Origin of the sequence: Streptomyces sp. NPDC049837, assembly GCF_040674455.1 — a bacterium.
GTDB lineage: Bacteria > Actinomycetota > Actinomycetes > Streptomycetales > Streptomycetaceae > Streptomyces.
In genome coordinates, this window is record NZ_JBFAMP010000009.1 from 1 (window position 1) to 112,555 (window position 112,555).

General features: G+C 71.6%; 109 protein-coding genes. 66 read left to right on the forward strand and 43 right to left on the reverse strand.

The annotated features are described in order from the left end of the window. Positions 1-122 precede the first annotated feature (122 nt). From AB0J57_RS23540 to AB0J57_RS23550, 3 genes are all read right to left on the reverse strand, one after another. The gene (locus AB0J57_RS23540) at positions 123-1,322 is read right to left on the reverse strand and encodes a DUF5667 domain-containing protein (protein ID WP_366130270.1); all 1,200 of its coding nucleotides are present in this window, start codon (positions 1,320-1,322) and stop codon (positions 123-125) included. A 227-nt stretch (positions 1,323-1,549) separates the two neighbouring features. Further along, complete coding sequence (locus AB0J57_RS23545) at positions 1,550-2,329, reverse strand: ECF subfamily RNA polymerase sigma factor, BldN family (RefSeq protein WP_126888986.1); 780 nt, start codon at positions 2,327-2,329, stop codon at positions 1,550-1,552. A gap of 322 nt (positions 2,330-2,651) precedes the next feature. After that, positions 2,652-3,557, reverse strand: coding sequence for an HAD-IB family hydrolase (locus AB0J57_RS23550; RefSeq protein WP_366130271.1), 906 nt, complete (start codon positions 3,555-3,557; stop codon positions 2,652-2,654). Positions 3,558-3,658: 101 nt separating this feature from the next. Here AB0J57_RS23550 and AB0J57_RS23555 point away from each other — a divergent pair, with 101 nt between their 5' ends. The 6 genes from AB0J57_RS23555 (at position 3,659) to hemB (ending at position 10,123) form a co-directional block, all read left to right on the forward strand. After that, positions 3,659-3,925: a glutaredoxin family protein gene (locus AB0J57_RS23555; protein WP_366130272.1), complete on the forward strand. Its 267-nt coding sequence runs from the start codon at positions 3,659-3,661 to the stop codon at positions 3,923-3,925. 302 nt (positions 3,926-4,227) lie between these two features. Further along, positions 4,228-5,001: a redox-sensing transcriptional repressor Rex gene (locus tag AB0J57_RS23560; protein ID WP_366130274.1), complete on the forward strand. Its 774-nt coding sequence runs from the start codon at positions 4,228-4,230 to the stop codon at positions 4,999-5,001. Beyond that, positions 4,998-6,344: a glutamyl-tRNA reductase gene (locus AB0J57_RS23565; protein WP_366130275.1), complete on the forward strand. Its 1,347-nt coding sequence runs from the start codon at positions 4,998-5,000 to the stop codon at positions 6,342-6,344. The genes AB0J57_RS23560 and AB0J57_RS23565 overlap by 4 nt, the downstream gene beginning before the upstream one ends. Then, positions 6,341-7,300 (forward strand): hydroxymethylbilane synthase, encoded by a 960-nt coding sequence (hemC, locus tag AB0J57_RS23570; RefSeq protein ID WP_366130276.1) that lies wholly within the window; start codon positions 6,341-6,343, stop codon positions 7,298-7,300. The genes AB0J57_RS23565 and hemC overlap by 4 nt, the downstream gene beginning before the upstream one ends. After that, a complete protein-coding gene (locus AB0J57_RS23575; RefSeq protein WP_366130277.1) occupies positions 7,297-8,961 on the forward strand; it encodes a bifunctional uroporphyrinogen-III C-methyltransferase/uroporphyrinogen-III synthase in 1,665 nt (554 codons plus the stop codon). Before hemC ends, AB0J57_RS23575 begins: the two co-directional genes overlap by 4 nt. Positions 8,962-9,124: 163 nt before the next feature. Further along, positions 9,125-10,123, forward strand: a complete 999-nt coding sequence (gene hemB / locus AB0J57_RS23580) for a porphobilinogen synthase (protein WP_366130278.1) — start codon at positions 9,125-9,127, stop codon at positions 10,121-10,123. Here hemB and AB0J57_RS23585 read toward each other — a convergent pair. From AB0J57_RS23585 to argS, 3 genes are all read right to left on the reverse strand, one after another. Beyond that, positions 10,120-10,872: a DUF4253 domain-containing protein gene (locus tag AB0J57_RS23585; protein WP_366130279.1), complete on the reverse strand. Its 753-nt coding sequence runs from the start codon at positions 10,870-10,872 to the stop codon at positions 10,120-10,122. The genes hemB and AB0J57_RS23585 overlap by 4 nt on opposite strands. A gap of 33 nt (positions 10,873-10,905) precedes the next feature. Next, positions 10,906-11,685: a hypothetical protein gene (locus tag AB0J57_RS23590; RefSeq protein ID WP_366130280.1), complete on the reverse strand. Its 780-nt coding sequence runs from the start codon at positions 11,683-11,685 to the stop codon at positions 10,906-10,908. 197 nt (positions 11,686-11,882) lie between these two features. Further along, entirely contained in the window at positions 11,883-13,658 is a 1,776-nt protein-coding gene (argS, locus tag AB0J57_RS23595) for an arginine--tRNA ligase (RefSeq protein ID WP_366130281.1), read from the reverse strand. 172 nt (positions 13,659-13,830) lie between these two features. On the opposite strand from argS, the gene lysS reads away from it, so the two are divergent. Beyond that, positions 13,831-15,573, forward strand: coding sequence for a lysine--tRNA ligase (gene lysS / locus AB0J57_RS23600; RefSeq protein WP_366130282.1), 1,743 nt, complete (start codon positions 13,831-13,833; stop codon positions 15,571-15,573). 153 nt (positions 15,574-15,726) lie between these two features. After that, the gene (locus AB0J57_RS23605) at positions 15,727-15,930 is read left to right on the forward strand and encodes a hypothetical protein (RefSeq protein ID WP_366130283.1); all 204 of its coding nucleotides are present in this window, start codon (positions 15,727-15,729) and stop codon (positions 15,928-15,930) included. 13 nt (positions 15,931-15,943) lie between these two features. Here the strand turns inward: AB0J57_RS23605 and AB0J57_RS23610 are convergent, their stop codons facing one another. The 3 genes from AB0J57_RS23610 to AB0J57_RS23620 all read right to left on the reverse strand — a co-directional run bounded on the left by AB0J57_RS23610 (position 15,944) and on the right by AB0J57_RS23620 (position 19,023). Continuing rightward, positions 15,944-17,194, reverse strand: coding sequence for a DUF2637 domain-containing protein (locus tag AB0J57_RS23610; RefSeq protein ID WP_366130284.1), 1,251 nt, complete (start codon positions 17,192-17,194; stop codon positions 15,944-15,946). 116 nt (positions 17,195-17,310) lie between these two features. Further along, the gene (locus AB0J57_RS23615) at positions 17,311-18,045 is read right to left on the reverse strand and encodes a DUF3558 family protein (protein WP_366130285.1); all 735 of its coding nucleotides are present in this window, start codon (positions 18,043-18,045) and stop codon (positions 17,311-17,313) included. A 141-nt stretch (positions 18,046-18,186) separates the two neighbouring features. Continuing rightward, a complete protein-coding gene (locus tag AB0J57_RS23620) occupies positions 18,187-19,023 on the reverse strand; it encodes a DUF3558 domain-containing protein (RefSeq protein WP_366130286.1) in 837 nt (278 codons plus the stop codon). Positions 19,024-19,245: 222 nt separating this feature from the next. Here AB0J57_RS23620 and AB0J57_RS23625 point away from each other — a divergent pair, with 222 nt between their 5' ends. Beyond that, positions 19,246-20,439 carry an RtcB family protein gene (locus tag AB0J57_RS23625; RefSeq protein ID WP_366130287.1) on the forward strand — a complete coding sequence of 398 codons (1,194 nt, stop codon included), beginning with the start codon at positions 19,246-19,248 and terminating at the stop codon, positions 20,437-20,439. Positions 20,440-20,655: 216 nt separating this feature from the next. Here AB0J57_RS23625 and AB0J57_RS23630 read toward each other — a convergent pair whose 3' ends face one another. After that, positions 20,656-21,420: an SDR family NAD(P)-dependent oxidoreductase gene (locus AB0J57_RS23630; protein WP_366130288.1), complete on the reverse strand. Its 765-nt coding sequence runs from the start codon at positions 21,418-21,420 to the stop codon at positions 20,656-20,658. Positions 21,421-21,543: 123 nt separating this feature from the next. On the opposite strand from AB0J57_RS23630, the gene AB0J57_RS23635 reads away from it, so the two are divergent. Then, the gene (locus AB0J57_RS23635; RefSeq protein WP_366130289.1) at positions 21,544-22,047 is read left to right on the forward strand and encodes a hypothetical protein; all 504 of its coding nucleotides are present in this window, start codon (positions 21,544-21,546) and stop codon (positions 22,045-22,047) included. Between the two features lie 59 nt (positions 22,048-22,106). Then, positions 22,107-22,817 (forward strand): AAA family ATPase, encoded by a 711-nt coding sequence (locus AB0J57_RS23640; protein ID WP_366130290.1) that lies wholly within the window; start codon positions 22,107-22,109, stop codon positions 22,815-22,817. A gap of 104 nt (positions 22,818-22,921) precedes the next feature. Here AB0J57_RS23640 and AB0J57_RS23645 read toward each other — a convergent pair whose 3' ends face one another. Beyond that, on the reverse strand, positions 22,922-24,358 hold the full coding sequence (locus tag AB0J57_RS23645) for an FAD-dependent monooxygenase (protein ID WP_366130291.1): 1,437 nt from the start codon (positions 24,356-24,358) through the stop codon (positions 22,922-22,924). Positions 24,359-24,473: 115 nt separating this feature from the next. Here AB0J57_RS23645 and AB0J57_RS23650 point away from each other — a divergent pair, with 115 nt between their 5' ends. Together AB0J57_RS23650 and AB0J57_RS23655 are read left to right on the forward strand one after the other, a co-directional pair. Continuing rightward, complete coding sequence (locus tag AB0J57_RS23650) at positions 24,474-25,034, forward strand: TetR family transcriptional regulator (protein ID WP_366130292.1); 561 nt, start codon at positions 24,474-24,476, stop codon at positions 25,032-25,034. Positions 25,035-25,142: 108 nt separating this feature from the next. After that, positions 25,143-25,610 carry a MarR family transcriptional regulator gene (locus AB0J57_RS23655; protein ID WP_366130293.1) on the forward strand — a complete coding sequence of 156 codons (468 nt, stop codon included), beginning with the start codon at positions 25,143-25,145 and terminating at the stop codon, positions 25,608-25,610. 1 nt (position 25,611) lies between these two features. Here AB0J57_RS23655 and AB0J57_RS23660 read toward each other — a convergent pair whose 3' ends face one another. From AB0J57_RS23660 to AB0J57_RS23675, 4 genes are all read right to left on the reverse strand, one after another. Then, entirely contained in the window at positions 25,612-26,346 is a 735-nt protein-coding gene (locus AB0J57_RS23660; protein WP_366130294.1) for a Mut7-C RNAse domain-containing protein, read from the reverse strand. A gap of 38 nt (positions 26,347-26,384) precedes the next feature. Next, a complete protein-coding gene (locus AB0J57_RS23665) occupies positions 26,385-27,251 on the reverse strand; it encodes an NAD(P)H-binding protein (RefSeq protein ID WP_366130295.1) in 867 nt (288 codons plus the stop codon). Positions 27,252-27,414: 163 nt separating this feature from the next. Continuing rightward, complete coding sequence (locus AB0J57_RS23670) at positions 27,415-28,167, reverse strand: phosphodiesterase (protein WP_366130296.1); 753 nt, start codon at positions 28,165-28,167, stop codon at positions 27,415-27,417. A 62-nt stretch (positions 28,168-28,229) separates the two neighbouring features. Beyond that, on the reverse strand, positions 28,230-28,754 hold the full coding sequence (locus AB0J57_RS23675) for a GNAT family protein (protein ID WP_366130297.1): 525 nt from the start codon (positions 28,752-28,754) through the stop codon (positions 28,230-28,232). A gap of 112 nt (positions 28,755-28,866) precedes the next feature. On the opposite strand from AB0J57_RS23675, the gene AB0J57_RS23680 reads away from it, so the two are divergent. Beyond that, positions 28,867-29,763 (forward strand): ABC transporter substrate-binding protein, encoded by an 897-nt coding sequence (locus tag AB0J57_RS23680; protein WP_366130298.1) that lies wholly within the window; start codon positions 28,867-28,869, stop codon positions 29,761-29,763. On the opposite strand, the gene AB0J57_RS23685 is transcribed toward AB0J57_RS23680, so the two are convergent. After that, a complete protein-coding gene (locus AB0J57_RS23685; protein ID WP_366130299.1) occupies positions 29,736-30,341 on the reverse strand; it encodes a hypothetical protein in 606 nt (201 codons plus the stop codon). The genes AB0J57_RS23680 and AB0J57_RS23685 overlap by 28 nt on opposite strands. A gap of 303 nt (positions 30,342-30,644) precedes the next feature. On the opposite strand from AB0J57_RS23685, the gene hemL reads away from it, so the two are divergent. From hemL to AB0J57_RS23725, 8 genes are all read left to right on the forward strand, one after another. After that, positions 30,645-31,952 carry a glutamate-1-semialdehyde 2,1-aminomutase gene (hemL, locus tag AB0J57_RS23690; RefSeq protein WP_366130300.1) on the forward strand — a complete coding sequence of 436 codons (1,308 nt, stop codon included), beginning with the start codon at positions 30,645-30,647 and terminating at the stop codon, positions 31,950-31,952. Further along, entirely contained in the window at positions 31,949-32,638 is a 690-nt protein-coding gene (locus tag AB0J57_RS23695) for a histidine phosphatase family protein (protein WP_366130301.1), read from the forward strand. The genes hemL and AB0J57_RS23695 overlap by 4 nt, the downstream gene beginning before the upstream one ends. Before the next feature lie 196 nt (positions 32,639-32,834). Then, positions 32,835-34,070, forward strand: a complete 1,236-nt coding sequence (locus AB0J57_RS23700) for a hypothetical protein (RefSeq protein WP_366130302.1) — start codon at positions 32,835-32,837, stop codon at positions 34,068-34,070. Between the two features lie 78 nt (positions 34,071-34,148). After that, the gene (locus tag AB0J57_RS23705) at positions 34,149-34,754 is read left to right on the forward strand and encodes a TlpA disulfide reductase family protein (RefSeq protein ID WP_366130303.1); all 606 of its coding nucleotides are present in this window, start codon (positions 34,149-34,151) and stop codon (positions 34,752-34,754) included. A gap of 18 nt (positions 34,755-34,772) precedes the next feature. Next, positions 34,773-35,534 (forward strand): cytochrome c biogenesis protein CcdA, encoded by a 762-nt coding sequence (locus AB0J57_RS23710; RefSeq protein ID WP_366130575.1) that lies wholly within the window; start codon positions 34,773-34,775, stop codon positions 35,532-35,534. A gap of 4 nt (positions 35,535-35,538) precedes the next feature. Beyond that, on the forward strand, positions 35,539-37,224 hold the full coding sequence (locus AB0J57_RS23715; RefSeq protein WP_366130304.1) for a cytochrome c biogenesis protein ResB: 1,686 nt from the start codon (positions 35,539-35,541) through the stop codon (positions 37,222-37,224). After that, on the forward strand, positions 37,221-38,297 hold the full coding sequence (gene ccsB, locus AB0J57_RS23720; protein WP_366130305.1) for a c-type cytochrome biogenesis protein CcsB: 1,077 nt from the start codon (positions 37,221-37,223) through the stop codon (positions 38,295-38,297). Before AB0J57_RS23715 ends, ccsB begins: the two co-directional genes overlap by 4 nt. Before the next feature lie 37 nt (positions 38,298-38,334). Next, positions 38,335-38,853, forward strand: coding sequence for an SRPBCC domain-containing protein (locus AB0J57_RS23725; RefSeq protein WP_366130306.1), 519 nt, complete (start codon positions 38,335-38,337; stop codon positions 38,851-38,853). Positions 38,854-38,871: 18 nt separating this feature from the next. Here the strand turns inward: AB0J57_RS23725 and AB0J57_RS23730 are convergent, their stop codons facing one another. The 5 genes from AB0J57_RS23730 to AB0J57_RS23750 all read right to left on the reverse strand — a co-directional run bounded on the left by AB0J57_RS23730 (position 38,872) and on the right by AB0J57_RS23750 (position 44,387). After that, entirely contained in the window at positions 38,872-40,416 is a 1,545-nt protein-coding gene (locus AB0J57_RS23730; RefSeq protein ID WP_366130307.1) for a hypothetical protein, read from the reverse strand. Position 40,417: 1 nt separating this feature from the next. Continuing rightward, positions 40,418-42,490 carry a hypothetical protein gene (locus AB0J57_RS23735; RefSeq protein WP_366130308.1) on the reverse strand — a complete coding sequence of 691 codons (2,073 nt, stop codon included), beginning with the start codon at positions 42,488-42,490 and terminating at the stop codon, positions 40,418-40,420. 73 nt (positions 42,491-42,563) lie between these two features. Beyond that, positions 42,564-43,502, reverse strand: a complete 939-nt coding sequence (locus AB0J57_RS23740; RefSeq protein ID WP_366130309.1) for a 2-oxoglutarate and iron-dependent oxygenase domain-containing protein — start codon at positions 43,500-43,502, stop codon at positions 42,564-42,566. Continuing rightward, on the reverse strand, positions 43,495-43,950 hold the full coding sequence (locus AB0J57_RS23745) for a nucleoside deaminase (RefSeq protein ID WP_366130310.1): 456 nt from the start codon (positions 43,948-43,950) through the stop codon (positions 43,495-43,497). Before AB0J57_RS23745 ends, AB0J57_RS23740 begins: the two co-directional genes overlap by 8 nt. A 29-nt stretch (positions 43,951-43,979) precedes the next feature. Beyond that, a complete protein-coding gene (locus AB0J57_RS23750; protein WP_366130311.1) occupies positions 43,980-44,387 on the reverse strand; it encodes a PLD nuclease N-terminal domain-containing protein in 408 nt (135 codons plus the stop codon). Between the two features lie 89 nt (positions 44,388-44,476). Here AB0J57_RS23750 and AB0J57_RS23755 point away from each other — a divergent pair, with 89 nt between their 5' ends. Together AB0J57_RS23755 and mqnP are read left to right on the forward strand one after the other, a co-directional pair. Beyond that, on the forward strand, positions 44,477-45,928 hold the full coding sequence (locus tag AB0J57_RS23755) for a menaquinone biosynthesis decarboxylase (RefSeq protein ID WP_366130312.1): 1,452 nt from the start codon (positions 44,477-44,479) through the stop codon (positions 45,926-45,928). Further along, entirely contained in the window at positions 45,925-46,827 is a 903-nt protein-coding gene (mqnP, locus tag AB0J57_RS23760) for a menaquinone biosynthesis prenyltransferase MqnP (RefSeq protein WP_366130313.1), read from the forward strand. Before AB0J57_RS23755 ends, mqnP begins: the two co-directional genes overlap by 4 nt. On the opposite strand, the gene AB0J57_RS23765 is transcribed toward mqnP, so the two are convergent. Continuing rightward, a complete protein-coding gene (locus AB0J57_RS23765) occupies positions 46,817-47,440 on the reverse strand; it encodes a rhomboid family intramembrane serine protease (protein WP_366130314.1) in 624 nt (207 codons plus the stop codon). The two genes, mqnP and AB0J57_RS23765, sit on opposite strands and share 11 nt — an antisense overlap. Before the next feature lie 108 nt (positions 47,441-47,548). On the opposite strand from AB0J57_RS23765, the gene AB0J57_RS23770 reads away from it, so the two are divergent. The 7 genes from AB0J57_RS23770 (at position 47,549) to AB0J57_RS23800 (ending at position 53,268) form a co-directional block, all read left to right on the forward strand. Continuing rightward, positions 47,549-48,223: a UbiX family flavin prenyltransferase gene (locus tag AB0J57_RS23770; protein WP_366130315.1), complete on the forward strand. Its 675-nt coding sequence runs from the start codon at positions 47,549-47,551 to the stop codon at positions 48,221-48,223. A gap of 128 nt (positions 48,224-48,351) precedes the next feature. Then, positions 48,352-48,804, forward strand: a complete 453-nt coding sequence (locus AB0J57_RS23775) for an Lrp/AsnC family transcriptional regulator (protein ID WP_084897975.1) — start codon at positions 48,352-48,354, stop codon at positions 48,802-48,804. A 50-nt stretch (positions 48,805-48,854) separates the two neighbouring features. Continuing rightward, positions 48,855-50,018, forward strand: coding sequence for an aminofutalosine synthase MqnE (gene mqnE, locus AB0J57_RS23780; RefSeq protein ID WP_366130576.1), 1,164 nt, complete (start codon positions 48,855-48,857; stop codon positions 50,016-50,018). A gap of 28 nt (positions 50,019-50,046) precedes the next feature. Next, positions 50,047-50,703 (forward strand): UdgX family uracil-DNA binding protein, encoded by a 657-nt coding sequence (locus AB0J57_RS23785; protein WP_366130316.1) that lies wholly within the window; start codon positions 50,047-50,049, stop codon positions 50,701-50,703. Between the two features lie 19 nt (positions 50,704-50,722). After that, positions 50,723-51,250, forward strand: a complete 528-nt coding sequence (locus AB0J57_RS23790) for a GNAT family N-acetyltransferase (RefSeq protein WP_366130317.1) — start codon at positions 50,723-50,725, stop codon at positions 51,248-51,250. Positions 51,251-51,314: 64 nt separating this feature from the next. Beyond that, a complete protein-coding gene (locus tag AB0J57_RS23795) occupies positions 51,315-51,596 on the forward strand; it encodes a DUF4229 domain-containing protein (protein WP_366130318.1) in 282 nt (93 codons plus the stop codon). A 331-nt stretch (positions 51,597-51,927) separates the two neighbouring features. Beyond that, a complete protein-coding gene (locus AB0J57_RS23800; RefSeq protein WP_366130319.1) occupies positions 51,928-53,268 on the forward strand; it encodes a dicarboxylate/amino acid:cation symporter in 1,341 nt (446 codons plus the stop codon). 76 nt (positions 53,269-53,344) lie between these two features. Here the strand turns inward: AB0J57_RS23800 and AB0J57_RS23805 are convergent, their stop codons facing one another. After that, entirely contained in the window at positions 53,345-54,538 is a 1,194-nt protein-coding gene (locus AB0J57_RS23805; RefSeq protein WP_366130320.1) for a S8 family peptidase, read from the reverse strand. A 232-nt stretch (positions 54,539-54,770) separates the two neighbouring features. Here AB0J57_RS23805 and AB0J57_RS23810 point away from each other — a divergent pair, with 232 nt between their 5' ends. After that, positions 54,771-55,403 carry a TetR/AcrR family transcriptional regulator gene (locus tag AB0J57_RS23810; protein ID WP_366130577.1) on the forward strand — a complete coding sequence of 211 codons (633 nt, stop codon included), beginning with the start codon at positions 54,771-54,773 and terminating at the stop codon, positions 55,401-55,403. Here the strand turns inward: AB0J57_RS23810 and AB0J57_RS23815 are convergent. Beyond that, the gene (locus AB0J57_RS23815; protein WP_366130321.1) at positions 55,369-56,331 is read right to left on the reverse strand and encodes a MaoC/PaaZ C-terminal domain-containing protein; all 963 of its coding nucleotides are present in this window, start codon (positions 56,329-56,331) and stop codon (positions 55,369-55,371) included. The genes AB0J57_RS23810 and AB0J57_RS23815 overlap by 35 nt on opposite strands. A gap of 183 nt (positions 56,332-56,514) precedes the next feature. Between AB0J57_RS23815 and AB0J57_RS23820 the strand changes: the two genes are divergently transcribed. Both AB0J57_RS23820 and AB0J57_RS23825 read left to right on the forward strand, forming a co-directional pair. Further along, positions 56,515-58,404, forward strand: a complete 1,890-nt coding sequence (locus AB0J57_RS23820; protein WP_366130322.1) for an AMP-dependent synthetase/ligase — start codon at positions 56,515-56,517, stop codon at positions 58,402-58,404. Positions 58,405-58,602: 198 nt separating this feature from the next. Next, on the forward strand, positions 58,603-59,217 hold the full coding sequence (locus AB0J57_RS23825; RefSeq protein ID WP_366130323.1) for an antibiotic biosynthesis monooxygenase: 615 nt from the start codon (positions 58,603-58,605) through the stop codon (positions 59,215-59,217). A gap of 24 nt (positions 59,218-59,241) precedes the next feature. Here the strand turns inward: AB0J57_RS23825 and AB0J57_RS23830 are convergent, their stop codons facing one another. Then, on the reverse strand, positions 59,242-59,580 hold the full coding sequence (locus AB0J57_RS23830; RefSeq protein WP_366130324.1) for a hypothetical protein: 339 nt from the start codon (positions 59,578-59,580) through the stop codon (positions 59,242-59,244). Between the two features lie 59 nt (positions 59,581-59,639). Beyond that, positions 59,640-60,446: a maleylpyruvate isomerase family mycothiol-dependent enzyme gene (locus AB0J57_RS23835; protein ID WP_366130325.1), complete on the reverse strand. Its 807-nt coding sequence runs from the start codon at positions 60,444-60,446 to the stop codon at positions 59,640-59,642. A gap of 194 nt (positions 60,447-60,640) precedes the next feature. Between AB0J57_RS23835 and AB0J57_RS23840 the strand changes: the two genes are divergently transcribed. Continuing rightward, complete coding sequence (locus AB0J57_RS23840; protein WP_366130578.1) at positions 60,641-61,792, forward strand: MFS transporter; 1,152 nt, start codon at positions 60,641-60,643, stop codon at positions 61,790-61,792. Positions 61,793-61,795: 3 nt separating this feature from the next. Further along, positions 61,796-62,233 carry an NUDIX domain-containing protein gene (locus AB0J57_RS23845; protein WP_366130326.1) on the forward strand — a complete coding sequence of 146 codons (438 nt, stop codon included), beginning with the start codon at positions 61,796-61,798 and terminating at the stop codon, positions 62,231-62,233. Here AB0J57_RS23845 and AB0J57_RS23850 read toward each other — a convergent pair. From AB0J57_RS23850 to AB0J57_RS23860, 3 genes are all read right to left on the reverse strand, one after another. Next, the gene (locus tag AB0J57_RS23850) at positions 62,230-62,628 is read right to left on the reverse strand and encodes a DUF1992 domain-containing protein (RefSeq protein ID WP_366130327.1); all 399 of its coding nucleotides are present in this window, start codon (positions 62,626-62,628) and stop codon (positions 62,230-62,232) included. The genes AB0J57_RS23845 and AB0J57_RS23850 overlap by 4 nt on opposite strands. Positions 62,629-62,653: 25 nt before the next feature. Next, the gene (locus tag AB0J57_RS23855) at positions 62,654-63,808 is read right to left on the reverse strand and encodes a lipase family protein (RefSeq protein ID WP_366130328.1); all 1,155 of its coding nucleotides are present in this window, start codon (positions 63,806-63,808) and stop codon (positions 62,654-62,656) included. 85 nt (positions 63,809-63,893) lie between these two features. Next, positions 63,894-64,886 carry an AraC family transcriptional regulator gene (locus AB0J57_RS23860; RefSeq protein WP_366130329.1) on the reverse strand — a complete coding sequence of 331 codons (993 nt, stop codon included), beginning with the start codon at positions 64,884-64,886 and terminating at the stop codon, positions 63,894-63,896. A gap of 92 nt (positions 64,887-64,978) precedes the next feature. Here AB0J57_RS23860 and AB0J57_RS23865 point away from each other — a divergent pair, with 92 nt between their 5' ends. After that, the gene (locus AB0J57_RS23865; RefSeq protein WP_366130330.1) at positions 64,979-66,514 is read left to right on the forward strand and encodes an AMP-dependent synthetase/ligase; all 1,536 of its coding nucleotides are present in this window, start codon (positions 64,979-64,981) and stop codon (positions 66,512-66,514) included. 115 nt (positions 66,515-66,629) lie between these two features. Here the strand turns inward: AB0J57_RS23865 and AB0J57_RS23870 are convergent, their stop codons facing one another. After that, positions 66,630-66,833 (reverse strand): cold-shock protein, encoded by a 204-nt coding sequence (locus tag AB0J57_RS23870; RefSeq protein ID WP_126885573.1) that lies wholly within the window; start codon positions 66,831-66,833, stop codon positions 66,630-66,632. 261 nt (positions 66,834-67,094) lie between these two features. Here AB0J57_RS23870 and AB0J57_RS23875 point away from each other — a divergent pair, with 261 nt between their 5' ends. Beyond that, complete coding sequence (locus AB0J57_RS23875; protein WP_366130331.1) at positions 67,095-67,961, forward strand: menaquinone biosynthesis protein; 867 nt, start codon at positions 67,095-67,097, stop codon at positions 67,959-67,961. Here AB0J57_RS23875 and AB0J57_RS23880 read toward each other — a convergent pair. After that, the gene (locus AB0J57_RS23880) at positions 67,958-68,980 is read right to left on the reverse strand and encodes an alpha/beta hydrolase-fold protein (RefSeq protein WP_366130332.1); all 1,023 of its coding nucleotides are present in this window, start codon (positions 68,978-68,980) and stop codon (positions 67,958-67,960) included. The genes AB0J57_RS23875 and AB0J57_RS23880 overlap by 4 nt on opposite strands. Before the next feature lie 116 nt (positions 68,981-69,096). On the opposite strand from AB0J57_RS23880, the gene AB0J57_RS23885 reads away from it, so the two are divergent. Then, positions 69,097-70,761: a serine/threonine-protein kinase gene (locus AB0J57_RS23885; protein ID WP_366130333.1), complete on the forward strand. Its 1,665-nt coding sequence runs from the start codon at positions 69,097-69,099 to the stop codon at positions 70,759-70,761. Here AB0J57_RS23885 and AB0J57_RS23890 read toward each other — a convergent pair. Next, the gene (locus AB0J57_RS23890) at positions 70,744-71,691 is read right to left on the reverse strand and encodes an oxidoreductase (RefSeq protein WP_366130334.1); all 948 of its coding nucleotides are present in this window, start codon (positions 71,689-71,691) and stop codon (positions 70,744-70,746) included. The two genes, AB0J57_RS23885 and AB0J57_RS23890, sit on opposite strands and share 18 nt — an antisense overlap. Before the next feature lie 81 nt (positions 71,692-71,772). Here AB0J57_RS23890 and AB0J57_RS23895 point away from each other — a divergent pair, with 81 nt between their 5' ends. The 4 genes from AB0J57_RS23895 (at position 71,773) to AB0J57_RS23910 (ending at position 75,021) form a co-directional block, all read left to right on the forward strand. Beyond that, the gene (locus AB0J57_RS23895; protein ID WP_366130335.1) at positions 71,773-72,423 is read left to right on the forward strand and encodes a TetR family transcriptional regulator; all 651 of its coding nucleotides are present in this window, start codon (positions 71,773-71,775) and stop codon (positions 72,421-72,423) included. Positions 72,424-72,487: 64 nt separating this feature from the next. Continuing rightward, entirely contained in the window at positions 72,488-73,687 is a 1,200-nt protein-coding gene (mqnC, locus tag AB0J57_RS23900; RefSeq protein WP_366130336.1) for a cyclic dehypoxanthinyl futalosine synthase, read from the forward strand. A gap of 7 nt (positions 73,688-73,694) precedes the next feature. Continuing rightward, positions 73,695-74,294, forward strand: coding sequence for a hypothetical protein (locus AB0J57_RS23905; RefSeq protein WP_366130337.1), 600 nt, complete (start codon positions 73,695-73,697; stop codon positions 74,292-74,294). Positions 74,295-74,325: 31 nt separating this feature from the next. Further along, positions 74,326-75,021: a demethylmenaquinone methyltransferase gene (locus AB0J57_RS23910; RefSeq protein WP_366130338.1), complete on the forward strand. Its 696-nt coding sequence runs from the start codon at positions 74,326-74,328 to the stop codon at positions 75,019-75,021. Here AB0J57_RS23910 and AB0J57_RS23915 read toward each other — a convergent pair. Continuing rightward, on the reverse strand, positions 75,018-75,548 hold the full coding sequence (locus AB0J57_RS23915) for a GNAT family N-acetyltransferase (RefSeq protein ID WP_366130339.1): 531 nt from the start codon (positions 75,546-75,548) through the stop codon (positions 75,018-75,020). The genes AB0J57_RS23910 and AB0J57_RS23915 overlap by 4 nt on opposite strands. Positions 75,549-75,646: 98 nt before the next feature. Here AB0J57_RS23915 and AB0J57_RS23920 point away from each other — a divergent pair, with 98 nt between their 5' ends. Beyond that, on the forward strand, positions 75,647-76,939 hold the full coding sequence (locus AB0J57_RS23920; protein ID WP_366130340.1) for a geranylgeranyl reductase family protein: 1,293 nt from the start codon (positions 75,647-75,649) through the stop codon (positions 76,937-76,939). Between the two features lie 342 nt (positions 76,940-77,281). Beyond that, positions 77,282-78,586 carry a benzoate/H(+) symporter BenE family transporter gene (locus AB0J57_RS23925; RefSeq protein WP_366130341.1) on the forward strand — a complete coding sequence of 435 codons (1,305 nt, stop codon included), beginning with the start codon at positions 77,282-77,284 and terminating at the stop codon, positions 78,584-78,586. Here AB0J57_RS23925 and AB0J57_RS23930 read toward each other — a convergent pair. Continuing rightward, positions 78,550-79,383, reverse strand: coding sequence for a C40 family peptidase (locus AB0J57_RS23930; protein WP_366130342.1), 834 nt, complete (start codon positions 79,381-79,383; stop codon positions 78,550-78,552). The two genes, AB0J57_RS23925 and AB0J57_RS23930, sit on opposite strands and share 37 nt — an antisense overlap. 692 nt (positions 79,384-80,075) lie before the next feature. On the opposite strand from AB0J57_RS23930, the gene AB0J57_RS23935 reads away from it, so the two are divergent. From AB0J57_RS23935 to nuoN, 14 genes are read left to right on the forward strand one after another with little or no spacing between them, the layout of a single operon-like run. Next, complete coding sequence (locus AB0J57_RS23935; protein ID WP_126885585.1) at positions 80,076-80,435, forward strand: NADH-quinone oxidoreductase subunit A; 360 nt, start codon at positions 80,076-80,078, stop codon at positions 80,433-80,435. Positions 80,436-80,452: 17 nt separating this feature from the next. Next, positions 80,453-81,007, forward strand: coding sequence for an NADH-quinone oxidoreductase subunit B family protein (locus AB0J57_RS23940; RefSeq protein WP_129307482.1), 555 nt, complete (start codon positions 80,453-80,455; stop codon positions 81,005-81,007). Continuing rightward, positions 81,004-81,732, forward strand: coding sequence for an NADH-quinone oxidoreductase subunit C (locus AB0J57_RS23945; RefSeq protein ID WP_366130343.1), 729 nt, complete (start codon positions 81,004-81,006; stop codon positions 81,730-81,732). Before AB0J57_RS23940 ends, AB0J57_RS23945 begins: the two co-directional genes overlap by 4 nt. Next, entirely contained in the window at positions 81,729-83,123 is a 1,395-nt protein-coding gene (locus AB0J57_RS23950) for an NADH-quinone oxidoreductase subunit D (RefSeq protein ID WP_366130344.1), read from the forward strand. The genes AB0J57_RS23945 and AB0J57_RS23950 overlap by 4 nt, the downstream gene beginning before the upstream one ends. Next, positions 83,123-83,968, forward strand: coding sequence for an NADH-quinone oxidoreductase subunit NuoE (nuoE, locus tag AB0J57_RS23955; RefSeq protein ID WP_366130345.1), 846 nt, complete (start codon positions 83,123-83,125; stop codon positions 83,966-83,968). The genes AB0J57_RS23950 and nuoE overlap by 1 nt, the downstream gene beginning before the upstream one ends. Further along, on the forward strand, positions 83,968-85,311 hold the full coding sequence (gene nuoF, locus AB0J57_RS23960; protein WP_366130346.1) for an NADH-quinone oxidoreductase subunit NuoF: 1,344 nt from the start codon (positions 83,968-83,970) through the stop codon (positions 85,309-85,311). The genes nuoE and nuoF overlap by 1 nt, the downstream gene beginning before the upstream one ends. Then, positions 85,308-87,806, forward strand: a complete 2,499-nt coding sequence (locus AB0J57_RS23965; protein WP_366130347.1) for an NADH-quinone oxidoreductase subunit G — start codon at positions 85,308-85,310, stop codon at positions 87,804-87,806. The genes nuoF and AB0J57_RS23965 overlap by 4 nt, the downstream gene beginning before the upstream one ends. Further along, the gene (nuoH, locus tag AB0J57_RS23970; RefSeq protein WP_366130348.1) at positions 87,803-89,161 is read left to right on the forward strand and encodes an NADH-quinone oxidoreductase subunit NuoH; all 1,359 of its coding nucleotides are present in this window, start codon (positions 87,803-87,805) and stop codon (positions 89,159-89,161) included. Before AB0J57_RS23965 ends, nuoH begins: the two co-directional genes overlap by 4 nt. Beyond that, positions 89,154-89,780: an NADH-quinone oxidoreductase subunit NuoI gene (gene nuoI / locus AB0J57_RS23975; RefSeq protein WP_366130349.1), complete on the forward strand. Its 627-nt coding sequence runs from the start codon at positions 89,154-89,156 to the stop codon at positions 89,778-89,780. The genes nuoH and nuoI overlap by 8 nt, the downstream gene beginning before the upstream one ends. Next, the gene (locus AB0J57_RS23980) at positions 89,777-90,622 is read left to right on the forward strand and encodes an NADH-quinone oxidoreductase subunit J (protein ID WP_366130350.1); all 846 of its coding nucleotides are present in this window, start codon (positions 89,777-89,779) and stop codon (positions 90,620-90,622) included. The genes nuoI and AB0J57_RS23980 overlap by 4 nt, the downstream gene beginning before the upstream one ends. After that, complete coding sequence (gene nuoK, locus AB0J57_RS23985; protein WP_069927518.1) at positions 90,619-90,918, forward strand: NADH-quinone oxidoreductase subunit NuoK; 300 nt, start codon at positions 90,619-90,621, stop codon at positions 90,916-90,918. Before AB0J57_RS23980 ends, nuoK begins: the two co-directional genes overlap by 4 nt. 11 nt (positions 90,919-90,929) lie before the next feature. Continuing rightward, positions 90,930-92,870 (forward strand): NADH-quinone oxidoreductase subunit L, encoded by a 1,941-nt coding sequence (gene nuoL, locus AB0J57_RS23990; protein WP_366130351.1) that lies wholly within the window; start codon positions 90,930-90,932, stop codon positions 92,868-92,870. Positions 92,871-92,875: 5 nt separating this feature from the next. Further along, positions 92,876-94,465 (forward strand): NADH-quinone oxidoreductase subunit M, encoded by a 1,590-nt coding sequence (locus AB0J57_RS23995; RefSeq protein ID WP_366130579.1) that lies wholly within the window; start codon positions 92,876-92,878, stop codon positions 94,463-94,465. Then, positions 94,462-96,117 carry an NADH-quinone oxidoreductase subunit NuoN gene (nuoN, locus tag AB0J57_RS24000; RefSeq protein WP_366130352.1) on the forward strand — a complete coding sequence of 552 codons (1,656 nt, stop codon included), beginning with the start codon at positions 94,462-94,464 and terminating at the stop codon, positions 96,115-96,117. Before AB0J57_RS23995 ends, nuoN begins: the two co-directional genes overlap by 4 nt. A 119-nt stretch (positions 96,118-96,236) precedes the next feature. Here the strand turns inward: nuoN and fahA are convergent, their stop codons facing one another. Continuing rightward, positions 96,237-97,463, reverse strand: coding sequence for a fumarylacetoacetase (gene fahA / locus AB0J57_RS24005; protein WP_366130353.1), 1,227 nt, complete (start codon positions 97,461-97,463; stop codon positions 96,237-96,239). A 43-nt stretch (positions 97,464-97,506) separates the two neighbouring features. Further along, the gene (locus AB0J57_RS24010; RefSeq protein ID WP_366130354.1) at positions 97,507-99,630 is read right to left on the reverse strand and encodes a CocE/NonD family hydrolase; all 2,124 of its coding nucleotides are present in this window, start codon (positions 99,628-99,630) and stop codon (positions 97,507-97,509) included. 211 nt (positions 99,631-99,841) lie between these two features. Here AB0J57_RS24010 and AB0J57_RS24015 point away from each other — a divergent pair, with 211 nt between their 5' ends. Then, on the forward strand, positions 99,842-100,852 hold the full coding sequence (locus tag AB0J57_RS24015; protein WP_366130355.1) for a polyprenyl synthetase family protein: 1,011 nt from the start codon (positions 99,842-99,844) through the stop codon (positions 100,850-100,852). Positions 100,853-101,024: 172 nt separating this feature from the next. Beyond that, a complete protein-coding gene (locus AB0J57_RS24020) occupies positions 101,025-102,182 on the forward strand; it encodes a DUF2092 domain-containing protein (RefSeq protein ID WP_366130356.1) in 1,158 nt (385 codons plus the stop codon). Positions 102,183-102,244: 62 nt separating this feature from the next. On the opposite strand, the gene AB0J57_RS24025 is transcribed toward AB0J57_RS24020, so the two are convergent. Then, entirely contained in the window at positions 102,245-103,594 is a 1,350-nt protein-coding gene (locus AB0J57_RS24025; protein WP_366130357.1) for a M28 family peptidase, read from the reverse strand. A 266-nt stretch (positions 103,595-103,860) separates the two neighbouring features. Between AB0J57_RS24025 and AB0J57_RS24030 the strand changes: the two genes are divergently transcribed. Then, a complete protein-coding gene (locus AB0J57_RS24030; RefSeq protein WP_366130358.1) occupies positions 103,861-104,046 on the forward strand; it encodes a hypothetical protein in 186 nt (61 codons plus the stop codon). Next, positions 104,043-104,255 (forward strand): hypothetical protein, encoded by a 213-nt coding sequence (locus AB0J57_RS24035; RefSeq protein ID WP_366130359.1) that lies wholly within the window; start codon positions 104,043-104,045, stop codon positions 104,253-104,255. Before AB0J57_RS24030 ends, AB0J57_RS24035 begins: the two co-directional genes overlap by 4 nt. Positions 104,256-104,270: 15 nt before the next feature. Here the strand turns inward: AB0J57_RS24035 and AB0J57_RS24040 are convergent, their stop codons facing one another. Next, positions 104,271-104,723 carry a VOC family protein gene (locus AB0J57_RS24040; protein WP_366130360.1) on the reverse strand — a complete coding sequence of 151 codons (453 nt, stop codon included), beginning with the start codon at positions 104,721-104,723 and terminating at the stop codon, positions 104,271-104,273. Between the two features lie 21 nt (positions 104,724-104,744). Between AB0J57_RS24040 and AB0J57_RS24045 the strand changes: the two genes are divergently transcribed. Together AB0J57_RS24045 and AB0J57_RS24050 are read left to right on the forward strand one after the other, a co-directional pair. Further along, positions 104,745-105,377, forward strand: a complete 633-nt coding sequence (locus tag AB0J57_RS24045) for a CGNR zinc finger domain-containing protein (protein ID WP_366130361.1) — start codon at positions 104,745-104,747, stop codon at positions 105,375-105,377. Further along, the gene (locus tag AB0J57_RS24050) at positions 105,362-105,754 is read left to right on the forward strand and encodes an SRPBCC domain-containing protein (RefSeq protein ID WP_366130362.1); all 393 of its coding nucleotides are present in this window, start codon (positions 105,362-105,364) and stop codon (positions 105,752-105,754) included. The genes AB0J57_RS24045 and AB0J57_RS24050 overlap by 16 nt, the downstream gene beginning before the upstream one ends. Positions 105,755-105,990: 236 nt before the next feature. Here the strand turns inward: AB0J57_RS24050 and rarD are convergent, their stop codons facing one another. Continuing rightward, positions 105,991-106,932 (reverse strand): EamA family transporter RarD, encoded by a 942-nt coding sequence (gene rarD, locus AB0J57_RS24055; protein WP_366130580.1) that lies wholly within the window; start codon positions 106,930-106,932, stop codon positions 105,991-105,993. A gap of 241 nt (positions 106,933-107,173) precedes the next feature. After that, positions 107,174-108,037, reverse strand: a complete 864-nt coding sequence (locus tag AB0J57_RS24060; RefSeq protein ID WP_366130363.1) for an SDR family oxidoreductase — start codon at positions 108,035-108,037, stop codon at positions 107,174-107,176. Positions 108,038-108,179: 142 nt separating this feature from the next. Between AB0J57_RS24060 and AB0J57_RS24065 the strand changes: the two genes are divergently transcribed. Continuing rightward, the gene (locus tag AB0J57_RS24065; RefSeq protein ID WP_366130581.1) at positions 108,180-108,518 is read left to right on the forward strand and encodes a helix-turn-helix domain-containing protein; all 339 of its coding nucleotides are present in this window, start codon (positions 108,180-108,182) and stop codon (positions 108,516-108,518) included. Positions 108,519-108,584: 66 nt separating this feature from the next. Here AB0J57_RS24065 and AB0J57_RS24070 read toward each other — a convergent pair whose 3' ends face one another. The 3 genes from AB0J57_RS24070 to AB0J57_RS24080 all read right to left on the reverse strand — a co-directional run bounded on the left by AB0J57_RS24070 (position 108,585) and on the right by AB0J57_RS24080 (position 112,541). Continuing rightward, on the reverse strand, positions 108,585-109,634 hold the full coding sequence (locus tag AB0J57_RS24070; RefSeq protein ID WP_366130364.1) for a 2-oxoacid:ferredoxin oxidoreductase subunit beta: 1,050 nt from the start codon (positions 109,632-109,634) through the stop codon (positions 108,585-108,587). Then, positions 109,627-111,594: a 2-oxoacid:acceptor oxidoreductase subunit alpha gene (locus tag AB0J57_RS24075; RefSeq protein ID WP_366130365.1), complete on the reverse strand. Its 1,968-nt coding sequence runs from the start codon at positions 111,592-111,594 to the stop codon at positions 109,627-109,629. The genes AB0J57_RS24070 and AB0J57_RS24075 overlap by 8 nt, the downstream gene beginning before the upstream one ends. 287 nt (positions 111,595-111,881) lie before the next feature. Next, positions 111,882-112,541, reverse strand: a complete 660-nt coding sequence (locus AB0J57_RS24080) for a response regulator transcription factor (protein ID WP_366130582.1) — start codon at positions 112,539-112,541, stop codon at positions 111,882-111,884. Between the last annotated feature and the right edge of the window lie 14 nt (positions 112,542-112,555).

A 112,555-nucleotide genomic window follows, 5' to 3' on the forward strand; every position in this document is an offset into this window, starting at 1 on the left:
TCCATTTTATTTAAAATACAAACCAACCACTTAAAAAAATTTTTGTGGGGGGGGGGGTTTTTTTTTTTTTTTTTTGGGGGGGGGGGGGGGGCCCCCCCCGGGGGCGCCCCCCCCCACCACAGCTACCTCGCGTCCTCCTCGTCGATGCCCAGACCTCCGATGATGCCCGGGATCAGCGGCGGGATCGTGACGTCCGGGGCGGGCGGGGGAGTGGGCTGGGCGCCGCCGCCGGAGGGCGGTGTGGGCGTCGCCGGGTCCGGTTCGAGCAGCCCGCCCGTGTTGCCGCCGAGCAGACCGTCGTCCTTCGCCGGGCCGGAGCCGGAGGGGCCGGGCTTGCTGCTGCTACCCGAGGGCCGGGACTCCGGGGCGGACGGGGAACGGTGGGACGGTCCGGAACCCGAGGAGTCCTCGGTGGCGCCCGGCCGGCCGGATCCCCGGCCGTCGCTCCGCTCCGGGGGCTGCGGCAGCTTGGACTGGAGCGGTCCGACCTCTTCGTCTATGGCGGCGAAGACGTCGCTCACCTGGTCCCGTACGTCCGTGAGCTGGACGGGCAGCCGGTCGCGCAGGCCGATCCAGGCGTCCCGGTGGCTGCGGGCGAACGAGTTCAGCGTGGCCATCGGGGCGATGGTGCCGTCCCGCTCGTACGCCAGGCGGAGCAGCCGGTGGCCTTCCGCCGCGTCGTGCTGCATGCCGTTGAGCGCGCGCCGGATCTCGCCCAGGGACTCGTGGTCCAGCACGCCGGTACGGTCGCGCTCCATCAGGCGGCGGGCCTCGCCGAGCCGGGTGGAGGCCTGGTCGAGGTAGATCTCGCCCCGGTCGGCGTCGTCGTCCGCCATACCGAGCTTGAGGTCTTCCATCCCGCGCTTCAGCCCGTAGAGCGAGTCACCCGGGAGGGCGTCGGAACTGGCAGCGGCCACCCCGCTGAACGCGCCCGCCGCCACCCCGACCGTGAGCCCGCCGGCGGCGAGCCCCTTCGACCAGCGGGAGCGGGGACGCAACTTCCGGAGCGCGGAGGCCCGGTGGGCTCCCCGCCCGGACGCCGCCCGCTGCTCCGGCACCGTAGGGCCCGCCGATGCGCTGCCTTCGGCGGCTGTGCCCTCCAAAAACAGCGCCTCCATGGCGGCGACGAGCTGTGCTCGCTGCACCACCTTCACGTCGGGGTCCAACTCCGGCTTCGGCAACTCGCCGAGACCGCTCGCCAGGGCCAACAGCCGACCCTGTTCGGTCGGTTCGACCGATGCCTCGGGCTGCTCGGCCGCCTGCTCTTCCAGGGCCTGGGCGAAGGCGTTCGCCCGCCGGTGCGCCGATACGTTCGCGATCACTGGCGGCACCTCCTCTCGTCATGACGGTCGACTCCCCGGGGGGTCCGGAAGGTTGCACACCTTGAGCCAATCCACACGAACGAGTGAGTGACTGGGGTCGCGGTGTGACCACAGGGAGCCTGCATCCCGCACAACGAGCGTCTCGGCACTTGGGTTACGCACGAAAGATGATCGGACCAGCGCGTCATCGAGGCATAAACGGAGGGTGAGTTGGGGGGTACGGACGGTCAGCGCGCGTCTTCGGGCAGCAGGCGGGCCAGGGTGCGGACCGCCCGGTACTGGAGGGTCTTGATCGCTCCTTCGTTCTTGCCCATGACGCGAGCGGTCTCCGCGACGGACAGGCCCTGGAGGAAGCGCAGGGTCACGCACTCCTGCTGCTGCGGGTTGAGCTTGCGGACGGCCTCCAGGAGGGCCGCGTTGGAGAGGGACTCCAGGACCGAGTCCTCCGGGCTGCGCTCGACCTCGTTGGCGTCGAGCATTTCGCCCGTGGTCACTTCCAGGCGGAAACGGCTCGATTTGAAATGGTCGGCGACCAGGTTGCGAGCGATGGTGACCAGCCAGGCACCGAAATCGCGCCCCTGCCACGTGAACGTGGAGATGCGGCGCAGGGCGCGCAGGAACGTCTCGCTGGTCAGGTCCTCGGCCGTCGCCTTCCCGCCGACGCGGTAGTAGATGTAGCGGTAGACGGTGTCGCTGTACTGGTCGTACAGGCGGCCGAAGGCCTCGGCCTCGCCGGCCTGGGCGCGCTCGACCAGCTCCATCATGCGCGCGCTGTCGCTGTCGGCGGTGGGCCGTCGGGCGGTGGTCGAGGTGCCCGAACCGCCCCGGCCGCCGCGTCTCCCGACGGCGGCACCGCCGTCGGCGAGGGCATAGCAAGGACCGGCGAGTGCCGGTGAGGCGAAGGCCGGGACGGCGTACGCGGTGGGGACGAAGCCGCGCAGATGGTCGAGGACCGTCGCGCGGAGCGTAGCCAGGCCCGAGGCGTCAACCCCGACGTGTGGGTACACGGGACTCCCAGAGGCAGAGCTTCCATCACGTGCAGTACGGAACCTTTCACCCGTCGTAGCGACGCGAGGGGGTCCCGTATGCGTCTGAGGAGAATAACGCTTAGTGCAGGGAGCGCTACACCGAGTTGCTCAAATCATCGATTCAGTCGCTTCTGTTACGTCTACGCGGCTGATCAAGTCGCACTTCGTGACCAGTAATTGATCGGATTACTTCCACATCTGCTTGAGTGCGGGATCTCTTGTGGCCGAGTGCGCGCGGGGCGACTGGCGGGGGTCACAGGGGGGTAAGAAGCCCGGATTGGCCGCGGGCAGGCGGGCGGGCTCAGCGGCGGCGGCGGTGGAGGGCGACGGCGGCGGCCGTGCCGCCGGCCAGGGCGCCGACGCCCGCGGCTGCCGGGATGCCTACCTTGGCGGCCTTGCGGCCCGTGCGGTAGTCGCGCAGCCGCCAGTCGCGCTCGCGCGCGTACTTGCGCAGCTTGGTGTCCGGGTTGATGGCGTACGGGTGCCCCACCAGGGACAGCATGGGGATGTCGTTGTGGCTGTCGCTGTACGCCGCGCAGCGCGACAGGTCCAGGCCCTCGGCGGCGGCCAGCGCGCGGACCGCCTCCGCCTTGGCCGGGCCGTGCAGGGGCTCGCCGACGAGCTTGCCGGTGTAGACGCCGTCCACCGACTCGGCGACCGTGCCGAGGGCGCCGGTCAGGCCCAGGCGGCGGGCGATGATGGTCGCCGTCTCGACGGGCGCGGCGGTGACCAGCCAGACCCGCTGGCCGGCGTCGAGGTGGGCCTGGGCCAGGGCGCGGGTGCCGGGCCAGATGCGGTCGGCCATGTACTCGTCGTAGATCTCCTCGCCGATGGTCATCAGCTCGGAGACGCGGTGCCCCTTGACGATGGACAGGGCGCTGTCGCGGGCGTCCTGCATGTGCTCGGGGTCCTCGACACCGGCGAGCCGGAACCACGCCTGCTGCCAGGCGAACCGGGCCAGCTCGCGGCGCTGGAAGAACTTCCGCTTGTACAGCCCGCGGCCGAAGTGGAAGATCGCCGCGCCCTGCATCACCGTGTTGTCGAGGTCGAAGAAGGCGGCGGCCTGCTCGTCGCCGGGAACGGGGAACTGGGGTTCGGGCGCCGGCTGCGAGGTCTTGCGGGCGGCCTCGGCCGACGCTTCGCCCGCCAGCACGCTGCGCGCGGTGGCGAAACGCCTATGAGGAGTGAGCCATCCCAGTGCGGCCATGTCGTGAGCATAGCCACTGTGTTCGGTACTTCCCGACTTGTGGGGATGCCATGGCGTGAACTCTGTGCGGCGCCGGCATTACGCGGGCGGAGAATAGGGGCATGTTCGGACGTACGAAGAAGAAGGCCGGCCCGCGCACGGTGACCCTCATCGGGAAGCCGGGGTGCCACCTGTGCGACGACGCGCGGGAGGTCATCCGGCAGGTGTGCGCCGAGACGGGCGCGTTGTGGGAGGAGAAGGACATCCTCCAGGATGAGGAACTGCACCGGGCCTACTGGGAGCAGATTCCGGTTGTCCTGGTGGACGGGGAGCAGCACACGTTCTGGAAGGTCGACGCCGGGCGGCTGCGGCGCGCCCTGGAGGCGTGAGCGGCCGGGCGTGAGCCGGGAGGGGTGACCGGGAAAGACGGTTACCATCGTGTGCGTTTTGTTGCGGTTCGGGGGCGAGGTCATGAGGAGTGTGTACCGCTTTGCCCCCTTCGGCTCGTGAACGGACTGAGGTTCACCTTGGTTCCGGGATGGCGCGAACAAATCGCGTGACCCCGGTCACTTTGCCCGGACAAAATGGACACCATCTTTGTGCACGCGTTCACAAAGACATAGCCTGCTGTCAACGGGGCGGTCCTGGGACGTACGGCCGCCTACAGCCCCGCTCATCCCGCAGGAGCACCGTGGCAACTGGCCGAACACACCGACCGGCGACCCGCAGCCGAGGAATCCCCGAGGCCACCGTCGCCAGGCTTCCGCTGTATCTGCGGGCGCTCACCGCACTGTCGGAGCGCTCCGTACCCACGGTCTCCTCCGAGGAGCTCGCGGCGGCGGCGGGGGTCAATTCCGCGAAGCTGCGCAAGGACTTCTCGTACCTCGGCTCGTACGGCACCCGTGGCGTCGGGTACGACGTCGAGTACCTCGTCTACCAGATCTCGCGCGAGCTGGGGCTGACCCAGGACTGGCCGATCGTCATGGTCGGTATCGGTAACCTCGGCGCCGCCCTCGCCAACTACGGCGGGTTCGCCTCCCGTGGCTTCCGCGTGGCCGCCCTGATCGACGCGGACCCCGCGATGGTCGGCAAGCCGGTCGCCGGCATCCCGGTCCAGTACATCGACGACCTGGAGAAGATCGTCGACGAGAACGGCGTCTCCATCGGCGTCATCGCCACGCCCGCCGGCGCCGCGCAGCAGGTCTGCGACCGGCTCGTCGCGGCCGGCGTGACCTCCATCCTGAACTTCGCGCCGACCGTGCTGTCCGTCCCCGACGGGGTGGACGTGCGCAAGGTCGACCTCTCCATCGAGCTCCAGATCCTCGCCTTCCACGAGCAGCGCAAGGCCGGCGAGGAGGCGGGCGGCGAGGCCGTTCTGCCGCCCGTCGTGCGGGGCGCCGCCGGCACGCCGGCCGAGGAGCGTAAGGGACCTGACGGGGACATGCCCGCCGTGATGCCGGCATGAGCCTCCTCGTCGTCGGCCTCAGCCACCGCAGCGCCCCCGTGAGCGTGCTGGAGCGGGCCTCCCTCGACCCCGACACGCAGAACAAGCTGCTCCAGGACACCCTCGCCGCCGAACCGGCCGCCGAGGCCGCCGTCCTGGCCACCTGCAACCGCATCGAGCTGTACGCCGACGTGGACAAGTTCCACGCGGGCGTCGCCGAGCTGTCCACGCTGCTCGCCCAGCACAGCGGGGTCGGGCTGGAGGAGCTCACCCCGTACCTCTACGTGCACTACGAGGACCGGGCCGTCCACCACCTGTTCTCGGTGGCGTGCGGGCTGGACTCCATGGTCGTCGGCGAGGGGCAGATCCTCGGCCAGATCAAGGACGCCCTCGCGCGCGGCCAGGAGCTGCACACCGCGGGACGGCTGCTGAACGACCTGTTCCAGCAGGCGCTGCGGGTCGGCAAGCGGGCCCACAGCGAGACCGGCATCGACCGGGCCGGTCAGTCGCTCGTCACCTTCGGGCTGGAGCAACTGGCGGCGGGCACGGACGTCGCCGGCTGGGCCGAGGGCAAGCGGGCCCTCGTCATCGGCGCGGGTTCCATGTCCTCGCTGGCCGCCGCCACGCTCGCGCGGGCCGGGGTCGGCGAGATCGTCGTCGCCAACCGCACGGTGGAGCGCGCCGAGCGGCTCGTACAGATCCTCACCGAGCCCGGGGGCACGGGCGTGGTCGCGCGAGCCGTGGCCATGGGCTCCGTGGGCGACGAACTGACACGTGCCGACGTGGTCGTCTCCTGCACGGGCGCCACGGGCCTGGTACTGACGGGCGTCGCCGTCGAGAAGGCGATGGCCGGCCGTACCGCCCCGCTCGCGCTGCTCGACCTCGCCATGCCCCGCGACATCGACGCCGCCGTGCACCGGCTGGCCGACGTGCGGCTCGTCGACATCGAGTCGCTCGCCGAGGCCTCCGCCGACGCGCCGATGGCCGCCGACGTGGACCAGGTGCGCGGCATCGTCGCCGACGAGGTGGCCGCCTTCGGCGCCGCCCAGCGCGCCGCGCACATCACCCCGACCGTCGTCGCGCTGCGCACCATGGCCGCCGACGTCGTCGCGGGCGAGATGGCCCGGCTGGAGGGCCGGCTGCCCGGACTCGACGACAAGCAGCGCGCCGAGATCACCCAGACCGTGCGCCGCGTGGTGGACAAGCTCCTCCACGCGCCGACGGTGCGGGTCAAGCAGCTCGCCAGCGAGCCCGGCGGCGCGGGGTACGCGGACGCGCTGCGCACACTCTTCGACCTCGACCCGGAGACGGTCGCCTCCGTCAGCCGGGCCGACATGAACGACCCGAATAGAGGGCGAGTATGACCGAGAGGGCATTGAGGCTCGGGACCAGGCGCAGCAAGCTCGCCATGGCCCAGTCCGGGCATGTCGCGGAGGCGGTGCGGCAGCTCACCGGGCGCCCCGTGGAGCTCGTGGAGATCACCACGTACGGCGACACCTCCCGCGAGAACCTCGCGCAGATCGGCGGCACCGGCGTCTTCGTCACGGCGCTGCGTGACGCGCTGCTCGCGGGCGAGGTGGACTTCGCGGTGCACTCGCTGAAGGACCTGCCGACGGCGCAGCCCGACGACCTGGTGCTCGCGGCGATCCCGCTGCGCGAGGACCCGCGCGACGTGCTGGTCGCCCGGGACGGGCTGCGGTTCGAGGAGCTTCCGGCCGGGTCCCGCGTGGGCACCGGTTCGCCGCGGCGCATGGCGCAGCTCAACGCGTACGCGCGCAGCCACGGCATGGAGATCGAGTGCGTGGCCATTCGGGGGAATGTCGACACGCGCATCGGCTACGTGCGGAACGGTGAGCTGGACGCGGTGGTACTCGCCGCGGCCGGTCTCAACCGGATCGGGCGTAGTGACGAGGTCACCGACTTCCTGTCGGTCGACACGGTTCTGCCCGCGCCCGGTCAGGGCGCGCTGGCGATCGAGTGCACGGCGGCCAACACCGACCTCGCCGCCGCGCTCGCGGAGCTCGACGACCCGTACACCCGGGCCGCCGTGACCGCCGAGCGGTCCCTGCTCGCCGCCCTGGAGGCCGGTTGCAGCGCACCCGTGGGTGCCCTGGCCGACCTGCTGGCCGATGGGCAGGTTGTTCATGAGATGCGCCTGCGGGGCGTCGTCGGCACGACCGACGGCTCCACGCTGGTGCAGTTGTCCACCACCGGTCCCGTACCCATGTCGCACGGCGACGCTGTCGCGCTCGGTCGCGAGCTCGCGTCCGAGATGCTCGCCAAGGGTGCGGCCGGTCTTATGGGGGAGCGAGCACTTTGAGCCCCACCACTGCATCCAAGGCTTCCTCCGCGTACTCCGCGTGCGGGCACGTCACCTTCCTGGGCGCCGGACCCGGTGATCCGGGACTGCTGACACTGCGCGCCGTCGAGGCGCTGGCGGGCGCTGACGTACTGATCGCCGAGCCGGATGTGCTCGAGGTCGTACGCGGCCATGCGCGGGCGGGCGTGAGCACGCCTGAGCTGACGGTTGTTGACGATGCGTCAATGACCGCCGGGGTCCCTGTGTTGAGGGATGCGACCAATCTTGTCATGGAGGCCGCGAGGGGCGGCAAGCGGGTCGTCCGTGCGGTGAGCGGCGACCCGGGGCTCGACGGCAACGCGGGCGCCGAGATGCTCGCGTGCGCCGCCGAGGGCATCCCCTTCGAGGTCGTGCCCGGTGTCGCCGCGGCCGTGGGCGTGCCCGCGTACGCGGGTGTGCCGCTGCGGGACGCGGAGGGCGCCGATGTGCGCTTCGTGGACGCGCGGACCGCGAGCGAGCGGTGCTGGACGGAGGTGGGCGCGTCGGACGGGACGGTCGTCGTGTCCACGACCCTGGACTCCGTGGCCGCGGCGGCGGGTGAGCTGGTGTCGGCGGGCCGTAAGCCCGACACCCCGCTGACCGTGACGGTGGCCGGGACGACGACCCGGCAGCGGACCTGGACCGCGACGCTGGGCTCGATCGCCCAGGTGCTGAAGCAGGCGAAGGTGCTGCCGTCGCCCGACGGCCACCAGGCCGTCATAGCCGTGGTCGGTGAGCGCAGCGCCGCCGCCCAGCGCGACCAGCTCGCGTGGTTCGAGTCCAAGCCGCTGTTCGGCTGGAAGGTCCTCGTACCGCGCACCAAGGAGCAGGCAGCGTCGCTCTCCGACCAGCTCCGGTCGTACGGTGCCGTGCCCAGCGAGGTGCCGACCATCGCGGTCGAGCCGCCGCGTACCCCGCAGCAGATGGAGCGCGCGGTCAAGGGGCTCGTCACGGGACGCTACGAGTGGATCGCCTTCACCTCGGTGAACGCCGTGAAGGCGGTGCGGGAGAAGTTCGAGGAGTACGGGCTCGACGCCCGCGCCTTCGCCGGGATCAAGGTCGCGGCGGTGGGCGAGCAGACGGCGAAGGCGCTGGTGGAGTTCGGTGTGAAGCCTGACCTCGTGCCGAGCGGCGAGCAGTCGGCGGCGGGGCTGCTGGAGGACTGGCCGCCCTACGACCCGGTCTTCGACCCGATCGACCGCGTCTTCCTGCCGCGCGCCGACATCGCGACGGAGACGCTGGTGGCGGGCCTCATCGAGCTCGGGTGGGAGGTCGACGACGTGACCGCCTACCGGACCGTGCGCGCCTCGCCGCCGCCGGCCGAGACGCGGGAGGCCATCAAGGGCGGCGGTTTCGACGCGGTGCTCTTCACGTCCTCGTCCACCGTGCGGAACCTGGTCGGCATCGCCGGCAAGCCGCACAACGTGACCGTGATCGCCTGCATCGGGCCGGCGACCGCGAAGACGGCGGAGGAGCACGGGCTGCGGGTGGACGTGCTGTCGCCGGAGCCGTCCGTGCACAAGCTGGCCGAGGCCCTGGCCGAGTTCGGGCTGCGGCGCCGGGCCGCCGCGCTGGAGGCCGGTGACCCGGTCACGCGGCCGAGCGAGCGGCGCCCGGGGGCGCGGCGGCGGCGGACGACGTAACGGCTCGGAGGGCCCGCCTGCGGGGTGGCTCTCCGGTGCTTCCGGTACGGCCGGGCGCGCTCCCCACGGGGGGCGTGCCCGGCCGTTCGCGTTGCACCGGCCGGGCCCCGTATCCGGCGGGCTGTCGGCAAGAGCAGGGGCGGCGCGGGCGTAGCGTGGGCGTATGACTTCGTACGGATCCTTCCCCGGTTCGCGGCCGCGGCGGCTGCGGACGACTCCCGTGATGCGGCGGATGGTCGCGGAGACGCGGCTCCACCCGGCCGACCTGATCCTGCCCGCGTTCGTACGCGAGGGGGTGAGCGAGCCGGTGCCGATCGGGGCGATGCCCGGGGTCGTGCAGCACACGCGGGACACGCTGCGGAAGGCCGCCGTGGAGGCGGTCGAGGCCGGGGTCTCCGGGATCATGCTCTTCGGTGTGCCGGAGGACGCGAAGAAGGACGCGGCCGGGACGGCGGGCACCGACCCGGACGGCATCCTCCAGGTGGCCATCCGGGACGTGCGGGCCGAGGTCGGCGACGATCTCGTGGTCATGTCCGACCTGTGCCTGGACGAGTACACCGACCACGGGCACTGCGGCGTGCTGGACGCCGAGGGGCGGGTGGACAACGACGCGACCCTGGAGCGGTACGCCGAGATGGCGCAGGTCCAGGCCGACGCGGGCGTCCATGTGGTGGGGCCAAGCGGGATGATGGACGGGCAGATCGGGGTGGTCCGGGATGCCCTGGACACCATCGGCAAGGAGGACGTGGGGATCCTCGCCTACACGGTGAAGTACGCGTCGGCGTTCTACGGGCCTTTCCGCGAGGCGGTCGGGTCGTCGCTGCAGGGTGACCGCAAGACGTACCAGCAGGACGCGGCCAACGTCCGTGAGTCGATGCGCGAGCTGGCGCTCGACCTGGAGGAGGGCGCCGACATGGTGATGGTCAAGCCGGCCGGACCGTACCTGGACGTGCTGGCGAAGGTCGCGGACGCTGTGGACGTGCCGGTCGCGGCGTACCAGATCAGCGGCGAGTACGCGATGATCGAGGCCGCCGCCGAGAAGGGCTGGATCGAGCGGGACAAGGCGATCCTGGAGTCCCTCACGGGCATCAAGCGGGCGGGCGCGCAGATGATCCTCACCTACTGGGCGACCGAGGCCGCCCAGCGGCTGCGCCGGATTTAATCCCACCAGAACGTCCACTCGTGGCGGTCGAGCACCTCCTCGGCGGCGTAGGCGCGGATGGTGTCGTAGCCGTCCCAGACGTTGTCGGGGCAGAACGCGTAGTGCTCGGCGGCCACGGCGAGGGCGTCGGCGGTGGTGCGGGGCGGCGCAGCCACGGAGACGGTGAGGAGGTCGGGGCCCAGGCCCACGACCCGTATGCCGAAGCGGTCCTCCCAGGAGCGGAGGATCGTGGAGAGCTGAACGGCGTCGGTGTGGTTCGTGGCGCCGCCCCAGCCTAGGACGGCCGGGATGTCGGCGCTCCGGCGGGCCGGGACCAGGGCGCCGCGGGCTCCCTTCAACCACTCGTCGTCGCCCGCCAGTTCGGCCGTCAGGCGGGCCGCGGTGTCGTCGGGGGCGGTGTCGTCCGGGGCGGTCCTGCCGTCGGCGGGGGCGGCGGTGGCGGGGGCGAGGCCGGGCCAGGTGCGGGAGAAGGGCGCGAGGGTGCCCTCGTCCTCCTCCTGGGCCAGCTCGTCCCACAGGGCGGCCAGGGTCGCCGCGGGGTCGTGGTCGTCGGGGTCGGCCACCTGGCTCGGGTGGAGGTACTGGGTCTCGGTGAGCAGCACGGGCTGCATCCCGGCGGCTTCCCGGGCGGGCAGGAGACGGGCCCACGTGTCGGGCGTGGCGGGCTCGTCCGCGTACCAGAGCGACGGCTGGACGCGCATGGTGCCGGGCGGGAGGTCCAGGCCCAGCGCGTTCGGGTTGATGACCATGGAACGACCATAGGCGCCGCCACTGACAATGGCTCAGGGCCGCGATTCGTACAGGGTGGTGTGGTAGCGGCCGTCCGCCTCCCGGCCCGTGGGGTCCAGGCCCGCGAGCCGTACGGCGTGGATGGCGGCGCGCCGTTCCTCGGGGCCCGTGAACAGGCGTTGCGGGTAGGTGCGGTCGGGGTCCGCGCGGGTGGTGAGGCCGAAGCCCGCCAGGCACGAGGCGATCGGCGCGTACGGCACCGTGCGGATCACGAAGGCGCTCACCCACACCGGGCGCCGTGCGCATTCGAGCAGCGCGGCGAAGGTGCGGCGGCTGAGGAAACTGGCCCCGCCGGTGAGGGTGATGAGGCCGACGTCGCCCATGGCGGCGGCCAGGGCGGGCCCGGGCACGTGCTCTTCGAGGTTGTCGGAGTGGACGCCGTCGAGCAGGCCGACCGCGCGGGCGTAGTCGAGGGCGTGGTGGGCGATGTCGAGGCCCAGGACGCGGACGGCGTCGGGCCGGCGCCTGGCGGCGTAGAAGTCCTTGTCCCGCTCGATGAGTTCGGCGGTCGTCAGCCGCGCGGCCCCGGGGCTCGTGTAGTGGGCGTACAGGTCGGCGAGGGTCAGGTCGTGGTTGAGCAGGGCGGCGTTGATGCCGTACGAGCAGCACAGGTCGAGCACGGTGAGGCCGGGGTCGGCGCGTTCGGTGACGGTCCGCCGGAAGACGGCCCGGGCGTGGTGGGGGATCTCGTACGACAGCGGCGCCAGCCGGGTGAAGTAGGCGCGCGGGTCGGGGCGGTCGTAGATGTCGTCGAAGCTGGCCATGCCGTGCATGTGTTCCTCCTGCGGCCGGGGGTGGCGCAGGCATCGTGTCCCGGCCCGCACCCCCGGCGGCGGGCGCAACGGGGGGCGCATGGGCGCAGGCGGGTCATAGGTGGCTCAGTTCCGTCGGAGCGGGTCTCCGAGAGGCGTAACGCCGGAGGGGGCGTGCCGTGGCCGGCACGCCCCCTCTCGCGGGTGGGTGAGGTGTGTCAGAGGCGCTCGGGGGTGCGGATGCCGAGGAGCGCCATGCCCTGGTGGAGGGTGCGGGCCGTCAGGTCGCACAGGAACAGGCGGTTCTCGACCTGCTCGGGGGTGTCGGCCTTGAGGACCGGGCACTTGTCGTAGAACGCCGTCAGCAGCGACGCCAGCTGGTACAGGTACGCGGCCAGCTTGTGCGGCTCGTAGGAGGCCGCGACCTCCGCGAGCGTCTCGCCGAACTGGTCCAGGTGCAGTCCCAGGGCGCGCTCGGCCGGGGCCAGCTCCAGCTCCGGGTGCGCGGCCGGACGGGCGTCGCCGGCCTTCCGCATGATCGACCGGATTCGCGCGTACGCGTACTGGAGGTAGACGGACGTGTCACCGTTGAGCGACACCATCTGGTCCAGGTCGAACTTGTAGTCCCGCGACGCGGACGTCGACAGGTCGGCGTACTTGATCGCGCCGATGCCGACCTGGGCGCCCCGCTCGGCGATCTCGTCCTCGGACAGGCGCTCGTCCTCCGGCAGGGTCTCGGCCTTCTCGCGTACCACCGCGGTCGCCCGGTCGATCGCCTCGTCCAGCAGGTCGACCAGCCGGACCGTCTCGCCCTCACGGGTCTTGAACGGCTTGCCGTCCTTGCCCAGGACCGTGCCGAAGGCGAGCTGGACGGCGTGGACCCGCTCGTTCAGCCAGCCCGCGCGGCGGGCGGTCTCGAACACCATCTTGAAGTGCAGCGACTGGCGGGCGTCCACCACGTACACCAGGGTGTCCGCACCCAGGTTCTGCACGCGGTCGCGGATGGCGGACAGGTCGGTGGCCGCGTAGCCGTAGCCGCCGTTGGACTTCTTGACGATCAGCGGGACCGGGTTGCCGTCCGGGCCCTTGACGTCGTCGAAGAACACGCACAGGGCGCCCTCGGAGCGGACCGCGACGCCGGACTCCTCCAGCAGGCGGCACGTCTCGTCGAGCATGTCGTTGTAGCCGGACTCGCCGACGACGTCCGGGTCGTTGATCTCCATGTCCAGCTTGTTGAAGACCGAGTAGAAGTAGATCTTCGACTCGTCGACGAACCGCTGCCACAGGGCGAGGGTCTCCTCGTCACCGGACTGGAGGGCCACCACGCGGTCGCGCGAGCGGGCCTTGAACTCCTCGTCGGAGTCGAAGTGGGCGCGGGCGGCCTTGTAGAGGCGGTTGAGGTTGGACATCGCCTCTTCGCCGGAGGTGGCCGAGTCCTTGTGGTCCAGCTCGTGCGGGTGCTCGATCAGGTACTGGATGAGCATGCCGAACTGGGTGCCCCAGTCGCCGATGTGGTGGCGGCGGATCACCTTCTCGCCCGCGAACTCCATGATCTTGACCATGGCGTCGCCGATGACGGCGGAGCGGAGGTGCCCGACGTGCATCTCCTTCGCCACGTTCGGCTGGGCGTAGTCGATCACCGTGGTGCCGGCCTTGTCCGCGTACGGGACGCCGAGGCGGTCGTCGGCGGCGCGGGCGGCGAGGGTCTCGGTGATCGCCTTGTCGGTGATGGTGATGTTGAGGAAGCCGGGGCCGGAGACCTCGATGTCCTTGAGGACGTCATTGGCGGGAATGGCCTCGACGACCTTGGTCGCCAGCTCGCGCGGGTTGCCCTTGAGCTTCTTGGCGAGGGCCAGGATGCCGTTGGCCTGGAAGTCGGCCCGGTCGCTTCGTCGCAGCAGCGGGTCGGCGGAACCGGCCTCCGGCAGGGCTGCCGTCAGGGCGTCCGCGAGGCGCTGCTGCACGGTCGAAGCGAGAGAAGGGACCGAGGCCATGAGCTTCCGTTCCTGTCGTGGTGGTGAATGCCTATTCCGGTTGTCAAGTGTCCCATGGGTCCGCAAGCTCTTTGTCGTGGCTTTGCCCGGCCTGTGGACAACCTCGGGGGACGTTGTTCCGTCTGGGAGAATGTCTTACGCCAGCCTTCGAGAAGACCGAGGAATCAAGGACGTGCCGATCGTGGCTCAGAGCAGCACCGAGACCGACTGGGTCTCCCGTTTCGCGGACGAGGTCATCGCCGAATCGGAGCGACGTGCGCCTGGGAAACCGGTCGTGGTCGCCTCCGGTCTGTCGCCGTCGGGCCCCATCCACCTGGGCAACCTCCGCGAGGTCATGACCCCGCACCTGGTGGCCGACGAGATCCGGCGGCGGGGGTACGAGGTCCGTCACCTGATCTCCTGGGACGACTACGACCGGTACCGCAAGGTGCCGGTGGGCATCCCGGGCGTCGACGACTCCTGGCAGGAGCACATCGGCAAGCCGCTGACCTCCGTCCCGGCCCCCGCCGGCTCCGCGTACCCGAACTGGGCGGAGCACTTCAAGGCCGGGATGATCGAGTCGCTCGCCGAGCTGGGCGTCGAGTACGACGGCATCAGCCAGACCGAGCAGTACACGTCGGGCGCGTACCGCGAGCAGATCCTGCACGCGATGCGGCACCGGGCGACGATCGACGCGATCCTCGACCGGTACCGCACGAAGGACAAGGCGACCGGCAAGCCGAAGAAGCAGCAGCAGAAGCCGGTCGACGAGGCCGAGCTCGTCGCCGAGGAGGGCTCCGGCGCGGCCAGCGAGGACGACGGCTCCGGCGGCACCGGCGGCTACTTCCCGTACAAGCCGTACTGCGGGCAGTGCGGCAAGGACCTGACCACCGTCACCTCGTACGACGACGAGTCGACGGAGCTGGCCTACACCTGCGCCTGCGGCTTCGCCGAGACGGTGAAGCTGAGCGAGTTCAACCGCGGCAAGCTGGTCTGGAAGGTCGACTGGCCGATGCGCTGGGCGTACGAGGGCGTGATCTTCGAGCCCAGCGGTGTCGACCACTCCTCGCCGGGGTCGTCGTTCGTGGTGGGCGGACAGATCGTGCGCGAGGTGTTCGACGGCGTCCAGCCGATCGGCCCCATGTACGCGTTCGTCGGCATCTCGGGCATGGCGAAGATGTCGTCCTCGAAGGGCGGCGTGCCGACCCCGGCCGACGCGCTGCAGATCATGGAGGCGCCGCTGCTGCGCTGGCTGTACGCGCGCCGCAAGCCCAACCAGGCCTTCAAGATCGCCTTCGACCAGGAGATCCAGCGGCTGTACGACGAGTGGGACAAGCTGGAGGCCAAGGTCGCCGACGGCAGCGTGCTGCCGGCCGACGCCGCCGCCCACTCCCGCGCGGTGCGCACGGCGGCCGGTGAGCTGCCGCGCACGCCGCGCCCGCTGCCGTACCGCACGCTCGCCTCGGTCGTCGACATCACCGCCGGGCACGACGAGCAGACGCTGCGCATCCTGAGCGAGCTGGACCCGGCGCGGCCGCTCACCTCGCTGGACGAGGTACGCCCGCGGCTGGACCGCGCGGAGAGCTGGATCTCCACCCAGGTCCCGGCCGAGCAGCGCACCATCGTCCGCTCCGAGCCCGACACCGAGCTGCTCGGCTCGCTGGACGAGGAGGGGCGCGAGTCGCTGCGCCTGTTGCTGGAGGGCCTGGACAGCCACTGGTCGCTGGACGGGCTCACCACGCTCGTCTACGGCGTGCCGAAGGTGATGGCCGGCCTCGACCCGGAGGCCAAGCCGACGCCGGAGCTGAAGGTCGCCCAGCGCACCTTCTTCGCCCTGCTGTACCAGCTCCTGGTCGGCCGGGACACCGGGCCGCGACTGCCCACGCTGCTCCTGGCCGTGGGCGCGGACCGGGTGCGCAAGCTGCTCGGCGCGTAGCCGCCGGGCCGCTCGGCCGCTTGGCCGCTCGGCGCTTCCGGAGGGCTCTCACCTGCGGGTGAGGGCCCTTCGGCGTTTCTGCATCCTTCGGATGACCCGGGTCTCGGTCCGGGGCAGGACGATTCCGGGCGCGGGGCACGGGACCGTGGAGCCATGAAAGAGATCGTGGCAATCATCGGTTGGGTCACCGGCATCCAGGGCGCGCTGGGCGTCGCCGGACGGACCTTCGGGGACGGGCCCTGGGGCCTGCTGCACAAGTGGTGGGAGATCCCGACGGCCGGGTACGCCGTGATCGCGGTGCTGGGCGCGGGCCTGGCCGTGTACGGCGAGACGGCGAAGATCCGGGCGAAGCGGTGAGCGGCCGGGCGGGTCAGGCGATGTGCTCGGCGGCGAGTTCCGCCTGGTAGTGGTTTTTGAACTCGGGCAGCAGGCGGCGCAGCAGGACCGCGCTGAGGGGGTGGCGGATGCCGTGGCCGTCGGCGAGGTGGATATCGAGGACGTCCACGCTGGGCCAGTCGTTGTTCTCGTCGACGTACTGCTTGAAGACGGGGTAGGCGAGGCGGCTGAACTCCTCGGCGTCCGGGTCGGAGAGCTCGGCGGGCAGCGGCTCCTGGGCGGCGTCGGGGCCCGGGGGGACGCGGACCGGGGTGGGCTCCAGTCCCTCGACGTAGGTGGGGGCGTAGGCGCGCTCGTAGGCGTCCTGCGGTAGTTGGGGGGCGTCGAACCAGGGGCTCTCGTGGTTGCCGGGGAGCCGGGGGGCGGGCTCGGGGGCGGGCTCCGGTGCCGGTTCGGGCTCGGGGTGGGGGGCGGGTTCCGGTGCCGGTTCGGGGGCCGGGGCAGGCTCCGGATCCGGGTCCGGGTGGGGGTGGTCGAGGGCCTGCGCCTGCGGGAGCTCCGGCGTCGCCTTTTCGAGCTGGACCGGGTTCGGGGGCAGCAGCACCGGCTCGATGCCCGCCGCCGCGAGGCCCGCCGGGGCCGTCTCGGCGAGCGGGACGCCGTACTTGGCCAGCCGCAGCGGCATCAGCGCCTCCACGGGGGCCTTGCGGCGCCAGGCGCGGCCGAAGCGGGCCTGGAGGCGGGCCTGGTAGATCAGCCGGTCCTGTTCGAGCTTGATGACCTGCTCGTAGGAGCGCAGCTCCCACAGCTTCATCCGGCGCCAGAGCCGGAAGGTCGGCACGGGTGACAGCAGCCACCGGGTGAGGCGGACGCCCTCCATGTGCTTGTCGGCCGTGATGTCGGCGATCCGGCCGATCGCGTGCCGCGCCGCCTCCACCGCGACGACGAACAGGACCGGGATCACGGCGTGCATGCCGACGCCGAGCGGGTCGGGCCAGGAGGCCGCGCCGTTGAAGGCGATCGTCGCGGCGGTCAGCAGCCACGCGGTCTGGCGCAGCAGGGGGAAGGGGATGCGCAGCCAGGTCAGCAGCAGGTCGAGGGCAAGCAGGACACAGATACCGGCGTCGATGCCGATGGGGAAGACGAGCGAGAAGTCGCCGAAGCCCTTCTTCTCGGCGAGTTCGCGCACCGCCGCGTACGAGCCGGCGAAACCGATGCCGGCGATGATCACGGCACCCATGATGACGATGCCGATGAGTATTCGGTGCGTCCGTGTCAGTTGCATCGCGGCCACCCGCGATCCCCTCCCGTCGATGAATCCGAGCGGGCAAAGCCTGGCACACGCGTGCGGAGCCCGGACCTCGGGGGAGGTCCGGGCTCCGCACGGGGCTTGCCGGTGGGTTACTTGTTGGCCGCGGCGACCGCGGCCACCGCCTCCTTGGAGGCCTTGACCGCGTCCTCCATCAGGTCCGACGGGGTCGGGGTCTTGGCGCCCGCGTAACCGGCGCCGTTGTAGGAGACGGTGATGAGCACGTTCTCCGTACGGGTCACGATCGCCGCGTACTTGAAGTCCTCGTCGGTCTTCTTCAGGCCGTAGCTGATGGCCGTCGCCTCATTGCCGACGCCCGCCGCGGGCGAGGTCTTCACGCCGGTGGCGCCCTCGGTCGCCTTCACCTTGGCGACCTCCTTGGTGTAGTTCGCCTGGGCGCGCTGCTCACCGCTGCCGAGCGACGGGTCGGAGTCGTAGCGCAGCAGCGAGATGTCGAGCCAGCGGTACTGGGAGCCCTTGACGCCGTTGTCGTCCAGGCCGTTCCAGGCGCAGCTTCCACGGCTGGCCGTGTCGGAGGACTTGCCGGGCGTGCCCTTCTCGTTCTTCACCTCCGGCACGAGGTCCTCGATCGTCTTGCCGGTGATCGCCTTGCAGGCGTCGGGCAGCTCCGCGTACTTCGCGGGCGCGACGCTCGGCTTGGGCTTCACGGCGGTCTGCGGCGAGGAGGCGGCGGACGGCGACTGCGCGTTCGCGTCGCTCGTGCCGCCCTTGCTGTCGGAGTCCGACGAGCAGCCGGCGACGACGAGCATCACCGGTACGGCTGCGCAGGCGAGTATGCGGGTGAGTCGCGGGGCTGATCGGTGCATGGTTCCTTCAGTCGCTTGTCGTACGGTCCGGCGGTCCTACGGTCCTACGGTCTACGGTTCCGACACGGTAGCCCGACTCGGGACGTCCGCGGTGGCGTGGCCCGTCCTCGCCGGGGACGCATCCGTCGTCGCCCGGGGTGGCTACTCCTCGAACTTCTCGGCGAGGTTCCGGGCCAGACCCTGGGCCTTTTCCTGGAGTTCCTTGCTGTCGGGCACGTCGGTGACGCGGGCGGGCTGCTCGCCGTACCGGATGGTCACGATGACGTTCGATGTGCGGAACACCACGCTCACGGTGCGGCTCTGGGCGGTGGAACCGGCGCGGGTCAGCACATCGTCCAGGAACGCCGCGTCGCCGAGGTCGGCCAGTACGCGCGGTTCCAGGCCCTCGGGGGTGGCGGGGCTCCCGGAGGGGGTGGGCGTGGGGGTGGTCTTCGCCTTGGGCGTGGGGGCGCCGGTGGTGGGACCCGTGGCGGGCGGGGCCTGCTGCGCCTTGTCCTCGCCGGGGGCGGCGGCCTGCGCGGCGGGGAGGCCGGCGGCGGCCTCCTTCTCGGCGTAGACCTGCTGGGCGCGGTCGTCGTCGCTGACGGCCGGGTCGTAGGAGACGACGCGCTCGAAGTCGAGGGTGAGCTGGTGCGAGGCGTCCGGGCCGTCGGTCTTCCAGCTACACCCGGCACGGCGGTCGGTGTCGTAGGTGACGGCGGCGGTGCCGCGGTAGACCCGCTCGCGCTGCTCCTCGGGCAGTTGGGCGGCGCCGGGGAGGAGGTCCTTGAGGGTGGAGCGCTGGACGGAGCCGCACGGTTCGAGGAGCGTGCGGTACTTGCCGGGCCGGCCGGCGGTGTCGGCGGGGCCGCCCGCCTTGGAGTCGGTGGTGGTGCCGTCCGGGCCGGAGCCGGCGCTGCACCCGGTGAGGCCGGTGACGCCGACGGTGAGCGCCGCGAGGAGTGCGGCCACACCGGGTACGTACGCCCTTCGCTGCACGGTCCCGGGCTCCTTTCGCTCTGGTGCCGGTCGGTACGGCCGACGGTACGGCCGGTGGGCCGGCGGTACGGACGGTGCGGGGAAAACGGGTTGCCGCTCGTCGCCGGTCGATGGACACAATGTGTATCGCACGCGCTGCCGTCGATGCCGGTCCGTTGTCGCTTATACGGATCTTGGAGCCGGTTTTTGCGCTTTCAGACTTTTCGGGGGGATTGAGGAACTATGTCGTATGTAGAGGTGCCCGGGGCGAAGGTCCCGATCCGGATGTGGACCGATCCCTCGACGGTGGAGGGCGGCGCGATGCGGCAGCTCCAGAACGTCGCCACCCTGCCCTGGATCAAGGGCCTGGCCGTGATGCCGGACGTGCACTACGGCAAGGGCGCGACGGTCGGCTCGGTGATCGCGATGCGCGGGGCGGTCTGCCCGGCGGCGGTCGGGGTGGACATCGGCTGCGGCATGTCGGCGGTGAAGACGTCGCTGACGGCGAACGACCTGCCCGGTGACCTGTCTCGGCTGCGCTCGAAGATCGAGCAGGCCATCCCGGTCGGGCGCGGTATGCACGACGACATGGTCGACCCCGGCCGGCTGCACGGCTTCCCGACGGCGGGCTGGGACGACTTCTGGGCGCGGTTCGACGGGGTGGCGGACTCGGTCAAGTTCCGTCGCGAGCGGGCCGTGAAGCAGATGGGGACGCTCGGGGGCGGTAACCACTTCATCGAGTTCTGTCTCGACGAGTCGGGATCGGTCTGGCTGATGCTGCACTCCGGTTCCCGGAACATCGGCAAGGAGCTCGCCGAGTACCACATCGGCGAGGCGCAGAAGCTTCCGCACAACCAGGGGCTGGTCGACCGGGACCTCGCTGTCTTCGTCGCGGACACCCCGCAGATGGCGGCGTACCGGAACGACCTCTTCTGGGCGCAGGAGTACGCCAAGCACAACCGCGCGATCATGATGGGGCTGTTCCAGGACGTCGTCCGCAAGGAGTTCAAGAAGGCGAAGGTCACCTTCGACCGGGTCATCTCCTGCCACCACAACTACGTGGCGGAGGAGCGGTACGACGGCATGGACCTGCTGGTCACCCGGAAGGGCGCGATCCGGGCGGGCTCCGGCGAATTCGGGATCATCCCGGGCTCGATGGGCACCGGCTCGTACATCGTGAAGGGCCTCGGCAACGAGGCGTCCTTCAACTCGGCGTCGCACGGCGCGGGCCGGAAGATGAGCCGCAGCGCCGCCAAGCGGCGGTTCTCGACGCGGGACCTGGAGGACCAGACGCGGGGCGTGGAGTGCCGCAAGGACTCCGGTGTCGTGGACGAGATCCCGGGCGCGTACAAGCCGATCGAGAAGGTCATCGACCAGCAGCGCGACTTGGTGGAGGTCGTGGCGAAGCTGAAGCAGGTGGTGTGCGTGAAGGGCTGAGTCCGGCACGCGTCCACCTGACCGACGAAAGAGCCCCGGGCCTGCCCGGGGCTCTTTCGTCTGAAGCCGCTCATTGGCCGCACCTGACGGGCGTGCAACGACGCCGGTCAGGCCACGAGCCTTCGTCAGATCGACGTCCGGCCGCGAAGGTCTACCCGCAGGGGCCTGGCATGGAGTCGCCAGCACGACGCCCTTCTCGGCCGTCCCCGCCTCGCGTCACTGCTCGCGATGGACCTTGGTGTTGGAGGCCTGGGCGCGGGGGCGGACGACCAGGAGGTCGATGTTGACGTGGGCGGGGCGGGTGACCGCCCAGGTGATGGTGTCGGCGACGTCGTCGGCGCTGAGGGGGTCGGGGACGCCCGCGTAGACCTTGGCCGCCTTCTCGGTGTCGCCGCGGAAGCGGGTGGTGGCGAACTCGTCGGTCTTGACCATGCCGGGGGCGATCTCGATCACGCGGACCGGGGTGCCGACGATTTCCAGGCGGAGGGTCTCGGCGAGGACGCGGGCGCCGTTCTTGGCGGCGACGTAGCCCGCACCGCCCTCGTAGGTGGCGTGGCCGGCGGTGGAGCTGACCACGACGACCGTGCCGGCGCCGCCGGCGGTGAGCGCGGGGAGCAGGGCCTGGGTCATGTGGAGTGTGCCGATCACATTGACCTCGTACATCTGCCGCCAGTCGTCGGGGTCGCCGGTGGCGACGGGGTCGGCGCCGAGGGCGCCGCCCGCGTTGTTGACGAGTACGTCGCAGCGCTCCAGGCTCGCGGCGAAGGCGTCGACGGCCGGGCGGTCGGTCACGTCGAGGGCGTACGCCGTGGCCCGGTGGCCGGCGGCGGTGAGCTCGGCGGCCAGCGCCTCGACGCGGTCCTTGCGGCGGGCGGTGAGGACGACATGGTGGCCGGCCGCGGCGAGCTGCCGTGCCGTGGCGGCGCCGATGCCGCTGCTCGCTCCGGTGACGACGGCGACGGGGGTGGCGGCGGCGGTCATGACGGGTACTCCTCGCGCGGGTGATCGAACGGTCGATACGCGGTCAGCATAGGTCGCCACGAAGATCGCGTCCGAGCGGCGGGGGAGGCGTATGGGAACCGGTCATATAGGTATGTTCGGGACATGGTTGCGATGCGCAGGGCTCTGCTGGTGATGTCCGTCGCCCTGGCGGCGGTGGTGGGAGCGGGCGGCGGTGCCGCCGGTGACGTGGGCCCGGGTGTCGTCGGCCCGGGTGTCGTGGGTCCGGAGGCGGATGTGGCGCACCACGGTCACGTCTCCTTCTGGGAGGGGCGGCTGGATGTCGTGCTGCTCAGTGAGAACCGTGGGCCGTCGGCGCTCGACGACACCACCGTGCGGCTGGCCTTCTCGGTCCCGCTCGCCGCCGGGCACGACCTGCCGGACGGCTGCGTGTGGGGCGGCGACCGGGAGGTGCTGTGCTCCACCGGGCCGCTGCGGGCGGACGGCACGCGGCGCGAGACGGGGCTGAGCGTGCGGACGGCCGGGGCGCCGCAGGAGCTGACGGTACGGGTGGCCACCGCCTGGAACGGCGGCGCGACCGACCGGAACCCGGCCGACAACGACCACCGCGTGCTGGTCCTCGCGACGGGTGACCCGTACGTCTTCTGAGGCGGGTGCGCGGCCTGCGCGGCTTGCCCCGGGACAGGGGTGGCGGTGAGACTCGGGGCGTGATCGTCGAACGTGCGTACGCCCATGCGGCCTCCTACGACGGGGGCGAGTGGCCCTGGTCGGTGCCGTGTGTCCGGCAACTGATGGAGCAGGGGCTGCGGTTCAACGCGCCCGTGACCTTTCTGGTCGGGGAGAACGGCTCGGGCAAGTCGACGCTGGTCGAGGCCCTGGCGGAGGGCTTCGGGCTCGACTCCTGGGGCGGTTCGCACGACTGGCGGTACGCCACTCAGCGCGGCAAGTCGGTGCTGGGGGAGCGGGTGCGGTTCGAGGCGGCCACGTCGCGTGGGCGGCGCATGCTCGCGAGCCGGGCCGCCCGCAAGGGGTTCTTCCTGCGGGCCGAGACGGCACTGGACGCGCTGGACCGGGAAGGATTCGCGCCGGACTCGGTCAGTCATGGTGAGGGCTTTCTCGCGGCGTTCCGGGGCAAGTTCCTCCAGCCCGGGCTGTACGTGATGGACGAGCCCGAGGCGGCGCTGTCGTTCAGCTCGTGCCTCGAATTGCTCGGCCATCTGGACCAGTTGGTGAAGGGGGGCGGCCAGGTCATCTGTGCCACCCATTCCCCGCTGCTGACCGCGCTGCCGGGCGCCGACATCGTCGAGGTCGGCGAACACGGCCTGCGGCGGGTGGCGTGGCGCGACCTGGCCCTCGTCGACCACTGGCGCCGCTACCTCGCCGACCCGGGCGCGTATCTGCGGCACGTCCTGGAGTGATGGGGGCACCCGGGCGCGGGGCGGGGCCGGGGTCATGGCCGCGGACAGGACCCGGGCGCGGGGCGGGCCCCGAGGCGGGACCCGGACCCGGGCCCGCGCGCGGCTCAGTCCGTGGCCCAGGCGATGTAGCCGTCCGGGCGGACCAGGAGGGTGTCGCGGCGGGCGCTGTTCGCCCAGCTCGCCCGTATGACGCGCCCGGGCACCGGGACGCCGGGCGTCCGGGAGGCGGCGCCCTGCGGGGCGATGAGGACGAACTCGCCCTTGCGGAGCAGTTCGTACAGCCGCCCTTCGGTGAGGGCGACGTCCGGGGCGCGCCGGCCCGTCAGGGGGTGGGCGCCGCGCCCGGCGCGGTACGCGATGCCGATGCCGGTGATCATGCCCATCGCCCTGGTGGCCGCCGGGCGGACCGCGTTCAGGAAGCCGGCGCCGAGCGCGCGGACGGTGCGCTGGAGGGGGTTGTGCGCCATGGCGAGGCGTACCAGGGCGCCGCTGCTGCGCAGCACCATCGTGCCGACCGGGTGCCGCTCGGCGTGGTAGCTGTCGAGCAGGGCCTCGGGGTCGGGGGCGTCCCCGCGCAGGACGCAGGCGAGCTTCCAGGAGAGGTTCGCGGCGTCCTGGAGGCCGGTGTTCAGCCCCTGGCCGCCCGCCGGGGAGTGGACGTGCGCCGCGTCGCCGGCGAGGAAGACGCGGCCGGTCCGGTAGGCGGGGACCTGGCGCTCGTCGCTGTGGAAGCGGGAGATCCAGCGGGCGTCGTGCATGCCGAAGTCCGTGCCGAGTGCGGAGCGGGTGATCTCGCGCACCTCGTCGAGGTCGACCGGCTCGCTGTCCGGCACCTGGCGGTGGCGGTTCCAGCCCATGACCCGGTACCAGCCGTCGCCGAAGGGCGCGATGAAGGCGAACGTCTCCCCGGTGCCGTTGACCGTGACCAGACCGCCGGGCTCCTCGGCGAGACGGACGTCGGCGAGCACGATGGAGCGGATGACCGAGCGGCCGGGGAAGGGCAGGCCCAGCTCGCGGCGCACGGCGCTGCGGTGGCCGTCGGCGCCCACCAGATAGCGGGCGCGCAGCGTGGCGCGCGTCCCGTCCGCTCCCGTGACCTCGGCCGTCACCGCGCCGGCGTCCTGGCGCAGGGCGCGCAGCTCCGTGCCGTACCGGAAGTCGGCCCCCGCCGCGACGGCGCGGCACTCCAGCAGGCGCTCGACCTCGTACTGCGGGGTGATGAGCACGAAGGGGAAGCGGGAACGGAGGCGCGACAGGTCGAGCGACAGCCTGCCGAAGGCCCGCATCTGGTCGATCGTGGTGCCCGTCTTCACCAGCTCGTCCGCCAGGTCCCGGGCGTCGAGCATCTCCAGGGTGCGGGCGTGCACGCCGAACGCGCGCGTCATGTTGCTGATCTCGTGCGGTCGGCGCTCGACGACCGTGACCGAGAGGCCGGCGGAGGCGAGGTCGCCGGCGAGCAGCAGTCCCGTGGGGCCCGCGCCCACGACGATGACGTCGATCTCCGTGCCGGCCGTGCCGTCCATGCCCTCCGTGGCTTCCATGGCAGCCTCCTCGGTACCAACGATCGGTGGTCAACAACTGTTGGTCAACGCTTGTTGGCAACGCTAGCCGCCGTCGCGCTGGCACGTCAACACTTGTTGGCCTACATTTGTTGGCATGACGACCGCCCGCCGCTCCGACACCACCCGCGCCGCCATCCTGGAGGCGGCCCGGGAGCGGTTCGCCGCCGACGGCTACGAGCGCGCCACCATCCGCGCCATCGCCCGTGACGCGGGGATCGACCCGTCGATGGTGATGCGGTACTACGGCAATAAGGAGGGGCTGTTCGCCGCCGCCTCCGAGATCGACCTGCGCCTGCCCGAGATCGGGGCCGTGCCCGCCAAGCACATGGGCGCCGTCCTCGTCTCGCACTTCCTCGACCGCTGGGAGCAGGACGACGTACTGACGGGCGTGCTGCGGGTCGGCGTCACCAACGACGCGGGCGCCGAACGCATGCGGGCGGTGTTCAAGGAGCAGCTCGGCCCGATCGCGGCCGCCGTCTGCCCCGACCCGGCCGACGCCCCGCGCCGCGCCGCGCTCGCGGCCTCGCAGTTCCTCGGCATGGCGCTGGCCCGGTACGTGGTGCGCCTTCCGCCGGCCGCCGAGATGTCGCGCGAGGAGCTGATCGCGTGGCTCGCGCCCACCATCCAGCGGTACCTGACCGCCGAGAAGCCGTAGGCCCGGGTTCGGGGCCGGGGTCCGCGGTCCGGGAGGTGCGGTCCGCCGGGCCCGCGGCCCGGGTTCGGCCCGCGCGGTCCGCGGGCCTCCGCTTCGTACACTCTCCGCATGGTGCAGAGGAAGCGGCTGATGGCCGAGCTGTTCGGTGAGGCCCGCCGCTACATGGCCGCGTACGCCCTGTTCAACCAGGCCCTCGCCGACCACCTGCGGCTGCACCCCACCGATGTGCAGTGCCTGAACCTGCTCGACCTGGAGCCCGGCCCCGTCACCACCGGACGCGTCGCCGAGCTGACCGGGCTCACCACCGGCTCCGCCACGCGGCTCGTGGACCGGCTTGAGCGGGCCGGGTACGTCACGCGCGAGCGCGACCCGCACGACCGGCGGCGCGTGCTGGTGGCCACCGTGCCCGAGCGGATGGCGGAGTTCGGCGCGGTCTGGGAGCGGGTGGGAGGCCCCTGGGCGGCGATGTTCGACACGTACACCGAGGACGAGCTGGCGTTCCTCACCGCCCACATGCGGCGCACGGTCGAGGTCAGCGCCGCGCAGGTCGAGGGCCTCCGCGCGCAGCCCGAGTGACCTACGCGGCCGCGTCGCCGAATTCGCGCAGCGCGTCCTCGACGATCGCCTCCAGGCGGGAGTGGTGCGCGCCGCGCCAGTAGACCCGGCCGCACTCGGTGCACTGCGCGAAGACGTCGTACGTGCGCTGCGTACCCTGCTCCAACTGGCCGCGCACCGCGTCCTTGTCGGCGTCCGCCAGCGGACCGTTGCAGGCCGTGCACCGGGTCCACGGGGCGAGCGGCGGGGCGAACCGTTCCAGCACGTCCCGCAGTTGGTCCTCCGGCCGGTCGCTGTAGACGTACGCCCCGGCCCACAGCTCGCGGCGGCGCAGCAGGCCCCGGTCGCGCGAGAGCATCACGCGCCGCTCCTTCGCCGACCAGGTGGCCAGCGCCGCGTCGCCGATGTCCTCGCTCTCGTACGCCGCGTCGACGCCGAGCAGCCGCAACCGGCGCGCCAGCGTGCCCAGATGGACGTCGAGCAGGAACCGGAGCGGCGCGCCCGGCACCGGCTGCGGGCGCTCGATGCCGAGGACCTGGACGTGCTCGCCGGCCGCCGGGATGTGCGCGGGCGTGACCGGGCGGCCGTCGACCAGCAGCGCGCCCGCCTCCGTGAGCGGCACGCCGAGCGACTCGACGACATGGCCGAGCGTCGACACCCCGTCGGTGACCACGACGGAGCGCCCGGTCCGGCGCGGCGCGGCGACGAAGAGGCCCAGGGCGGGCGCGAAGCTGATGTGGATCTCCGGTCCGTTCACGTCGTCAGCATGCCACCGGGCGTGCCGGGCCAGCCAGGTCATTTCACCGGGGCGGTCCCGTCGAACGCCTCGGCGTGGTCGGCCGCCCACTGGGCGAAGGTGCGGGCCGGGCGCCCGGTCACCTCCTCGACGGTGCGGGTCAACGGCACCGGCGCGGCGGCGCACGCGCTCCAGTGGGCGAGCAGGGCGTCGGCGAATTCCGCCGGGACGTACGGCGCCACCGACGCCTTCCACTCCTCCGGCGTCACGGCGTTGACCGTGACCTCTCGCCCTGCCACCCGCCCGAGAATGGCGAGCTGCTCGGCGAACGTGAGCGCCTCGGGGCCGGTCAGCACGTGGGACGAGCCGCGCACCCGGTCGTCGGTCAGGGCGGCGTACGCCACGTCGGCGATGTCCGCCTCGTGGATCGGGTCGCCGACCGCGTCCGGATACGGAAGGTCCACGGCCCCCGCCGACCTCACCGCCGGGGCCCAGTACAGGGCGTTGGTCGCGAACGCGCCCGGTTGCAGGTACGTGACGTCGAACGATCCGTCGGCGGACGCGGCGGCCAGGGCGCGTTCGACCGCGAGGTGGGGCGCGGCGATCGCGTTCGCCCCGGCGTCGGGGGACAGGACCGCGCTGGAGGAGAGCAGCACGATGTGCCGGACGCCCGCGGTGCGGGCCTCGGCGATGAACGCGTCGATGTGCCGGGGGTCGGCGTACAGGAACACGGCCTCGACGCCGTCGAGCGCGGCGGGGAACGTCTCCGGGGCGCCGAGGTCGCAGCGGACCGTGTCGACGCCGGCGGGCGCGGCGAGACCGGCCGGGCTCGCGGAGGCGGCCCGGACCGGGACGCCCTTGCCGTGCAGCAGGGTGAGGAGGGTGGAGCCGACGCGGCCCCGGCTTCCGGTGACGAGAACGGTCATGGCGGGAAAGCCCCCAAGTAGCTTGTGCGAAACAGAATCTGCGTGACGCAGATAAATATCCGCAGGGCGGCACCCACCCGTCAAATCATTTCCGGCCGGGCCCGGCCGCCGTAACCGTGGCCCGGACCGGATGCACGGCGGCCGCCGCCGTGCCCGCCCTGCCCTACGGCACGACCCTGAAGTGCGTCGTCACCCTTCCGTCTGCCTCCACCACGTGGAACGCCACCCCGGGCGGGGCCACCCGGTCCGTCAGGCCCTCGCCGCTCTCCCACGGCAGGCGCAGCGTCGAGACGACGCCCGGCGCCACGAGCAGCGGCCTGCCCGCGAAGGTCGTGGCCGCGGGGGTGTGGGCGTGGCCGGTCAGGATGGCCGGGACGGTGGGCCGCCCCTCCAGCACCTCGGCGAGCCGGTCGGCGTTCGTCAGGTTCATCGGGTCGACGTAGGGGTGGTGGAGCAGGGCCGGCGGGTGGTGGAACGCCGGGATCGCCGGGGTGTCGCCCAGTTCGTCCAGTGTGCGGGCCAGCCAGTCGAGCGTCTCGTCGTCGAGGAGTCCCGCGTCCTCGCCGGGGATCGTCGAGTCGATGAGCAGCAGCGCGTGCCCGGCCACCCGGTGCAGCCGGTTGACCGGCCCGGTGTCCCCCTCCCCGCCGCCGTCCTCGCCCAGCAGCACCTTGCGGTACGCGGCGCGGTCGTCGTGGTTGCCCGGGCAGGTGAGGGCGGGCGCCTGCAGGGTGGCCAGCAGTCGCGCCGCCTCCGCGTACTCGTCGGGGGCGCCGTGGTCCGCGATGTCGCCGGTGACCAGCACCGCGTCCGGCCGCCGGGACAGCCCGTTCAAGTACGCGACGACGCGTGCCGCCCGCTCCGTCGCACGCTCGGTGCCGTCGAGATGCAGATCGCTGATGTGGGCAAGCAGCAAGGGAGCCCCCTCCGTCGGGCGGCGCGGCGCGGCGCGCCTAATGGTCAGGCGAGCCTAAAGCATTAGATCGCTTCCAGGTCCAGCCGCCAGTCGTTGCTCCGCAGCGGGTGCCCCGGCGGGTACTCGAAGTCGCGCTCGCCGAGCAGTTCGAAGCCCGCCTTCCGGCACACCGCGTTCGACGCGCCGTTGTCCACGGACGGGAACGCGTGCAGGTACCGGTGCTTGCGCGCCGCCCGGGCCCGCTCCGCCACGGCCACGGTCGCCGCCGTCGCGACCCCGCGCCCCTGGAAGCCGCCCAGCACGGTCCACCCCGTCTCGTACACCCGTATCCCGTCCAGGGTGTGCTCCCAGAAGCCGATCACCCCCGCCGGCACCCCCTCCGGCTCCAGCACGATCCGGAACATCCGTCCCGCCCCCGTCCGGTCCGCGCTCAGGTCGACGTACCGCTGGTGCCGCTTGACGAGCTGCTCCTCCGTCTCGGGCCCGCCCAGGTGGGCCATCAGCTCCGGCGCGTTGACCGCCCGGAGCAGGTCGAAGTCCCGCTCCGACCACGCCTCGATCCGTACCGGCGATGTGTCGCTGTCCATGTCCAGAACTGTAGGGCGGGGGTCTGACAACGAGGCGGTCTTGTGCGGGACCGCCGTCCGCACCAAGGTGGAGCGGAGTCCGGCCACGTGAGCAGGCGAGGGGAGCGCGGCTGTGTGGGAGTTCACCGACGACACGGAGCAGGCGTTACGAGTGGCTCACCGGCCGCGGCGCGTGGTGGCGTACGTACGAGCCGGCGCGGCCCTGCACGACCTGGGCGTGGCGCCGGTGGCCGTGTACGGATCCGGCCACGACGGTGACCGTCTCGATCCGGCCAAGGCGGGCGCCCTGGCCACGGCGGGCGTGCCCTACCTCGGTCCCGGCAAGGACCTGACGGACGACGCGCTGCGCGCCCTGCGCCCGGACCTCGTGGTCGACGTGACGTACGACGGCAAGAACCCCTACGCGGTGGACCGGCCGCTCGCCGCCCCGCTGCTCGTCCTCTCCGTCGGCGGCACGTCGCTCCCCGCGATCCTGTCCCGCTTCGGGGCGCTCGCGTCGGCCCTGCGCCCACCGGCGCCCACACCGGGCGACCGGACCGCCGCCCTGGGGGCCGCCGAGCGGGCCGTCCGCGAGGCCCTGGCCCCGGCCGCCGCCGGCGCCCGCGTCCTCGCCCTGTCCGGTGCCGACGCCCGGCAGGTCCACCTCGCCCGGCCCGGCACCTGGCCGGAGCTGTGCCACCTCGCCCGCCTGGGCGTCCGGCTGGTCGACCCCGCCGAGCTGGGCCCGGGCGGTGGCGTCAACTGGTTCACCACGGACTGGGAGCACGTCGCCCGGCTGCGCCCGGACCTGCTGCTGGTGGACACCCGGGCCCACGCCGCCCCACCGCCGGCCGGCACCGGTTGGGCCACCACCCCCTGGAGCCCCGAGACCCCGCCCAGCCCCGCCGCGTACGCCGGCTTCCTCCACGCCGTCGCCGAAGGCCTGACGGCTCACACCCGGAACGACACCGGGCACGGCACCCGGAACGACACCCGCAGCGATCAGGGCCACACCAGGCAGTACGGCTGATGCCCCGCCTCGTGCAGCCGCACGGAGAAGTCCTGCCATTCGTGCAGCAACTGGTACACGTTGAACGCGTCCCGCGGCCCGCCCCGGTCCGGGACGGTCGACCATATGAAGGCCGCCGCGCCCACCGATTCCTCACCGATGCCGCGCAGCGGATCGACCACGGTCGTGGGCAGCTTCACCACCGCGTAGTCGGGGTGCAGCACCACCAGCTCCAGCGGCGGCACCTTGTGCAGCGGCATCCCCTGGATGCCGGTCAGCACCATCGCGGCTATGGTCTCCGGTTTGATCTTGGTGAACATGCCGCCCATGCCGAGTTCGTCGCCGCCCAATTCCTCGGGCCGCATCGAGATCGGTACGCGGGCGGCGGTCGCGCCATTGGGTGCGCCGAAGTACTTGTAGGTCACCCCCATGCCCCGGCCACCCCCGCTTCCGCTGCCCATCGGCCCCAAGGAGGTCCTGTCCGGCGAGGCTTTGTCCACCTGCGAGGCTTTGTCCTGCTCGCGCCGGTGCTTCCCCCGCCGGGCAGGCTCAGGACCCAGGTCGTCGGTCCCCTCGCCCAGTCCGCCACCGCGATGCATATCTCCACCCGACTGCTTTTTAGGTAACACAGCCCCCGCCGCGCAACCCGATCATCGTGACAGTGACCTCCCCCGCGGACGTGCGGTGAAACACCTGTCCGCAAGAACGTCCGGGCCTCTGACACCATGGATTCCGTGAGCATTCCCTATGACGCCCCAGTTTCGCAGACCCGGAGGTCCGGCGCCTCGTCGTAAACAACGTCGCGGGCAGGCGAACCGTTCAAGGAAGGCCCACTGGCGTCGCCCCGGCCGCCATGCCCGAGCATTGCTGCCGTCAACTCGTTCTCGCAGGTCAGGACCAACGTGCCGTATTCATACGAAGCCCCAGTCTCACAGACGCTTTTCGACCGCGCGTCCCTCGTGACGCCCGGCGGCGTGAACTCTCCCGTACGGGCCTTCCGGGCCGTGGGCGGTACGCCCCGGTTCATGGTGTCCGGTACGGGTCCGTACCTCACGGACGCGGACGGGCGCGAGTACGTCGATCTCGTCTGCTCGTGGGGACCGATGATTCTCGGCCACGCGCACCCCGAGGTGATCGCCGCCGTACAGGAGGCGGTCTCCCGTGGCACCTCCTTCGGTACGCCGGGTGAGGGCGAGGTCGCGCTCGCCGAGGAGATCGTGGCCCGGGTCGCCCCGGTGGAGCAGGTGCGCCTGGTGTCGTCCGGCACCGAGGCGACCATGTCGGCGATCCGTCTCGCCCGTGGCTTCACCGGCCGCGCCAAGGTCGTGAAGTTCGCCGGCTGCTACCACGGGCACGTGGACGCGCTGCTGGCCGCCGCCGGCTCCGGTGTCGCCACCTTCGGGCTGCCCGACACGCCCGGTGTCACCGGTGCCCAGGCGGGCGACACGATCGTCCTGCCGTACAACGACCTCGACGCCGTGCGCCAGGCCTTCGCCGCGCACCCCGGCGAGATCGCCTGTGTGATCACCGAGGCGTCGCCGGGCAACATGGGCGTCGTCCCGCCCCGCGACGGGTTCAACCAGGGACTGAAGGACCTGTGCGCCGAGAACGGCGCGCTGTACATCTCCGACGAGGTCATGACCGGCTTCCGTACGTCGAAGGCCGGCTGGTACGGCGTCGACGGCGTCACGCCAGACCTGATGACCTTCGGCAAGGTCATGGGCGGTGGCTTCCCGGCCGCCGCGTTCGGTGGCCGCGCCGACGTCATGGCGCACCTGGCCCCGGCCGGCCCCGTCTACCAGGCGGGCACGCTGTCCGGTAACCCGATCGCCACCGCCGCCGGTCTGGCACAGCTCCGGCTGCTCGACGACGCCGCGTACGAGAAGGTGAACGCCGTCTCGCGCGAGATCCAGGGGCTGGTGACCGGGGCGCTGGCCAAGGAGGGCGTCGCCCACCGCCTCCAGACGGCGAGCAACATGTTCTCCGTCTTCTTCACCGACGCCGAGGTCGTGAACTACGACGACGCGAAGCAGCAGGAGTCGTTCCGCTTCACCGCGTTCTTCCACTCCATGCTGGCGCAGGGCGTCTACCTGCCGCCGTCCGCCTTCGAGTCGTGGTTCGTCTCCACGGCCCACGACGAGCGCGCGGTGGAGCGGATCGCCGCCGCGCTGCCCGCCGCCGCCCGCGCCGCCGCGGAGGCGACCGCATGAGCACCACCGGGAACGACGACATCACCGTCGTCCACCTGATGCGCCACGGCGAGGTGCACAACCCCGACGGCATCCTCTACGGGCGCCGGGCGGGCTACCACCTGTCCGAGCTGGGCCGGCAGATGGCCGACCGGGTCGCCGAGCACCTCGCGGGCCGTGACGTGACGTACGTCGTCGCCTCGCCGCTGGAGCGCGCCCAGGAGACCGCCCAGCCGATCGCCAAGTCGCACGGGCTGGACCTCGCCACCGACGAGCGGCTGATCGAGGCGGGCAACGTCTTCGAGGGCAAGACGTTCGGGGTGGGCGACGGCGCGCTGCGCCGGCCGTCCAACTGGCGGCACCTGACCAACCCGTTCCGGCCGTCGTGGGGCGAGCCGTACATCGACCAGGTCGTGCGGATGATGGGCGCGCTCAACGCGGCGCGTGACGCGGCGCGCGGGCACGAGGCGGTGTGCGTCAGCCACCAGCTCCCGATCTGGATCGTCCGCAGTTTCGTCGAGCGGCGGCGGCTGTGGCACGACCCGCGCCGCCGGCAGTGCACGCTCGCGTCCCTGACGACGTTCACCTATCGGGGCGACAAGATCGTCTCGGTCGGCTACAGCGAGCCCGCCCGCGACCTGGTCCCGCCGCACCTGCTGGCGGGTGCCAAGCCCGTGAAGGGCAAGTCCAAGGCCTTCGGCGCCTGAACCGGGCCCGGCCCCGAACCCCCGAACCCGGCCCGCCGGGGCGCACGTCGCCCGGTGGGCCGGGTTCGCGTGTAGTCGCCCCGTTACGCAGAAGATTATGTGGTAATCGGCGGAACCGTGCTCTTCCCGCGCCCCTCTCACAGAGTGCCGGTTTGGAACGTATGTCCGGCAACGAGCGAGCGCGGATGGGGACGATATGCGCGGGATCAGTCGAAGGGGCCTGCTGGGAGCCGGAGTTGGCGCCGCGGCCGCGATCGGGATCGGCGGCTGCGGGTTCGGCGGCGGCTCGGACAAGCCCGGGAACCAGCCCGGCAAGGGCGGCCAGGAAGGTACGGCCCCCGGCAAGGTAGAGGGACGTCTCATAGGCGACGGTTCCACGTCCGACACGGGAAAGCAGCCGAACCAGCCCGGCAAGCCCGTTCCGCTGGAGCCCGGGCAGACCCCGCCGCAGTTCGTGATCTTCTCCTGGGACGGGGCCGGCGAGGTCGGCAACGGACTCTTCCCGCGCTTTCTCGAACTCGCCAAGAACCACGGCGCGGCCATGACCTTCTTCCTGTCCGGGCTGTATCTCCTGCCCGAATCGAAGAAGACCCTCTACCGCCCGCCGAACAACCGCGCCGGCGCCTCCGACATCGGTTACCTCACCGACGACCACATCAAGCAGACACTGAAGTACGTCCGCGAGGCCTGGCTCGACGGGCACGAGATGGGCACCCACTTCAACGGTCACTTCTGCGCCGGCTCCGGCTCGGTCGAGAAGTGGACCCCGGCCGACTGGCAGAGCGAAATCGACCAGGCGGTGAAATTCGTCACCGAATGGAAGACCAACAGCGGCTGGACCGACCTCGACCCGCTGCCCTTCGACTACCGCAAGGAGCTCGTCGGCGCCCGCACCCCCTGCCTCCTCGGCCAGGACAACCTGCTGCCCACCGCCAAGAAGCTCGGCTGGCGCTACGACGCCAGCTCGCCCGGCGGCCACCAGAAGTGGCCCGTCAAGCGCCAGGGCATCTGGGACCTGCCGCTCCAGCAGATCCCCTTCCCGGGCCGTTCCTTCGAAGTCCTGTCCATGGACTACAACATGCTGGCCAACCAGTCGAAGAACACGACCAAGGGCATGCCGTCGCGCTATCCCGAATGGAAGAAGCAGGCCACCGAGGCCTACCTCGCCGGATTCAAGCGCGCCTACGAATCGAATCGCGCGCCCTTCTTCATCGGCAACCACTTCGAGCAGTGGAACGGCGGCATCTACATGGACGCCGTCGAAGAGGCGCTCAAGGGCATGGCCGGCAAGAAGGACGTACGGCTGGTGTCGTTCAAGCAGTTCGTGGACTGGCTGGACGTCCAGGACCCCAAGATCCTCGACAAGCTCCGCACGCTGGAGGTCGGACAATCGCCGGCGGGTGGCTGGAACACCTTCCTTAAGTCCGTCTGACATCGGGCTTTACGGGCAGCCGGGGGATAGTCAGGGGGGCGCGCAAGATCCCCGAAACGCACATGCGAAACTTTTCACATGAGCCTTAGCCGCGCCCCCCGAGGCCTCCTGCTCACCGCCGGCGCCCTGGCGGCCGCGCTCGCGCTGACCGCGTGCAGCGGCGACGCCAACGGCAAGTCCGGCGGTGGCGGCAACACCAACTTCGTCACCAACACCGGCGGTATCGACACCGTCGCCAAGGGCGAGCGCAAGGCCCCCAACGAGCTCGCGGGCCCGACCCTCGACGGCGAGCGGCTCGACGTCGCGGACCTCAAGGGCAAGGTCGTCGTCCTGAACGTCTGGGGCTCCTGGTGCGGCCCCTGCCGGGCCGAGGCGAAGCACTTCACCAAGGCCGCCAAGGACCTCACGCCCAAGGGCGTGGAGTTCGTCGGCATCAACACCCGCGACCCCAACAAGCAGCCCGCCCTCGCCTTCGAGAAGGACTTCGGCGTCCCGTACCCGAGCCTGTACGACCCGGCGGGCGAGCTCGTCCTCAACGGCTTCCCCAAGGGCACCCTCAACCCGCAGGCCATCCCCTCCACCGTCGTCCTCGACCGTGACGGGAAGATCGCCGCGCGCTCGCTCACCGCGCTCAACGAGGAGCAGCTCCGCAAGATGATCGACCCGCTCCTGGCCGAGAAGTGACGGAGCGCTGATCCTGTGATGCTCCTCGCCGCCGAACTGGGCCGCAACGAGACGGTGTTCAGCGGGGCCCTCCTGCTGGCCCTGCCCATCGCCGTGCTCGGTGGCCTCGTCTCCTTCTTCTCGCCGTGCGTCCTGCCCCTGGTGCCCGGCTACCTCAGTTACGTGACCGGCGTCACCGGCACCGACCTGGCCGAGGCCCGGCGGGGCCGGATGACCGCCGGTGCCGCCCTCTTCGTGCTCGGCTTCTCCGCCGTGTTCGTCTCGGGCGGCGCCCTCTTCGGCTACTTCGGCTGGACCCTCCAGGCCCACCGGGAGACGCTCACCACCGTCCTCGGGGTCCTGATGATCCTCATGGGGACCTTCTTCCTGGGGCTCATGCCCTGGTTCACGCAGCGCGAGTTCCGCTTCCACAGGCGGCCGGTGACGGGGCTGGCCGGAGCGCCGCTGCTGGGCGCCCTCTTCGGCATCGGCTGGACGCCGTGCATCGGCCCGACGCTCGCCTCCGTCAACGCGCTGGCCGCCAATGAGGCCAGCGCGGGCCGCGGGGCGCTGCTGACCGTGGCGTACTGCCTCGGCCTCGGTGTGCCGTTCGTGCTCGCCGCGATCGCGTTCCGCAAGGCGCTCGGCGCCTTCTCCTGGGTGAAGCGGCACTATGCGTGGGTGATGCGGGTCGGCGGCGGCATGATGATCGTGACCGGTCTGCTGCTGCTCACAGGTGCGTGGGACACCCTGGTGCAGGACATGCAAGGGTGGTCCGCAGGCTTCCAGGTGGGGATCTAGTTCCATGAGCAAGACAGAGGCGACGACCGAGCACGACGTGGCGGCGGCCGGCGAGCAGCTCTCCACCGCCCCCAAGGAGGAGCTCACCGGAGGCGGAGGCGGAGACGGAAGCGGTGGTCCGGCGCTCGGCGTCATCGGCTGGATCCGCTGGTTCTGGCGCCAGCTCACCTCCATGCGGGTGGCGCTGATCCTGCTGTTCCTGCTCTCCCTCGGCGCGATCCCCGGCTCGCTCATCCCGCAGAACAACGTGGACGAGCTGAAGGTGCGCTCCTTCAAGGAGGCGCACGAGACGCTCGCGCCGATCTACGACAGGCTCCAGCTCTTCGACGTCTACAGCTCGGTGTGGTTCTCCGCGATCTACATCCTGCTGTTCGTCTCCCTCATCGGCTGCATCGTCCCCCGCACCTGGCAGTTCGCCGGCCAGTTGCGCGGCCGCCCGCCCGCCGCTCCCAAGCGCCTCACCCGCCTGCCCGCGTACACCACCTGGCGCACCCAGGCCGCGCCCGAGGAGGTGCGCGAGGCGGCGCTGGCCCTGCTGAAGAAGCGGCGCTTCCGGGCCCACACGGCGGATGACGCCGTCGCCGCCGAGAAGGGCTACCTGCGCGAGGTCGGCAACCTCCTCTTCCACATCGCGCTGATCGTGATGCTGGTGGCGTTCGCCATGGGCCAGCTCTTCAAGTCCGAGGGCGGCAAGCTGATCGTCGAGGGCGACGGCTTCTCCAACACGCTCACCCAGTACGACGACTTCAAGTCCGGGTCCCTGTTCTCCACGGACGAGCTGGCGCCGTTCAGCTTCCGGCTCAACCAGTTCACCGGTACGTACGAGACCAGCGGCCCGCAGCGCGGCACGCCCCGCACGTTCGAGGCGGACGTCACGTACTCCAAGCCGGGCGGAGAGAAGAAGAAGAGCGTCATCCGGGTCAACGAGCCGCTGGAGATCGACGGCTCGAAGGTCTACCTGATCTCGCACGGGTACGCGCCCGTCGTCACCGTCAAGAACGGCAAGGGCGAGGTCGTCTTCCACGGTGCCGTGCCGCTCCTGCCGATCGACAACAACATCACCTCGACCGGTGTCATCAAGGTCATGGACGGCTACCGCGACAAGAGCGGCAAGAAGGTCCAGCTCGGCTTCCCCGCCTTCTTCGTCCCGACGTACGCGGGCAAGGGCCAGGGCCAGATGTTCAGCCAGTTCCCCGGGCTCGCCTTCCCCGCGCTCAACCTGAGCGCGTACCACGGCGACCTGCGGGTCGACGGTGGCCTGCCGCAGAACGTGTACCAGCTCGACACCAGCAAGATGAAGCCCTTCAAGGACGCGAACGGCGACATCTTCAAGAAGACGCTGATCCCCGGCGAGACCATGACCCTCCCGGGCGGAGCGGGCTCGATCACCTTCGAGAAGGAGATCAAGGAGTGGGCCAGCTTCCAGATCTCCCAGCAGCCCGGCAACGGCCTCGCCCTGGCCGGCGCGATCGTCGCCATCGCCGGGCTGGCCGGCTCGCTGTTCATCCAGCGCCGCCGGGTCTGGGTCCGGGCCGTACGGGGAGATGACGGCGTGACCGTCGTCGAGATGGCCGGCCTGGGCCGGAGCGAGTCCGCGAAGCTCCCCGAGGAGCTGGCCGACCTGGCCGCCACCCTGTACGCGCAGGCGCCGACCGCGCCTGACGGAGCCGATGAAGGGGCTGAGAAGTGAATCTCGCCGCCGCCACCAACGAGAGCCTGGCGGAGATGAGCAACGTCCTCATCTACTCGTCCATGGCCGTCTACACCCTGGCCTTCCTGGCCCACATCGCCGAGTGGGTCCTCGGCAGCCGCAGCAAGGTCGGCCGTACGGCGGCGGCCCTCACCGCGCCCGCCACGGCACAGGTGGGGGTGCAGGTGCGGGGCCAGGCCGGGGGCACCGCCGTCCTCGACAAGCCGCAGGTCGTCACCCGCTCCGCCACCGGCGCCCGTGACGTGCCGGACGGGCCGGGCGCGGCCGGCGGGGACGAGAAGGGCGACCTCTACGGGCGTATCGCGGTCTCGCTGACCACCCTCGCCTTCCTCGTCGAGGCCGCCGGTGTGGTCACCCGCGCACTGTCCGTGCAGCGGGCCCCCTGGGGCAACATGTACGAGTTCTCCACCACCTTCTCCACGGTGGTGGTCGGCGCCTACCTCGGCTTCCTCGTCGCCAAGAAGAACGTCCGCTGGCTGGGGCTGCCGCTGGTCACCACGGTCCTGCTCGACCTGGGCATCGCCACGACCTGGCTCTACACCGAGAGCGACCAGCTCGTCCCGGCCCTGCACTCGTACTGGCTGTGGATCCACGTCTCCACCGCGATCTTCTGCGGCGCCGTCTTCTACCTGGGCGCGGTCGCCACGCTGCTCTACCTCTTCCGGGACTCCTACGAGAACACGCTGGCGAACGGCGGCACGCCGGGCGGCTTCGCGCGCTCGGTGCTGGAGCGGCTGCCGGCCGCCGCGAGCCTGGACAAGTTCGCCTACCGCGTCAACGCGGCGATCTTCCCGCTGTGGACGTTCACGATCATCGCGGGCGCGATCTGGGCCGGTGACGCCTGGGGCCGCTACTGGGGCTGGGACGCCAAGGAGGTCTGGTCGTTCATCACGTGGGTCGCGTACGCCGCGTACCTGCACGCCCGGGCGACGGCCGGCTGGAAGGGCCGCAAGGCCGCGTACGTGGCGCTGATCGCCTTCGCCTGCTGGCTGTTCAACTACTACGGCGTCAACATGTTCGTGAACAGCCTGCACTCCTACGCGGGCGTGTGAGGTAGCGCTCGTCCCGGGACCGCGCGAGGCTGGATACATGGCCGAACAGATCCCTCCCGGTATCAGCGAGAGCCACGGCGACACCCACACCGTGCGGTTCGTGGTCCCCCTGTCCCACCCCGAGGAGCGCGTCTGGCTCGCCCTGACCACCCCCGGCGGGCTGCGGGGGTGGCTCGCCGAGGCGGAGGTACTCCAGGGCCGGCTCGGCGGGGCGGTCACCCTCCGCTGGCTGAACACACAGCCCGCGACCGTGGTGTCCGGCACGGTCACCGCGTGGGACGTGGAGCGGATCGTCGAGTACACGGTCGAGGTGCACGGCCGGATGCGGTTCCACCTGGAGCCGGGCGGCGGTCCGGGGGCGACCGTGCTGCGGTTCACCAACGAGTTCCGGGGCACGGACGACCTGCGGCTGGACTGCCTGGCCGGCTGGCACGACCACTTCCTGTACCTCCTCGATCACCTGGACGGCCGCCCGGCGGACTGGCCGGCCTGGTCCCAGGAGCGCTGGCAGGAGCTGCGCGACCAGTACGAGGCCCGGGACTTCGGCGCGACGTAGGTCCTGTGCGGCCGGTGCCTACCGCTTGCGCGGCGGCATGCAGTCGCCGGACGGGGGCTTGCCGTCCGGCCAGGCGATCTGCACGAACCGGGGCGTGTCCCGCGTCAGCTCCACGATCGGCACGGCCTTGTTGTGCGGATTGCCGTGGTTGTCCAGGCAGATCCAGCCGCTCGCGCCCTCCACCCGCAGCTCGCCCGTCACCTGGGGCCACTGGAGCCCCACGTCCTTCAGCGCCGGCAGCTTCCCCCCGACCGTCGACTGCCGGATCGCGCGCACGGCCGTCGCCATCGCGTCGTACGCGATGATCGCCTGCCCGTCGGAGAGCTCCACCGGCCCCACCGGACCCACCTGCGCCGTGCGCACCGCGTCCATCATCGAGCGGAACCGCTGGTACGCCGCCGGTGTCCCGCCCCTCTTCGGGACCGTCCGGCCGGGGGCCTCCAGCCAGGCGTCCGGGTGGGCCAGTGCGGCGTACCGGACGGTCAGGCCCTTGCCCAGGGCGTTCCGGTCGAGCTTGGGATCGGCGCCCAGGTAGGAGCCCTCGTCACCGGTCAGCACGGTGAACGGCTTGTGGGTGCAGCCGCGTGCGCCCAGCGCGTTGACGAACTGCCGGAGCTGGGTGTGGCGCCCGGCGAAGTAGACGGTGTCCGCGCGGGTGGTGCACAGCAACTGGGTGATCTGCTGGAAGGTGTTGGCGGTGGGCCCCTCGTCCGTCGGGTCGTCGGGGGAGGTGAACACCTGGGGCTGGTAGGGGGACTTCGCCAGCAGCCCGGAGAAGGCCTCCTTCAGCGTCTCCGTGTAGTGGTCGCCTTCGCGGGTGTCGTGCACCAGGATCGCCTTCGCCGCGTCCACCCGGCCGTAGTTCGCCAGCGCCCGGGCCTCGTCGCTGTTGGTCGGGGACACCCGCGCGAGACCGGGGAACGGCTTCCTGTCGGGGCCGTTGGTGAGGTCGTCGGCGGTGATGGTGGTGCCCACGACCGCGATGTCCTTGCCCGTCAGGGCCGCCACCGCCTGCCGGACGGGGGCGCTGCTGGTCGCTATGCCGGAGACCGCGCGCAGGTGGTGCGGCGCGCCGGTCATCCCCTTCAGGGCGTCCACGGCCGTGCGCCAGTGGACGTTGCCGTTGCCGGTGTTGGCGAGGACCAGCCGGATCTTCGGGACCATGTCGTTGGACTTGTTGTTGGCCTCGTACTGGAAGGCGAACGCGCCCTGCACCTCGTGCAGGATCTTGGTCCGCATCGACGGGCTGGTGGACGTCAGCGGCAGCAGCAGCGCCACCGTGGCGTACGTGCCCGGCTTCAGCGGCTTGTTCTGCTCGCCGATGGCCCTGGCGACTTCGGTCAGCGCGTCGACCTCGAAGTCGTACCCGTCGCCGGAGACCCCGACGCACTCGTCGCTCCCCTCCGGGCGCGCCACGCCCGCGGAGCAGGAGCGGTCCTCCGGGGTGGTCAGCCGGCCCACGGCGTACACCGTGCCCCAGGCCAGCAGCGCCAGCACCAGCACACTCGTGACGATCTTCTGCCGGGTCGTGTAGAAGACCCGGTAGCGGAGCGGATTGGGCACGTCAGACTCCGTCCTCCCGGCCCGGCGGCACCGTGAGGCCCCGCCAGGCACGGATGTCCCTCGGCCAGTGGGTGGCCGCGTCCCACAGCGGACTGGTGCCGGTCAGATGCCGGCCGGAGAGCTGGCGCAGCTCGTGCACCAGCTTGTCGACCACGTCGTCGTCCGGCAGGGCGAGCGGGTCGGTCAGCAGCCACACCGCGTGCAGCAGCCGCCGCAGGCACAGGTGCAGGGCCGTCGCGTCGGCGTCCAGCCCCTCCGGCAGCGGGCCGGCGGGGTCCTCGCCGAGCGCCACCGCGCGGCGCGGATCGGGCCCGGTGCGCTGCTGTTCGCGGGGGTAGGGGGCCGAGGCGATCACCCGCAGCCGGTCCAGCCAGCCCAGGACGTCCGGGCCGGGGAACGTCAGGCGCAGCTCGGTCACCGCCTCCTCGGCGCGGCCCAGCGCCAGCTCCTGCCGGAGGCGGTACGGGGTCGGGCCGGGGCCGTAGTGGCGGTGCAGCGTCTCGTGGACGGCGCGCCAGGCGGCGTGGGCGGGCGGGTCGGCGTCGTGGAACCGCAGCCGGTGCAGCAGCAGGGCGCGCAGCAGCGGGTCGGCCACGAAGTGCCCGTCCCCGCCGGGCCAGCCGTCCGCCCGCAGCGCGTCCCGCACCAGCAGCGCCATGTCGCCCTCCACCGACGCGCCGCGCAGCCGGGTGCGGGCCAGCACACGGGCCGACTCCTCGTCGTGGGCGGCGGCCAGCACGGCGGCCACGTCCGGGCGCAGCCCCGGCGGCAGCAGCTCGGCGAGCAGGGTGTCCGCGACCGGTACGGCGGCGGCGTCCTCGCGCAGCTCCACCGTCAGGTCCAGCAGCGCGCCCGGCGTGAGCGCCCCGCGGTCCGCCGCCGGCACCTCGCCCGCCGCCCGCCCCAGCAGCGCCACGCCCAGCGGGCGGCCGCCCGTCAGCCGGTGGACCGCCCGTGACAGGTCGGCCGGGGTGCGGCCCGCCGGGTCGTACCGGTCGAACACCGCCCGCGTGTGCGCCGCGCTCAGCGGGGTCAGCTCCACGGCGAGGATGCCCGACGTGATGTCCGGGCCCCGGGGGCAGGGCGCCCGGTGGGCGACCTCCGGCAGTTTCGTCCGGGTCGCCCGGCGCAGCCCCTCGTGGTCGCGGTCCCGGGACGCGGCCATGATCACGAGCTGGTCGCGCTGCCCGGCGCTGCGGTCCCGCAGGACCGGTTCGACCAGCCGCCGGCCGAGCGGCAGGTGGGCGTTGTCCAGCAGGAGGACCGGGCGGCCGCGCCGGGTCCCGCGCCGGGTGAGGCCCACATAGGCCTGGCGTACGTCCTCCACGAGCGCGCCGACCAGGAACCCCTCGGCCTCCTCCCGGCGGCGCCCGCCCTGCTCGAAGTCGACGGCGAGCTGGTGCAGCCCCAGCTCGCCCCGCCCGCCCGCGTTGCGGTACGCGCCGTACCAGGCCTTGGACTTGCGCTGGAAGCGGCCGAACACCTCCTCCAGGACCGTCTCGACCGTCGCCTCGGCCAGCAGCCCGGCGAGCGGCGCCGTCGACTCGGCGGCCGTCGCGGCCAGTTTGGCCAGCACCTTGGAGACCCACGTACCGGCGGCGCCCTTGGCCTCGTCGACGGTCGCCAGGACCGGGCCGAGGCGCTGGAGGTCCCGCCGCGCCCGGTCGTCGTCCTCCTGGGACCAGCCGGTGACGGCGACCGCCGCCAGGCCCAGCGCGAGGCGCGGGAACTCCACCGGCCTGGCCGACAGCACGCGGGGCGAGAGCTGCACGGCCAGCTCCGCGAGCGCGCCGGTCAGCGGGTTCCAGCCGGGCCCGTGGTCGAGGGGCGGTTCGATGTGCGCGCAGTCCAGCAGCGCGAGCGGGGTGCCGCCCCGGTAGGCGTTGCGTATCTGCTTGAGCAGCGCGGTCTTGCCCATGCCGCGTCCGCCGGTGAAGACGGTGACGGGCGGATCGTCGCCGTGCTCGTACCCGGCGGGGGCGAAGCTGTACGGAGTGAGTCCGGTCAGCCGCGCGGCCAGACCGGACTCGTCCAGGACCGCCTCGCGGCCGTACAGCTCTCTGTCCACCGCCACCCCCCGTGACTCACCGTCAAGTCAAGGTTACTTTCGAAGCATTGGGCGTGTGAGGGGTCGGGGGAACCGTCACTCAGTCGTGATGGCGTGTGATGGCGTCGAGCTGCCCGCGCAGGTACGTGTGCGAGTCGGTGCCCCGGACGTCGGTGCCGGGGTCGCACTCGTAGAAGTACACCAGCGACATCAGCTCCTCGGTGGGGACGTCGGCGGGCGGCGGCAGCACCCGGTGGCGGCCCGAGCGCCAGCGCCCGCCGGTCCAGAAGGCCATCAGGTCGCCGATGTTGATCGTGAAGGCGTCCGGGTCGTACGGGGCGTCCTCCCAGCCGCCCTCTTCGGTGAACACCTGGAGCCCGCCCCTGCCCGCCTGCCGGTCCAGCACGGTCACGGTGCCGAAGTCGGTGTGCGGACCGATCCGGAACTGGCCCGGCTCCGGCTCGCCGAGCACGTCCCGCCCCGGATACCAGTTGATGTTGAAGCCCCAGGTGGGGTGAGCGGTGTGCCGGGTGAAGAAGGCCTCGTCCTCGCCGAGCGCCACGCCCAGCAGCCCGAGCAGCCGGTCGGACAGCTCCCGCATCCGCGCCAGGTACTCCTCCACCAGCGGCCGCAGCCCCGGTACCTCGGCCGGCCAGGTGTTGGGCAGGAACCACTCCGCGTCCACCTCCGGGTCGCCGGTCGGCTCGTCGGCGGCGAACGAGAGCGACTCCTTCAGGTCCGGCGGGCTCGCCGTCCCCTCCGCGTACGCGTTGGCCTCCGCGCCCGGCCCGAGCCAGCCGCGCCCGCCGACCTTCACGGCGTACGGCTCCTTGACTCGCGCGTCCAGGTGGAAGAACCGCCGCGCCTCCTCCCGGATCGCCGCCCGCAGCGCCGGGTCCACCCCGTGCCCGGTCACCAGCAGGAACCCGGCGGTGCGCAGCGCCCGGTCGACGGTGCGGGCGGTCGCGGCCCGGGCGGCGGGGTCGCCGGAGAGCCAGGGGGCCAGGTCGATGGTGGGGATCCGTCGTCGCTCACTCATCGCCGATGTCCTCGTTCCAGAGCGCCGGGTGTTCCCGGATGAAGTCGCGCATCAGCGCCACGCACGCCGGGTCGTCGAGCACCAGGATCTCCACGCCGTGCCCGGCCAGCCAGTCGTGGCCGCCGTGGAAGGTCTCCGCCTCGCCGATCACGACCCGGGAGATCCCGAACTGCCGCACGAGCCCGCTGCAGTACCAGCAGGGCGACAGCGTGGTGACCATGGTCGTCCCCCGGTACGACCGCTGCCGTCCGGCCGCCCGGAACGCGGCCGTCTCGGCGTGCGTGGACGGATCACCGTCCTGTACGCGGCGGTTGCGCCCCCGCCCGAGGAGCGTGCCGTCCGCCCCGTACAGGGCGGCCCCGATGGGGATGCCGCCCTCCGCGAGCCCGGCGCGCGCCTCGGCGACGGCAGTCTCCAGCCACCGCCGTGCCTGCTGCTGATGGTCCATGGCGGGTACCTTCCCCGCCGGGGGGACCGCTACTTCTCGGGGCCGCCTTCGCCGCCGTCCTGCTGCTCGCCCTGCTCCTTCTTCTTGAGCTCCTCCTCGCGGCGGCGCAGGTCGGCCTCCCAGTCCTTCAGGAGCGACTCGTCCTTCTTGTTCTCCTCGCGGAGGGACTTCAGGAACTCGGGGTTGTCGTCCGGGGCGACCCACTCGGTGCGGTGATTCCGGTGCCATTCGGAGGGGGTGCGGCCACCGGCCGGGGCGTGGCGCATCTTCCCGGCGGCGAACCAGACGATGGGGCCGACGACCCAGAAGAGCAGGATGATGAAGATCCAGGCCAGCTTCGGCAGGTGCTTGGCCTCGTCCTCGGGGGTGTTCAGGCAGTCGATGAACGCGTAGATCGTCAGCGCCAGCGGCAGGATGTACAGCAGTGCCCTGAGCATGTGGGACAGCCCCCTGGAAGCCTTGGCGGGGCGCGTTTCGTCAGCCCCGGTGACATACCCAGCCTAGCCGGTGGCCGATACTGGGCCCCATGGCTTACGACGATCTCCGCTCGCTGCTCAGGGCGCTGGAGCGCGAAGGCGACCTCAAGCGCATCAAGGCCGAAGTCGACCCCTGCCTGGAGGTCGGGGAGATCGTCGACCGGGTCCAGAAGTCCGGCGGGCCGGCGCTGCTCTTCGAGAACGTCAAGGGCTCGGCCATGCCGCTCGCGATGAACGTCTTCGGGACCGACCGCCGGCTGCTGAAGGCCCTCGGGCTGAAGTCGTACGACGAGATCAGCGCCAAGATCGGCGGGCTGCTGCGGCCCGAGCTGCCGCACGGCTTCGTGGGCGTGCGCGAGGCGTTCGGCAAGCTGGGCGCGATGACCCACGTACCGCCGAAGAAGGTCAAGGACGCGCCGGTGCAGGAGGTCGTCCTCACCGGTGACGACGTGGACCTGGACAAGCTCCCGGCGCTCTTCACCTGGCCCAAGGACGGCGGGTCCTTCTTCAACCTGGGCCTGACGCACACCAAGCACCCCGAGAACGGCATCCGCAACCTCGGGCTGTACCGGCTCCAGCGCCACGACAGTCGCACCATCGGCATGCACTGGCAGATCCACAAGGACAGCCGCAACCACTACCAGGTCGCCGCCCGGCGCGGGGAGCGGCTGCCGGTCGCGATCGCGTTCGGGGCGCCCCCGGCCGTGACGTACGCCTCGACGGCGCCGCTGCCCGAGGACATCGACGAGTACCTGTTCGCCGGGTTCCTCCAGGGCAAGCGGATCGAGATGGTCGACTGCAAGACCGTGCCGCTCCAGGTCCCGGCGCAGGCGGAGGTCGTCCTGGAGGGCTGGCTGGAGCCGGGCGAGATGCTCCCCGAGGGGCCGTTCGGCGACCACACCGGCTTCTACACCCCGCAGGAGCCCTTCCCGGCGCTGAAGATCGACTGCGTGACCATGCGGAAGCGGCCGCTGCTCCAGTCGATCGTGGTCGGCCGCCCGCCGACGGAGGACGGCCCGCTGGGCCGGGCGACGGAACGCTTCTTCCTCCCCCTGCTCAAGATCATCGTGCCGGACATCGTGGACTACCACCTGCCGGAGTCCGGCGGCTTCCACAACTGCGCGATCGTCTCGATCGAGAAGAAGTACCCCAAGCACGCCCAGAAGGTCATGCACGCCATCTGGGGCGCGCACATGATGTCGCTGACCAAGCTGATCGTGATCGTCGACGCCGACTGCGACGTCCGCAACATGCACGAGGTGTCCTGGAGGGCCCTCGGCAACACCGACTACGCCCGCGACCTCACCGTCGTCGAGGGCCCGGTCGACCACCTGGACCACGCCTCGTACCAGCAGTTCTGGGGCGGCAAGGCGGGCATCGACGCCACGAAGAAATGGCCCGAGGAGGGCTACACGCGCGACGGCGGCTGGCCGGACATGGTGGAGTCCGACCCGGCGACCGCGGCGCTGGTGGACCGCCGCTGGAAGGAGTACGGGCTGTGACCGCCCAGGCGGCGGCCGTCCCGCAGCCCGGGGGCACCCGGGCGTTCCTGCGGCTGGTGATGATCGAGCACTCGGTCTTCGCGCTGCCCTTCGCGTACATCGCCTCCCTCACCGCGATGTTCCGGGCCGACAGCTCCGTCCACTGGCTGGAGCTGCTCCTGGTGACCGTCGCGATGGTGGGCCTGCGCACCTTCGCGATGGCCTGCAACCGGATCATCGACCGCGAGATCGACGCCCGTAACCCGCGCACGGCGGGCCGCGAGCTGGTCACCGGCGCGGTGTCCGTCCGCTCGGCCTGGACCGGGGCCCTGGTCGCCCTCGTGGTCTTCCTGGGCGCGGCAGCCCTGCTGAACCCGCTGTGCCTGGCGCTCGCGCCGGTCGCCGTCGTGCCGATGGTCGTCTACCCGTACGGCAAGCGCTTCACGAACTTCCCGCACGCCATCCTGGGCCTCGCCCAGGCGATGGGCCCGGTCGGGGCGTGGATCGCGGTCACCGGGGCGTGGTCGTGGGAGGCGGTGATCCTGGGCCTCGCCGTGGGAGTCTGGATCGGCGGCTTCGACCTGATCTTCGCCTGCCAGGACGTCCAGGCCGACCGCGCCCACGGCGTGAAGTCCGTCCCCGCCCGCTTCGGCATCCCCGCCGCCCTGTACGGCGCCCGTGCCTCGCACGTGGTCACGACGGGCCTGCTGGCCTGGTACGCGCTGGCCACCGGCGCGGGCGTGTTCTTCTGGGCGGGCCTGGTGATCGTGGCCGTCGCCTTCCTCTACGAGCACACGATCGTGCGCCCGCACGACCTGTCCCGGCTGAACCGGGCCTTCTTCACCACGAACGGCTTCATCGGGATCAGCCTCTTCGTGTGCGCGCTGGCCGACCTGCTGGTGCGCGGCCTCACGGTGTGAACCGGGGCGCCGCCCCGCGCGGGCGCCGGCGGCGGAAGACGAACGCGGCCGCCACGCCCGCCAGCAGGCCGAACAGGTGGCCCTGCCAGCTCACGCCCGCCTGGGTGGGCGATATGCCGAGCAGGATCGTGCTGCCCCAGATCGCGCCGATCAGCAGGCCCACCACGATGTGCATCGGCTTGCGGTCCACGAAGCCGCGCACCAGCAGGTAGCCGAAGAGGCCGAAGATCAGGCCCGACGCGCCCGCCGTGACGCTGTACGGCGGCGACACCAGCCACACACCCAGGCCGTCGACGACCACGATCAGCGCGGCCACGCCCAGGAAGCGCCGGATGCCGCCGAGCGCGGCGAGGAAGCCGAACACCAGCAGCGGGACGCTGTTCGCCGCCACGTGCCCGAAGCCGAAGTGCAGGAACGCGGCCGGGACCAGGTCGCGCAGCTCGACGACCTCCCGCGGCGAGATGCCGTACGCGTCCAGGGCGTGGCCGGTCGCCAGGTCGACGGCCTCCAGCAGCCACAGCAGGGCCACCCAGGCGAGCATCAGCGCGGCGGCCGCCTTCACCCGGTCGGCGCCGGTCCGGCCGGTGACGTCGCCCCGTGTCGTACCTGCCATGGCGGCCCCCTGTGGTGATGCGCGTCTCCCCCCGGAAACGTCCGGGGCACCTCACTCGGTTCCGTACCGGCCGGTTCCGTACCTGTCCGGCCGGATAGGCTCAGCGGCGTGGAGCCGGTAGAAGTGCAGCGTCGCCCGTGGGTCGTCGGGGTGTCCGGGGCGTCAGGGACCCCGTACGCCGCCGCCGTCCTGCGCGGGCTGCTCGCCGCCGGGGAGAGCGTCGACCTGGTGGTGTCCCGGGCGTCCCGGCTGACGCTGCTGGACGAGACCGGGATCGCGTTCCGGGACGCGCACTGGCGCGAGGACCTCGCCGAGTGGCTGTCGCGGGGCGCGGACGGGAAGCCGGGCACCTTTCCGGTGGACGTGTCGGACGTACGGCACTGGGCGGCGGGCGACCTCGCGGCCGGGCCGTCGTCGGGGTCGTACCCCGTCAAGGGGATGCTGATCGTGCCCGCGTCCACGGCCTGTGTGGCGGGGGTGGCGCTCGGCCTGTCGAAGGACCTGTTGCAGCGGGCGGCGAGCGTGACGCTGAAGGAGCGGCGCCCGCTGGTGGTGGCGGTCCGGGAGACCCCGCTGAACGGGCAGACGCTCAAGCACCTGGTGGCGCTGGACGAGGCGGGTGCCGTGGTGCTGCCGGCCTCTCCGGCGTTCTACGCGGGCGCGACGCACATCCAGGACCTGGTCGACTTCGTCGCGGGCCGGGTGCTGGACGCGGCGGGCGTGCCGCACCGGCTTTACCGCCGCTGGAAGGGCGAGCTGGGCGGTGGGTCACGTGAGGACTAGCGCGTCCCGGCCGTATGAGCCTCCGCGGTCGTGTACAGGATGAGGGTCATCTCCTGACGGGCCGCTGTGCGCCTTTGTTTTTACAATCAAACGTGCTGTGTTGCTGAACAATGGAAGGCTTCAGGTATATGGACGCCGTGGATAGGCAGCTCATCCAGGCCCTTCGCGAGAACGGCAGGGCTTCGTACGCCGAGCTCGGCCGGCTCGTCGGGCTCTCGGGGCCCTCCGTCACCGACCGCATCAACCGCCTGGAAGCGGCGGGCGTCATCACCGGCTACCGCGCCACCGTGGACTCCGCCTCCCTCGGCCTCGGCGTCACGGCGCTGATCGGCATCTCCCTCTCCGACGCCGCCGACCACGAGGACGTGGCGCGCCGGCTGCGGGACCTGGCCGAGATCGAGGACTGCTGGTTCATCGCGGGCGACGACTCGTTCATGCTCAAGGTCCGCGCGAGCGACGTCGACGGCCTGGAGAAGACCATCCGCCGGCTGTCGGGGACGAAGGGCGTGTCCCGTACGCGTACGACCATCGTGCTGTCCACGAAGTGGGAGAACCGGGTCGGCGACTTGCCCGAGGAGTAAGGGGCGTACGGTGGTGGAGCCCGATTGACACACGTATGGGAGGCATCCGTATGGACGCGGGGCTCAAGCGCGAGCTGGAGGAGAAGGTCCGGTCCGGGGAGCGGCTGACCCGCGAGGACGGTATCGCCCTCTACGAGTCGGACGACCTGGCCTGGCTCGGCGGCCTCGCCCACGAGGTGCGGACGCGCAAGAACGGCGACGTCGTGCACTTCAACGTCAACCGGCACCTCAACATGACGAACGTGTGCACCGCGTCGTGCGCGTACTGCTCGTTCCAGCGCAAGCCGGGCGAGAAGGACGCGTACACCATGCGCATCGAGGAGGCCGTCCGCCTCGCCAAGGCGATGGAGAACGAGAACCTCACCGAGCTGCACATCGTCAACGGGCTTCACCCCAACCTGCCGTGGCGCTACTACCCCCGCTCGCTGAGCGAGCTGAAGAAGGCGCTCCCGAACGTCTCCCTCAAGGCCTTCACGGCGACCGAGATCCACCACTTCGAGACGATCTCCGGGCTGTCCGCCTCCGAGATCCTCGACGAGCTGATCGAGGCCGGCCTGGAGTCGCTCACCGGCGGCGGCGCGGAGATCTTCGACTGGGAGGTCCGCCAGCACATCGTGGACCACCGCACCCACTGGGAGGACTGGTCCCGCATCCACCGCCTCGCGCACGAGAAGGGGCTCAAGACCCCGTGCACGATGCTGTACGGGCACATCGAGGAGCCCCGCCACCGGGTGGACCACGTGCTGCGGCTGCGTGAGCTCCAGGACGAGACCGGCGGCTTCCAGGTCTTCATCCCGCTGCGCTACCAGCACGACTTCGTGGACATGAAGGACGGCAAGATCCGCAACCGCCTCCAGGCGCGGACGACCATGGCCACGGGCGCCGAGGCGCTGAAGACCTTCGCGGTCTCCCGGCTGCTGTTCGACAACGTCCCGCACGTCAAGGTCTTCTGGGTCATGCACGGCGTGCAGACGGCCCAGCTCGCGCTCCAGCACGGCGCGGACGACATGGACGGCTCGGTCGTCGAGTACAAGATCACGCACGACGCGGACAACTACGGCACGCCGAACAAGCTCACCCGCGACGACCTGCTGGAGCTGATCCGGGACGCCGGTTTCCGCCCGGTGGAGCGCAACACCCGGTACGAGATCATCCGCGAGTACCCGGGCCCGGACGCCGACCGCCGCGAGTCGCCGCAGCCCATGCGGGTCTGACCAGCCGCCCCACGGGTACTCGGGGGTCATGGCTGGTACCAAGGCCCCCGAGGACGCGTACACCGCCGAGCCCTTCGTGCCGGAGGGCGCCGGGATCGAGGCGCTGCGCGAGGCGGCCGCCGGGTGCCGGGGCTGCCCGCTGCACCGGGACGCGACCCAGACCGTGTTCGGCGCCGGTAACGTCCACGGGCGCGTCCTGCTGGTCGGCGAGCAGCCGGGCGACCAGGAGGACCGGCAGGGCGCGCCGTTCGTCGGGCCGGCCGGCAAGGTGCTCACCCGGGCGCTGGACGAGGCCGGGATCGAGCCGGGCGACACGTACGTCACCAACGCCGTCAAGCACTTCAAGTTCGAGGTCGTGCCGGAACGCGGCAAGCGCCGCATCCACAAGTCGCCCAGCCTCCGCGAGATGACCGCCTGCCGGCCGTGGCTGGAGGAGGAGCTGCGGCTCGTCGACCCCGAGGTGATCGTCGCGCTCGGCGCCACCGCCGGGAAGGCGCTGCTCGGCTCGTCGTTCCGGGTCACCAAGCAGCGCGGCATGCTCCTGCCGTTCCCCGGCCACGAGGAGCGCGGCGAGTGCCTGGTCGCGACCATCCACCCCTCCGCCGTGCTGCGCGCCGACGACCGCGAGGCGGTCTACGAGGGCCTGCTGTCCGACCTGCGGATAGCCGCACGGGCCCTGCGCTGAGCCGTTTATCGTCGAACGCATGCCGTTGAACTTCGAACTGGACCCCCAGGTCGACCGCACCCTCCGCGACGGCGTCCTCGGCCTGTGGACGGACGTCTCCAACGCGGGCGGTTCCGTCGGCTTCGTCCCGCCCGTCACCCCCGACGACATCCGCCCGGAGTGGGTCAAGCACCTCACCGCCATGGCCGAGGGCCGCACCCGCCTCCTCGTCGGCCGCGACGAGGACGGCTCCGTCGCCGCCACCGCCTTCATCGCGTACAACACGCACCGCCTGATGAAGCACTGGGTGTGGCTCTACACGGTGATGATCCACCCGCGCCACCAGGGCAAGGGGTACGGGCGCGACCTCATGGCCGCCACGGAGGCGGCGGTACGCGGCCGCGACGGCATCGAGGCGATCCGGCTCACCTGCCGGGGCGGCACCGGCGTCGACCGGTTCTACGCCTCGTGCGGCTACAAGGAGGTCGGCCGGGTCCCGGACGCGATACGGGTCGCCGAGGGTGACGACCGCGACGACATCATCATGTATCTGCCGCTCACCCCCTGAATTGATCGATTCGTCACGTGCTTCACTGGATGAGCAAGCAAGCGAGTAGGAAGAAGGCCCCGCCGTGTCCGCTGCCGTCAGGTACACCCTCATGCGCTTCGGCATCTTCGCCGGCTGCTTCTTCGCCCTCTGGGGACTGGTGTACGTCGGTGCGCTGCCGCGCGGGCTCGGCGACTCCAACCTGCTGTGGGTGCTGCTGCTGTCGATCGTGATCTCGGCGCCGCTCAGCTTCGTGCTGCTGCGCAAGCAGCGCGACGCGATGTCCGCGCAGATCGCCCCGAAGGTCGACGGCGTGAAGGCGCGGCTGGAGGCGAGCCGGTCCCAGGAGGACGCCTCCGCCCAGTGACGTAGCTCACGCCCCGTCTCGTACTCCCGCACCCCCGTGCCGAAGCCCCGCTTCGCACGGGGGTGTTGGCGTATCCGGGGCCGACTGCCTCAAAGAAGTGCTTTGAGGACCTCAAAGTTCAAGTGTTAACGTGTTCGGCGTGAAGACAGCAGTGCGCCCCCGTGAAGCCATGAGCCCGCCGCTCGTGGCGCGCCTGCATGTCGATCTCTGCCGCTGTATGTCCGCGGTCTGTTGCCGCGAAATCTGACCCGGCATCATGCAGCGGCGCCGCCGGAAGGCGCGTGCGCCGCACCCACCCCGTCCCGTATTCCCCGATACGCCCTACTGGAGTGTGTCCGTGTCCGCGTCCGCGAGCACCGAGAAGCCCACCCGCCGCATACCCAAGGTGCCCTTCTGGGCCCAGATCGTCGCCGGTCTCGTCCTCGGCGTCATCCTCGGCTGGGTCACCCGCACCTATGACGTGCAGTGGCTCCACACGACCCTCGACAAGGTCGGCCACATCTTCGTCCAGCTCCTGAAGCTGGCCGTCGCGCCGCTCGTCTTCTTCGCGATCCTGGTGTCCATCACCAACCTGCGGAAGGTCAACAACGCCGCCCGGCTGGCCTCCCGCACCCTGCTCTGGTTCATGATCACGTCGCTGATCGCGGTCGCCATCGGCCTCACGATCGGCCTGCTCACCAACCCGGGCGCCGGCACCGGCCTCACCCCGAAGGACGGCGAGAAGCCCGAGAACGCCGGGTCCTGGCTGGACTTCCTCACCGGGATCATCCCGACGGACGTCATCACGCCGTTCACCGAGCTGAACGTCCTCCAGATCGTCTTCATGGCCGCCGTCGCCGGCATCGCCGCCCTGAAGCTCGGCGAGAAGGCCCAGCCGATCCTCACCCTCAGCGAGTCGGTCCTGGAGCTGCTCCAGAAGGCCCTGTGGTGGGTCATCCGCCTCGCCCCCATCGGCACCGTCGGCCTCATCGGCTATGCCATCGCCGACTACGGCTGGGACCTCATCGGCAAGTACGCCACCTTCACCGCCGACGTCTACATCGGCTGCGCGCTGGTCCTCTTCGGCGTCTACCCGCTGCTCCTCGCGACTGTCGCCAAGGTCAACCCGCTCCAGTTCTTCAAGGGCGCCTGGCCGGCCATCCAGCTCGCCTTCGTCTCCCGCTCGTCCGTCGGCACCATGCCCGTCACGGTCAAGGTCACCGAGCGCCTCGGCGTGCCGAAGGAGTACACGTCCTTCGCCGTCCCGTTCGGCGCCACGACCAAGATGGACGGCTGCGCTGCGATCTACCCGGCGCTCGCGGCGATCTTCATCGCCCAGATCTTCGACGTCCAGCTCGGCATCCAGGACTACCTGATGATCGCCTTCGTCTCGGTCGTCGGTTCCGCCGCCACCGCCGGTCTGACCGGTGCCACGGTCATGCTGACGCTGACCCTCTCCGCGCTGGGCCTGCCGCTGGAGGGCGTCGGTCTGCTCATGGCGATCGACCCGATCCTGGACATGATGCGCACGGCCACGAACGTCGCCGGCCAGGCGCTCGTCCCGGTCGTCGTCGCCGCCCGCGAGAAGATCCTGGACCACGACGCGTACAACTCCGCCTCGGCGTCCCCGGTGGACGACGACTACGGCGTGCGCGAGGCCGAGCAGAAGGTGACCGTGCCGGTCACCGCCTGACGCCCGCCTGACGTTTCGTCATACAGAGGGGTGCCCCCACCGGCCGACGGTCCGGTGGGGGCACCCCTCTGGTACGTCAGAGCCCGGCGGTCTGGAGCAGCCGGTTGGGCGAGGACTTGCTCACGGTGAGGATGCCCTTCACGGACTGGTCGGTGATCCACTGGTAGACCTGCGCGGGGGTCGCGGAGGGGTAGCGGGCCTTGAGGAGGGCCGCCACGCCCGCGACATGGGGGCTGGCCATGGACGTGCCGTCCAGCGCCACGCTCCCGCCGCCGAGCCTGGCCGAGACGATGGCGGCGCCGGGCGCGTAGATGTCCAGGCAGGCGCCGTAGTTGGAGAAGCTGGTCTCCTGGTCCTGGTGGTTGGTCGCCCCGACGGTGAGGACCCGCTGCGCGCTCGCGGGGGAGACGTTGCAGGCGTCGATCGCGTCGTTGCCGGCGGCGACCACCGGCAGGACGCCGCTGTCCGAAAGCGCGGTGGCCGCCTGGTTGACGGCGTCGCTCCTGGGGCCGCCGAGGGAGCCGTTGAGCACCGCGGGCTGCCTGGCGTTCTTGGCGACCCAGTCGAACCCGGCGATGATGCCGGCCCAGGAGCCCTTGCCGTCGCAGCCCAGGACGCGGACGCTGACCAGGCGCGACTGCCGGGCCACTCCGAAGTTCGACCCGCCGACGGTGCCCGCGACGTGCGTGCCGTGGCCCTGGCAGTCCTGGCCGTTCCGTCCGTCGCCCATGGCGTCGAAGCCGGGCACGGCACGGCCGCCGAACTCGGCGTGCGCGTAGTCGATGCCGGAGTCGAGGATGTACGCCGTGGCGCCCGCACCGGTGCTGTTGACGTTGAACTGGTTGTTGAGCGGCAGGTACGGCTGGTCGATGCGGTCCAGGCCCCAACTGGCCGCGATCACCCGGGGGGTGGGGCCGGCCTGCGCCACCGGCGGGGCGCCGACGCTGACCACCGCGTCCTGCTCGACGGCCGCCACGTCCGGAAGGCCGCGCACGGACGCCAGTTGCGAGGCGTCGAGCTTGGCGCTGAAGCCGCGCAGCACGCTGGAGTACTCGTGGACCGGGGTGATGCCGAGCTGCTGGGTGACCTTGGCCGATACGGTGCCGGACTTCAGGGTGACGATGTACTGGCCCGGGACGGGCGTTCCCGTGGTGGTGCGCAGCGGGGCGGGTTCCGGGGTGGGTTCGGCGGCGGTGGCGGTGGCCGGGGTGGCGGCGAGGGGGAGCAGCAGGAGCAGCGCGGCCAAGCCGCGGCGGGCGGACAGCCTCATGCAGTTACTCCGTTCGGGAGTGGCTGACGAAGAGCGACGTCTGTAGGGAAGCAGTCCGCCGGTGTACCGGAATATCACCTACTGGAGTGACATGCACACTATTGGTAGCGAAGGGCGCATGTGCCCCTGCTCCGTGCGCGGCCCGCGCCCTTCCGGCGGGCCGTAGGCTTACCGACTACCGAGGAGTAGGAGGACGGGTGTCGTGAAGAGCACGGGTGCGAAGGCCAAGCGCATGCCGCGGGCCGTGCGCGAGCAGCAGATGCTGGACGCGGCCGTGCAGACGTTCGGGCAGCGGGGGTACCGGGCGGCGTCGATGGACGAGATCGCCGAACTGGCCGGGGTGTCCAAGCCGTTGGTGTACCTGTACCTGAACTCCAAGGAGGAGCTCTTCACCGCCTGCATCCGCCGCGAGGCCGCCGCGCTGATCGCCGCCGTCCGGGACGCGGTGGAGGAGGCCGCCGCCGAGCCGGGGCGGCCGGCCGACCAGCAGTTGTGGGCGGGGCTCACCGCCTTCTTCACGCACACCGCCGAGCACCCGGACGGCTGGGCGGTGCTGCACCAGCAGGCGCGCACGCACGGCGAGCCGTTCGCCGCGGAGGTGGCGGCCATGCGGGACGAGATCGCCGCGTTCGTGACCGGCCTGATAGGCGAGGCGGCCCGGGACGCGCACCAGGACCCCGCGTTCGGCGACCGGGACGTGTCCGGGCTCGCCCAGGCGCTGGTGGGCGCGGCCGAGTCGCTGGCGCAGTGGGCCAACGAGACCCCCGGGGTGTCCGCCAAGGAGGCCGCCGCCACCCTGATGAACTTCGCCTGGACGGGCCTGGGCAACCTCATGGACGGGCAGCGCTGGTCGCCGTCCCGGTGAGGTACGGGCGGCCGCCGTCGCCGCGCAGCTCGAAACGGTCGCCGTCGGCGGCGTACGTCACGGTCGAGGGCAGCGGGACGGGCGCCCTGAACTCCGCTTCCACGTGGGCGGCGTGCGGGGGGCTCAGCTCCGCCACGCAGCGGGCGAACGTCCACATGCCGTGGGCGATGGGCCGGGGGAAGCCGAAGACCCGGGCGCTGAGCGGGTGCAGGTGGATCGGGTTGCGGTCGCCGGACACGCGGCCGTAGCGGCGGCCCAGGTCGGAGGCGAGGCGCCATTCGGCACGGGCGGCGAGCGGGGCGTGCGGGGGCGCGGGCGCGGGACCGGGATCGGGTGTCGGGGCGGGGCCGGGACCGGGTGCGGGACCGGGTGACCGGCCGGGGCCGGGGGCTTGGGCCGACCCCAGGCCGGGTGTCGGGGCGGGGGCCCGGCCAGGGGTGGAGGCGGGGCCGGGACCGGTCGCCACCGCGTCGGGCGTTCCGTGGCGGGCCAGGTAGCCGCTGCGGGACTCCCAGACCGGTTCGCCCGCCACGTGGGCCTCGGTGGCGACGGTCACTTCGGTGCCGCGCCGGTGCGGTGTCAGGGCGGCGACGTGAACGGTGAGTTGGAGGCGCTCGGCCGGGAGCAGGGCGCGGTGCCGGGTGACCGTGATCCAGGTGTGGACCAGCCCGAGGAGCGGCAGCGGGAAGTCCCGGGCGGCCATCAGCCGCATGGTGAGCGGGAATCCCAGGACGTGCGGGTACGGCAGCGGAACCGGCCCCGACTCGGAGAACCCGCACACGCGCGCGTACGCCGCGAGGCGGTCCGGGTCGATCCGTACGTCCGGCTCGGCGAGCCGCCACCGGCCGGGCGTGACGGTCACCCCGTGCCCGGGCCGCCGGAAGGGTGAGCGCAGGGCGCCCAGGGCGAGGGCGAGCGGCAGGTTCACGGCCCTCACGCGCCCGGGGCCGGGGCGGGTGCTGTGGCGGTGCGGTGCGGATCGCGCTCGGCCATTGTCCTGACTCCCTGCTCGGCCCTAGATTTACTCCCGAGTAAGGTTACTCAGAGGTCAGGACCTGGTCGAGACCGTGCGCGCCCACGACTCGGCCCCGGCCCGACGAAGGAGCCGCACGTGACAGCCGCCCCCACCCAACTGCCGCACGAAGTCTCCGTACCGCCCCTCGTCCCACCGGTGACGAGCGGTTCCCTGGCCGACATCCCCTTCGACAACGCCCGCGAGGCACCCACCGATCCGGTCCTGAGCAGGAAGAACCCCGACGGCACCTGGTCCGACGTACCGGCCGCCGACTTCGCCGCCGAGGTCCTCGCCGTCGCCAAGGGGCTCGTGGCCGAGGGGCTCCGGCCCGGCGACCGGCTGGCCATCATGGCCCGTACGACCTACGAGTGGACCCTGCTCGACTTCGCCGCCTGGGCCGCCGGCCTGATCACCGTGCCCGTCTACCCGACGTCCTCCGCCTTCCAGACCCGCTGGATACTCCAGGACTCCGGCGCCGTGGCGTGCGCCGTCGAGACCATGGACCAGGCCCGGCTCGTCAGCAACGAGCGCAAGCAGATGCCCGGGCTGACGCACCTGTGGGTCTTCGACAACGGCGCGGTCGGCGCGCTGCGGCAGGCGGGCGCCCGGATACCCGACGAGGTCATCACCGCCCGCCGGGCCGGTCTCTCCCCGGACTCGATCGCCACCCTGATCTACACCTCCGGCACCACCGGCCGCCCCAAGGGCTGCGTCCTCACACACGCCAACTTCTTCGCCGAGGTCGACAACGCGATCGAACTGCTCCACCCGGTCTTCAAGAGCGTCAGCAAGGACCCGGCCTCCACCCTGCTCTTCCTGCCCCTCTCCCACGTCTTCGGCCGGATGGTCGCCATCGGCTGCCTCCGCGCCCGGGTACGGCTCGGCCACGCGCCGTCGATCCGGACCGAGGACCTGCTCGCGGACCTGGCCGGTTTCCGGCCGACGTTCCTGCTGGCGATCCCGTACGTCCTGGAGAAGGTCTTCAACACCGGCCGCGCCACCGCCGAGAAGATGGGCCGCGCCGCGTCCTTCGACCGGGCGGCGACCGTCGCACGGCGGTACGGCGAGGCGGTGGAGGCCGCCCAGCACGGCACCGGCCCCGGACCGTCACTCGGGCTGCGGGCCGCCCGCGCCCTGTACGACCCGCTGGTCTACCGCCGCATCCGGGCGGCCCTCGGCGGCCGCGTACGGTACGCCATCTGCGGCGGCTCCCCGCTGGGGCGGCGCCTGGCGTCCTTCTACGCGGGCGCGGGCATCGAGGTGTTCGAGGGGTACGGCCTGACGGAGACCACCGCAGCGTCCACCGTCACCCCGCCGCTCAAGCCCCGGCTCGGCACGGTGGGCCGGCCGCTGCCGGGTACGTCGGTACGGATCGCCGGGGACGGGGAGGTCCTGCTGCGGGGCGGCCACGTCTTCGGCGGCTACTGGGACGCGGAGGCGGGCCGGGCGGTGCCGGCGGTCACCGACGACGGCTGGCTGGCCACCGGCGACCTGGGCGCGCTGGACGAGGACGGCTACCTCACCATCACGGGCCGCAAGAAGGACGTCATCATCACCTCGGGCGGCAAGAACGTCACCCCCGCCCCGCTGGAGGACTGGCTGCGCGCCCACCCCCTGGTCGCCCAGTGCATGGTGGTCGGCGACAACCGCCCGTACGTCACGGCGCTGATCACCCTGGACCCGGACGGTCTGGCGCACTGGCGCCGGATGCGGAAGAAGGACGACGTGCCGCTGCGGGACCTCGTGACGGACGAGGACCTCAACGCCGCCCTGCAACGCGCCGTCGACGAGGCCAACCGCCTGGTCTCGCGCGCCGAGTCCATCCGCCGCTTCCGCGTCCTGGCGGCCGACTTCACCGAGGAGAGCGGCCACCTGACACCGTCCCTGAAGCTCAAGCGGGCGGCGATAGCGCGGGACTTCACGGCGGACATAGAGGCCCTGTACGAGGACGAGGGCGCCCGGCGTGCCCGCCACTTGGGAATATGAAGCGGCAATATGCGGGTGGCACGGTGCATTCGCCATGCCCAATGCGTGAATAGGGCCATACGAAAAGCGCGTGCCGGGCTCCCCTTGCCCGCCGGGCGGCGCCGTCACCCGAACGCGTGGGCCGCCTTGCCGCTCGACCGTCCCGGCCGTCGCATGGACAGGGACGAGGGGGCACCGAATCCGGCGCGAAAGGCTGCCATGTTTGTTCGTACGACCTATGCGACAGGTGATCCGGCGAAGCTCGACCAAGCCGTGCGGGCTCTGACCACGGACGGCAGGGAACAGCTCGTCAAGGAGCCGGGCTTCCGTGGCGCGGGGCTGTTCGTGGACCGTGAGGTCGGCAAGCTGCTGACCGGGACGTGGTGGGAGGACGAGGAGGCGCTCCGGGCGAGCGCCGACCGCATGGGCGAGCTGCGCGCCCGGGTGCTGGCGGAGTTCGCGGCGACCATGACGGTCGACAACTGGGAGGCCGCTGTCGTCTCACGGCCCGAGTCGGTCGGCGAGGGCGCCCGCTTCCGGCTGACCCGGTTCGAGTTCGCCCCCTCCGACGCGGACCTCCTGGTCGACGCGTTCGAGAACGACGTCCTGCCCAGGCTCCAGGGCATGAAGGGCTTCCTGGGCGGATCGCTGCTCCTGGACCGCCCCGGCGGCCGGGGCATGGTGGGCGCGATCTACGCCGACCGGGACAGCCTGGCGGCCTCCCGGGGCCCGGTCGCCGCACTGCGCGGCCAGGCCGCGACCAAGGCGCGGTCGACCGTGCGGTCGGTGGAGGAGTTCGACGTGGTCATGGTGGAGGCCCGGCCGCCGTCCTGACGGCCGTACGGGCCGGCGACCGTGTCAGCTCGCCGCCGCCCACGCCCACACCGCCGCGGTCACCGGCACCGGACAGGCCAGGGCGCCGAGCAGGGCCAGGCGGGCGGAGCGGGAGAGGCGACGCATGCCGGGGGCGAAGTACACGGCGGCCAGTGCGCCCCCGGCCACGACGAGCGCCAGGGCCGCCCGGAGCAGGAACGGCACCGGGGACTCCCCGACGGACGCGGCCCAGACGCTGAGGATCATCACCAGGACCGCCAGAGAGGAGAGCGACAGCACCGTCACCGCCCAGAGCACGGCGGCGAGGACGACGTACAGCGTCTTTCCCCGGGGAGCGGGGGCGGGAGCAGGAGTGGTGCGCATGGCAGCAGTCTGTGGCGGCCGGCCGGCGACCGCATGAGCGGAAGTACTCAGGACGCGGCTCAGAACACCACCCGCGCCCCGGTGACGGCCGCGACGCCGGCGGGGTCGCCGTCGCAGGCGATGTCGCCGAGCGGTGGCCGGCCCGAGAGGTGGCGCATCAGGGTGACGGCGTCCGCCTGGACCACCACGGCGGGCGTGCCGCGGCCCAGACCCCAGCGCCCGCCGGCCGGCCCGGACAGGTCCAGGTACGTGGGCGGGCCGCTCCAGGCCAGGGCGAGGTCCAGCAGCACCTGCCCGACGACCTCCTTGTCGTGCTCCCGCAGCACGAGCTCCTGCCCGGTGGCGTCGCAGACGTCCACCCGGTGCATCCAGGTGTCCCGGGTGAGCAGGACCCGGGCCAGGTAGTCCATGGAGTCCTCGGGCAGCTCCTTCGACTCGGGGAAGAGCGGGCTCAGGCGCATGCGCCGCCGCACGGCGACCGGCATGCGCTCCACCGAGCGCACCCCGCGCGGGCCGAACCGGGTCAGCAGCCCGACCAGGACGTGCGGCGGTACGGAGCGCCGGGCGTCGACCTGGCACTGGTTGTGCGCGTGCAGCGGCGTCAGCCCCGGGTAGCGCCGGCGGCCGCGCACTGTCCGGCCGACCAGCAGCCAGGGCCGCGCGAGCTCCTCGTACTGCCCCAGCACGTGCGAGGTGAGGTCCCGCACGGTCCAGCCCTCGCACGCCGTGCCGAGCGACCAGTCGCCGGGAGCCAGCCGGCCCAGCGTGGCGAGCATGGCGCGCACCTCGGCCGCGTTCACCGCGCGCGCCCGCAGCGGGTGCGTACGGGGGATGCCGAGGGCGGAGGCCGCTGCGGTGGTGACCATGGGGTGCCTCCCTGGGGGCGGACGTTCTCCCCGAGACACGACTCACGCTACGCCCGTCGTGAGGAGTTTTCCCGCCGGGTGCGGTACGCGTAAAACGTTTGTGCGGTGGCACGGTCGACCGCGATCGTTGGGCGGTGCTGACCGAGAAACAGGCGACGAAGCAGGGGACGAAGCAGGCGACGCTGAGCCGTCCGATGGTGCTGCTCCTGGCCGTGGCCTGCGGCGTGGCCGTCGGCAACATCTACTTCCCCCAGGCGATCAGCCCGCTCGTCGCCGCCGGCCTGCACGTGCCGCCCGGCACGGCCGCCCTGATCGTGACGGCGGCTCAGTTCGGTTACGCGGCCGGGATCTTCCTCCTCGTACCCCTCGGGGACCGCTTCCCGCACCGCCCGCTGATCGCCGCACTCCTCTCCGTCACCGGCCTGAGCCTGCTCGCCGCGAGCGCCGCGCCCGGGCTGCCGCCGCTCGTCGCGGCGAGCGCGCTGGTCGGCGTGACGACCGTGGTGGCACCGCTCGTCGCCCCGATGGCGGCCGGCCTGGTGGCCGACGACCGGCGCGGGGCCGTCACCGGCACCCTGCTCGCCGGCTCCATCGGCGGCATGCTGCTGTCCCGCGCCGCCGGCGGGACGCTGGGCGAATGGCTGGGCTGGCGGGCGCCGTACGTGCTCGCCGGGGCCGTCTCGCTGCTCATGGCGGCGGTCCTGGCCCGTACGCTGCCGAGGACCGCGCCGCCGTCCAGGCAGCCGTACCCGGCGCTGCTGGCCGCCTCGCTGCGCCTGCTGCGCGACGAGCCCGAGCTGCGCCGCTCCTGCTTCTACCAGGCGACGGCCTTCGGCGCGTTCACCGCCGTCTGGACGGGCGCCGCGCTGCTGCTGACGGGCCCGGCGTACGGGCTCGGCGCCCAGGCGGTCGGTGTGCTCGCCCTGGTGAACGTCGCCACCATGCTCGCCACCCCGGCGGCGGGCCGGGCGGTCGACCGGCGCGGCCCCGACGCGGTCAACCTCGTCTGCTTCCTCGCGATCCTCGCCTCGGCCGCCGTCCTCGCCCTCGGCGCCACCGGCGGTGTGCCCGGGCTGGCGGCCCTGGCGCTCGGCACACTGCTGCTCGACGTCGCCATGCAGTCCGGCATGGTCGCCAACCAGGTACGCATCTGGGCCCTGCGCCCCGAGGTGCGAAGCCGCCTCAACACCGCGTACATGATGTGCGCCTTCCTCGGCGGCGGCCTCGGCTCCTGGGCCGCCACCCGCGCCCACACCCACCTCGCCTGGCCCGGCGTCTGCACCCTGATCGCCACCCTCGCCGCCCTGGGCCTCGCCCGCCACCTGCTCCACACCCGAAAGGCCTGACCCGTGCGCATACCCCGGCCCGCGGCCCGCGTCGCCGTCCTCGACCCCGCCGGAGCGGTCTTCCTCTTCCGCTACGACAACGAAGAGGTGGGCGTCCACTGGGCCATGCCCGGCGGCGGCCTGGAACCGGGCGAGACCCCCCGCGAGGGCGCCCTGCGCGAACTGCGCGAGGAGACGGGCTGGTACGACGTGGCGCCGGGGCCGCTCCTGTGCACCTGGGAGCACGACTTCACCCGGGCCGGCATCCCCGTCCGCCAGCACGAGCACATCTACCTCGCCCACGGTCCGCGCCGGGACCCGGCCGAGGAGGCGGCCGCCGCGCGCGCCGGCGACGCCATCCTCACCTGGCGCTGGTGGACCCCGGACGACCTGGCCGCCCCCGACGCGGAACCGGTCTGGCCGCCCCGGCTCGCGGAACTGCTACGGGCCCTGGACGGCTAGCGGCGGGACCTCCACCGCCGTACCAGCTCCTCCGCGTCCAGCGGCGTGAGCCGCAGCGGCGGGCCCGCCGGGGGGCGGCGGAGGGCTGCCGTGATCTTCTCGTTGACGTCCGCGACGATCCGGCGCACCTCCGCCTCGCTCGCCGCCCGCCCCACCGCCTCCAGCGCGTCCTCCGCCTCCTTGCGGAGGGCGAGCGCGGGCGGCAGGACGGGGGCGATGCCCTCGCGGTGCATCTTGCCCTTGACCCACCACAGTTCGTCGTACGGGGCGGTGTCGTCGGGCAGCGGCTTGCCGAAGCCGGAGAGGTGCTCGAAGTCACCGCGCTCCGTCGCCTCGCGGATCTGCTTGTCGACCCATGACTCGAAGTCGACACCGGGCGGTTTCCGTTCGGTCATGCCTCCGAGCGTACGCCGGGCGGGTTCAGCAGTTGCCGGACGCCGGCTTTCCGGCGAACCGGTCCGCCAGCCAGTCCGCCGCCCTCGGGGACTCGGTGATCACGCCCGAGATGTGCTCGCCGAGCACGATGGTCCGCCAGTTGACCTCGGCGCCCCTGGCGCACCAGTCCTTGCGCAGTCCCGACCCCAGGGAGTACGGGATCAGCTCGTCGGCGAGCGCGTGGTACAGGTACACCGGGTGGTCGGGCGCCTTCCGGCCGAGGTCCGACTCGGCGAGCCTGGCCTGCCACTCGGGGGTCTCCAGCGGGTTCTTCACCGTCAGGTCGGAGATCCGCTTGAAGGAGCCGACCGTCGTGTCGACCGCCACGCAGTTGTTCCGGAAGAAGCCGATCAGGGCCTTGCCGGCCGCGTTCAGGTACGAGTCGAGCTTCAGCTCCGGGTACGCCGCGTCCTGCCCGGCCGCCGCCATGAACAGCAGGCCCGAGCCGTAGGACCCGTCGTGCACGGGCGCGAGCTTCGCCAACTGCGCCGGTACGCCACCGGTCGCCGTGCCCTTCACCTTCAGCTCCGGGGCGTACGAGGAGTGCAGCTCGGCCGCCCAGCTCGACGCCTGGCCGCCCTGCGAGTAGCCCATGATGCCGATCGGGGTGTCCGCGCCGAGGCCCGCCTCCGGGAGGCGGATCGCCGCGCGGGCGGCGTCCAGCATGGCGTGCCCGGCCGAGGGCCCGGCCGTGTAGGTGTGCTCGCCCGGGGTGCCGAGGCCCTCGGAGTCGGTGACCACCACCGCCCAGCCGCGCCAGGTGAGCTGCTGGATCAGGTTGGCCTCCATGGTGGTGCCGTTGGGGAAGCCCGCACTCGGGGCGCACGAGTCGCCGAGCCCGACCGTGCCGACGGCGTACGTGATGAGCGGGCGGGGCCCGGTGCGGCCGTCCTGCGGGACGATCACCGTGCCGGAGACGACGTTCGGGGCGCCGGTCGCCGAGGTCGAGCGGTAGTGGATCTTCCACGCCTTGGTGGCGGTCGGCCGGCCGGGCAGCGGGTGGAAGGCGGAAGGCTCGGTGCTCACCAGGTCGCCGGGGCGGCCGTTCCCGGCCTCGGCGGAGGCGGTCGCGAGAGTGGGGGTGGCTGAGGACAGGGCGAGTGCGGCCACGCAGGCCAGCACCCTCGTACGTACACGCATGTGCGGCTCTCCCTACGTCCGGTGTGGGGGTGGGGAGACCGTAGTGACTCGCGAGTAAGTACGGGGCTGACCGGAACGCTCAGCTTCACTGACCCCGGTACGCACCCGGCGTCGTGCCCGTCCACCGCCGGAACGCCCGGTGGAACGAGGTGTCCTCCGAGAAGCCCAGCCGCGCGGCCAGCTCCGCGATCGGCTCCCGCCCCTCCGCCAGGCCCGCGATCGCCGCGTCCCGCCGGACCGTGTCCTTCAGCCGCCGGAACGAGGTGCCCTCCTGCTGGAGCCGGCGCCGCAGCGTCGCCGGGCTCACCGCCAGCCGCGCCGCGACCTCCACCAGCGACGGCAGCCGGGGCGAGGCCCGCAGCGCCCGGGCCAGCGCGCTGTGCACCTGCTCGGCCACGGTCGTGCCGTACGCCCGGCGGCTGAGCAGCTCGAAGGGCGACCGGCGCAGCATCACCGCCAGGTCCTCCTCGTCCCGGACGAGCGGGGCGGCCAGCCAGTGGGCGTGGAACGCGGCCTCGGTCACTTCGGCGCCGAAGCGCACCGGGCAGCCGAAGAGGTCGGCGTACTCGTCCCGGTGCGGGGGTGCCGGATACCCGAAGCCGGCCCGCAGCAGCGGGATGCGGCGGCCCACCAGCCAACTGCACAGCCGGTGCCAGATGATCATCAGGCACTCGGCCACGAACGGGTCGGGCAGCTCGCCACGCACCGTGAGCACCGCCTCGCCGCCCGCCCGCCGCAGGGCCAGGTCCGGCCCGCCCGGGAACAGTTGGTAGAACGCCGTACCGCGCTCGATCGCCGCGCCCAGGTCACGGCAGCCCAGCGAGACGTGGCACATCATCGCGAACGTCCCCGGACGGCTCGGCGCCGGCCCGAGGCCCAGGAACTCGTCGCCCGTCGCCCGGTACAGCGCCCGGAACAGCAGGGCGAACTGCGCCGAGGTGACCCGCGCCCGGTCGTCGCCCAGCAGCAGCGGCGGGATGCCGGCGGCCTGGAGGAGCGGCACGGTGTCGAGCCCGTGCCGCCGCGCGCCGCGCAGCAGCGCCCGCACATGGTGCACGGTGATGGTCCGCTTGGCCATGACCGGACCGTACCGGGGTTGAGCGCCGGGGTCAGCGGGCCTGACGTTTCCCGTCATGCCGCCCGCCCGGGGAGCCTTCCTACCGTCGGGCCATGACACGACGTCCACAGACGCTGGCGGTGTTCACCGAATGGGCGGGCGAGCGGCACGGGCAACTGCCCGCGCTGCGCCACAAGCAGGGCGACGGGACCTGGACCTCCGTCTCCTACGACGGCCTCAGGGCGACCGTGCGCGCCACCGGACAGGCGCTGATCGCCCTGGGCGTGGCCCCCGGCGACCGGGTGGCGATCCTGTCCGAGACGCGGGTGGAGTGGACGTACGCCCACTTCGCCGCGCTCGCGGCCGGCGCGGTCGTCGTGCCGGTCTACCCGACGGCGGGGGAGGAGGAGCTGGTCTGGGTGCTCGGCGACTCGGGGGCCTCGGTGGTGCTCGTCGAGGACGCGGCGCAGGCGGACCGGGTGGCGGCCGTACGGGGGCGGCTGCCCGCGCTGCGGCACGTGGCGGAGCTGGGCGGCCTCCACGGAACGGGCGCCCCTGACGCGCTGCTCGCCCGCGCGGCCGCCGTCCGCCCCGGCGACGGCGCGGCGATCGTCTACACGTCCGGCACCACCGGCCCGCCCAAGGGCGTCCGCCTCACCCACGGCAACCTCGGCGCCGTCCAGGACGCCACGCTGCCGCTCATCGAGGGCGGCCCCGGTGACCGCACGTACCTCTACCTGCCGCTCGCGCACCTGCTCGCCCAGCTCATCCAGTTCACGACCCTGCTGTACGGCGGCGAGCTGTGCTACTTCGGCGGGCGTGTGGAGGACGTCGTCACCGAGCTGGCCGAGGCCCGGCCCACGCACCTGCCCTCGGTGCCGCGCCTCTTCGAGAAGGTGCACGGCATGGCGCGGGCGTTCGATGCGACGCCCGAGCAGGTGCGGGAGGCGCTGGGCGGGCGGTTGCGGTGGGCGCTGACCGGGGCGGCGCCCATCGCGCCCGAGACGCTGGAGTTCCTCTCGGGGTGCGGCATCCAGGTCTTCGAGGGCTACGGCATGACCGAGTCGGGCGGCGTGATCTCGCTGAACCATCCCGGCGCGGTGCGGTACGGGACGGTCGGGCGGCCCGTGCCGGGGTGCGAGGTGCGGATCGCCGGGGACGGGGAGGTGCTGGCGCGGGGTCCGATGGTGGCGGCGGGGGAGGTCGCGGACGACGGGTGGCTGCACACGGGCGACCTGGGGGCGCTGGACGACGACGGGTACCTGACGATCACGGGCCGCAAGAAGGACCTGATCATCACGTCGTCCGGCAAGAACCTGAGCCCGGCGGAGGTGGAGCTGCTCATCGAGCGGTCGCCGGTCGTCTCGCACGCCGTCATGGCCGGCGACCGCCGTCCGTACCCGGTCGCCCTGATCACCGTGGACGCCGACGCCGTGCGGGGCCTGGACGCCGCCGCCGTGCGGGCCCTGGTCCAGGAGGCGGTCGACGCGGCCAACGCCCAGGTGTCGCGCCCGGCCCGGATCCGGGCGTTCACCGTCCTGGACGAGGACTTCAGCGTCGCCGGCGGCGTTCTCACGCCGACGCTGAAGGTGCGGCGGAAGGCGGTGCTGGAACGGTACGCGGCGGAGATCGACAAGCTGTACGTGTGATGGCGGGAAAAAGGCAGGAGCCCTTTCCGTGCGGCCGTGAGACCGGACGGAAAAGGCTCCTTGGGTACTACTGAATCGGGTACTGAAAGTCGTGCGCGATCGCCGACCCGGGCAATTAGGCCGGGGTGACGTTCTCCGCCTGCGGGCCCTTCGGGCCCTGCGTGACGTCGAAGTTCACGAGCTGGTTCTCCTCGAGGGAGCGGAAGCCAGTCGCGTTGATCGCGGAGTAGTGGACGAAGACATCCGGGCCGCCGCCGTCCTGGGCGATGAAGCCGAAGCCCTTTTCAGCGTTGAACCACTTGACGGTTCCGGTAGCCATAAGCCCTCCTATGGGCCAAAGGGTTGCCCTGCTCCAGAACCTGCCAAACAAGTCTGAAAACTACAAAAGCCTGCGGGTCACATGCTCCGCAGGCTCTGTACTGCAAGGGAAACCAAACTGCAACTTGCGGCGAGCCTAGCACGCAGCGTGTGTGCATGGGTAGAGGGAAAGATCACGTCACCCGGATGTTTGACAGAGTTCATCCTCGCTGACGGCGGACCCGGCGATGCCCGGCGTACCAGACGGGTCTAGCCTCGCGTTGTGGACAATTCAACCGACGACCACCACCCGCTGCGGAGCCGGCCCCGCGTCGGACACATCCAGTTCCTGAACTGCCTCCCCCTGTACTGGGGCCTCGCCCGCACCGGAACGCTCCTCGATCTCGAGCTCACGAAGGACACCCCGGAGAAGCTCAGCGATCAGCTCGTACGCGGCGACCTCGACATCGCGCCGATCACCCTCGTCGAGTTCCTTCGGGCCGCCGACCGGCTCGTCGCCTTCCCCGACCTGGCGGTCGGCTGCGACGGGCCCGTCATGTCCTGCGTGATCGTCTCCCAGCGGCCGCTGGAGGACCTGGACGGGGCGCGTGTCGCGCTCGGCTCCACCTCGCGCACCTCCGTGCGCCTGGCGCAGTTGCTGCTCGCCGAGCGGTACGGAGTGGCCCCCGCCTACTACACCTGCCCGCCCGACCTGGGCGTGATGATGCAGGAGGCGGAGGCGGCCGTGCTGATCGGGGACGCGGCGCTGCGTGCCTCGCTGCACGACGCCCCGAGGCTGGGGCTCCAGGTCCATGACCTGGGGCAGATGTGGAAGGAGTGGACGGGGCTGCCGTTCGTCTTCGCGGTGTGGGCGGTCCGCAAGGACTACCTGGCGCGCGAGCCGCGCGTCGTGCGCCAGGTCCACGAGGCGTTCCTGGCCTCCCGTGACGTGTCGCTGGAGGAGGTCGCGAAGGTCGCCGAGCAGGCCGCGCGCTGGGAGGCGTTCGACGCGGTGGTGCTGGAGAAGTACTTCACGACCCTGGACTTCCGCTTCGCGGCCGAACAGCTCGCCGGGGTGCGGGAGTTCGCCCGCCGGACCGGGCCGACGACCGGGTTCCCGGCGGACGTGACGGTCGAGCTGCTGTCCTAGGAGGCGGGTATGGGGGCCTGCATGTGCTCGCTGATCCACTGGATCGAGCCGTCCCCCATGCCCTTCACATAGGTCTTGGCGTTGTGCTCGCCGTCCTGGATCACCTGGAGGCGGCTCTTGACCGGCCCCTTGGTGTACTTCTTGATGAACGACTTCACGTTGGCCACGCCGGATTCCCTGCTGCCGATCTGGAACGCCAGATACACCTCGCGGTCCTTGGAGTCCGGCTGCCCGCCCAGGAGCCCGGCGAGCCTCTCCGGGTTGTCCGCCTGCCTCTCCTTCTCGTGTCCGGCCCACAGCGGAGAATCCGGAACGGTGTCCGGGCCGGAGGCGATGACGGCCTTGAACTTGTCCGGGTGCTTCAGTACGGACTTCAGGCCGACGAACCCGCCGGACGACGAGCCCATGAACGCCCAGCCGTCCCGCGAGGCGAACGTACGGAAATTCGCCCGGACGAAATCGGGAACGTCCTCCGTCATCCAGGTGCCCATTTTCGGCTGCCCGGGGATGTCGCTGCCGTCGTAGTAGTGCTCCTTGTCCGGGTTGAGGACCGGCATGACCACGACGAAGGGCAGACTCTTGCCCTCTTTCGACCACTCGCTGATGCTGCTCTGCAACTTGAGGTCGGTGCCCATCCAGTAATTGTTCGGATAGCCGTTGCCGCCGGGCAGGGCGATCAGCACCGGGAAGCCGCTGTTCGCGTACTTCGGGTCGAAGTACTGCGGGGGCGCCCAGACCCAGACCTTGCCCGTGAAGCCGGACTTGGCGCCGTGCAGCGTCGTCACGCCGATCTTGGTGCCGTCGGGGAGCGTGTTGGCGGTGGTGAACTCCGCCTTGGGGCCGGCCGGCATCAGGGTCTTGGGGAGGGCCTTCCCCTTCGCGTCCGTGGCCCGGGGTGCGGGGGCCGACGCGCTCGGGCCGTCGAAGGACACCGGGGCGCCTTCGCCGGAGCAGCCGGTGAGCAGGGCGAGCGAGCCGAGGGCGACGGCGGCTATGAGCGCCTTGGCGGGACGTGTCATGGAGCACTCCGGGTCTTTCGGGGCATTTACGGCCAGGTAGATGGCCGTGGACCCCAACCGGTTCCGTGCCGTCCCGTCTACGCTGCTGTACGCGACGACGTACGGGGGGAAGGCGCATGCAGCCGCTCGAAGTTGGCGAACCGGCAGCCATCGGTCCCTACCGGCTGCTCGGCAGGCTCGGGGCGGGCGGCATGGGCCGGGTCTACCTCGCCCGCAGCGAGGGCGGCCGGACCGTCGCGGTCAAGGTCGTGCACCCGCACTTCGCGCTGGACGAGGAGTTCCGGGCGCGGTTCCGGCGGGAGGTCGAGCTGGCGCGGCGGGTCGGCGGCGATGGGGCATCCCCTGCTCGAACCGGTTCGGGAGCCTGGGGATGGACGGCGCCCGTGCTCGACGCGGACCCCGAGGCACCCGTCCCGTGGGTCGCCACCGGGTACGTCCCCGGGCCCCCGCTCGCCCGGGCCGTCACCGACCACGGGCCGCTGCCGGAGCACACCGTACGGGCGCTGGGCGCCGGACTGGCCGAGGCCCTGGCGGCGGTGCACGCGCTCGGGCTCGTCCACCGGGACGTCAAGCCCTCGAACGTCCTGCTGGCCCTGGACGGGCCCTGCCTCATCGATTTCGGCATCGCCCGCGCGACGGACGGCACCGCGTCGCTCACGTCCACCGGCGTCTCGGTCGGCTCGCCCGGCTACATGGCGCCCGAGCAGATCCTCGGCAAGGGCGTGACGGGTGCCGCTGACGTCTTCTCGCTGGGCGCCGTCCTCGCGTACGCGGCGACCGGCGCGGCCCCCTTCCCGGGCGACTCGTCGGCCGCCCTCCTCTACAAGGTGGTCCACGAGGAGCCGGAGCTGGGCGGCGCCCTCTCCGGTGGGCTGCGGGACCTGGTGGCCGCGTGCCTGGCCAAGGACCCGGCCGCCCGCCCCGCGCCGGGTGAGCTGGCCGCACGGCTGGCCCCGGGCGGGGCGGCCGCGCTGGTGGCAGGCGGCTGGCTGCCGGGCCCGCTGGTGCAGCGGGTCAGCCGGGACGCGGTACGGCTGCTGGACCTGGAGCCGGCGGCGGCGGACCCGTCCGGTTCGGGACCGGTGCCGTTCAGCAGCCCGGCGGTGGGGGCGTCCGGCGGGCCGGTGGTTTCCGGCGTCTTCGGCCCGCCCATCGAACCCGTACCGGCGGTGGACGCGCCGCCCCCGGCCCGTAAGCCCGTGTCGCTGTCCCTCACGACGGCCTCCGAACCGGCGCCCGGCCGGGGCCGCCGGCTGAGCTGCACGGTCGCCCTGGCCGTGGCGGGCGCCCTGGCGGCGGTGACGGTGGGCGGCGGCACCCTCCTCGGCCTGTTCGACCGGGGCGGTGGCCACAACGACGCGGCCGAGCCGCCGGGCAAGACATCCCCGGGCGACGCCGCCCCGCCGCCCGCCTCCCTGCCGAAGGCGTTCATCGGCACCTGGAAGGGGTCCACCCAGGAGCAGAACGGCCTGCCGCACGGGGAGCTCACCGCCGTCTTCACGCCGGGCGGCAAGGGACAGGACGTGGTGCGGCTGACCACGACCCTCAGCGTCCTCGGGACGAGCGTCGAATGCCACAGCATCGGCAGGCTGACCTCGGCCGAGCCGAGGAAACTGCGTGTCACGGACCGCACCGACCCCGGCAGGCCCGGCTCCCCGGGCATGTGCACCGGCACGTCCGCCACCCTGACGTTCACCCTCAACGAGGACGGCACCCTGGCCTACCGGTCCGACGAGGACGCGGCGGGCAACCCGTACGGAACGCTACGGAAGTCCGGCTGAGCCGTTCGGGAACACGTACCGCACGCCGGTCAGCCGCTCCGACACCTCCCACAGCCGGCGCCCGGTCCCGGCATCGGTCGCCGCCGGGGCCGCCCGGACCCGCGTGGGCGCGCCGCGCAGCTCGGCCGGGCCGTCCGGACCGATGAACCGGCCGCCCTCCAGGCCCGGTTCGGTCGCCGCGTAGAGCTGGGGCAGCGCTCCCCGGTCCGGGGACTGGGCGAGCGGGAGCAGGACGCGGCCGAACAGCAGCCGCACCATCCCGACCGGCGTGCCCCTCTGGAGGTTGGTCGCGGTGTAGCCGGGGTGGGCGAGCACGCTGCGCACCGGGCTGCCGGCCGCGGCCAGCCGCAGGTGGAGCTCCCGGCCGAAGACGGCGTTGGCGAGCTTCGACTGGTTGTAGAACGCCATGGGCCGGTACGCGCGTTCGCCGGAGAGGTCGTCGAAGAAGAGGCGCCCCTGCCGGTGGTTGGCCGAACTCACCGTGACCACCCGGGGGTCGCGCCCGGCGGCCAGCAGATCGAGCAGCAGCCCGGTGAGCGCGAAGTGGCCGAGGTGGTTGCAGGCGAACTGGAGCTCGTGGCCCTGGGCGCTCAGCGACCGCGGCGGGGCCATCACGCCGGCGTTGTTGACGAGGACGTCCAGCCGCCGGTGCTCGGCGCGCACACGGTCGGCGAAGGCGCGTACCGAGTCCAGATCGGCCAGGTCGAGGCGGCGCACGTCGAGGCGGGCGCCCGGCTGTGCGGCGGCGATGTCCGCGGCCGCCCGGTGGCCCTTGTCCTCGTCCCGTACGGCGAGGATCACGTGCGCGCCCCGGCGGGCGAGGGCCCGGGTGGTCGCCAGACCGAGGCCGCTGTTGGCCCCGGTGACGACGAAAACGCGGCCGGTCTGGTCGGGGATGTGCTCGGTGGTCCAGCGCTGCTGCTTCGGCATGCGACACAGGCTGCCTGTCATGTCACTTGGTGTCAATATGGCACTTGGTGCCACGCAAGGCATGGTGGGTACTCTGATCCCGTGACTCCCCGCTCCGAAGGCACCCTCGCCGAGCGCAAGCGGCAGCTCGTCTCGAACGAGCTGACCGAAGCGGCGCTGCAACTGCTGGCGCTGAAGGGCTTCGACGGGGTGACCATCGACGAGATCGCGACCTCCGCCGGCGTCTCCAAGCGCACCTTCTTCCGGTACTTCGCGTCCAAGGAGGACGTGGTCGTCCAGTTCCTGGCCGGCATGGGCGCCGACATCCACGCCGAACTGGCGGCCCGGCCGGCCGGCGAGCCCCCCTCCGTGGCGCTGCGGCACGCCGTCCGGGTCCCCGTCGCGGCCTGTGGCGACCACGCCGAGCGGGCGCTGCGCGTGGTGCGGCTGATCCTGCGGACGCCCGCCCTGCTCGCCCGCTTCCTGGAGCGGCAGGCGCAGTGGCGCGACGACCTGGCGGCGGAGCTGGCGCGCCGCCTGGGGCTCGACCCCGCCACCGACCTGTACCCGCGGCTGGCCGCCGGGATGGCGCTGTCCGCCTTCGACGCCGTACTGCACCGGTGGAGCGACAGCGACGGCGCCGAGGATCCCGCCGGGCTGACCGACCGGGCCTTCGCCGTCATCGCCCCGGCCCTGGACGCCGTCGGCGCCCGGCCCCCGCGGGCCGCGGAGGGTGCGCCGGAGGGCGGCTGACGTGCTGGCGTAGGCTGGTTCGGTCCGCGCAGAACCCCTGCAAACCGCCGAAAGGTGTCGCCCGGTGACCGAGAAGGCCGACCTTCAGTCCGTCCTCGACCGTGCCGCGGAGGGCGGGCGGATCACCCCCGAGGAGGCGCTCGACCTCTACCGGTCGGCCCCGCTGCACGCGCTCGGCTCGGCCGCGGACGCCGTACGGCGGCGGCGCTACGCCGGTACGGAGCACATCGCGACGTACATCATCGAGCGCAACATCAACTACACCAACGTCTGCGTCACGGCGTGCAAGTTCTGCGCCTTCTACGCCCCGCCGAAGGACACCGCCAAGGGCTGGACGCGCGACCTCGACGACATCCTGCGGCGCTGCGCGGAGACCGTGGAACTCGGCGGCACGCAGATCATGTTCCAGGGCGGGCACCACCCCGACTACGGCGTCGAGTACTACGAGAAGCACTTCGCCGCCATCAAGCAGGCCTTCCCGCAGCTCGTCATCCACTCCCTCGGCGCCTCCGAGGTCGAGCACATGGCGCGCATCTCCGGCGTCTCCGTCGAGGAGGCCATCTCCCGCATCCACGCCGCCGGTCTCGACTCCTTCGCGGGCGCCGGCGCCGAGCTGCTGCCCGCGCGGCCGCGCAAGGCCATCGCGCCGCTCAAGGAGTCCGGCGAGCGGTGGCTGGAGATCATGGAGACCGCGCACCGGATGGGCGTCGAGTCGACCTCCACGATGCTCATGGGCACGGGCGAGACGAACGCCGAGCGCATCGAGCACATGCGCATGATCCGTGACGTCCAGGACCGCACCGGCGGCTTCCGCGCCTTCATCCCGTACACGTACCAGCCCGAGAACAACCACCTGAAGGGCCGCACGCAGGCCACGATCTTCGAGTACCTGCGCATGATCGCCATCGCGCGGCTGTTCTTCGACAACATCGCCCACATCCAGGGCTCCTGGCTCACCACGGGCAAGGAGATCGGCCAGCTCACCCTCCACTACGGCGCCGACGACCTCGGGTCGATCATGCTGGAGGAGAACGTCGTCTCCTCGGCGGGCGCCAAGCACCGCTCCAACCTGCGCGAGATGATCGACATGATCCGCACCGCCGACCGCGTACCGGCGCAGCGCACCACGACGTACGAGCACATCGTCGTCCACGACGACCCGGCGAACGACCCGGTCGACGAGCGCGTCGCCTCCCACATCTCCTCCACGGCGATCGAGGGCGGCACCGCGCACCCCGAGCTCAAGCTCCTCCCCGCCAACTGAGCCGGCCGTGCTGACCCTTCACGTCGCCGAGGCCTCGCCCGAGGCGGCCGTCCTGGTCGACGGCGCGACCGTCGCCGCCATCGGCCCGTACGAGGAGCTGGCCGCCGCCTCCCCGCAGGCGCGGGTGCGGCGGTGGCCCGGCATCCTCACCCCCGGGCTGCTCAACCCCTACGGGCCCGAGCTGCTCGAAGGCGCCTACCACCCCGACCCGCGCGAGGCCGACGAGTTCGGCACCGAGCCGATCACCGGCGAGCGCGCCCGTGCCCTCTTCCGTGCCGACCCGTCACGGCAGGGCGCCAGCGCTCGGCGCGGCGTGCAGCGGATGCTGGCGCACGGCACGGTCGCCGTCGCGGGTGAACTGCGCGGCCGCGCCGCCCTGGACGCGGTGCGCCGGGCCGGGCTGGCCGTCGGCCACCGCCCGCCGAACCTGCCGGGACCGGCGTCCTTCTCGCCGAGGCCGCTCGTCCTGCTCCCGGCCCTCACGGTCGGCGGCCCGGCCCGCTTCGCCGTGTTCGACGTACCCGACCGGGCCGCACTGGTACGGCTCGGCGCCTCCACGTGCGTGGCCACCGTCGTGGCCGGCCGCCTGGTGTACCGGCGCGCGTAGCCCCGGCGGGGCCGCCTGCCACAATGGGCCCGTGACCCGAGCAACCCTGGACAAGCAGCCGCACGAAGTCGCCTCCATGTTCGACGACGTCGCCGCGAACTACGACCTCACCAACGACGTCCTCTCGCTCGGCCAGGACCGGCGGTGGCGCAAGGAGGTCGCCAAGGCGGTCGACGCGCGCCCCGGGCAGAAGGTCCTCGACCTCGCGGCCGGCACCGGCACGTCGTCGCTGCCGTTCGCGCAGGCGGGCGCGTTCGTCGTGCCGTGCGACTTCTCGCTCGGCATGCTGCGCGAGGGCAAGAAGCGCCACCCGTGGCTGCCGCTGACCGCCGGCGACGCGACGAGGCTGCCGTTCCGCGACGGGGTCTTCGACGCGGTGACCATCTCCTTCGGGCTGCGCAACGTCCAGGACACGGACGCCGCGCTGCGCGAGCTGTACCGGGTGACCAAGCCCGGCGGGCGGGTCGTCATCTGCGAGTTCTCGCATCCCACCTGGGCGCCGTTCCGCACGGTGTACGAGGAGTACCTGATGCGCGCGCTGCCGCCGGTCGCGCGTGCCGTGTCGTCCAACCCCGACGCCTACGTCTACCTCGCCGAGTCCATCCAGAGCTGGCCCGACCAGCCGACGCTGGCGGGGCTCCTCCAGAAGGCCGGCTGGTCGAAGGTGGCGTGGCGCAACCTGACGGGCGGGATCGTGGCCCTGCACCGGGGCACGAAGGCGCTCTAGGCCCCGAGCTCCAGGCGGAAGCAGTACCCCTCCTGCCCGCCGCTGTCCGGGATGGCGTACGTCTCCGCCTGAGTCATCCCGAGCCGCCGCGTCACCGCCACCGACCGCTCGTTGCGGGTGTTCACCATCGCGACCACCCGCTCCACCCCCGCGGCCCGCAGCCGCTCCAGCGTGGCGCGGGCGGCGGCCGTCGCGTACCCCTTGCCCCACGCGGCCCGCGCCAGCCGCCAGCCGATCTCCATCTCGCCCACCGGCCCCCAGGCGTGCGGCCACGGCTGCGCGCCCGTGAAGCCGATGACCTCGCCGTCCTCGTCCAGCAGCGTCCACAGGCAGAAGCCGAGCTCGGCGTCGTGCCGGCGCTGGCGGGCGGTGAACTCGTGGTAGACGGACAGCTCCGCCGGGCCGCCCTGGAAGAACTCCATGACCTCCGGGTCGTCGAAGACCCGGTGCCAGGCGTACGCGTCCTCGTGCGTCGGAACGCGCAGCCGGACTACGGGCTCGACGGCGGCGGGGAGCAGCTCGGTCATCGGGGTGGCCCTTCGGGTCGGTGATCGGTACGTCCCCATAGACTGCACACGTCCTGTGCCGTCCGGTACGCAATTTCGAGTATTCGGGAGACCCCGCCGTGACCGAGCAGCAGCCCCTCTCCGAACACACCGCGGATGTGATCGTCGTCGGGGCCGGTCCGGCCGGTTCGACGACCGCGTACTACCTCGCCAAGGCCGGCCTGGACGTCCTGCTCCTGGAGAAGACCGCGTTCCCGCGCGAGAAGGTCTGCGGTGACGGCCTGACCCCGCGCGCCACCAAGCAGCTCGTGGCGATGGGCATCGACATCTCCGAGGAAGCGGGCTGGCTGCGCAACAAGGGGCTGCGCATCATCGGCGGCGGGGTCCGCCTCCAGCTCGACTGGCCCGAGCTGGCCTCGTACCCGGACTACGGACTGGTCCGCAAGCGCGACGACTTCGACGAGCAGCTCGCCCGCCAGGCGCAGAAGGCGGGGGCCCGCCTCTACGAGCGGTGCAACGTGGGCGCCCCGATCGTGGACGACCGCACCGGCCGGATCACCGGCGTGCACGCCAAGCTGGGCGAGGAGAAGACGCCGGTCACCTTCCACGCGCCGCTCGTCGTCGCCGCCGACGGCAACTCCACGCGCCTGTCCCTCGCCATGGGCCTGCACCGGCGCGAGGACCGGCCGATGGGCGTCGCGGTCCGGACGTACTTCACCAGCCCCCGCCACGACGACGACTACCTGGAGTCCTGGCTGGAGCTGTGGGACCGGCGCGGCCCCGGCGAGGACCGGCTGCTGCCGGGCTACGGCTGGATCTTCGGCATGGGCGACGGCACCTCCAACGTCGGCCTCGGCGTCCTCAACACCTCCGACTCCTTCAAGGAGCTGGACTGGCGCGAGGTGCTCAAGGCGTGGTGCGCCTCCATGCCGGAGGACTGGGGGTACGTCCCCGAGAACATGACCGGCCCGATCCGCGGCGCCGCCCTGCCCATGGCCTTCAACCGCCAGCCGCACTACACGCGCGGCCTGCTGCTCGTCGGCGACGCGGGCGGCCTGGTCAACCCGTTCAACGGCGAAGGCATCGCGTACGCCATGGAGTCCGGGCAGCTCGCCGCCGACGTCATCGTCCAGGCCCACGCCCGCGCGACCCCGGCCCAGCGCGAACTGGCCCTGCACAACTACCCGAAGATCCTCAAGGACACCTACGGCGGCTACTACACGCTCGGCCGCGCCTTCGTGAAGCTGATCGGCAACCCGAAGGTCATGAAGATCGCGACCCAGCGCGGCCTGACGCACCCGCTGCTGATGAAGTTCACGCTGAAGATGCTCGCCAACCTGACGGACCCGACGGGCGGCGACGCGATGGACCGCATCATCAACGGCCTGTCGAAGGTGGCCCCGCGTTCGTGATCATTCAAGGTCGCGCCGGAGGTTATGAGCCACCGAGGTTGTACAGCGGCACCTGAATCGGCACGTATGGACTGAGCTGCTTGCCCTCCAGCGGAATACTCAAATCCGCTCCGCCGCATTGGTTGAGGGGGCTTCCGATGGGCAGTCCGGCGATGTTGCCCCCGGCGCCGCCTCCCGCGTCGGTGGCGGCACCCTGGGCGTGTGGTCCACCGCTGTTGGCGCACGCGGTGCCGAACGCGGGGTGAGGGGCAAGGCCGGGTCGGACGTCGTCCCGAGGCGTGAACGCCGCCCGTCTGCTGGACGTGTCCGCGCGCGCTGATCCCCGTACGGCACGATGAGCGCATGATCAGCGCGGAGCGTGGACCGATACGTACCCGTACCGGTGGAGCCCTGCCCCTGACGGCGGTCACCGCCGGGACGGTGGCGATGGTGGTCTCGTACGCCGGGCCGCTCGCCCTCGTCCTGGCCGCCGCCTCCGCGGCCGGGCTCACCGAGGCGCAGGCGTCGTCGTGGGTGTGGGCGGTGTCCATCGGCGCGGGCGTCACGTGCGTGGGCTTGAGCTGGTGGAGCCGCGCGCCGGTCATCACGGCGTTCTCCACGCCCGGCGCGGCGATCCTCGTCACGGCCCTGCCCCAGCACGGCTACCCCGAGGCCGTCGGCGCCTTCCTGGCGGCGGGCGTGGCCGCCACGGCGCTCACCGCCACCGGGGTGTTCGCGCGGGTGATGGCCCGCATCCCGGCGGGCGTGGTCGCGGCGATGCTCGCCGGGACGCTGTTCTCCTTCGGCACGGCCGTGTTCACCTCGGTGCGCAGCGCGCCGCTGCTCGCCGGCGCGATGCTGCTGGCGTACCTGCTCGCGCGGCGCCTGGTGCCGACGTACGCGGTGGTGTGCGCGCTCGTGGCCGGGCTGGCGGTGGCCGGGGCGACGGGCGGGCTGCGGGTGGATTTGCCCGGATTGGGGCTCGCTGTCCTGCATTTCACGGCGCCTCAGTTCTCGGTCGGGGCGCTCGTCGGGATCGGCGTGCCGCTGCTGGTGGCGACCCTGGCGGGCCAGTACGCGCCGGGCATCGCGGTGCTGAACGCCGCCGGGTACCGGCCGGACAGCCGGGTGGTGTGCGGGACGACGGGCCTGGTGTCGGTGCTGCTGGCGCCGTTCGGGTCGCACGCGGTCAACCCGGCGGCCATCACGGCGGCGATCTGCACCGGGCCGGACGCGCACCGGGACCCGGCCAAGCGGTGGATCGCCGGGGTGACGTGCGGCGTCGGGTACCTGGCGGTCGGCTGCTTCGGCTCCACCCTGGTCGCGCTGTTCACCGGGCTGCCGAAGGCGCTGGTCGCCACGCTCGCCGGGGTGGCGCTGCTCGGCTCGATCGCGGGCAGTCTGGCCCGTACGGTCGCCGACGAACGCGACCGGGAGGCCTCCGTCATCACGTTCCTGGCCACCGCGTCCGGCGTGACGATCGCCGGCATCGGCTCGCCGTTCTGGGGCCTGCTCGCGGGCGTCGCCGCGCACTTCCTGCTGCGCACGGGTACGGCCGGGGGCGCGCCGAAGGGCCGTCGCTCCCTCCCCGAGCGGGGGAGCGACGGCCCTTCAAGCCCTGTGCGTACGCCTCAGAGCACGCGGACCGCGCCGGACGGCATGTCGTAGTCGAGTGAGCGCTCGACGACACCGGTGCCGGGGTTCTGCGCGCCGACGAACATGCCGCCGCCCACGTAGATCGCCACGTGGTACGAGTTGCTCCGGCTGCCCCAGTAGAGGATGTCGCCCGGCTGGAGGTTGTCCAGCGAGACGGAGGTGCCGCGGCTCGACTGGTCGCCCGAGACGCGCGGGAGCTCGATGCCGGCCTGGCGGTACGCGGCCTGGACGAGGCCGGAGCAGTCCCAGGAGTTGGGGCCGGTGCTGCCCATGACGTAGGCGTCGCCGACCTGGGCGCGGGCGAAGGCCACGATCGCCGCGGCGGAGCCGGTCGCCTGGCCGGAGTCGTAGGAGGAGCCGCCGTCGTCGGAGCCGACGGAGGCGGACAGCGTGGTGCGCTCGGAGGAGCGGGAGGCGCGCTCGGCGGCCTCGGCCTGGGCCTTCGCCTCGGCCTTGCGCCGGGCCTCCTCGGCCTCCGCCTTGCGCTCCGCCTCGGCCTTGGCCGTCTTGGCTTCCTTCGCGGCCTTGGCGGCTGCGGCGTCCTCCTGTGCCTGCAGCTCCTGGTCGAGCGCGATCTGCTGGGTCGCCTCGGCGGAGGCGGCGACGGCGCTCGACAGGTCCGCGGACAGGTCCGCGTTCAGGGTGGGCATCTCGATGGTCTCGGTCACCGGCTCGGCGTTCGCCGGCCCGGCAGCACCGGCCACCGCGATGGTGCTGAGGACGCCACCGGCAACTCCGGCGCGCAGCGAGAGCTTCGAAGCGCTGCGGCGGGGCTTCCGGTGGCTGGGTATGTGAGCGGTGTGGGACATGAGTACAACCGCTATCAGGGCTTCACGGTTCCCTTCAAGAAACGTGTGTTGCGCCACAGTTGCGCGCGGATTGGTTGAATCCGCTTCCGTCTGGCCCTTATTGACGCCGTAACGGACAATGCGGACTCCGGTGATCACGGCCGTGATCATGGGTTTTCCGCGAAACGTCCGAATTGCCGTGCGCTTACCACTCCTTCACGCCGGTGGCCAAGCCCGCTTTTGTCGGCCCGGCGGGGGAGTGACGCAGGTCACGGGAAGGTCACCGCCGAAGATGCCCGGAAGATCGTGAAAGCGCGCACGTGTCCACTTCGGTACGGGCGGGCCCCTCGCGTGAGTGAGGTGAGGCCCTTTATCACCCGTGCGAGTCCAGGGCGAATTTGCTTGTAGTCACCACCCCTTGATAGGGCCCGACCCCTCTGACCTGGCCCGAACCCCTGAAATGTCACGTCTTGTGAGCGTCTGGACACACCCGGTATGAAGATCGCCCTCACGGTGAATTCATGATCCTTCGCCGGGTGGTGGAGATCACAAAGGCGTTGTCGTACCCCGTGTCGCAGATCACAGATCGACGGGCATAGGATGCGAAGCAGTCGGGCTTGTGAACTGCCTCACATGTGCACGATCTTCGCGAGGCGGCGAGACGGTGCCCGGTGCGGTCCATCGGTCAAGGACGACTGGAAGGAGCGAGGAGCGTGAATGCCTACACGCCCATCCTCGTGCTCGGCGCCCTCGGGGCAGGGTTTGCGATCTTCTCCGTGGTCATGGCCACGCTTATCGGCCCAAAGAGGTACAACCGGGCGAAGCTTGAGGCCTACGAGTGCGGTATCGAGCCGACGCCCACTCCGGCCGGAGGGGGCCGCTTCCCCATCAAGTACTACCTGACGGCGATGCTCTTCATCGTCTTCGACATCGAGATCGTCTTCCTCTACCCCTGGGCCGTCAGCTTCGACGCCCTGGGGCTTTTCGGGCTCGTGGAGATGCTGCTCTTCGTGCTCACCGTCTTCGTCGCCTACGCGTACGTATGGCGGCGTGGCGGCCTGGAATGGGACTGAGGGGCTGAGGGGCACCAATGGGACTCGAAGAGAAGCTGCCGAGCGGTTTTCTGCTGACGACCGTCGAACAGGCCGCGGGCTGGGTGCGCAAGGCGTCCGTCTTCCCCGCGACCTTCGGCCTCGCCTGCTGCGCCATCGAGATGATGACGACCGGCGCCGGGCGGTACGACCTGGCGCGCTTCGGCATGGAGGTCTTCCGCGGCTCACCGCGCCAGGCCGACCTGATGATCGTGGCCGGCCGGGTGAGCCAGAAGATGGCGCCCGTCCTGCGCCAGGTCTACGACCAGATGCCGAACCCCAAGTGGGTGATCTCCATGGGGGTTTGTGCCTCGTCGGGTGGGATGTTCAACAATTACGCGATTGTGCAGGGCGTTGACCACATTGTTCCCGTTGACATCTATTTGCCGGGCTGCCCGCCGCGTCCGGAGATGCTGATGGACGCGATCCTCAAGCTCCACCAGAAGATCCAGAGCTCCAAGCTCGGCGTCAACGCGGCGGAAGCGGCCCGCGAGGCGGAGGAAGCGGCGCTCAAGGCGCTGCCCACGATCGAGATGAAGGGGCTGCTGAGGTGAGTGATCAGCCGAATCCCGACAAGGACCTCAGCGCGCAGAACCTGCCCGGTCAGCGCGGCGAGCACGGGGAGGAGGTCCGGCTCCAGCGCGGCATGTTCGGCGCGAACAACGGCGGCGACACCTCCGGCTACGGCGGCCTCGTCCGCTCCGTCCGCCTGCCCGGCCCGGCCACCCGGCCCTACGGCGGCTGGTTCGACGAGGTCGCCGACGAGCTGGAGGGCGCCCTGGAGGAGCAGGGCCTCGTTCCGGAGAACGCCATCGAGAAGACGGTCGTCGACCGGGGCGAGCTGACCTTCCACATCGCCCGCGAGCACCTCGTGCGTGTCGCCCGCACCCTGCGCGACGACCCCGCCCTGCGCTTCGAGCTGTGCACGGGCGTCAGCGGCGTCCACTACCCCGGGGACAAGGGCCGCGAGCTGCACGCCGTGTACCACCTGCGCTCGCTCACCCACGGCCGGCTGATCCGGCTCGAAGTCACCGCCCCGGACGCCGATCCGCACGTCCCGTCGCTCGTCGGGGTCTATCCGACCAACGACTGGCACGAGCGCGAGACGTACGACTTCTTCGGCCTGATCTTCGACGGCCACCCCGCCCTCACCCGGATCATGATGCCGGACGACTGGCAGGGCTTCCCGCAGCGCAAGGACTACCCCCTCGGCGGCATCCCCGTCGAGTACAAGGGCGCCCAGATCCCGGCTCCGGACCAGCGGAGGTCGTACTCGTGACCACCACACCCCACGCCCACCCGTCGCCCGACCCCCACCCCTCATCGGGTCCCTCCGGGACGCACCTTCCCGACGCCGCCGAGGCCGACGTCCGCGAGACCACCGAAGGCACCGTCTACACGGTCACCGGTGGCGACTGGGACGAGGTCGTCCAGTCCGCGGCCAAGGCCGACGACGAGCGCATCGTCGTCAACATGGGCCCCCAGCACCCGTCCACGCACGGCGTGCTCCGGCTCATCCTGGAGCTCGACGGCGAGACCGTCACCGAGGCCCGCTGCGGCATCGGCTACCTCCACACCGGCATCGAGAAGAACCTCGAGTACCGGACCTGGACGCAGGGCACCACCTTCGTCACACGCATGGATTACCTGACGCCGTTCTTCAACGAGGCGGCGTACTGCCTCGGCGTGGAGAAGCTCCTCGGCATCGAGGACCAGATCCCCGACCGGGCGACGATCATCCGCGTCCTGCTGATGGAGCTCAACCGCATCTCCTCGCACCTGGTGTGCATCGCCACCGGCGGCATGGAGCTGGGCGCCACCACGATCATGATCTACGGCTTCCGGGACCGCGAGATGATCCTGGACCTGTACGAACTGATCACCGGACTGCGCATGAACCACGCGTTCATCCGCCCCGGCGGCCTCGCCCAGGACCTGCCGCCCGGCGCCATGGACCAGCTCCGCGAGTTCGTGAAGACCATGAAGAAGAACCTGCCGGAGTACGACAAGCTCGCCACCGGCAACCCCATCTTCAAGGCCCGTATGCAGGACATCGGCTACCTCGACCTGGCCGGCTGCATGGCCCTCGGCGCCACCGGACCGATCCTCCGCGCCACCGGGCTGCCGCACGACCTGCGCAAGACCGACCCGTACTGCGGCTACGAGACGTACGAGTTCGACGTCCCGACCGCCGACACGTGCGACGCGTACGGCCGCTTCCTCATCCGCCTGGAGGAGATGCGCCAGTCGCTGCGGATCGTCGAGCAGTGCCTGGAGCGGCTGGAGCCGGGCCCGGTGATGGTCGCCGACAAGAAGATCGCCTGGCCCGCCCAGCTCGCCCTCGGCCCGGACGGACTCGGCAACTCCCTCGACCACATCAAGAAGATCATGGGCACCTCCATGGAGGCCCTGATCCACCACTTCAAGCTGGTGACCGAGGGCTTCCGCGTCCCGCCCGGCCAGACGTACACGGCGGTCGAGTCCCCCAAGGGCGAGCTCGGCGTCCATGTCGTATCCGACGGCGGCACCCGCCCCTACAGGGTCCACTTCCGCGACCCGTCGTTCACCAACCTCCAGGCCATGGCGGCGATGTGCGAGGGCGGCATGGTCGCCGACGTCATCGTCGCCGTCGCGTCCATCGACCCCGTGATGGGAGGCGTCGACCGGTAATGACAGACGTCAGCTTGGGGATGCCGCAGCTCCCCGCCCCCGATTACCCGGCCGATGTGCGCGCCCGGCTCGAAGCGGACGCCAGGGAGGTCATCGCCCGCTACCCCGACAGCCGCTCCGCCCTGCTGCCGCTGCTGCACCTGGTGCAGTCGGAGGAGGGGCATGTGACCCGGACCGGCATGCGGTTCTGCGCGGAGATGCTGGACCTGACCACCGCCGAGGTCACCGCCGTCGCGACCTTCTACACCATGTACCGGCGCAAGCCGAGCGGCGACTACCAGGTCGGGGTGTGCACCAACACGCTGTGCGCGGTCATGGGCGGCGACGCGATCTTCGAGGAGCTCCAGGAGCACCTCGGCGTCGGCAACAACGAGACGACGCCGGACGGCAAGGTCACCCTCGAACACATCGAGTGCAACGCGGCCTGCGACTACGCGCCCGTGGTGATGGTCAACTGGGAGTTCTTCGACAACCAGACGCCCGAGTCCGCCAAGCGGCTCGTCGACGACCTGCGCGCCGGCCGCCCGGTCCAGCCGACGCGCGGCGCGCCCCTGTGCACGTACAAGGAGACCGCCCGCATCCTGGCCGGCTTCCCCGACGAGCGCCCCGGCGCGGTCGAGGCGACCGGCGGTGCCGGACCCGCCTCGCTGATCGGCCTGAAGCTCGCCAAGGGCGAGGCCGTGCCCGGCGCGCGCGTGGTCCACCCGCGCGGCGAGCCCGCCGAGGGCGAGGCCATGCCCGGCTCGGGGCACCTCAGCTCGCACGACGCGCCGCAGCAGACCTCGGCCTCGGACCCCGAGCACCCGTCCGGCCCGGTCGGCCCGGTCAACGAGGAGGGGGAGTGATGACGTTGGCACCCGAGACGACCAGCCCGGAGAAGCTGCTGGCGCCGGTCCTTTCGGCGTTCTGGGACCAGCCGAACTCCTGGACGCTGGACACCTACAAACGGCACGAAGGATACGAGGGGCTGAAGAAGGCCCTCGCCATGACGCCCGACGACCTCATCGCGTACGTCAAGGACTCCGGCCTGCGCGGCCGCGGCGGCGCGGGCTTCCCCACCGGGATGAAGTGGCAGTTCATCCCCCAGGGAGACGGCAAGCCCCACTATCTTGTTGTCAACGCCGACGAATCGGAGCCCGGGACCTGCAAGGACATCCCGCTCCTCTTCGCCAACCCGCATTCCCTCATCGAGGGGATCGTGATCGCGTGCTACGCGATCAGGTCGAACCATGCCTTCATCTATCTGCGCGGCGAAGTCGTGCCCGTGCTGCGCAGGCTGCACGAGGCCGTGCGTGAGGCGTACGCGGCGGGCTACCTCGGCACGAACATCCTCGGCAGCGGACTCGACCTCGAACTCACCGTGCACGCGGGCGCGGGCGCGTACATCTGCGGTGAGGAGACCGCGCTGCTCGACTCGCTCGAAGGCCGCCGTGGCCAGCCCCGGCTCCGTCCCCCCTTCCCCGCGGTCGCCGGTCTGTACGCGTGCCCCACTGTGGTGAACAACGTCGAGTCGATCGCCTCGGTTCCCGCGATCCTGAACCGGGGCAAGGACTGGTTCAAGTCGATGGGCAGCGAGAAGTCCCCCGGCTTCACGCTCTACTCGCTCAGCGGCCATGTCGCCTCGCCCGGCCAGTACGAGGCGCCGCTCGGCATCACCCTGCGGCAGTTGCTCGACATGAGCGGCGGCATGCGCCCCGGCCACCGGCTGAAGTTCTGGACGCCCGGCGGCTCGTCGACCCCGATGTTCACCGACGAGCACCTCGACGTCCCGCTGGACTACGAGGGTGTCGGCGCCGCCGGCTCCATGCTCGGCACCAAGGCGCTCCAGTGCTTCGACGAGACGACGTGCGTGGTGCGGGCGGTCACCCGGTGGACCGAGTTCTACGCCCACGAGTCGTGCGGCAAGTGCACCCCCTGCCGCGAAGGCACCTACTGGCTGGTGCAGTTGCTGCGCGACATCGAGGCCGGCAAGGGCGTCATGAGCGACCTCGACAAGCTGAACGACATCGCCGACAACATCAACGGCAAGTCCTTCTGCGCCCTCGGCGACGGCGCCGCCTCGCCGATCTTCTCGTCGCTGAAGTACTTCCGCGGGGAGTACGAGCAGCACATCACGGGCAAGGGCTGCCCCTTCGACCCGGCCAAGTCGACCGCCTGGGCGGACAACCACGTGGAGGTGACGGCGTGACCGTCATGGCATCCGGCCCCGCGGGTGGCGGCAGCGCGGCCGTCCCACCCGAAGACCTGGTCACCCTGACCATCGACGGGATCGAGATCTCCGTCCCGAAGGGGACGCTGGTCATCCGCGCCGCCGAGCAGCTCGGCATCGAGATCCCCCGGTTCTGCGACCACCCCCTCCTCGACCCGGCCGGCGCCTGCCGGCAGTGCATCGTCGAGGTCGAGGGCCAGCGCAAGCCGATGGCGTCGTGCACCATCACCTGCACCGACGGCATGGTCGTCAAGTCGCAGCTCACCTCGCCGGTCGCGGAGAAGGCCCAGGTGGGTGTGATGGAGCTGCTGCTCATCAACCACCCGCTGGACTGCCCGGTCTGCGACAAGGGCGGCGAGTGCCCGCTCCAGAACCAGGCCATGTCGCACGGGCAGGCCGAGTCGCGCTTCGAGGGCAGGAAGCGGACCTACGAGAAGCCCGTGCCGATCTCCACGCAGGTGCTGCTGGACCGCGAGCGGTGCGTGCTGTGCGCCCGCTGCACCCGGTTCTCCAACCAGGTCGCGGGCGACCCGATGATCGAGCTGATCGAGCGCGGCGCGCTCCAGCAGGTCGGCACGGGGGAGGGCGACCCGTTCGAGTCGTACTTCTCCGGCAACACCATCCAGATCTGCCCGGTCGGCGCGCTGACCTCGGCGGCGTACCGGTTCCGCTCCCGCCCCTTCGACCTGGTCTCGTCGCCGAGCGTCTGCGAGCACTGCGCGGGCGGCTGCGCGACCCGCACCGACCACCGGCGCGGCAAGGTCATGCGGCGGCTCGCCGCCAACGACCCGGAGGTCAACGAGGAGTGGCTGTGCGACAAGGGACGCTTCGCGTTCCGGTACGCGCAGCAGCGTGACCGGCTCACCACGCCGCTCGTACGCAGCTCCGAGACGGGCGAGCTGGAGCCCGCCTCCTGGCCGGAGGCGCTGGAGGCGGCGGCGCGCGGCCTGGTCCGGGGGCGCACGGGCGTCCTGACCGGCGGGCGGCTGACCGTCGAGGACGCGTACGCGTACGCCAAGTTCGCCCGGGTCGCCCTCGACACCAACGACATCGACTTCCGCGCGCGCGTGCACAGCAGCGAGGAGGCCGACTTCCTCGCCGCCCGGGTCGCTGGGCGCGGCAAGGACCTGGACGGCGCGGGCGTCACGTACACCTCCCTGGAGAAGGCCCCGGCGGTACTGCTCGTCGGTCTTGAGGCGGAGGAGGAGGCGCCGGGCGTCTTCCTGCGGCTGCGCAAGGCGTGGCGCAAGAAGGGCCAGCGGACGTACGCGCTGGCCTCCTTCGCCACCCGGGGCCTTCACAAGGCGGGCGGCACCCTGCTGCCGGCCGCGCCCGGGACGGAGCCCGAGTGGCTGGACGCGCTGGCCTCCGGAACGGGGCTGGACGCGGACGGCACCGCCGCCTCGCGGGCGCTGCGGGAGCCCGGCGCGGTCATCGTGGCCGGTGAGCGGCTGGCGGGCGTGCCGGGCGCGCTGACCGCGGCCGTGCGCACCGCGGCGGCGACCGGGGCGGAGCTGGTGTGGATCCCGCGCCGGGCCGGTGAGCGCGGCGCGGTGTGGGCGGGCGCGATCCCGTCCCTGCTCCCGGGCGGGCGGCCCGCGACCGATCCACGCGCGCGTGACGAGGTCGCCGCCGCCTGGGGCGTCCGCGAGCTGCCGCACCGCTACGGTCGGGACACGGGTCAGATCGTGGAGGCCGCGGCCACCGGCGAGCTGGGCGCCCTGCTCGTCGCGGGCGTCGAGGTCGCCGACCTGCCGGACCCGGCACGCGCGCGTGAGGCCCTGGACGCGGCGTTCGTCGTGTCGCTGGAGCTGCGGCCCGGCGAGGTCACCGAGCGGGCGGACGTGGTCCTCCCGGTCGCCGCGGTCGCCGAGAAGCCCGGCACCTTCCTCAACTGGGAGGGCAGGGTCCGGATGTTCGAGGCCGCGCTGAAGCCGCAGCACATGACGCGGACGCTCGCCCCGACGGACGCGCGGGTGCTGCACATGCTGGCCGACACCATGGACGTGCACTTCGCGCTGCCGGATGTGAAGGCCGTGCGCACCGAGATGGACCGGCTCGGCGCGTGGGACGGGACACGGTCGGGCGACCCGGTGGAGTCCGCCGCACCGCTGCCCCTCGCGGGCGAGGGCGAGGCGGTCCTGGCGGGCCACCGGATGCTGCTCGACCTGGGCCTCCTCCAGGAGGGCGACGAGGCCCTGGCGGGCACCCGCCACGCCTCGGTGGCCCGCCTGTCGGCGGCCACGGCGGCGGAGACCGGCGTCAAGGACGGCGACGTCCTCGCGGTGACCGGCCCGGCGGGCTCCGTCGAACTGCCCCTGATGGTCACGGACATGCCGGACCGGGTGGTCTGGCTGCCGCTCAACTCGACCCCGGGCGGCGTCCTGTCCGCCATGGGCACCGTCCCCGGCCAACTGGTCCGCCTCGCCCCGGCGGCCCCGGACTCCGCGCCCCGCACGGAGGTGGAGGCATGATCCCGTACACCCTGGCGGCGGAAGACCTGTCCATGTTCGGCCGCGACCCCTGGTGGCTCGTGGTGATCAAGGCGGTCTTCTGCTTCGCCTTCCTGATGGTCACGGTGCTCTTCTCCATCGTGTGGGAGCGCAAGGTCGTCGCCTGGATGCAGCTCCGCATCGGCCCCAACCGGCACGGCCCCTGGGGTCTCCTCCAGTCCCTCGCGGACGGCGTCAAGCTGATGCTGAAGGAGGACGTGGTCGTCAAACGGGCCGACAAGGTCGTCTACGTCCTCGCCCCGATCGTCGCCGCCATCCCGGCGTTCATGGCCATCGCGGTGATCCCCTTCGGCCCGGCCGGCAACGAGGTGTCGATCTTCGGGCAGCGCACCACGATGCAGCTCACCGACCTGCCGATCGCGATGCTCTACATCCTCGCGGTCGCCTCCGTCGGCATCTACGGCATCGTGCTGGCCGGCTGGTCGTCCGGCTCGACGTACCCGCTCCTCGGCGGCCTGCGCTCGTGCGCGCAGATGATCAGCTACGAGATCGCGATGGGCGCCGCGTTCGCGTCCGTCTTCCTCTACTCCGGGTCGATGTCGACCTCGGCGATCGTCGAGGCGCAGGCGGACCGCTGGTACATCATCCTGCTGCCGGTGTCGTTCATCATCTACATCGTCACGATGGTCGGTGAGACCAACCGCGCCCCGTTCGACATGCCCGAGTCCGAGGGCGACCTGGTCGGCGGCTTCAACACCGAGTACAGCTCCATCAAGTTCGCGATGTTCATGCTCGCCGAGTACGTGAACATGGTGACGGTCTCGGCGGTGTCGGTGACCCTCTTCCTGGGCGGCTGGCGGGCCCCGTACCCGATCTCCACCTTCTGGGAGGGCGCGAACCACGGCTGGTGGCCGATGCTCTGGTTCGTCGTCAAGGTCCAGTTGCTGCTGTTCTTCTTCATCTGGCTGCGCGGCACGCTGCCCCGCGTCCGTTACGACCAGCTCATGAAGCTCGGCTGGAAGGTCCTCATCCCCGTATCGGTCCTCTGGCTGATGCTGGTGGCGACCGTGCGGGCGCTGCGCAACGAGAACTACGACTTCCAGCAGATCGTGCTGTACGTCGCCGGCGCGGTCATCGCGGTCCTCCTGCTGTCGTTCGTCGCCGATGTCTTCCGCGACAAGAAGGCCAAGCAGGAGGCGGAAGCGGCGCCGCCGCCCGCCGAGTTCGACCCGATGGCCGGCGGATTCCCCGTACCGCCGCTGCCCGGTCAGACCCTGCCGCCGGTGCCCCGGCGACGGCCGCGCTCGGAGCGCGAGCTGATTGTCAGTGGTGGGTCCGACACTGTGAGTGAGGGAAAGGAGGCTGACGGTGTCTGAGAGCAACTTCCAGAATCCGGTCGCCGGCTTCGGCGTGACCTTCAAGGCCATGTTCAAGAAGCGGCTGACCGAGCAGTACCCGGAGCAGCAGAAGACGACGGCGCCGCGCTTCCACGGCCGGCACCAGCTCAACCGGCACCCGGACGGCCTGGAGAAGTGCGTTGGCTGCGAGCTGTGCGCCTGGGCCTGCCCGGCCGACGCCATCTACGTGGAGGGCGCGGACAACACGGACGAGGAGCGTTACTCGCCGGGTGAGCGCTACGGCCGCGTCTACCAGATCAACTACGCCCGCTGCATCTTCTGCGGGCTGTGCATCGAGGCCTGCCCGACCCGGGCGCTGACGATGACGAACGAGTTCGAGCTGGCCGACAGCTCCCGGGCGAATCTCATCTTCACCAAGGAGCAGCTCCTCGCGGGCCTGGAGGAGGGCATGGTCGACACGCCCCACGCCATCCACCCGGGCATGACCGAGCAGGACTACTACCGGGGCCTGGTCACCGAGGCCGCGCCCGGTACGGTCCGGCAGGCCGCGGTGAGCAAGGGCGACGAGAAGCCGCAGGAGGCAGCGTCGGACTTCGGTGAGGGCGAGCCCGCGTCGAAGAAGGTGGTCGGCGCATGAGCACGTTCGCCGCCGCGGCCTCCACGGGTGAGGCCGTGCAGTTCTGGGTGCTAGGCACCATCGCCGTCATCGGCGCGCTGGGCACGATCCTGATGAAGAAGGCCGTGCACAGCGCGCTCAGCCTGGCCGGGACCATGATCATCCTGGCGGTCTTCTACCTCGCCAACGGGGCGTACTTCCTGGGCGTCGTGCAGATCATCGTCTACACCGGCGCCATCATGATGCTCTTCCTCTTCGTCGTCATGCTCGTCGGCGTCACCGCCGCCGACTCACTGAAGGAGACCATCAAGGGCCAGCGCTGGATGGCCGCCGCCTGCGGGCTGGGCTTCGGCATCCTGCTCGTCGCCGGGCTCGGCAGGGCCTCGCTGGACACCTTCGAGGGCCTCGGCACGGCGAACGCCGGGGGCAATGTGGAGGGCCTCGCGGCCCTGATCTTCACCACGTACGTCTTCGCCTTCGAGATCACCGGCGTGCTGCTGATCACCGCGGCCGTCGGCGCGATGGTGCTGACGCACCGGGAACGCACGGAGCGCGCCCGTACCCAGCGCGAACTGTCCGAGCAGCGCGTACGGGAGGGGAAGCACCTGCCGCCGCTGCCCGCGCCCGGTGTCTACGCCCGGCACAACGCCGTGGACATCGCCGGCCTGCTGCCCGACGGCACGCCGTCCGACCTCACCGTCAGCAAGACGCTGCGGGCGCGCGGCCAGATCCGCGATGTGTCGCGGCAGGCGCTGGAGGACCTCAAGGCGCTGGAGCAGCGCGCGGAGGAGCGCCTGGGGCGCGGCCCTTCGGAGCCGCAGGCGTCCCGGCCCCAGGACCGTGAGGAGGAGAACGCGCAGTGAATCCGGTCAATTACCTGTACCTGGCCGCCCTGTTGTTCACCATCGGTGCGGCCGGGGTGCTGATCCGGCGGAACGCGATCGTCGTCTTCATGTGCGTCGAGCTGATGCTCAACGCCTGCAACCTCGCGTTCGTCGCCTTCTCCCGTATGCACGGCAATCTCGACGGCCAGATCATCGCCTTCTTCACGATGGTCGTCGCCGCCGCGGAGGTCGTGGTCGGGCTCGCGATCATCGTGTCGCTGTTCCGTTCCCGCCACTCGGCCTCGGTCGACGACGCCAGCCTGATGAAGCTGTGAGGGGCTGAATCGTGGAGAATCTGATCGCGCTGCTGGTCGCGGCGCCTCTGCTGGGAGCGGCCGTCCTGTTGTGCGGCGGCCGCAGGCTGGACCGGGCCGGGCACTGGCTCGGCACGCTGCTCGCCGCCGCCTCCTTCGCCATCGGGGCGGTGCTCTTCTTCGACATGCTGGGCAGGGACGCCGAGGAACGGGCGCTGCACCAGCACCTGTTCAGTTGGGTGCCGGTGGAGAGCTTCCGGGCGGACATCGCCTTCCAGCTCGACCAGCTCTCGATGACCTTCGTCCTGCTCATCACCGGCGTCGGCACGCTCATCCACGTGTACTCGATCGGGTACATGGCGCACGACGAGCGCAGGCGCCGCTTCTTCGGCTATCTCAATCTGTTCCTCGCGGCGATGCTGCTGCTGGTCCTCGCCGACAACTACCTGCTGCTCTACTTCGGCTGGGAGGGCGTCGGCCTCGCCTCGTACCTGCTGATCGGCTTCTGGCAGCACAAGCCCAGCGCGGCCACCGCCGCCAAGAAGGCCTTCCTGGTCAACCGGGTCGGCGACATGGGCCTGTCCATCGCCATCATGCTGATGTTCACCACCTTCGGGACGTTCACCTTCGGGCCGGTGCTCGCGGCCACGGGCGAGACGTCGGAGGGGATGCTGACGGCCATCGGCCTGATGCTGCTGCTCGCCGCGTGCGGCAAGTCCGCGCAGGTACCGCTCCAGTCCTGGCTGGGTGACGCGATGGAGGGCCCGACCCCGGTGTCGGCCCTGATCCACGCGGCGACGATGGTGACCGCCGGGGTGTATCTCATTACGCGCTCGGGCGCCATCTTCAACGCCGCCCCGGACGCGCAGTTGGCGGTCGTGGTGGTCGGCGCGGTCACGCTCCTGTTCGGTGCGATCGTCGGTTGCGCGAAGGACGACATCAAGAAGGCGCTGGCCGGTTCGACGATGTCGCAGATCGGCTACATGATCCTGGCGGCCGGGCTCGGCCCGATCGGGTACGCCTTCGCGATCATGCACCTGGTGACGCACGGCTTCTTCAAGGCGGGGCTGTTCCTCGGCGCCGGGTCGGTCATGCACGGCATGAACGACGAGGTCGACATGAGGAAGTACGGCGGCCTGAGGAAGTACATGCCGGTCACCTTCGTGACCTTCGGGCTCGGGTACCTGGCGATCATCGGCTTCCCGGGGCTCTCCGGCTTCTGGTCCAAGGACAAGATCATCGAGGCGGCCTTCGCCAAGGGCGGCACGGAGGGCTGGATCCTCGGCGGCGTCGCCCTGCTGGGCGCGGGCATCACGGCGTTCTACATGACCCGCGTGATGCTCATGACGTTCTTCGGCGAGAAGCGCTGGCAGCCCGCCCCCGACCCGGACACGGCGCCCAGCGTCGAGCCCGGCATCGAGGTCCACCCGGGCGAGATGCCGCACCCGCACGAGTCGCCCAAGTCGATGACGATCCCGATGATCCTGCTGGCCTTCGGGTCGGTGTTCGCGGGCGCGCTCTTCTCGCTGAACAGCGCGTTCGTCAACTGGCTCAAGCCGGTCACCGAGTTCGAGCACGGGCACCCGCCCATCAGCGCGGGGGCGGTGACCGCTTCCACGGTCGTCGTCCTGCTGATCGGCGTCGGCATCGCGTACGCGCAGTACGGCCGCAAGCCCGTGCCGGTCGTGGCCCCGCGCGGCTCGCTGCTCACCCGCGCCGCCCGGCGCGACCTGCTCCAGGACGACTTCAACCACGTCGTCCTGGTCCGCGGTGGCGAGCACCTCACCCGCTCGCTGGTGTACATGGACCACACCCTGGTCGACGGGGTGGTCAACGGCACCGCCGCCTCGGTCGGCGGACTGTCCGGCCGGCTGCGCAAGTTGCAGAACGGCTTCGCCCGCTCCTACGCGGTCTCGATGTTCGGAGGTACGGCGGTGCTGATCGCCGCGACCCTGCTGATGAGGGGGGTGTGACCGCGATGTCGCAAGTGGTGAACGCGGGGTTCCCGCTTCTTACGGTGACGGCGGCCGTGCCCGCGGTCGGCGCGATCCTCACCGCCGCCGTCCCGGCCGCGCGCCGTACGGCCGCCAAGTGGCTGGCGCTGCTCGTCTCGCTGGGCACGCTGGTCCTGGCCGCGCTGGTGGCCATCCGGTTCGAGCCGGACGGTGACCGCTACCAGCTCGCCGAATCCCACGCCTGGATCAAGGACTTCGGCGTCCGGTACGAACTGGGCGTCGACGGCATCGGCGTGGCGCTGATCGCGCTCACCGCGCTGCTGATCCCCTTCATCATCCTGGCGGGCTGGCACGACGCCGACCCCCTGGAGACGAAGTCCAAGCGGTGGCGGCCGACGCAGGGCTTCTTCGCCCTGATCCTGATGGTCGAGGCGATGGTGATCCTCTCCTTCGAGGCCACCGACGTCTTCCTCTTCTACATCCTCTTCGAAGCCATGCTCATCCCGATGTACTTCCTCATCGGCGGCTTCGGGGACCGGGCGCACGCGGGCACCGACGACAACGCGGCGGCCCAGCGTTCGTACGCCGCGGTCAAGTTCCTGCTCTACAACCTGGTCGGCGGGCTCATCATGCTGGCCGCCGTCATCGGGCTGTACGTCGTCGCGGGGAATTTCTCCCTCACGGAGATCGCCCAGGCGCGGGCCAATGGCTCGTTCGAGATGGCGACGAACACGGAACGGCTGCTGTTCCTCGGGTTCTTCTTCGCCTTCGCGGTGAAGGCCCCGCTGTGGCCGCTGCACACCTGGCTGCCCAACGCGATGGGCGAGGCGACCGCGCCGGTCGCGGTGCTCATCACGGCGGTCGTCGACAAGGTCGGCACATTCGCGATGCTCCGCTTCTGCCTCCAGCTCTTCCCGGAGGCGTCGAAGTGGGCCACGCCCGCGATCATCGTGCTGGCACTGATCAGCATCGTGTACGGGGCGCTGCTCGCGGTCGGCCAGCGGGACATCAAGCGGCTGGTCGCCTACGCGTCGATCTCCCACTTCGGCTTCATCATCATGGGCATCTTCGCGATGACCAGCCAGGGCCAGTCCGGGGCCACCCTGTACATGGTCAACCACGGGATCTCGACGGCCGCGCTGATGCTGGTCGCCGGGTTCCTGATCTCGCGGCGCGGGTCGCGGCTCATCGCCGACTACGGCGGTGTGCAGAAGGTGGCGCCGGTGCTCGCCGGGACGTTCCTGGTGGGCGGTCTGGCCACGCTGTCGCTGCCCGGGCTCGCACCGTTCGTCTCCGAATTCCTGGTCCTGGTGGGCACGTTCGCCCGCTACCCGGTGGCCGGGATCATCGCGACCTTCGGCATCGTGCTCGCCGCGCTCTACACGCTGGTCCTCTACCAGCGGACGATGACCGGGCCGGTGAAGGAGGAGGTGCGGGCGATGCCCGACCTCAAGGCGCGTGAGCTGGTGGTGGTCGCCCCGCTGATCGCCCTCCTGCTCTTCCTGGGCGTCTACCCGAAGCCGGTGACCGAGATCGTCGACCCGGCGGTGCGGCACACCATGTCCGACGTACAGCAGAAGGACCCCAAGCCCGAGGTGGAGGCGGCCAAGTGAACGCGAGTGCTGTCCACAGCCTGTGGACGACGGCGGCCGAACCGGCCCCCGTCGACAAGATCGGGGCGCCGGCCATCGAGTACGCCCAACTGGCACCCACGCTGATCGTGGTGGGCGCCGCCGTGGTGGGCATCCTGCTGGAGGCGTTCGTCCCGCGCCGTGCCCGCTACTACGCGCAGGTGTTCCTGACCGTCGTGGCGCTGACCGCCGCCTTCGCCGCGGTCGTCGCCCTCGCGGCCGGCGGCCACGCCACCACCAAGGCCGGTATCGCCGCGATGGGCGCCATCGCGGTCGACGGGCCCGCGCTGTTCCTCCAGGGCACCATCCTGCTGGCCTCGCTCGTCGCGGTGTTCACCTTCGCCGAGCGGCGGCTCGACCCCGCCCACCACGGGCACCGGGTCGACTCGTTCGCCGCCGAGGCCGCCGCCGTACCGGGCAGCGACCAGGAGAAGGCCGCCGTGAAGGCGGGCTTCACGACCACCGAGGTCTTCCCGCTCGTGCTGTTCGCCGTCGGCGGGATGCTCGTCTTCCCGGCGGCGAACGACCTGCTGACGCTGTTCATCGCGCTGGAGGTCTTCTCCCTCCCGCTGTACCTGCTGTGCGCCGTCGCCCGCCGCAAGCGGCTGATGTCGCAGGAAGCCGCGGTGAAGTACTTCCTGCTCGGCGCCTTCTCGTCGGCGTTCCTGCTGTTCGGCATCGCCCTGCTGTACGGGTACGCGGGCTCCGTGTCGTACGCGCGCATCGCGGATGTGGTGGACGGCTCGGTCACCGAGGTCACCCCGGCGCTCGCCCAGACCATGGGCAACGACGTGCTGCTGCTCATCGGCTTCGCGATGGTGCTGATGGGCCTGCTGTTCAAGGTCGGCGCGGTGCCGTTCCACATGTGGACCCCGGACGTCTACCAGGGCGCTCCCACGCCGGTCACCGGCTTCATGGCCGCCGCCACCAAGGTCGCGGCGTTCGGCGCGATGCTGCGGCTGCTGTACGTGGTGCTCCCCGGGCTGCGCTGGGACTGGCGGCCCGTCATGTGGGGCGTCGCCATCGTCACCATGCTGGCCGGTGCGATCGTCGCGATCACCCAGACCGACATCAAGCGGCTGCTCGCCTACTCGTCGATCGCCCACGCCGGGTTCATCCTGGCCGGTGTCATCGCGGCGACGCCCGACGGCGTCTCGTCGGTGCTGTTCTACCTGGCCGCGTACTCGTTCGTGACGATCGGTGCCTTCGCCGTCGTCACTCTGGTACGGGACGCGGGCGGTGAGGCCACGCACCTGTCCAAGTGGGCTGGGCTCGGCCGCCGTTCACCGCTCGTCGCGGCCGTGTTCGCGGTGTTCCTGCTGGCCTTCGCCGGTATCCCGCTGACCTCCGGGTTCGCGGGCAAGTTCGCCGTCTTCAAGGCGGCGGCGGAGGGCGGCGCCGGGGCGCTGGTGGTCATCGGCGTGATCTCGTCGGCGATCGCCGCGTTCTTCTACATCCGGGTCATCGTGCTGATGTTCTTCAGCGAGCCCAAGCCGGAGGGCCCGACGGTCGCCGTGCCGTCGCCGCTGACGATGACGACGATCGGGGTGGGCGTCGCGGTCACGCTGGTGCTGGGCGTGGCGCCGCAGTACTTCCTCGATCTCGCCGGGCAGGCGGGGATCTTCGTCCGCTGAGCGCATACGCCAAGGGCCCGGCACCCCCAGCGGGGTGCCGGGCCCTTGACGCGTCTGGCGCCTCGCGGGCGTCGGGCCGGACCGACGCCCGGCCACCGGTGGTGTCGCGTGCGGGCTGCTCAGGTGGCCGGGACGATCCGGCCCGTGACCTCGCCGAGGCCCACCTTGGTGCCGTCCGGGCCCGGGGCCCAGGCGGTGAGGGTGACCTCGTCGCCGTCCTCCAGGAACGTCCGCTTGCCGGTGGACAGTTCGAGCGGCTCCTGGCCGTTCCAGGTGAGTTCGAGCAGCGAGCCGCGCTGGTGGACCTCCGGGCCGCTGACCGTGCCGGAACCGAACAGGTCGCCGGTGCGGAGCGAGGCGCCGTTGACGGTCATGTGGGCGAGCTGCTGGGCGGCCGTCCAGTACATGGCCGAGAACGGGGGTTCGGCGACCGTCTCGCCGTTGATGCGCACGGTGATGTGGAGGTCGAAGCCGCCCGGCTCCTCGTCGGAGCTGTCGTCCAGGTAGGGCAGGAGCGGGAAGTCACGCGCGGGCGGCGCCACGCGGGCCGCGTCCAGGGCCTCCAGCGGGGTCACCCAGGCGGACACCGAGGTCGCGAAGGACTTGCCGAGGAACGGGCCGAGGGGGACGTACTCCCAGGCCTGGATGTCGCGCGCCGACCAGTCGTTGAGGAGGCTGAGCCCGAAGACGTGGTCGCGGAAGGAGGCGAGGGGCACCGGCTGCCCCAGCTCGGAGGGGGCGCCGACGAGGAAGCCGACCTCCGCCTCGATGTCCAGCTTGATGGACGGGCCGAAGGTGGGCGTGGGATCGGCGGGCGCCTTGCGCTGACCCTTGGGGCGCGCGATGTCGGTACCGGAGACGACGACGGTGCCGGAGCGGCCGTGGTAGCCGATGGGCAGGTGCTTCCAGTTCGGGGTGAGCGGCTCCCCGTCCGGGCGGAAGATCCGGCCGACGTTGGTGGCGTGGTGCTCGGACGCGTAGAAGTCGACGTAGTCGGCCACCTCGTACGGCAGGTGGAGCGTGACCGTGGCGAGGGGGTGCAGGAGCGGTTCTATGGCGGAGCGGTGGGCCGGGACCGTCAGCCATGCGGTGAGCGCCCGGCGGACGTCGCGCCAGGCGGTGCGGCCGGCGGCGAGCAGCGGGTTGAGGCTCGGCTGCGCGAGCAGCGCCGCGTACGGCGAGCCCAGTGCGTGCGCCGCCGCCCCCGCGTCCAGGACGTGGTCGCCGATGCGGACGCCGAGCCGGCGGCGGCCGGGCTCGTCGGCGGTGCTGAATACGCCGTACGGAAGGTTGTGCGGGCCGAAGGGGTCGCCCTCGGTCAGGTCGAGCGGGCTCTGCTCGGGCATCGGTGCTTGCCTCGCTTTCCACGTGTGTGGGGGACACGTTAGATCAGCCTGCCGTACGGGGGATGCGCCTCTCCCAGGTGTGGTGGAAGACGGGTTCCGTGCCGTCCTTGCAGATCACTTCGTCGGACGTCAGGAAGTGGGTGGCGGTGCAGGTGATCTCGGAGCGGGTCTCGACGGTGACGTTCCAGGGCAGGTCGGGGCGATGCAGGCGGATCGTCCAGTCGGAGCGCGCGCGGGCGGAGAGGGGGTCCCGTTCGTTGATCGCGTAGGTCTCCAGCGCCTCCTCGGTGACCTCCAGGCCGTCCGGGTGGACGCGGGTGCCGCCGTGGCGGGGGTCCACTTCCAGGCGCCATTCGCCCCGGGCGACATCGCGGACGGTCAGCCGCTCGGGGCGGCGGGTCTCGGTGTCGTCGAGGGTGGTGGGAACGGCGACGCCCAGCGGCTCGGCCTGCTCGGGCTCCTCGAAGGCGACGGTGTCGGTGGTCGGAGCGCGCACGGGGAGCAGGAGGGAGCAGGCGTCGGGGTCGAGGGTGAAGCCGGCGGCCCCGTCCGCGCGGGGCCAGATCCAGGGCCAGTACGCGGAGGAGACCGCGAGCCGGACGCGGTGACCGGGCGGGAAGGTGTGCCCGGTGGCGTTCAGCTCGAAGACGTGGACCCCGGCGTTCTCGGTGTTCCCGGCCGCCGCCGCGAGGTTCAGCGCGCCGCGCGTGACGAGGGTCGACGAGCCGTCCGGGGCCACGTCGCAGAGGCGGGCGACGACCTGGCCGCCGGGCGCGCCGGGGTGCGGGGGGCCGGGGGGCGCCGTTCCGGGGCGTGGTGCGCCGGCGTCCGGTGGCTGGGGGGGTGGTGCGCCGACGTCCGGGGTACTGGCGGCCGGCGGCTCGGGGGCCGGCGCTTCAGGGGCCGGCGCTTCGGTGTGCAGGGCGAGGGAGACGCGGGGGCGCCCGAGGATCTCGATGGGTGCGCCGTCCGGCGGGACGGGGAAGTCGAAGCAGGCCGAGTGGGCGTCCTCGGCGCGCTGGTCGGGCGGCAGGTCGGCGTCGTTGCCGGAGGGCAGGGGATGGCCGGCGTCCAGGCCCGTGTGCTGCGGGGAGCGGACGAGGACGGGCGGGCCCTGGAGGGCGTACGTGACCGGTGTGACGTTCGGGGACGGCCAGGTGTCGTCGCCGGCCCAGCGGCCGGGGAGCTCCCGGTGGACGGTGGCGGGCCGGTACGAGGCGGTGATCCAGGAGCGGAGGAGGGGCTCGGACATGATGCCGGTGGGCCGGCCCCTGAGGTGGTGGTCCCACCAGCGGAGCGTCTCCTGGAGGAAGCCGATCGCCGGGCCGGGCGGCAGCTCCCGGTCCGGGTACTGGTGCGACCAGGGCCCGATGACGCCCCTGACGCGGTCGCCGGGCAGGTGCTCGACCAGCCGGAGCACGGTGTCGCGGTACGGGTCGTGCCAGCCGCCCACCGCGAGGACCGCCGCCCGGACGGCGCCGTACTCCTCGCGGAGGCTGCCGCCCCGCCAGTAGTCGTCGCGGGTCCGGTGGGCGAGCCAGGTGTGGACGAGCGGCTCCACCGCCTCCAGGCGCGTCAGCCACATGTCGCGCCAGGCGTCACCGACGTGCAGGGGATCGGGCGGGCGTGCGGCCGAGGCGAGCATGGCCGCCGCCCGGGAGTGCGTCCCGGCGGCGAGGACGGAGCCGCCCGCGTAGTGGAGGTCGCCGTCGTACCGGTCGTCGGCGCAACAGACGGCGACGACCGCCTTGAGCGGCTCGGGGGCGCGGGCGGCGATCCGCAGCGCGGTGGAGCCGCCCCGGCCGATGCCGAACATGCCGACGCCGCCGTCGCACCACGGCCGGCCGGCCAGCCAGTCGATCACGTCCACGCCATCGGCGAGCTCGGCCTCGCGGTACGCGTCGCCCGGGAGCCCCTCGCTGTTGCCGTACCCGCGCACGTCCACCCGTACCGAGGCGTAGCCGTGACCGGCGTACCAGGGGTGGCGTTGCCAGTCGCGGGCGGCGGTCCCGTCGGTCAGCCGGTGCGGCAGGTACTCCAGCAGGGCGGGGACGGGCTCGTCGGTCAGGGGGCGCCAGACACGGGCGTAGAGCCTCGTTCCGTCCGGGAGGGGGATGCGGACGTCCTCGTGGGCCGTCTCGTACGGGAAGGAGGTGCGGATCTTCATGGGGACCTCGGGCCCGGGCGGAGGGGTTATGGACAAGGGAAGGGGCTGTGGACAAAAGGGCTGATTCTGGACGTATGAGCTGTTCTTGAACATACCGGGGGAGGGCGGAAGGCGCCCACGGTGATCGAAAGGCGACCGGATACGCTGACTTGAGTGAATCCAGCGACACATCGACAATCCGTGTGATCGTCAGCAGACAGGAGACCCCCTCGTGACCGCAGTCGGGCCGTTCGGGCTGAGCGTGCGGGACCAGGCTCTTGAGGCCGATGTCCAGACCGGATTGGCGGCCGTCGAGGCAGGGCTCCTCGATGCCACCAAGAGCGACGTGCCGTTCATCACGGAGGCGGCGCAGCACCTGGTACGGGCCGGGGGCAAGCGCTTCCGCCCGCTGCTGGTGATGCTCGCCGCGCAGTTCGGCGACCCGCACGCCCCGGGTGTCGTGCCCTCGGCCGTGGTCGTCGAGCTCACGCACCTGGCGACGCTCTACCACGACGACGTCATGGACGAGGCCGACGTACGCCGGGGGGTGGACAGCGCCAACGCCCGCTGGGGCAACTCGGTGGCTGTCCTGACGGGTGACTTTCTCTTCGCGCGTGCCTCGCACATCCTGGCGGACCTCGGCCCCGAGGCGGTACGCATCCAGGCGGAGGCCTTCGAGCGCCTGGTCACCGGCCAGATCCTGGAGACGGCCGGCCCGCGCGACGGGCGCGACCCGGTCGAGCACTACCTGGACGTCATCGCCGGCAAGACGGGCTCGCTGATCGCCGTCTCGGGCCGCTTCGGCGCGATGATGTCGGGCGCCGACGAACGGGTCGTGGACATCCTCACGCAGTACGGCGAGCGGCTCGGCGTCGCCTTCCAGCTCGCCGACGACGTCCTGGACATCGCCTCCGACTCCCACGAGTCGGGCAAGACGCCGGGCACCGACCTGCGCGAGGGCATCCCCACGCTGCCGGTGCTGCACCTGCGCGCGCAGGCCGCGGTCGGCGGGGCGGCGGAGGACCTGGAGCTGGTCGAGCTGCTGGACAGCGACCTCACGGACGACGTGCGGCACGCGGAGGCGCTGCGGCGGCTGCGGGTCCACCCGGCGCTGGAGCGGGCGCGGCGGGACACCGTGAGGTACGCGCAGGACGCCCGCGCGACGCTGGCTCCGCTGCCGGACTGCTACGCGAAGGCCGCGCTGGAGGAGCTGTGCGACCTCGTGGTGCACCGGGCGGGCTGATCTTGCCGGGTCACCTCGTCGGTCACCTCGCGGGGTAGGGGTCTCGGGGTTGGTGTCATCCTTCAGCAGTACGGAAGTTGAGCCCGGGGACTGACGCCCCGGGGGGCGCCGCCTTGGTCAGATGGATGCCAGACGTTGAGGCAGACGGATGGCTGACCACGGAGGTAGGCACATGGCACCGAACGACAGCGCGGGGCGCCGGAGGACGGCGCGGTACGCGGTCCCGGTCGCGGTGGCGGGGGTGGCGGCGGCGACGATCGGGCTCGTCCCGGCGCTCGCGGCATCCGGGGACCCCGAACTGCCGGAGATCACGGCACAGCAACTGGTGGAGAAGATCGCCGCGTCGGACGTACAGCAGCTCTCCGGCACGGTGAAGGTGACGACCGACCTCGGCCTGCCGTCGCTGGCGGGGCTGGGCGGCGACCTCGGGGGCGGCGGGGACGGCGCGGGCGACGGCGCGGGCGTCGGCAAGCTGATGGAGCTCGCCTCGGGCACGCACACCCTCCGGGTGGCGGCGGACGGCCCCGACAAGCAGCGGCTGACGGTCGTGGACGACGCCTCGGCCGAGTACAGCCTGGTGCGCAACGGGAACGACGTGTGGGCGTACGACGGCGCGTCCAAGGAGGCGGTCCACTCCACCGAGAAGCGGGGCGCGGAAGCCCCGGAACCCGATCTTCCGGCCACCCCGAAGGACCTGGCCGACCAGGCCCTGAAGGCCGTCGACGACACGACGTCGGTGACGGTCGACGGTACGGCGCGGATCGCCGGGCGCGACGCGTACCAGCTCGTGATCAAGCCGAAGCAGAGCGGCTCGACGATCGAGTCGATCAAGGTCGCGGTGGACGCCGGCAACGGCGTACCGCTGAAGTTCACGCTCACGCCGCGCGGGGGCGGCAAGGCCGCGATCGACGCGGGATTCACCAAGGTGGACTTCGCCAAGCCGGCCGCCTCGACGTTCGACTTCACGCCGCCGAAGGGCACGAAGGTGACGGAGGAGCCGGCCTCGGGCGAGGTTCCCCGGCACGAGCGGCCGGCCGGCCCGGAGGAGTTCCAGGGCCTTGAGGGCCTGAACGTCATCGGCGAGGGCTGGACGTCCATCGCGCAGCTCGCGGGTCCGGCCGGCGGCGTTCCGTCCGACCTCCCGTCCGACGCCCCGGCGGAGGCCCAGCAGTTCCTGGACGCGCTCGGCGACAAGGTGAGCGGCAAGTTCGGCTCGGGCACGGTCTTCAAGACCCGCCTGGTCAACGCCCTGTTGACCGACGACGGCAAGGTCTACGTGGGCGCGGTGACCCCGGAGGCCCTGGTGGACGCGGCGAACGGCAAGAAGTAACGGATGAGGTGCGAGGCGCCCCGCCTGGAGGAGTTCTCCGGGCGGGGCACCGGCATGCTCGCTCAGAACGTGAGGCGGAACGCGTTGATGTAGCCCGTGTCCTGGGCCGCCACGTCCTGGACGCGCAGCTTCCAGGCTCCGTTCGCCGCCTCGCTCGACGCGTCGACCGTGTAGGTGGTCTGGACGTTGTCGGCGGAATCGTTACTGCTCGAGCCCTTGAGGCGGTACGCCGTGCCGTCGGGCGCGAGCAGGTCGACGACCAGGTCGCCGCGCCAGGTGTGGACGATGTCGACGCCCACCTTGAGGGCGGCCGGGGCGTTGCCGGTGCGGCCGGAGACGGTGACCGTGGACGTCACGGCCGAACCGTTGTCGGGGATGGCGACGTCGGCGGTGTTCTCGTACGTGTCGCCGGTCGGCGGCTCGGTCGTACCGGCGGACAGCGTCCAGATGGCGTGCGCGACCGCGTCGCTGTTCCGGTCGAGCGCGGTGTCGTTGATGTTGGACGTGGTGTCGCACGAGGAGTGGTAGCAGCGGTCGAAGGCCTGGCCGGCCGTACCGCCCCACTTCTGCGCCTGGGCGCTGGTCTTCGTACGGCTGGCGCCGGTGAATAGGCCGCCGACCGGGATGCCGACGTTCTTGAACGAGGCGTGGTCGGAGCGGCCGTCGCCCTCGGTCTCGATCTCGGTCGGGACGCCGAGGCCGGCGAAGTAGTCCTTGAAGGTCTTCTCGATCGTCGGGTCGTCGTCGTAGACGAAGTAGCCGGGGTTCGGCGAGCCGATCATGTCGAAGTTGAGGTACCCGGAGACCTTCGCGCGCTCGGTGGCGGGGAGGTTGTTGACGTAGTACTTGGAGCCGACCAGGCCGAGTTCCTCGGCGCCCCACCACGCGAAGCGGAGGTGCTTGGCGGGCTTGAGCTGGGCGCGGGAGACGGCGAGCGCGGTCTCCAGCACGGCGGCGGAACCCGAGCCGTTGTCGTTGATGCCGGCGCCGGATGAGACGGAGTCCAGGTGGGCGCCCGCCATGAGGACCTGGCTGGTGTCGCCGCCGGGCCAGTCGGCGATGAGGTTGTAGCCGGTGGTGCCGTTGTACGTGAACTGCTGGACGGTGGTGGTGAATCCGGCCGCGTCCAGTTTGGCCTTCACGTAGTCGATCGACGCCTTGTAGCCGGGGCGGCCGTGGGCACGGTTGCCGCCGTTGGCGCCGGCTATCGACTGGAATTGGGTGAGGTGCGCCTTGACGTTGGCGATGGGTATGTCGGGCGCGGCGGCGGCCTCGGTTACGGCTGACGGGGCGGTGGTCGCGGCCGGTGCGGCGGTGGCGGCCGGGGCGGCCGTGGCCAGGAGGCCGGCGAGGGCGAGTGCGGCGGCTGCGGCGGTGCGTCTGGGTATGCGGTGGTGCGCGGAGTGGTTCATGTGGGGGCTCCGGATTCCGTACGGGGATGGGAACGGAACGTGCGAGACGCCCCGCGGCCTTGTGGCGCGGGGCGTTGGAGCTACTGATGCGATGTGCGTGCTGCATGGTCAGCGAGAGCGTGACCTACCGTCAAGGGCGTAATCCGGTCACAAGCGTTCGGATATCGGAACGTTCTGTGCGCGAAGTGGTCGCGGAATGAACACCGCCACACGGCCTTTCGGCCACGGCCGCCCCCACCGAGCCTTGAGGCGGGCATGCTGCCCACATGCGGCAGCATGTGCACGGCCCCGACGAACTGCCCGGCATCTGGGAGCGCTTCACGGCGTGGGGAACCACCGACGTGCTGGTGGCGATGATGGTGCTGCTCGCCGTCCTCGCCGTCGTCGTCTTCCTCGGCTCGCGCCGGCCACGGCGGCCCCGCAAGGGACTGGACGAGGGTGAGCGGCCGTGAACCTCGATCCGTTCCTCATCCTCGACGCGCTGATCGTGTACTTCGCCCACATCGCGGCGAACTTCGCCTTCGTGATGCTGTGCGTGTGCGCGGTGGTGATCTGCGCCTGCACGTACTGGTCGCGGCTGACCCGGCGGATCCACCCCGAGGAGGCGGAGGCGGACGTGGGGCTGAGGGGCTTCCGCTGGGAAGAGGACGACGAGCCGTAGGAGCTGCCGCGCCTCCTACTGCACGCAGAACTCGTTGCCCTCCGGGTCCGCCATGACGGTCCACTCGCCGCCCGGCTCCTTGACGTGGCGCAGCACGGTCGCGCCCAGCGCCTCCAGCCGTGCCACCTCCGCATCCCGTCGGCCTGGGGCGGCGTGCAGGTCGAGGTGGAGGCGGTTCTTCACCGTCTTCGGCTCCGGTACGCGCTGGAAGAGCAGCCGCCTGCCGAGCCCGATGCCGGTCTCCTCCTCGTACGGATCGTCCGGATGCCGGACGGCGATCAGATCTCGCCACGCACGGCGGCCGTGCGCTTCGACGGTCTGCTCCTCCGTCACGTGCCCGAGGCCGAGCAGCCGGTCGATCAGGTCGCTGTTGTCCTCGACCAGGTAGCCCAGGGCCCCGGCCCAGAAGTCGGCCTGCGGGTGCGGGTCCGCCGCGTCGATCACAAGCTTCCAGTGGAGTGTGGTCATGTAACCTCTTATATTGGTTACGTGAGTGAGTCCGCAATAGGTCTGCCCCTGCACACGCCGGAGGGCCGGACGTTCCGCTTCGATCCGGGTGCCCTGTGCCTGGAGCTGCTGCCCACGGGCGGCCCGGGCCCCCTCGCCCGGTACGAGGTGCTCGACACCCCTGCCGGGCTGCTCGACTGGGTGGCGGCCGCCCGCCTCACGCCGCCCGGCCTCCGGCTGCCGCCCATCGACGAGCGGGACCTCGCGGCGGTACGGGAACTGCGCGACGCCCTGCACGGGATCGCCGCCGCCCACGCGCACGGCCACGCGCTCGCGTCCGCCGACCTCGCCGTGGTGAACGCGGCGGCGGCCGGACCGCCGCTGGCCGTGCGCATGACGGCCGCCGGGCAGCGGGAGTGGGCGCCCGGCGTGAGCGTGGCCGGGCTGGTGTCGACGATCGCCCGGGACGCGATCGACCTGTTCACCGGCCCCTACGCGGCGGCCGGCCGCATCCGCGAGTGCGGCGCCCACGACTGCTACCTGCTCTTCGTCGACACCTCCCGCCCCGGCCGCCGCCGCTGGTGCGCGATGGAACGGTGCGGCAACCGCCACAAGGTCCGGTCCCACCGGGCCCGTACCCGGACCGAAGGAGAAGCGCCATGCCCACAGGACTGACCCGCGACGCCGGCTGGGAGATCGGCGTGTCGAAGACCCTGCCGCTGCCGGCCGGTGCCGTCTGGGACTTCATCACGAGCCCGGAAGGCATCGCGCTCTGGCTCGGCCGCGTGAAGGGCGGGCTCCCGCAGGAGAAGGGGGCGGCGTACGAGACGGTCGACGGCCTCACCGGCGAGGTACGCGGCTACCGGCCGGGGGACAGGGTGCGTCTCACCTGTGGCGGTACGACCGTCCAGGTCACCGTCTCTGCGTCCGGCCCCGGGAAGGCGGTACTCCGCTTCCACCAGGAGCACCTCGCGAGCGCGGACGAACGCGAGCAGCGCCGTACGCACTGGCAGGGCGTCATGACCCGGGTGGTGGAGGCGCTGCGGGGCTGAGGGGGTCGCGGCGGCCGGGCCTGGGCGCGCGGTGGGGCCGGCGGCTTGGCCGCTCCCGGGCGCATTGGCACTGGCCGGTGGCCGGTGGTCGCGCTCGGGTGGGGGCGGGGCCCCGGCGGTCGCCGGGCCTGGGCGGTTGCCGGCCCCCGGGTTCACCGCCCCCGGGTTCACCGCCCCCGGGTTCACCGCCCCCGGGCGCGCCGCCGTCCGGGGCCGCGTCCGTGCCGGGGCGAGCGCTACGCGCTGTGGCCCGGGACCTTCGGGGCGTCGCCCTCGCGGGGGCGGTCCGCCGGCTGTGCCGGGAGGGCGGACGCGGCCGCCGCCAGCCGCAGGGCCGCCGCCTCCGCCCTCGTACGCCGGGATGTCCGCAGCGCGTCCCAGGTCAGGATCGTCAGGGCCAGCCAGACGAGCGAGAAGCCCGCCCACCGCTCGGGCGGCATCGCCTCGTGGAAGTAGACGACACCCAGCAGGAACTGGAACACCGGGGCCAGGTACTGCAACAGCCCCAGCGTGGACAGCGGCACCCGGATCGCCGCCGCGCCGAAGCACACCAGGGGTACGGCGGTGACCACCCCGGTCGCGGCGAGCAGCGCCGCGTGGCCCGCGCCCGTCGTGCCGAAGTGGCCCGAGCCCTGGGAGCCCAGCCACAGCAGGTACGCGAGCGCCGGCAGGAACTGGACGGCGGTCTCCGCCGCCAGCGACTCCACGCCGCCGATGTTGACCTTCTTCTTCACCAGGCCGTAGATGGCGAAGGAGAAGGCGAGGGTCAGGGAGATCCACGGCGGCCGCCCGTAGCCCACGGCCAGCACCACCACCGCCGCGAAGCCGATGCCGACGGCCGCCCACTGGGCGGGGCGCAGCCGTTCCTGGAGCAGCAGTACACCCATGGCGATGGTGACCAGCGGGTTGATGAAGTAGCCGAGGGAGGCCTCCACGACCTGGCCGGAGTTGACGGCCCAGATGTACAGACCCCAGTTGACGGTGATCACGGCGGCGGCGACCGCGATCAGGCCGAGCTTGCGAGGCTGCCGCAGCAGCTCACCTATCCAGCTCCAGCGGCGCAGCGCGAGGAGCGCGACACCGACGAAGGCCAGCGACCAGACCATGCGGTGGGCCAGGATCTCGACGGACCCGGCCGGTTTCAGCAGCGGCCAGAAGAGGGGCACGAGGCCCCACATGCCATAGGCGCCCACGCCGTACAGGAGTCCTGCCCGCTGCTCTCCGCCGCTCTTCGCCGCCACCGGCCGCCGCCTTTCCGCCCGCCCTGCGCTGTGCCCTGCGGACGAAGGTAGCGCCGGGCGGGCCGGACTGTCATGTCCGTACCGCAATACGGTCATGACGCATGCGTCACAGCCGGCGCCGCGGCGGACGCCACAGCCGAGGTCGCAGTCGAGGTCGCAGCCGATGTGGCAGCCGGCGTCACCGCTGCCGGAGCGCCTCCGCCACCGTGTCGGCGAGCGGGGTCGTCGGGCGGCCGATCAGCCCGGCCAGGTCGCCGCTCGTGCGGGCCAGCAGGCCGCGCTCGATCGCCTTGTCGACGTCGACGAGGATCGCGGCGAACGGCTCGGGGACGCCGGCGCCGGTCAGGATGGCCAGGTGCGTCTCGGCGGGCACGTTGTTGTACACGACGGGCTTGCCGGACTGACGGGCGATCTCCGCCGCGTACTCGGCGAACGACCAGGCGGTGTCACCGCTCAGCTCGTACACCTTGCCGAGGTGGCCGTCCTGGGTGAGTACGGCGGCGGCCGCGGCCGCGTAGTCGGCGCGGGTGGCGGAGGCGACCCGGCCCTCGCCCGCGTTGGCGACGACGGCGCCGTGCTCCAGGACCGGGGCGAGGTGCTCGGTGTAGTTCTCGGTGTACCAGCCGTTGCGCAGCAGCGTGTACGGCAGGCCCGAGTCAAGGATCAGCCGCTCGGTCGCCTTGTGCTCGGCGGCCAGGTCGAAGTCGGCGTCCGGCCCGCCGAGGATGCCGGTGTACGCGAGCTGCGCCACGCCCGCCGCCTTGGCCGCGCTGATCACGGCCGTGTGCTGCGGCACGCGCCGCCCGACCTCGCTGCCGGAGACCAGCAGGACGCGGTCGCCCGCCTCGAACGCCCCCGCCAGGGTCTCGGGGCGGTCGTAGTCGGCGACGCGCAGCTCGACGCCGCGCTCCGCGAGGCCGGCGGCCTTCTGCTTGTCACGTACGACGGCCGCGATGCCGTGCGCCGGAACGCCGTCGGCCAGCAGGGCGTCGATGACGAGGCGGCCGAGGTGGCCGGTGGCTCCGGTGACGACGATGCTCATGGGGTGCCTTTCCGAGAAGGGGTCGGGGTCGGCACACCAACCTACGGAGTGCGCTAACTTTCGGAAAGTACCCACTTTGAAGTAAGGTACTGGTGTGAGCGTAAGTAACCCGAGTCCGCCGGTGCCCGACGTCAACGACGCGATGTGCCCCTCCCGCCTCGTCCTCGAACACGTCACCAGCCGCTGGGGCGTGCTCGTCCTCGCCGCCCTGCTGGAACGCTCGTACCGGTTCAGCGAGCTGCGCCGCTCCATCGGTGGCGTCAGCGAGAAGATGCTCGCCCAGACCCTCCAGACCCTGGAACGGGACGGTTTCGTCCACCGCGACGCCAAACCCGTCATCCCGCCCCGGGTCGACTACTCGCTCACCGCGCTCGGGAGGGAGGCCGCCGAACAGGTATGGGCCCTCGCCCGGTGGACCGAGCGGCACGTGGACGCCGTACAGCGGGCGCGGGACGCCTACGACGAGGCCCGGGCCTCCTGACGGAAACCCGGGCCTTCGCACCGTCCGCACAGCACCGTCCGCACCGGCGGCCGGCCGCGCCGGACGTCAGCCGATGACCGTCCAGGTGTCGTTGCCCGCGAGCAGCGCGGCGAGGTCGCCCTTGCCGTTCTGCTCGACGGCCGCGTCGAGCTGGTCGGCCATCTGCGTGTCGTAGACGGGCCGTTCGACGGACCGGAACACACCGATGGGCGTGTTGTGCAGCGTGTCCGGGTCCGCGAGCCGGGACAGCGCGAACGCCGTGGTCGGGCTGGCGCTGTGCGCGTCGTGGACCAGGACCTGGCTCTCGTTCTCCGGCGTCACCGGGACCACCTTCAGGTCACCGGTCGCCGCGTCCCGCACGACACCCTTGCCGCCGCCCGGGCCGAAGCGGATCGGCTGCCCGTGCTCCAGGCGGATCACGGCCTCCTCCGCCTTGTCCTTGTCCTTCAGGACGTCGAAGGCCCCGTCGTTGAAGATGTTGCAGTTCTGGTAGATCTCCACCAGCGCCGTGCCGGAGTGGTCGGCCGCCTGCCGCAGTACCTCGGTGAGGTGCTTGCGATCGGAGTCCACCGTCCGGGCCACGAACGACGCCTCCGCGCCAAGGGCGAGGGACACCGGGTTGAACGGCGCGTCCAGCGAGCCCATCGGCGTCGACTTGGTGATCTTGCCGACCTCGGAGGTCGGGGAGTACTGCCCCTTGGTCAGGCCGTAGATCCGGTTGTTGAACAGCAGGATCTTGAGGTTGACGTTGCGCCGCAGCGCGTGGATGAGGTGGTTGCCGCCGATGGACAGCGCGTCGCCGTCACCGGTGACGACCCACACGGACAGGTCCGTGCGCGACGAGGCCAGGCCGGTCGCGATCGCGGGGGCACGCCCGTGGATCGAGTGCATCCCGTAGGTGTTCATGTAGTACGGGAAGCGGGAGGAGCAGCCGATACCCGAGACGAAGACGATGTTCTCCTTCGCCAGGCCGAGCTCGGGCATGAAGCCCTGCACGGCGGCGAGGATCGCGTAGTCGCCGCAACCGGGGCACCAGCGCACTTCCTGGTCGGACTTGAAGTCCTTCATGGACTGCTTGGCCTCGGCCTTGGGCACCAGCTTCAGCGCCTCAGTCATGGATGGCCTCCTTGAGAGCCGTGGCGAGCTGCTCGGCCTTGAACGGCATGCCGTTCACCTGGTTGTAGCTGTGCGCGTCGACCAGATATTTCGCCCGGATGAGGGTGGCGAGCTGGCCCAGGTTCATCTCCGGCACGACGACCTTGTCGTACCGCTTCAGCACATCGCCGAGGTTCTTCGGGAAGGGGTTGAGGTGGCGCAGGTGCGCCTGGGCGATGGACTCGCCCGCCGCGCGCAGCCGCCGCACGGCGGCCGTGATCGGCCCGTACGTCGAGCCCCAGCCCAGCACCAGGGTGCGGGCGCCGCTCGGGTCGTCGACCTTCAGGTCGGGGACGTCGATGCCGTCGACCTTGGCCTGACGGGTGCGGACCATGAAGTCGTGGTTGGCCGGGTCGTAGGAGATGTTCCCCGTGCCGTCCTGCTTCTCGATGCCGCCGATACGGTGCTCCAGCCCCGGCGTACCGGGCAGGGCCCACGGACGGGCCAGGGTCTCCGGGTCGCGCTTGTACGGCCAGAAGACCTCGGTGCCGTCGTCCAGGCTGTGGTTCGGGCCGGTGGCGAAGGTGACACCCAGGTCGGGCAGCTCGTCCATGTCCGGGATGCGCCACGGCTCGGAACCGTTGGCCAGGTAGCCGTCCGACAGCAGGAACACCGGGGTGCGGTAGGTCAGCGCGATGCGCGCCGCCTCCAGCGCCGCGTCGAAGCAGTCCGCCGGGGTCCTCGGTGCCACGACCGGCACCGGGGCCTCGCCGTTGCGCCCGTACATCGCCTGGAGCAGGTCGGCCTGCTCGGTCTTGGTCGGCAGGCCGGTCGACGGGCCACCGCGCTGGATGTCGACGATCAGCAGCGGCAGCTCCAGCGACACCGCGAGCCCGATCGTCTCGGACTTCAGCGCCACACCGGGGCCCGAGGTGGTGGTGACCGCCAGCGAACCGCCGAAGGCAGCGCCCAGGGCGGCGCCGATGCCGGCGATCTCGTCCTCGGCCTGGAAGGTCCGCACACCGAAGTTCTTGTGCTTGGACAGCTCGTGCAGGATGTCGGACGCCGGGGTGATCGGGTACGAACCCAGGTACAGCGGCAGGTCCGCCTGCCGGGAGGCGGCGATCAGACCGTAGGCGAGGGCCAGGTTCCCGGAGATGTTGCGGTACGTGCCGGCCGGGAACGCCTTCGTGGCGGGGGCGACCTCGTAGGAGACGGCGAAGTCCTCGGTGGTCTCGCCGAAGTTCCACCCCGCGCGGAACGCCGCCACATTGGCCTCGGCGATCTCCGGCTTCCTGGCGAACTTCTGCCGCAGGAACTTCTCCGTGCCCTCGGTCGGCCGGTGGTACATCCAGCTCAGCAGCCCGAGCGCGAACATGTTCTTGGAACGCTCGGCCTCCTTGCGGGACAGGCCGAAGTCCTTGAGCGCCTCGATCGTCAGCGTCGTCAGCGGCACCGGGTGGACCCGGTACCCGTCCAGGGAACCGTCCTCCAGCGGCGAGGTCTCGTAGCCCACCTTCGCCATGGCCCGCTTGGCGAACTCATCGGTGTTGACGATGATCTCGCTGCCGCGCGGGACGTCGCCGATGTTCGCCTTCAGAGCGGCGGGATTCATCGCGACCAGCACGTTCGGCGCGTCGCCCGGCGTGAGGATGTCGTGGTCGGCGAAGTGGAGCTGGAACGACGACACACCGGGCAGGGTGCCGGCGGGGGCCCGGATCTCGGCCGGGAAGTTCGGCAGGGTCGACAGGTCGTTGCCGAACGACGCCGTCTCCGACGTGAAACGGTCCCCCGTGAGCTGCATACCATCGCCCGAGTCACCCGCGAAACGGATGATCACCCGGTCCAGACGGCGTACTTCCTTCTCCGCGCCACGCTGTCCGGGGCCGCCACGCTGCTCCCCGACGACAGCCTCGTTGGCCTGGCGGGTCTCGTCGGACCCGTCGGCCTGATCGGCTGGGCTGCTGACCTGGCTGGTCACTGAACTGGACCTCCCTCGAGACAAGGGGCCTCCCCGCCGTCGGCGGGGGAACGCTCGGGAGACAGCCGGCCCACCGGCCGTCCCAAGGCCCACCCTACGTCCGTAAGGGTCGCCTTCCCTGGACCGCTCGTATGATGGACGCCATTTTGGGACGTCCGTACGCCCTCGATCATCATGCTGTGTCTCCCCCCACGTCGTTCGGTAACGACGCTCCCGACTCATCCATTGGTTCTAGGCCGTGCGACAGGCACGGCGGCCGGCCGTGCCGGTCCGGCGAGCACCGCACGTCAGCCGTTCAGATAGGTCAGCACGGCGAGTACCCGTCGATGATCCCCATCACTCGGTGACAGCCCGAGCTTCAGGAAGATGTTGCTCACGTGCTTCTCCACCGCGCCCTCGCTGACCATCAACTGCCGCGCGATCGCCGAGTTCGTCCTGCCCTCCGCCATCAGCCCCAGGACCTCGCGCTCGCGGGGCGTCAGCGCCGCCAGCACGTCCTGCTTACGGCTGCGGCCCAGCAACTGGGCCACCACCTCCGGGTCCAGCGCGGTGCCGCCCCGGGCGACCCGCACCACCGCCTCCACGAATTCCCGGACCTCGGCGACCCGGTCCTTCAGCAGATAGCCCACTCCCCGGCTGTTGCCGGCCAGCAGCTCGGTGGCGTACCGCTCCTCCACGTACTGCGACAGCACCAGCACCCCGATGCCGGGGTACTCCTTGCGGAGCCGCACCGCCGCCCGTACTCCCTCATCCGTGTGCGTCGGCGGCATCCGTACGTCGGCGACCACCACGTCGGGCAGCGCGCCGTCGTCCGCCAGCTCGCCCACCGTCTTGACCAGCGCCTCGCCGTCCCCGACACCGGCGACGACATCGTGCCCCCGGTCGGTCAGCAGCCGGGTCAGGCCCTCCCGGAGCAGGACGGAATCCTCGGCGATGACCACGCGCACCCTGTCCTCCACCA

Bases quoted from the DNA above. Each gene is read 5' to 3' on its own strand.
- AB0J57_RS23550 (WP_366130271.1), bottom strand. From the start codon at position 3,557: ATGGCCGCACTGGGATGGCTCACTCCTCATAGGCGTTTCGCCACCGCG.
- AB0J57_RS23555 (WP_366130272.1), top strand. From the start codon at position 3,659: ATGTTCGGACGTACGAAGAAGAAGGCCGGCCCGCGCACGGTGACCCTC.
- AB0J57_RS23565 (WP_366130275.1), top strand. From the start codon at position 4,998: ATGAGCCTCCTCGTCGTCGGCCTCAGCCACCGCAGCGCCCCCGTGAGC.
- hemC (WP_366130276.1), top strand. From the start codon at position 6,341: ATGACCGAGAGGGCATTGAGGCTCGGGACCAGGCGCAGCAAGCTCGCC.
- hemB (WP_366130278.1), top strand. From the start codon at position 9,125: ATGACTTCGTACGGATCCTTCCCCGGTTCGCGGCCGCGGCGGCTGCGG.
- AB0J57_RS23585 (WP_366130279.1), bottom strand. From the start codon at position 10,872: ATGGTCATCAACCCGAACGCGCTGGGCCTGGACCTCCCGCCCGGCACC.
- AB0J57_RS23590 (WP_366130280.1), bottom strand. From the start codon at position 11,685: ATGCACGGCATGGCCAGCTTCGACGACATCTACGACCGCCCCGACCCG.
- argS (WP_366130281.1), bottom strand. From the start codon at position 13,658: ATGGCCTCGGTCCCTTCTCTCGCTTCGACCGTGCAGCAGCGCCTCGCG.
- AB0J57_RS23605 (WP_366130283.1), top strand. From the start codon at position 15,727: ATGAAAGAGATCGTGGCAATCATCGGTTGGGTCACCGGCATCCAGGGC.
- AB0J57_RS23610 (WP_366130284.1), bottom strand. From the start codon at position 17,194: ATGCAACTGACACGGACGCACCGAATACTCATCGGCATCGTCATCATG.
- AB0J57_RS23615 (WP_366130285.1), bottom strand. From the start codon at position 18,045: ATGCACCGATCAGCCCCGCGACTCACCCGCATACTCGCCTGCGCAGCC.
- AB0J57_RS23625 (WP_366130287.1), top strand. From the start codon at position 19,246: ATGTCGTATGTAGAGGTGCCCGGGGCGAAGGTCCCGATCCGGATGTGG.
- AB0J57_RS23630 (WP_366130288.1), bottom strand. From the start codon at position 21,420: ATGACCGCCGCCGCCACCCCCGTCGCCGTCGTCACCGGAGCGAGCAGC.
- AB0J57_RS23635 (WP_366130289.1), top strand. From the start codon at position 21,544: ATGGTTGCGATGCGCAGGGCTCTGCTGGTGATGTCCGTCGCCCTGGCG.
- AB0J57_RS23645 (WP_366130291.1), bottom strand. From the start codon at position 24,358: ATGGAAGCCACGGAGGGCATGGACGGCACGGCCGGCACGGAGATCGAC.
- AB0J57_RS23650 (WP_366130292.1), top strand. From the start codon at position 24,474: ATGACGACCGCCCGCCGCTCCGACACCACCCGCGCCGCCATCCTGGAG.
- AB0J57_RS23655 (WP_366130293.1), top strand. From the start codon at position 25,143: ATGGTGCAGAGGAAGCGGCTGATGGCCGAGCTGTTCGGTGAGGCCCGC.
- AB0J57_RS23665 (WP_366130295.1), bottom strand. From the start codon at position 27,251: ATGACCGTTCTCGTCACCGGAAGCCGGGGCCGCGTCGGCTCCACCCTC.
- AB0J57_RS23675 (WP_366130297.1), bottom strand. From the start codon at position 28,754: ATGGACAGCGACACATCGCCGGTACGGATCGAGGCGTGGTCGGAGCGG.
- AB0J57_RS23685 (WP_366130299.1), bottom strand. From the start codon at position 30,341: ATGCATCGCGGTGGCGGACTGGGCGAGGGGACCGACGACCTGGGTCCT.
- AB0J57_RS23695 (WP_366130301.1), top strand. From the start codon at position 31,949: ATGAGCACCACCGGGAACGACGACATCACCGTCGTCCACCTGATGCGC.
- AB0J57_RS23700 (WP_366130302.1), top strand. From the start codon at position 32,835: ATGCGCGGGATCAGTCGAAGGGGCCTGCTGGGAGCCGGAGTTGGCGCC.
- AB0J57_RS23705 (WP_366130303.1), top strand. From the start codon at position 34,149: ATGAGCCTTAGCCGCGCCCCCCGAGGCCTCCTGCTCACCGCCGGCGCC.
- AB0J57_RS23710 (WP_366130575.1), top strand. From the start codon at position 34,773: ATGCTCCTCGCCGCCGAACTGGGCCGCAACGAGACGGTGTTCAGCGGG.
- AB0J57_RS23715 (WP_366130304.1), top strand. From the start codon at position 35,539: ATGAGCAAGACAGAGGCGACGACCGAGCACGACGTGGCGGCGGCCGGC.
- AB0J57_RS23725 (WP_366130306.1), top strand. From the start codon at position 38,335: ATGGCCGAACAGATCCCTCCCGGTATCAGCGAGAGCCACGGCGACACC.
- AB0J57_RS23740 (WP_366130309.1), bottom strand. From the start codon at position 43,502: ATGAGTGAGCGACGACGGATCCCCACCATCGACCTGGCCCCCTGGCTC.
- AB0J57_RS23745 (WP_366130310.1), bottom strand. From the start codon at position 43,950: ATGGACCATCAGCAGCAGGCACGGCGGTGGCTGGAGACTGCCGTCGCC.
- AB0J57_RS23750 (WP_366130311.1), bottom strand. From the start codon at position 44,387: ATGCTCAGGGCACTGCTGTACATCCTGCCGCTGGCGCTGACGATCTAC.
- AB0J57_RS23755 (WP_366130312.1), top strand. From the start codon at position 44,477: ATGGCTTACGACGATCTCCGCTCGCTGCTCAGGGCGCTGGAGCGCGAA.
- AB0J57_RS23765 (WP_366130314.1), bottom strand. From the start codon at position 47,440: ATGGCAGGTACGACACGGGGCGACGTCACCGGCCGGACCGGCGCCGAC.
- AB0J57_RS23775 (WP_084897975.1), top strand. From the start codon at position 48,352: ATGGACGCCGTGGATAGGCAGCTCATCCAGGCCCTTCGCGAGAACGGC.
- mqnE (WP_366130576.1), top strand. From the start codon at position 48,855: ATGGACGCGGGGCTCAAGCGCGAGCTGGAGGAGAAGGTCCGGTCCGGG.
- AB0J57_RS23785 (WP_366130316.1), top strand. From the start codon at position 50,047: ATGGCTGGTACCAAGGCCCCCGAGGACGCGTACACCGCCGAGCCCTTC.
- AB0J57_RS23790 (WP_366130317.1), top strand. From the start codon at position 50,723: ATGCCGTTGAACTTCGAACTGGACCCCCAGGTCGACCGCACCCTCCGC.
- AB0J57_RS23805 (WP_366130320.1), bottom strand. From the start codon at position 54,538: ATGAGGCTGTCCGCCCGCCGCGGCTTGGCCGCGCTGCTCCTGCTGCTC.
- AB0J57_RS23810 (WP_366130577.1), top strand. From the start codon at position 54,771: ATGCCGCGGGCCGTGCGCGAGCAGCAGATGCTGGACGCGGCCGTGCAG.
- AB0J57_RS23825 (WP_366130323.1), top strand. From the start codon at position 58,603: ATGTTTGTTCGTACGACCTATGCGACAGGTGATCCGGCGAAGCTCGAC.
- AB0J57_RS23830 (WP_366130324.1), bottom strand. From the start codon at position 59,580: ATGCGCACCACTCCTGCTCCCGCCCCCGCTCCCCGGGGAAAGACGCTG.
- AB0J57_RS23835 (WP_366130325.1), bottom strand. From the start codon at position 60,446: ATGGTCACCACCGCAGCGGCCTCCGCCCTCGGCATCCCCCGTACGCAC.
- AB0J57_RS23840 (WP_366130578.1), top strand. From the start codon at position 60,641: ATGGTGCTGCTCCTGGCCGTGGCCTGCGGCGTGGCCGTCGGCAACATC.
- AB0J57_RS23850 (WP_366130327.1), bottom strand. From the start codon at position 62,628: ATGACCGAACGGAAACCGCCCGGTGTCGACTTCGAGTCATGGGTCGAC.
- AB0J57_RS23855 (WP_366130328.1), bottom strand. From the start codon at position 63,808: ATGCGTGTACGTACGAGGGTGCTGGCCTGCGTGGCCGCACTCGCCCTG.
- AB0J57_RS23860 (WP_366130329.1), bottom strand. From the start codon at position 64,886: ATGGCCAAGCGGACCATCACCGTGCACCATGTGCGGGCGCTGCTGCGC.
- AB0J57_RS23865 (WP_366130330.1), top strand. From the start codon at position 64,979: ATGACACGACGTCCACAGACGCTGGCGGTGTTCACCGAATGGGCGGGC.
- AB0J57_RS23870 (WP_126885573.1), bottom strand. From the start codon at position 66,833: ATGGCTACCGGAACCGTCAAGTGGTTCAACGCTGAAAAGGGCTTCGGC.
- AB0J57_RS23880 (WP_366130332.1), bottom strand. From the start codon at position 68,980: ATGACACGTCCCGCCAAGGCGCTCATAGCCGCCGTCGCCCTCGGCTCG.
- AB0J57_RS23885 (WP_366130333.1), top strand. From the start codon at position 69,097: ATGCAGCCGCTCGAAGTTGGCGAACCGGCAGCCATCGGTCCCTACCGG.
- AB0J57_RS23890 (WP_366130334.1), bottom strand. From the start codon at position 71,691: ATGCCGAAGCAGCAGCGCTGGACCACCGAGCACATCCCCGACCAGACC.
- AB0J57_RS23915 (WP_366130339.1), bottom strand. From the start codon at position 75,548: ATGACCGAGCTGCTCCCCGCCGCCGTCGAGCCCGTAGTCCGGCTGCGC.
- AB0J57_RS23925 (WP_366130341.1), top strand. From the start codon at position 77,282: ATGATCAGCGCGGAGCGTGGACCGATACGTACCCGTACCGGTGGAGCC.
- AB0J57_RS23930 (WP_366130342.1), bottom strand. From the start codon at position 79,383: ATGTCCCACACCGCTCACATACCCAGCCACCGGAAGCCCCGCCGCAGC.
- AB0J57_RS23940 (WP_129307482.1), top strand. From the start codon at position 80,453: ATGGGACTCGAAGAGAAGCTGCCGAGCGGTTTTCTGCTGACGACCGTC.
- nuoE (WP_366130345.1), top strand. From the start codon at position 83,123: ATGACAGACGTCAGCTTGGGGATGCCGCAGCTCCCCGCCCCCGATTAC.
- nuoF (WP_366130346.1), top strand. From the start codon at position 83,968: ATGACGTTGGCACCCGAGACGACCAGCCCGGAGAAGCTGCTGGCGCCG.
- nuoH (WP_366130348.1), top strand. From the start codon at position 87,803: ATGATCCCGTACACCCTGGCGGCGGAAGACCTGTCCATGTTCGGCCGC.
- AB0J57_RS23980 (WP_366130350.1), top strand. From the start codon at position 89,777: ATGAGCACGTTCGCCGCCGCGGCCTCCACGGGTGAGGCCGTGCAGTTC.
- AB0J57_RS23995 (WP_366130579.1), top strand. From the start codon at position 92,876: ATGTCGCAAGTGGTGAACGCGGGGTTCCCGCTTCTTACGGTGACGGCG.
- fahA (WP_366130353.1), bottom strand. From the start codon at position 97,463: ATGCCCGAGCAGAGCCCGCTCGACCTGACCGAGGGCGACCCCTTCGGC.
- AB0J57_RS24010 (WP_366130354.1), bottom strand. From the start codon at position 99,630: ATGAAGATCCGCACCTCCTTCCCGTACGAGACGGCCCACGAGGACGTC.
- AB0J57_RS24020 (WP_366130356.1), top strand. From the start codon at position 101,025: ATGGCACCGAACGACAGCGCGGGGCGCCGGAGGACGGCGCGGTACGCG.
- AB0J57_RS24025 (WP_366130357.1), bottom strand. From the start codon at position 103,594: ATGAACCACTCCGCGCACCACCGCATACCCAGACGCACCGCCGCAGCC.
- AB0J57_RS24030 (WP_366130358.1), top strand. From the start codon at position 103,861: ATGCGGCAGCATGTGCACGGCCCCGACGAACTGCCCGGCATCTGGGAG.
- AB0J57_RS24040 (WP_366130360.1), bottom strand. From the start codon at position 104,723: ATGACCACACTCCACTGGAAGCTTGTGATCGACGCGGCGGACCCGCAC.
- AB0J57_RS24050 (WP_366130362.1), top strand. From the start codon at position 105,362: ATGCCCACAGGACTGACCCGCGACGCCGGCTGGGAGATCGGCGTGTCG.
- rarD (WP_366130580.1), bottom strand. From the start codon at position 106,932: ATGTGGGGCCTCGTGCCCCTCTTCTGGCCGCTGCTGAAACCGGCCGGG.
- AB0J57_RS24060 (WP_366130363.1), bottom strand. From the start codon at position 108,037: ATGAGCATCGTCGTCACCGGAGCCACCGGCCACCTCGGCCGCCTCGTC.
- AB0J57_RS24065 (WP_366130581.1), top strand. From the start codon at position 108,180: ATGTGCCCCTCCCGCCTCGTCCTCGAACACGTCACCAGCCGCTGGGGC.
- AB0J57_RS24070 (WP_366130364.1), bottom strand. From the start codon at position 109,634: ATGACTGAGGCGCTGAAGCTGGTGCCCAAGGCCGAGGCCAAGCAGTCC.